Source organism: Frondihabitans sp. GW821-FHT04F02 (assembly GCF_059420045.1).
The window spans coordinates 1-113,659 of sequence record NZ_JBWKSZ010000007.1; the positions used below are offsets into that span (position 1 = coordinate 1).

Sequence of the window (113,659 nt, forward strand, 5' to 3'; positions counted from 1 at the left end):
CGCCGAGGTGGCCGCGGGCGTCGCGCCGCCGGGGCCGGGGCGACGCGGAGGGCCACCTCGCGGGGCCACGCGCGACGCTGCCCGGCGGCGGCGTACCCCGACGCCGCGCTACTGCAGGCGGCGGCGCACCAGGAGCGGCGCGACCTCGGCATCGCGGCCGCGGAAGTCGCGGTAGGCCTCGAGGGGGTCCTTGGCGCCGCCGACACCGAGCAGCCGCTCCGCGAAGCGGGCCCCGTTCGCCCGGGTGAGTCCGCCGTTCGCCGTGAACCACTCCACGGTGTCGGCGTCGAGCACCTCGCTCCAGATGTAGGAGTAGTAGCCGGCGTCGTAGCCCCCCGAGAAGGTGTGCGCGAAGTAGGTGCTCGCATAGCGGGGAGGGACCGCGGGGTTGTCGAGGCCGGCGGTGGCGAGTTCCTGCGCCTGGAACGCGGCGACGTCGTCGACGGCCGAAGCGGCCTCGAACGTCAGGGAGTGCCACGACTGGTCGAGGAGGGAGGCTGCGAGGTACTCGGAGGTCTCGAATCCCTGGTTGAAGCCCTCGGATGCCGTGAGCTTCTCGACGAGGTCGGCAGGCATGGGCTCTCCGGTCTCGTGGTGGAGGGCGTAGTGCTCGAGCACCTCGGGCCAGAGCAGCCACATCTCGTTGACCTGGCTCGGGAACTCCACGAAGTCGCGGTACACGTTGGTGCCCGAGAAGTACGGGTACTCGGTGCGTGCGATCAGGCCGTGCAGGGCGTGGCCGAACTCGTGGAACATCGTCGTCACCTCGTCGAGCGTGAGCAGCGTGGGGCTGCCGGCCGGCGGCTTCGAGACGTTGAGGTTGTTGACGACGACGGGCAGGGTGCCGAAGAGTCCTGACTGCGAGACGAGCGGGTTCATCCAGGCACCGCCGCGCTTGGAGTCGCGCGTGTAGAGATCGAGCACGAAGAGCCCGACCGGCTCGCCCTCGTCGCCGGCGACCTCGAACACGCGGGCATCGGGATGGTAGGCGACCAGATCGGTGCGTTCGGTGAAGGTCAGGCCGTACAGGGTCGATGCGGCGTAGAGCACGCCGTCGCGAAGCACGCGCTCGGCGTCGAAGTAGGGGCGCATCTCGGCGGCGTCGAAGTCGTACTTCTCGGCGCGGACCTTCTCGGTGTAGTACGCCCAGTCGTGGGCGGCGACGTCGGCTCCGTCGGGGAAGGCCGGGTCGGCATCGGCGAGGCGCTGCAGGTCGGCCCACTCGGCGCGGGCGTTGCGGGCCGCGGGTGCCGCGAGGCGCGTGAGCAGATCGTGCACGGCCTCGGGGGAGCCCGCAGTCTGGCCTGCCGTCACATACGCCGCGTGCGATTCGAAGCCGAGCAGCGCCGCGCGCTCGGCCCGCAGCCGCACGATCTCGAGGAGCACAGCGCGGTTGTCGAACTCGCCGCCGTGGGTGCCGCGCGCCATCGAAGCCGCAAGGAGCCGTTCGCGCAGCGGCCGGTTCGTGAGCGAGGCCAGAAGCGGGTGACCGGTGAAGAGCACGAGCGAGATCAGGAACTTCCCGTCCAGCCCGCGCTCGGCCGCCGCCTGGCCGAGGCCCGCGATCTCGCCCTCGCCCAGTCCGTCGAGCTCGGCGACGTCGTCGACCACGACGGCGAGCTCGTTCGTGTCGGCGAGAAGGTTCTTCTCGAAGCGGGTGGTCAGCGTCGAGAGTGCGCCGTTGAGCTCGCGCAGGCGTCGCTTCGCGTCGTCGCCGAGGCCGGCGCCGGCCCGGCTGAACTCGTCGTGCAGGCGCTCGACGAGGTAGACCTCCTCCGGCGTGAGGTGCTCGGTCGCGGCCGTGCCGAGCTGCTCGTAGACGGCGGCGACGCGACCGGAGAGCCGCGGGTCGAGGCGGATCGTGTCGGCGTGCGCGGCCAGCCTCGGCGCCAGCTCGAGCTCGAGCGCGTTGGTGGCGTCGTTCGAGTCGCTGGAGGACTTGTTGAAGAAGACGTGCTCGACTCGCGACAGGATCTGGCCGCTCTGCTGCAGCGGAACGACCGTGTTCTCGAACGTCGCCTGAGCCGGGTCGCAGGCGATGGCCTCGATCTCGGCGAGCTGCTCGGCGAAGCCGGCCTCGAAGGCGGGCAGGTAGTCGTCGTCCGAGATCCGCTCGAACGGCGGGAGAGCGTAGGGGAGAGGGCTCGGTTCGAAGAACGGATTCGTCATTCCTCCACCCTATGACGCAGATGCAAAGACATGCTTGCAAAGAAATGCTTGCAAAGATTTCTTTGCGGTCGTACGATCGAGACATGAGCGACAAGCCGAACGACAGAGCACTCGACGCCGGTGCCCTCCGCGCCATGGCGCACCCCCTGCGGGTCGAGCTCTACGAGGCGCTCTCGAACTACGGCCCGGCCACCGCCAGCGGCCTGGCCGAACGTCTCGGCGAGTCGAGCGGCTCGACGAGCTACCACCTGCGTCAGCTCGCCCGGCACGGCCTCGTCCGCGAGGTCGAGGGCCGAGGCTCGGGTCGCGAGCGCTGGTGGGAGCGCTCTCCGGGTAGCGTCTCGGTGTCGGTCTTCGACCATGACACCGCCGCCGGCCGAGCAGCGGCCCAGATGGTGGGCCGCGAGTGGGAGCGCGTGCGCGCGGGCCTGCTCGCCCAGTTCCAGGACCGCGCCGAAGACGTCGGCAAGGACTGGTACGAGGCCTCGACTCTCGACACCCTGAACCTCTCGGCCACCCGCGACGAGCTGCGCGAGATCGGCCAGGCCTTCACCGCCTTCTACGAGCAGCACATCGCACCGCTGCGTGCGCGCGAGCCCCGTCCGGGTGCCCGCCGCGTCCAGATCCACTTCAACGCCTTCCCGATCGCCGACGCACCCCACGTCGAAGGAGAACACCGATGACCGCCGCACTCCACTCCACCCGCCCCGGCTCGCCGTTCGACCGCCTCCTTCTGCAGGCCGGCCTCGCACTCGTGGCCTGGTCGCGTCGCCGGTCGAGTCGCGTCGCGAGTCTCGCCGAAGCGCCGAACCGCTCCGACGGCGATCCGTTCGCCGACATGCTCGTGCGCGACGGCATCCGGCACACGACGTTCCGCTGACGCTCGTCGACACCCGCTCGTCCGCTAACGTCAGGGCATGAGCAGCGGCGAGAAGTACACCCACGGCCACCACGAGAGCGTCCTGCGCAGCCACACCTGGCGCACCGCCGAGAACTCCGCCGCGTACCTCCTCCCGCACCTCGCGCCCGACATGACGCTCCTCGACGTCGGAGCCGGCCCCGGCACCATCACGGTCGACTTCGCCCGCATCCTGTCAGCCGGTCGCGTCGTCGGAATCGACTCGTCGGCCCAGATCGTCGCCGCGGCCACCGAGCTCGCCTCGGCGCAGGAACTCGCCAACGCCGTCTTCCAGACCGCCGACCTGTACTCCCTGCCGTTCCCCGACGACACCTTCGACGTCGTGCACGCCCACCAGGTGCTGCAGCACGTCGCCGATCCGGTGGCCGCCCTCGTCGAGATGCGCCGCGTGGCGAAGCCCGGCGGGCTGATCGCCGTGCGCGACGTCGACTACCGGGGCACGATCTGGGCCCCTGAGAACCCCGGCCTCGACCACTGGATGACGGTCTACCAGCTCGTCCACCGCGGCAACGGCGGCGAGCCGGACGCCGGGCGCCACCTCAAGGGGTGGGCGCTCGAGGCCGGCCTGACCGACTTCGAGTCGTCGGCGTCGATCTGGTGCTACTCGTCTGACGCGGAGCGCACCTGGTGGGGCGAGTCGTGGGCCGCGCGGGCGCTCGAGTCGGCGTTCTACGCCGACGCGATCGAGAAGGGCGCCGCCACCGACCTCGAGCTGCGGGCGATCTCCGACGCCTGGCTCGCGTGGCGCGACGCCCCCGACGGCTTCTTCGCGATGCCCCACGGCGAGCTCCTCGCCCGCGCGTAGCCCCTGCGAAGCGGCACCCGACCAAGGCCGCCGCGTTGCGCGGGTGCCGGAACGCGGGGTGGACGGCGGCGGGAGCGGCAGACCGTTACGGGACCGTGATCGGCGGGGTGAAAGGAGTAGCCGAGGGATGCAGTGGGGCGGCGCAGGTTCAGCCGAGCGGCCTATACCCTCCGGGTCGGGCGCGGAGCACGATGGACGCATCGGCTCCAGGGGGGAGCCGCACAGAGAAGGATCACCATGCGCACCACACGCATCATCGCCGCACTCGTGGCCGGCACTCTCGCCGCCGGAGCGCTGCTCGCAGCGCCGCTCGCCGCCAACGCCGCGACGCCGACCGACGGTCACGTCGACTCGGTCACGTTGTCGGGACTGAACGCGGTCCGTGTCCGGGGCTGGGCAGCCGTGGACGCGAAGACGACCACGGTCGCGATCAGCATCCAGGGCACCGTCATCGAGAAAATCAAGGCAGACAGGCCGCGCGCAGACGTAGCCGCGGCCCTCGGGACCACGTCGAAGGCCTACGGCTTCGACGAAGTCGTGCCCGTGCCGCCGGGGCGCGACTCGGCCGGCCGCGTCACGGTCGCAGCGAGCATCACGAGTTCGACCGGAGCCACGAAGATCCTGAACCGCCAGTACCTCATCGGCGTGCCGTCGTCGGCGATCTCCCACCTCGACTCGGCCGTCGGAGCGTGCCCCACGCCGGGAACCACCACGCCGCGCATCCGGCTGACCGGCTGGTCGTTCGACCCGCAGAAGTCCGCTGGTCCGGGTACCGTCGACGTCTACACCGTCGCGACGACCGGCGTGACCAAGGCGTTCCGCCACACGGCGAACCTCTCGCGGGCTGACGTGAAGAAGAAGTACGGACTCTCGAACGCCACCGTCGGCTTCTCGTTCGAGATCCCCGCCGACAAGCTGTCGCAGTTCGTGGTCTTCGGCATCTCGCAGGGCCCTTCGAAGGCGATCAAGACGGTGACCCGCGAGGAGATCCCTCTGGCCACCTGCTGACCGACGGACGCGCGGCCCCGCTTACTGGGGCTGCGCCGCCCGCCGAAACGGCTCAGCCCCTCCGTGCAGACGGAGGGGCTGAGCCGTTTCGGCGGGGCGAGCCCGATGGGGAGCGGCGGCGGGCTAGTCGAGCTCCTCGCCGTCGACCGGCTCGTGCACCGACGCCGTGTCGGCCGCGGCGTCGTACCGGATGACGGTGCCGTCGTCGAGCTCGACGACCGGCTTGCGCTCGAGCCAGGTGAGCGTCCAGCGCCAGGTCGACGCGTCGACGGCCTGCGAGGCCAGCTCGGCCTCGACGCGGGCGACGGCCTCGACGACCGCGACCGGGAGCCGGTCGGGGGTCTGGCCCCCGACCGACCAGCGCGTTCCCAGCTGCATCAGACTGCCGAGTCCGTCGACGACGGCTGCTCGGCCAGCACGATGTCGCTCACGGCGAGCTCCTCGCCGGCAGCGAAGGTCAGCGTCTCGATGCGTCCGACGGCCGAGAGGTCGGCCGCGGCCGTGCGCAGCAGCGCGAGCGACGCCTCGGGGGCCACGACGACGGCCGACGTCACCGGCGTCTTCTGCGACGCCTTGGCGTCGGTCTTCGCGCGGCGGATCGAGATCAGCGCCTCGCCGACGAGCTCGAGGAGCCCGGACGGGGAGGTGACCGCCCCGAGTTCCTGCGCCGTGGGCCAGGCGGCCGTGTGGACGGAGGTGTCGTAGGTCCACGACCAGACCTCTTCGGTGGCGAAGGGGAGGTAGGGCGCGAGCAGGCGGAGCAGGCCGTCGATGGTCGAGCGGAGCGCGAGCACCGCCGACGACTGGGCCTCGGGAGTCGAGGTGGCGCCGTACGCGCGCTCCTTGACGAGCTCGAGGTAGTCGTCGCAGAACGTCCAGAAGAACTTCTCGGTCGTCTCGAGCGCCTTCGCGTGGTCGTAGTTCTCGAGAGCCGTGGTGGCTGCCTCGATGACGGCGGCGAAGTTCGCCAGCAGGTCGACGTCGAGGGCCTCGGTGACAGCGGCGCCCTCGACGGGCTCCGGGAACGAGTAGACGAACTTGGCGGCGTTGAGCACCTTGATCGCGAGGCGGCGGCCGACCTTGATCTGCTTCGGGTTCTGCGGGTCGAACGCCGCGTCGGTGCCCAGGCGCGACGAGGCGGCCCAGTAGCGGACCGCGTCGGAGCCGTGATCGTCGAGCATGGCCGCGGGCGTCACCACGTTGCCCTTCGACTTCGACATCTTCTTGCGGTCGGGGTCGACGATGAAGCCCGAGATCGAGGCGTTCTTCCACGGCACGGTGTCGCCCTCGAGCTGCGCGCGCAGCACGGTCGAGAACAGCCAGGTGCGGATGATGTCCTGGCCCTGCGGGCGCAGCGAGTACGGGTAGACGAGGTCGAACAGCTCGGGGTCGGACTCCCACTTGCCCGCGAGCTGGGGGGTCAGCGAGGAGGTCGCCCAGGTGTCCATCACGTCGACCTCGCCCTGGAAGCCTCCGGGCACGCCGCGCTGCGACTCGTCGTAGCCGGGGGCGGTGTCGCTCGACGGGTCGACGGGCAGCTGGGCCTCGCTCGGCACGATGGCGCTGTCGAAGACGGGGTTGCCGTCGCCGTCGAGCGGATACCAGACCGGGATCGGCACGCCGAAGAAGCGCTGTCGCGAGATGAGCCAGTCGCCCGAGAGCCCCTTGACCCAGTTCTCGTAGCGCACGCGCATGAAGTCGGGGTGGAACGCGACCTCCTCGCCGCGCGTGAGGAGCGTCTCGCGGAGAGCCTCGTCGCGGGCGCCGTTGACGATGTACCACTGGCGGGTCGACACGATCTCGAGCGGCTTGTCGCCCTTCTCGAAGAACTTGACCGGGTGGGTGATCTTCTCGATCTCGCCCTGCATCTCGCCGGACTCCTGCAGCAGGGCCACGATGGCGGCCTTCGCGCTGAACACGGTCTTGCCGGCGAGCTCGCCGTAGGCGGCCGTGCCGGCCTCCGACACGATGACGTCGGGCGCCTCGGAGACGAAGCGGCCGTCGAAGCCGATCACCGAGCGGTTGGGCAGGTCGAGCTCGCGCCACCACACGACGTCGGTCGTGTCGCCGAACGTGCAGACCATGGCAATGCCAGAGCCCTTGTCTTTCTGGGCGAGGTGGTGAGCGAGCACCGGAACCTCGACGTCGAACAGCGGCGTCTTCACCGTCGTGCCGAACAGGCCCTGGTAGCGCTCGTCGTCGGGGTGCGCGACCAGCGCGACGCAGGCGGGGAGCAGCTCGGGGCGGGTGGTCTTGATGAGCACGTCGCCGGCCGGTCCGTGGAACGCGAGCGTGTGGTAGGCGCCCGGCATGTCCTTGTCTTCGAGCTCGGCCTGGGCGACCGCGGTGCGGAAGGTGACGTCCCACAGCGTGGGGGCCTGCGCCTGGTAGGCCTCGCCGCGCGCGAGGTTGCGGAGGAACGCCTTCTGCGCGACGGCCTGCGAGTCGTCGCCGATGGTGCGGTACGACTGGGTCCAGTCGACCGACAGGCCGAGCTTGCGCCAGACGTCTTCGAACTGCTTCTCGTCTTCGACCGTGAGGCGCTCGCAGAGCTCGATGAAGTTGCGGCGCGAGATCGGGATCTGGTCGGCGGCCTTCGACGACTTGTTGTCGCCGCCCTCGAACGGCGGCGTGAAGTCGGCGTCGTAGGGGAGCGTCGGGTCGCAGCGCACGCCGTAGAAGTTCTGCACGCGACGCTCGGTGGGCAGGCCGTTGTCGTCCCAGCCCATGGGGTAGAAGACGCTCTTGCCGCGCATGCGCTCGAAGCGCGCCTTGACGTCGGTGTGCGTGTAGCTGAAGACGTGGCCGATGTGCAGCGACCCGGAGGCCGTCGGCGGGGGAGTGTCGATCGAGAAGACGGTGGCCTTCGACGCGCTCGCCCGGTCGAACTTGTACGTTCCCGCGGTCTCCCAGGCGGGGCCCCAGACCCCTTCGAGGCCTTCGAGGGCGGGCTTCTCTGGCATGGGTCTGGGCATCGCGTACTCCTTCGGTATGGGCGGCACCGTGTCGGTGGTGAGGTGCCTGAATGTGCTGCGGGCCAGTCTACGTCAGGGCAGTTCCTGCGCCCCGAGACGGGCCTCGGGAGTGCACTCCCTGCAGCGAAATACTGACATCTGGTAAGCTTTCGGAGTTTTTTGTGCCGCCGTGCCGGTGGCGCGTGTCGATAACTGGAGTGAACCGCGTATGAGAAGAAGACTGACGAATGATGACGTGACCGTCGTCGAAGAGCCCCTGCTCAAGCGAGCCGTCGCCGCCGCCGCCCTCGGGAACGGCATGGAATGGTTCGACTTCGGGGTGTTCGCCTACCTCACCACCACCCTCGCCCGAGTCTTCTACCCCTCGCTCAGCCCGACGCTCAGCGTGATCCTGACCTTCGCGACGTTCACGGCGGCGTTCGTGGTCCGGCCCATCGGCGGCGCGGTCTTCGGCCCGCTCGGCGACCGCATCGGCCGTCAGAAGGTGCTGGCCGTGACGATGATCATGATGGCCGCAGGAACTTTCGCCATCGGCTTCCTCCCCGACTTCAACACCATCGGCGTCTGGGCACCCCTCCTGCTGCTCGTGGCCCGCCTCGTGCAGGGCTTCTCGACCGGCGGGGAGTACGGCGGGGCCGCGACGTTCATCGCGGAGTACTCGCCCGACAAGCGCCGCGGGTTCATGGGCTCGTGGCTCGAGTTCGGCACTCTCGGCGGCTACGTGCTCGGCGCCTCGCTCGTGACGGTGCTGCAGTTCGCCATGTCGGAGGAGGTGCTGCTGAGCTGGGGCTGGCGGATCCCGTTCCTGGTCGCCGGGCCCCTCGGCCTCGTCGGCCTCTACCTGCGCCTGAAGCTCGAGGAGACGCCGGCCTTCCAGAAGCAGCAGGAGGAGGCCGCGTCGCGCGAGTCGGCCAAGACGCCGTTCTTCCGCCTGTTCGCCGAGAACTGGCGCGCGCTGCTCGTCTGCATCGGCCTCGTGCTCGTCTTCAACGTCACCGACTACATGCTGCTGTCGTACATGCCGACGTACCTCACGTCGACCCTCGGCCGCGATGCGACCAACGGGCTCATCCTCGTGATCGTCGTGATGGTGCTGATGATGGCCGTCATCGGGCTCGGCGGGCGCCTGTCGGACCGCTTCGGCCGCCGACCCGTTCTGTTCGCCGGCTGCCTCGGCTTCCTGGTGCTCTCGTGGCCCGCGCTCAAGCTGGTGCAGACCGAGTCGACCGTGCTTGTCTTCGTCGGCCTGCTGCTGCTCGGCCTCGTGCTCGTCACGTTCACGTCGACGATGCCCTCCACGCTCCCGGCGCTGTTCCCGACGATCATCCGCTACGGCGCCCTGGCCATCGCGTTCAACGTGTCGGTCTCGCTGTTCGGCGGCACCACGCCGCTCGTCACCGAGTCGCTCGTCGCCTGGGCCACGAAGAGCGGCTTCGCGTGGGCGAACGACATCCCGGCGTTCTACCTGATGATCGCGGCCGTGATCGGGCTCGTCGCCGTCTGGTTCACCAAGGAGACGGCCAACATCCCGCTGCTCGGGTCGGGCCCCTCGGTCGCCACCGAGGAGGAGGCCGAGGAGCTCATCGCCGCCTACGCCGACGAGTCGAGCGAGGTCGCGCAGGCCGACTGGGCCGTGGAGTTCGCGGCGTCCGGGCCGATCGACATCGTGCCGGCGGGGCGCTAGGCCCACGATCGCGACATGGCACCACGGGAAACCGTGGTGCCATGTCGCGATCTCGGTCCCGGATGTCGGGATCGTGGTGCGGCGGGGGCGGGGCGGCCCAGGCGCCGGGCGGGCAGCTAGGTGGCCGCGGCGAGGAGCGCCCGCGTGTACGGGTGCTCGGGCGCGGTGAAGACCTGCTCGGCGGGGCCCTGCTCCACGACGCGGCCGGCCGACATCACGGCGACGCGGTCGCTCTGGTGCCGCACGACGTCGAGGTCGTGCGAGATGAAGACGTAGGCGAGCCCGCGCTCGCGCTGCAGCTCGTCGAGCAGGTCGAGCACCTGCGCCTGCACCGTGACGTCGAGCGACGACACCGGCTCGTCGCACACGACGACGCGGGGTGACGGCGCCAGCGCCCGGGCGATGGCGACCCGCTGGCGCTGGCCTCCCGACAGGGTGCGGGGCAGCCGGGCGGCGACGGCGGGGTCGAGCCCGACCTCGCGGAGCACGCGCTCGACGTCCGGGAGGCGGGCCCGGCCCGGCCGGGTCGCGCGGCCGGCGGTGAGCGCGTCGACGAGGATGCGCCCGACGGTCATGCGGGGGTCGAACGACGAGAGGGCATCCTGGTAGACGGCGCCGAGGGCGGCCCGGCGAGGGCGGCGCTCCCGCTCGGGCAGGGGGTTCCACGGGGCGCCGAGCAGGGCGACCTCTCCGGCGTCGGGAGCGTCGAGGCCCAGCAGCAGGCGGGCCGTCGTCGTCTTGCCCGACCCGGACGCGCCCACCAGGCCGAGCGTCTCGCCGGCGCGGAGCTCGAGCGACACGTCGTCGACGGCGGTGAAGTCGCCGAAGCGCCGAGTGAGGCGGCGGGCGGAGAGCACGACGGGGGAGGATTCGGCCGTCGGCGCTTGAGGGGTCGGCGTTCCGGAGTTCCTGCGCCCCGAGGCGACGACCGACAGCCGCGTGCCGCGGGGCTTGCCATGCGGGAGAGCCGCGACGAGGGCCTGCGTGTACGGATGGGTCGGCGCGTCGAGGATCTGCTCGGTCGGGCCCTGCTCGACGGCTTCTCCGTCGCGGAGCACGACGACACGGTCGGCCAGGCGGCGCACCGCACCGAGGTCGTGGCTGATGGCGAGCACCGATGTTCCTTCATCGCGGAGCCGTGCCAGCCGGTCGACGACCTGCCGCTGCACCTCGGCGTCGAGCGCGGTCGTCGGCTCGTCGGCGATCAGGACGCCGGGCCGCAGGGCGAGCGCCGCCGCGATCAGGGCGCGCTGCCGCAGGCCGCCGGACAGCTCGCCGGACCGCTGCCGTGACCGTGTCTCGGGCGAGGGCATGCCGACCTCGTCGAGCACTTCCAGGACGCGGGCGGCGCGCTCCTGGCGGGTCAGGCGGGAGTGCAGCCGCAGCGGGTCGTCGATCTCGCGGGCGATCGGGCGGAGCGGGTCGAGCGAGACGAGGGCGTCCTGGAGCACGAGGCCGATGCGGGGGCCGCGGATCCGGCGCCAGTCGCGCTCGCCGAGGGTCGCGAGGTCGGTGTCGTCGAGGGTGAGGGCGTGGGCGGTGACCGTGCCGCCGGCCAGGCCGAGGAGGGCGCGCGCCGTCACGCTCTTGCCCGAGCCGGACTCGCCGACGAGGGCCACGCATTCGCCGGCGTCGAGAGTGAACGAGACGCCGCGGACCACCTCGACGCCGCCGAACGCGACCCGAAGGCCGTCGACGGTGAGGCGCCGCGAGCCGGCCATCAGGAACGCCCCCGCGCCGTCAGCGCCCGCCCGAGGACGGTGGTCGCAGCCGCGGTCGCAACGATGGCGAGCCCCGGGAACACCGTCATCCACGGGGCCACGGCGAGGTAGGTGCGCCCGGCCTCGAGCATGGCGCCCCACTCCGGCGCGGGCGGCGGCGAGCCGAGGCCGAGGTACGACAGCGACGAGGCCCAGACGATCGCCTGCCCGACGCCGAGCGTGGCGAGCACGACGACCGGCGCCAGCGCGTTCGGGAGCACGTGCCGCACGAGCAGCACCGACGGCCGGCGCCCGAGCACGCGGGCGGCCTCGACCATCTCCGAGGAGGCGACCGCGCGGATGCGGCTGCGGAAGATCCGGGCGTATCCGGGCGCCGTCGCCAGCCCCACGGCCACGGTCGCCGGGATCGGCCCCGGCCCGGCGAACGCGATGATCACGAGCGCCAGGAGCAGCCCGGGCAGCGCGAACAGCACCTCGAGCAGGCGGCTGACCGCGATGTCGGTGATGCGCGAGCCGACGGCGGCGGCGATGCCGAGGACGAGGCCGAGGGCGACTCCGATGGCGGTGGCCGCGACGCCGATCAGCAGCGAGGCGCGGGCGCCGTGCACGACGCGGGCGAAGAGGTCGCGGCCCGAGTCGTCGGTGCCGAAGGGGTGCGCGGCCGACGGCGCCTGGAACGCGTCGGCGGGGTGGATCGCCAGCGGGTCGACAGGGGCGATCAGCTCCGGCCAGACGGCGGCGACGAGCACGGCGAGCAGCAGCACAGACGCCACGAGCGCAGGAACTCGGGGCGCGAACCTCACCCGCGGAAGCGCGGCGATCATCGTCATGCCCGGCCTCCCCGCGGGTCGACGAGTCGCTCGGCAAGGTCGCCCAGGGCCACCACGAGCACGTACGCCAGGGCCGACACGAGGGCCACGCCGGTCACCAGCGGGATGTCGCGCAGGGTCACCGCGTCGAGCAGCGTGCGGCCGAGACCGGGCCTCGCGAACAGCGACTCGACCACGATCGCTCCCGACAGCAGCGAGCCGAAGGCCCAGCCCGACAGCGCGAGGCCGGGGAGGGCAGCGTGGCGGAGCAGGTGCCGCCAGAAGACGCCGGAGCGCGACTCGCCGCGGGCGCGAGCGGTGAGGGCGAACGGCGCCGCGGCCGCGTCGAGCAGGGAGTCGCGCGTGACCTGGCCGAGGAACCCCGCCACCGGGATCGCCAGCGTGATCACCGGCAGGACGATCCCCGACGCGGTTCCGGTGCTCACCGGCGGCAGGAGCCCGAGCGAGGTCGAGAGCACGACGATCAGCACGCTCCCCAGCAGGAAGTGCGGCACCGCCGACGCCACGACCTCGAGCCCCGACGCCACCGCGTTCGCGACCCGGCCCGAGCCGGAGCTCCACCAGGCGACGCCGATCGCGAGCAGCCACGCCGCCACGAGCGACAGGGCGGCGAGCGTGAGCGTCGGCGGCACCTGGGCGGCGAGGACGGCCGCGACGGGCTGCTTCAGCGAGTACGACTCGCCGAGGTGGCCCGTCGCCAGGCGGCCGAGCTGGTCGAGGTACTGCACGAGGAGGGGCCGGTCGAGGCCGTACTCGCGCCGGACCAGGTCGAGCGACGCCTGGGAGGCCTGCGAGCCGGGCCCGCCGAGGATCGCCTCGGCGGGGTCGCCGGGCACCAGGCGGATCGCGAAGAAGATGAGGGTCGCGACCGCCCAGAGGACGACCACGGCTCCCACCACGCGGGAGCCGACCCAGCGGACGGCCGGCACCGCTACTTCTGCAGCCAGGCGTCGTAGAGGCTGGGCGTCGAGACCGTCGGCATCGCGCGCAGGCCGTGCACGGCTGTCCGGTACAGGTAGTGGTTCTGCTGGTCGTAGAGCGGGAGCACGTAGTAGCCCTCGAGAACGATCTTCTGCACCTGGTCGTACAGGTCGTGGCGCTTCGTCTCGGACGGCTCGGCGCTGGCCTCGGCGAGCAGCGAGTCGACCTGCTTCGAGTCGACCTGCGCGTTGTTCGCGAAGTAGCCGCTCGGCGCCGGGGTGATGCTCGACGAGTTGTAGAGGATGTCGAGCACTCCGGGGCCGACCTTCGTGTACGGGGCGCTGACGATCTCGTACTTGTGAGCGGCCAGAGCGCCGTACCAGCTCGACAGGTCGAGCTGCTGGATCTCGACGTCGAAGCCGAGGCCCTTGGCCTCCTGCTGGATCTGCTCGAACAGCGAGCGCTCGGCGGGGATCGACTGGTTGGTCGAGACAGGGAAGCGGACGGTCAGGCGCTTGCCGTCCTTCGTGCGGTAGCCGTCGCTGTCGCGGCCGGTCCAGCCGGCCTGGTCGAGCAGCTTCTTCGCGTTCGCCGTGTCGATGGCGAACAGCGAAGGGTCGGAGTAGGAGTCTTTCTCGACGCTCGACAGCAGCGAGTAGGAGCGCTTCGCGGTGCCGAAGAAGAGCGACTTGATGCCGGGGTTCACGGCGACCCCGGTGATGAAGGCGCGGCGGACGTTCTCGTCGTCGAACGGCGCCTGGCTCGAGTTCAGCTCGAGGCGGTCGCTCGCGCCGGGGCGCGGGGCATCGATGGCCTTGAGCTGGCTGCTCTTGGCGGCCGCGACGAGGGAGTCGGGCTGCGCGTTGTCGATGACGTCGACCTCGCCCGACTGGAGGGCCGCGTAGCGCGAGGCCGAGTCGGGCAGGAAGCGCCAGACGATCTTCGAGAGGTACGCCGCGCCGGTGTGCGCGGCGTCCTTCGGCGGCGACGTGTAGTCGGAGTTGCGGACGAGGGTGATCGACTCCTGCTTGACCCACTTCTGCACCTCGAACGGCCCGGTGCCGACGGGCGACTCGCAGTTGACCGCCTGGCTCCGCTTGAGGGCGGTGGGCGATTCGATGGCGAGCCAGGGCTGAGACAGCGAGTCGAGCAGGGAGCTGTCGGGGCTCGACAGGTCGAAGCGGACGGTCTGCGCGTCGACGGCCGTGGCCTTGTCGACCTTGCCGAGGGCGAGGTAGCCGGTCGACGACAGCGTCTTCGGGTCTTTCACGTGCTCGACGTTGGCGACCACGGCGGCAGCGTCGAAGGCGGTGCCGTCGGTGAAGGAGACGCCCTTCTTGAGAGTGAAGGTCCAGCTCAGGCCATCGTCGGACTGCTTCCAGGCCGTCGCGAGCCAGGGGATGACGTCGCCGTCGGAGTTCTTCGAGACGAGCTCCTCGAGGTACTGCGTCGAGACGAGCGCCTGCGGGTAGTTGCCGCCGACGTGCGGGTCGAGGCAGGTCGGCTCGGCGTCGCCGGTCGCGTAGGTGAGGGTGCCGCCGCTGACGGGCGTGGCGGTGCCGGTGGCGTCGCCGCCAGTGGCCGTGCAGCCGGCGAGGACGAGGGCGGCCGCGGCTGCTGTGCCGACGACTGCGAGAAGCGGGGTGCGCACAAGGGCTCCGAACGTAGTTTCTAGACTGAGTACAATAAACAGCGTGACCGAGTCTAGTAGAGCCGGGCGGCCTCGTCGCTCGTCGGCCGACATCCTGGCCGACGCCGCCTCCGAGCTGTTCCTCGAGAACGGGTACGCGAAGACGACGGTCGACCAGATCGCTCAGCGGGCCGGCGTCAGCCGGGCGACGTTCTTCAACTACTTCGGGGGGAAGGCCGACCTTCTCTGGGTCGACCTCGACCGGAGCCTCGAAGCGCTGCCGGGGTGCCTGCGTGCCGTACCGCGGGGAGTTCCTGCGCGCGAGGTCGCCGAGGCGCTCACCGCCGTGGCCCGCGCGCACGACGACTCCCGCGTGCCCTGGGCGCTCACGCAGGGCGAGACGATGCGGCTGGGCGACGACCTCGTGGCATCGGGGGCCGCGCGGTTCGTCGCCCACCAGGCCGTCATCGCGACGTTTGTCTCCGAGCGGCTCGGCCTGCGGCCGGACGACCCGCAACCCCGTCTCGTGGCTGCGACGCTGCTGGCGGCGGCGGGTGCGGCCACGGTGGCCTGGGCACGCGCGGGCATCGGCCGCGGCGAGCTGGCGTCGCACGTCGCGCCGGCCGTCGACGCCGTGGCGCTCGGCCTCGGCTGAGTCGACGCAGACGGTCGCGCGGCCGGGACAGCGGACGCTGTTGGGGAAGTGTTATGTTCGCAGCACCACTCAGATCACGGGGCGGTCTTCCTCGCTCGCGGTGGGCCGGAGCGCGGGGCTGTTCCCGCGACCCACGCCGAGAGCCACCCGACACCCGTGAAGAACCCGAGCTTCCGGGCCGCCGTCGCGCTGCCCGCCGTACTCCTGCTGGTCTTCGGCGCTAGCGCGCTCGGCGCCGTCTCGGCCTTCGCCGAGTCGGGCGATCCGGCGGCTGCCGTGACGCGAAGCCCGACGGCCGCGGCATCGAGCGGCCCGACGGCACCCTCCGCCGCATCTGCGCCGACGGCACCCGCCTCCGCATCCGCGCGGACGGCGCGCTCGAGCGCAGCCGCACCCGCCACTCGCCGCCCCGAGCTCACGGTCACCTCCCCGCTGACCGACGAGGACGGCCTCGTGCAGAGCCCCGATACGCGCACAGTCGTCGTCGAGGGCCGCGCCCCGGTCGGCGCCGTCGTCAGTGTGGGGGAGGCGTTCTCGCGGCGCGACACCCCCTACGCGAGCATGACCACGACAGCGAGGACCTTCTCGCTGACGGTGACCTTTCCCGCCGACGGGCCCTACGACACCCTCGCCGTCGTGAACGCGAGTGTCGGCACGACCGACCTCGTGCCGACGTACCTCGAGTTCGTCTTCGATGCCGAGCCGAGCGCCGCGCCCGCTCTCGGCGCGCCGGCCGACGGATCGGGCTTCACAGTGAAGCCGCTGCCGTTCGGCTACTCGGCCTACTCGTCGATCCTCCAGGTCTCGGGCACCGGCACCCCGGGCGACGACATCCTGCTGATGTTCGCCGACGCAGGAACCGCGCCCTCCTACGACGAGTACGGCCAGCTCGACAGCCAGCCCCTCGGCGGCCAGCTGAACGACATCACCGTCGGGGACGACGGCACCTGGCGGGCCGACGCCGCCGTGCTCTACGGGACGGTCAGCATCTCGGCCGCCCAGGTCGAGTACTGGCCCGGCGACTTCTACGAGCCGGTCACGCACGCGTCCGACCTGTCGAACGCGCACACGATCACCGTCGTGCCCCCGGCCGGGACGGTCGTGGCGCCCGACATCACGCGCCCGTCCTCCTTCGACGATGTGACGTTCGGCGACCCGGGCTCCGACGGGTCGCTGGCACGCCTTCTCGCGGCGCCGACGCTGACGGCCCACGCCGACGCCGTGCGGGCGAAGCGCCGGTCGCACCCTGCAGCCGATCCGACCGGCGCTGCCGCTCGGGTGAAGCGGGTGCAGACCGAGAGCCCCGTCGGCCTGGACGACCTCGTCCGCGACGACGGGATCCAGCTCCGCGGCGCACCCGTCGCCGGCCGGCCGGGCTACGTCTCGACCACCGTGTCGGGCACCGGCACACCGGGGGGCCACATCGTGCTGCTGCAGGGCCGGCCCGAATCCGCGTTCGCGCGCCTCGCGACGATCTACCCGGCGTTCTTCGCGTCGATCGAGGCGGGGGAGATCCCCACGCGCGCCGGAACGGTCTCGAGACGCCTTCCGACCGACCACGGCCGGATCATTGTGAATCGCGACGGCGAGTGGTCGACCCGGGTGACGCTGAAGGCGGGCCCTTACCTCCTGACGGCCTTCGCCACCGAGCCGTCCGCGTCGAAGACGCCGAGGTACTCGGTCGCCGGACCGCTCATCGCGTACGACCTCAGCGGCGGTCGCGCCGCGGCGGCGACCCCGGCAGGGGCGACCCCGGCGGGACAGGTCGCCGGGGCGGAGGCCGACCCCGCCGAGCTGGCGATGACGGGCACCGGGACGCCGGTCGTTCCGGCGCTCGCCGCGGGCGCGGGCCTCGTGGCTCTCGGGGTCGCGCTGATGGTCGGGGTGCGGCGGCGGAGGGCGCAGTTCCTGCGCCTGCGACCCGCTACGAGAGCGACCCCGGCCTGGCCTCGTCGTGCGTCGGCACCAGGCTCGACTCGTCGGGCGTGGAGAGGGTGAGGACGGCCTCCTCGACGATGTCGTGCTCTTCGAGCGCGCGCTCGACGCGGCGCAGGGCGACGGCCACGTGCTCCTCGTCGGCGTTGCCCACCATGTCGACGGCTGCCACCAGGTAGAGACGGCCCGGCCCGACGAACTCGGTGTGCAGGTAGGTGACCCGGTTGATGTCGTCGCGTTCGAGGAGGCGGCGCAGCACGGTCGACTCGACCTCGTCGGAGGGGCTCTCGCCGATCAGGAACCGGCGGTTGCGGTCGATCAGCACGACGGCGACCACACCCAGCAGCACGCCGACCAGGATCGACCCGATGGCGTCGAACACGGCGAGGCCGGTGAGCTGGTGCAGCAGGATCCCGAGGAACGCGAGCACGAGGCCGATGAGGGCCGCGGCGTCTTCGAAGAACACGGCGCGCAGCGTGGCGTTCGACGAGCCGATCACGTGCCGCAGCACCGGAATCCGGCGCTTCGCGGCGACGCCGCGAGCCTGGCGCAGCGCCTGCAGGAAGGACGTGCCCTCGAGCACGGCCGCGACGCCGAGGACGATGTAGTTGATCAGGAAGTCGCCGTCGGCCTCGGTCGCCCCGAGCTCCGAGATGCCGTGGTAGATCGAGACGACCGCGCCGACCGTGAAGAGGCCGAACGCCGCGAACATCGACCAGACGTACGTCTCTTTGCCGTAGCCCAGGGGGTGGTCGTCGTCGCGGGCCCGCGTGCCACGTCGGTCGGCGACGAACAGGAAGATCTCGTTGCCGGTGTCGGCCCACGAGTGCGCGGCCTCCGCGATCATCGACGCGGAGCCGGTGATCAACGACGCGACGGTCTTCGCGATCGCGACCAGCAGGTTCGCCAGGAAGGCGATGATGACGGTCGTGTTGCTCTCCGGCTTGGACGTGTCGGGCGAGGCATCAGGTGTCGTCATGCAGACGAGTCTGCACCCGGTCGCGAGCGGCCGGGTGCAGACAGTGCAGGATGACTCCTGCTTCGACGCTGTGCCTACTTGGACATCGTGATCGCGGCCTTCGAGTAGGCGAGCGCAGCGGTGCCGTCCGGGTGGTTGAGGGTGACCTGCACGTGGTACGCGCCAGCCGAGAGCGAGCCGAGCTTCCAGGCGAACGAGTTGACGCCCTTCGACACCGAGATCTTGGAGGCGACCGTCTTGTAGCCCGTTCCGCCGGGGGCGTTCTTGCCGACCTTGATCGTGGCGGTGGTTCCGGCGACCCAGCCCGCATCGTGGAACTGGATCGTCGTCTTGGCCTTCGCCGCGGGAGCCGCACGGAGGTGCAGCGCGAGCAGGTGCCAGGTGGCGGCGCCCGGGTCTTCGTTGGGGTCGAAGCGGAGCGACGTGATCGTCTTGCCCGCCCAGCCCTGGCGCGGAGCCTTCGAGTTCTCGTCGAGCACGGAGCCCTTGGCGAGGTCGACGTTGATCGTGCCGGCGTTCGCGCCCGAGTAGGTGACGATGTCGTTGCTCTCCTGCGAGACGGAGGTGCCCTTGACGCCCCAGATCCAGCGGGCCATCTTGCCGCCGCCGGAGTTCGACGAGAGCGAGAAGCCGCCGTCGTACTTCATGGCGATGGACAGGTAGCGGTACTTGCTGCCGGGGAAGGCGCGCGACGCCAGGAGCACCTCGGGATCGTTCCGCTTCGAGCCGGAGTTCGTCGCGGTCATGCCCTTCGAGCTGTACGACTTGACCGTGGCGTTCTTCACGCCGACGCCGGCGACGCGGCCGCCGGTGAAGACCCACTGCTGCAGGCCCTCGGCCGAAGTGATGTCCTTGCCCTGGGTGGTGTTGGGGCTGTCGACGACCGGCTGGGGGCGCGGCTTGACCGAGAAGTAGTCGTAGGTGCCGGGCGGGTAGGCGCCGTGCGTGGTCACGTCGTCGTAGATGCGCATCCAGTTGAACGCCGTCGAGATGACCTTGGTCTTGGATCCGGTCACGGAGGGGACGACGCGCATGCCGACGACGCGCGAGCCCTTCCAGGCCTTCTTGGCTCCGACGGTCGACTTGGCGGTGAGGTCGAAGTCGTAGACGTGCGTGCCCGGGTAGAGCTTGAAGGTCTGCCCGCCCGCGCAGGTGGCGAGCATCGAGGTGCAGGTGAACCAGTAGATGGCGCCAACGCCGTTGTCGGGCTGGGTCATCTCGAACGACATGTGGTTGTAGCGGCTCGTGCTGACGGGGCTCTTGTTGCCGTCGCGGCCGTACGAGAGGGCGCCGGGCACGGTGTTGACGGGCGAGAAGTAGTCGCCGCCGACCACCTTGACGTGCAGCTTGCCGCCCGACACGCTCATGCCGCGGGTGCGACCGGCGTTGGTGTTCACGTCGCCGGAGTTGCTGTAGTCCCAGGCATCGCCGTAGACCTCGGACGCGAAGTCCGGAGACTCCTTCTCGACGGTGGCCGCCTCGGCGCGCGGGGCGGGGAGCGCCAGCTGCACGCCGCTCGCCAGCGGGGCCGCGACGAGGATCGCCAGGCCGAGCGCAAGCGCGCTTCGCTTCGTGCGCCGCTTCATCTCGAAGGGCTGTTTCTTGTCAAAGCTCACGGAAGTGTCTCCTAGCTGGGCGCGCCCGAACGCGCCGCGAGGTCACGCGCCTGATCCAGCGCGACAAGTGAAGGCGAAGCGTGGTGAGCGCCTCGTTGATCGCTCAACCTTAGACATGCGGTGAAAGGTGAACAAATCCCCGCTTTGGGGGACTGATACGGGCTGTCTGTCGTACTTTTCGGGGACAATGACGCGCGATATGTCCGTGCTTCGGGGGACATCCGCCGCCCCCGTTCCGCTCTCGGCGTAGCGCCGAGGTGGTCGCCGCGGACCGCCGAGAGCTGAAGTCACGCCCCTCCACGAGGGTCACCTCGTCTCAGGTAGACTCGGGCGAGCATCGATCCGGCCATCACCGGGGAGCACTCGGAAGAACGCGTACGCCGCACCAGGCGTGCTCCACTAGACCCGAGCGGGGCAGGCCCGTCACAGCCGCAGAAGAAGGGGCCCTCGCCACCGCGGGAGGGCAAGCGGGGTGGTACCGCGACCTCCGGCAGTCTCCGGCGGGCGTCCTCGTGCGAGAAGCAAGAACCACGCATCTGCACTGGAGTTGACCATGGCCGACCGTAAGAACGTCCCCGCGCGAACCGTCCCGGCATCGCCGAGCTTCCCCGCCATCGAGCAGGGCATCCTCGCGTTCTGGAAGGGCGACGACACCTTCCAGGCGTCCATCGACCAGCGCCAGGGTGCCGACGAGTGGGTCTTCTACGACGGCCCGCCCTTCGCCAACGGCCTGCCGCACTACGGCCACCTGCTGACCGGCTACGCCAAAGACGTCTTCCCGCGATTCCAGACCATGCGCGGCAAGCAGGTTCACCGCCGCTTCGGCTGGGACACCCACGGACTCCCCGCCGAGCTCGAGGCGATGCGCCAGCTCGGCATCACCGAGAAGCACGAGATCGACGACATGGGCGTCGCCGAGTTCAACGCCGCCGCCCGCAGGAGCGTGCTCGAGTACACGGGGGAGTGGCAGGAGTACGTCACCCGCCAGGCGCGCTGGGTCGACTTCGAGAACGACTACAAGACCCTCGACGTCACCTTCATGGAGAGCGTGCTCTGGGCCTTCAAGACGCTCTACGACAAGGGCCTGGCCTATGAGGGCTTCCGAGTGCTGCCGTACTGCTGGCACGACGAGACCCCGCTGTCGAATCACGAGCTGCGCATGGACGACGACGTCTACAAGATGCGCCAAGACCAGACGGTCACCGTCACCTTCCCGCTCGACGGCGCGAAGGCGGAGGCCCTCGGGCTCACCGGAGTGAAGGCGCTCGCCTGGACGACGACCCCGTGGACGCTGCCGACCAACCTGGCGCTCGCCGTGGGCCCCGCCATCGAGTACGCCGTGATGCCGTCGGGGCCGAACGGCGCGTCGGACGGATCGGAAGACGGGGTCAGCCAGTTCCTGCTCGCGACCGACACGGTCGCCGCGTATGCGAGAGACCTGGGCTACGACTCGGCGGACGACGCCCTGGCCGCTGTGACGCGGACGCTGCCGGGTGCGGAGCTCGAGGGCGTGCGCTACGACCGCCTGTGGGACTTCTACGCCGACACCGAGAAGTGGGGCACCGAGAACGCGTGGCAGATCCTCGTCGCCGAGTACGTCGCCACCGGCGAGGGCACCGGAATCGTGCACCAGGCGCCCGCCTACGGCGAGGACGACCAGCTGGTCTGCGCGGCCGCGAGCATCCCCGTGCTGATCTCGGTCGACGACGGGGGCCGATTCCTGCCGATGTTCGGCGACGTGGCAGGCCTGCAGGTTTTCGACGCCAACAAGCCGCTCACGCAGCAGCTGAAGGCCGAGGGGCGCCTGCTGCGCCAGGCCAGCTACGAGCACAGCTACCCGCACTGCTGGCGCTGCCGCAATCCGCTGATCTACAAGGCCGTCTCGTCGTGGTTCGTGCGCGTCACCGACTACCGCGACCGCATGGTCGACCTGGGCGAGCAGATCACCTGGGTTCCCGAGAACGTCAAGCACGGCCAGTTCGGCAAGTGGGTCGAGAACGCCCGCGACTGGTCGGTGTCGCGCAACCGCTACTGGGGCTCGCCGATCCCGGTCTGGCGCAGTGACGACCCCGAGTACCCGCGCGTCGACGTCTACGGCTCGCTCGCCGACCTCGAGCGCGACTTCGGGCGCCTGCCGCTGAACGCCGAGGGCGAGCCCGACCTGCACCGGCCGTTCATCGACGACCTCACCCGCCCGAACCCGGACGACCCGACCGGGCGCTCGACCATGCGCCGGATCGACGACGTCTTCGACGTCTGGTTCGACTCCGGCTCGATGCCGTTCGCGCAGGTGCACTACCCGTTCGAGAACCAGGAGTGGTTCGACAGCCACAACCCCGCCGACTTCATCGTCGAGTACATCGGCCAGACCCGCGGCTGGTTCTACGTCATGCACGCGCTCTCGACGGGCCTGTTCGACCGCCCGGCGTTCTCGAACGTCATCAGCCACGGCATCGTGCTCGGCTCGGACGGTCAGAAGATGTCGAAGAGCCTCCGCAACTACCCGAACGTCAACGAGGTGTTCGACCGCGACGGAGCCGACGCGATGCGCTGGTTCCTGATGTCGTCGAGCGTCATCCGCGGCGGCAATCTCGTCGTCACCGAAGAGGGAATCCGCGAGGGCGTACGGCAGTTCCTGCTGCCCCTGTGGTCGACGTACTACTTCTTCACGCTGTACTCGAAGGGCCACGAGCCGACCTGGCGCACCGATTCGACCGACGTGCTCGACCGCTACCTGCTCGCCAAGACGCACGACCTGATCGTCGACGTCGCCGCCGACCTCGAGGCGCTCGACTCCCCGCTCGCCACGGCCAAGCTGCGCGACTTCGCCGACGTGCTGACCAACTGGTACGTCCGCCGCTCGCGCGACCGCTTCTGGTCGGGCGACGACCGAGACGCCTTCGACACCCTGTACACGGTGCTCGAGACCGTCACCCGGGTCGCCGCGCCTCTGGCTCCGCTCGTGACCGAGGAGGTCTGGCAGGGGCTCACGGGCGGGCGGAGCGTGCACCTGACCGACTGGCCCGACGCCGAGCTCTTCCCGCAGGAACGCGCACTCGCCGCCGCCATGGACGGCGTCCGCGCCATCGCCTCGTCGGGCCTCGCCCTTCGCAAGGCGACCGGCCTCCGCGTGCGCCTTCCCCTGAGCGCGATCACCGTCGTGACGCACGACCCCGACGCGCTCGAGCCGTACGCGGCGATCCTGCGCGACGAGCTCAACGTCAAGGCCGTCGTGCTCGACCGCCTGAGCGAGGAGTCGCTCGGGGCCTATGGCGTGACCCGCAAGCTCACCGTCAACGCGCGCGCCGCCGGCCCGCGCATCGGCAAGCAGGTGCAGCAGGTCATCCCGGCCGCCAAGAAGGGCGACTGGAGCGCCGCCGGCGAGAACGTCGTCGTGGGAGGCATCGAGCTGCTCCCCGGCGAGTTCTCGCTCGAGCTCACCGTCGGCGACCCGACGCGGGCGATCGCCTTCGTCGGCGACGGCGGCTTCGTGCTGCTCGACACGCAGACCACCCCCGAGCTCGAGGCCGAGGGCCTCGCGCGCGACGTGATCCGCGCCGTCCAGGCCGCCCGTAAGAGCGCCGGCCTCGACGTGAGCGATCGCATCCGCCTCACCCTCGGCGTCGACGCCCAGGCCGAGGCCGCCGTCGAGGCCCACCGCGAGCTGATCATGCGCGAGACGCTGACGCTCGGCCTCGAGGTCGACCTGCTCGACATCTCCTCCTCCGACACGGCCTCCGACGCCGTCCCGGTGGGCTCCGATTCTGCAGTGACTGTGAAGGTCTCCCGCCATGAGTGACACCCCCGGCCGTTTCGACCACGACGACGACGAGACCGTCGACCCGGGCTCGCTGCCCGACGTCTTCGGCACGCGCGACGACTTCGGCGACTTCGCCGACATGGGCGACGACGACGAGCGCGACCACGACGACCGCGCCGACGAGGTGCCCGTCGACGAGTCCGAGGACGCCGCGGCCGCGCGCCTCGTCTACGAGGAGCTCCTGGCCCGCGTCGGCGAGAACGCGCCGCAGCCGCGCCTCGACGCCACCCGCCGTGCCGTCGAGCTGCTCGGCGACCCGCAGCGCAGCTACCCGGTGATCCACATCACCGGGACGAACGGCAAGACCTCGACCAGCCGCATGATCGAGAGCATCCTCCGCGCCTACGGTCTCCGCACCGGCCTCATGACGTCGCCTCACCTCGTGCGGGTCAACGAGCGCATCGTCATCGACGGGGAGTCGATCAGCGACGCGGCCCTCGCGGCTAACTGGGCCGACATCCAGCCCTACCTCCTCATGGTCGACACCGAGCTCACGGCCGCGGCCGAAGAGCCCCTCACCTTCTTCGAGGCGCTCACCGTGCTCGCGTTCGCGTCGTTCGCCGACGCGCCTGTCGACGTCGTCGTGCTCGAGGTCGGCATGGGGGGCGAGTGGGACAGCACCAACGTCGCCGACGGCCAGGTCGCGGTGTTCACGCCGATCGCGCTCGACCACACCAAGCGGCTCGGCTCCACCGTGCTCGAGATCGCCCGGACCAAGTCGGGCATCATCAAGCCCGCGGCGAACGTCGTCTCGGCGGCCCAGGTGCCCGAGGCCCTCGCCGAGCTGCAGCGTGCCGCCGAGCTCACCGAGTCGACCTTCGCGTCGGAGGGTGCCGGATTCGAGGTGCTGTCATCGGCGGTAGCCGTCGGCGGTCAGGTCATCTCGGTGCAGGGCATCGCCGGCCGCTACGACGACGTTCCGCTGCCGCTGTTCGGACGCCACCAGGCGCAGAACGCGGCCGTCGCCATCGCCGCCGTCGAGTCGTTCCTCGGCAGCGGCAGCCAGCCGCTCGATGCCGAGATCCTCGCCGCGGGCCTCGCCGATGCGACCTCGCCGGGCCGCCTGCAGATCCTCGCCACGTCGCCGACGATCCTCGTCGACGCGGCCCACAACCCGCACGGGGCGCACTCGCTGGCGCAGGCACTGGGGGAGTTCTTCGACTTCGACCGGGTCGTCGCCGTGCTCGCCGTGCTGGCCGCTAAGGACGCCGCCGGGATCATCCGCGCGCTCGCGCCCGTCGTCGAGCAGTTCGTCATCACGCAGACCGACTCCGATCGCGCCATCGATGCCGACGACCTCGCCCAGGTCGCAGTCGGTATCGTGGGGCCCGACCGGGTCACGGTCGAGACCAACGTCGTCTCGGCGCTCTCGATCGCCCGTGATCTCGCCGACGAGTCGGAGAAGGGCGGCGTGGTCGTGACCGGCTCCATCACGCTGGTGGGCGAGGTCATCGCCCTGACGGCAGAAGAGCGAGAGAAGTGAGCACCGTGACCAGCGAGCCGCAGTCCACTCCGCCGGGCAGCCCGCGCGGCCGGACTCCCCGTGCTCGTCGCGACCGCTCGCTGACCGAGAGCCTCCTCTCGATCATGCTGGTGCTCGAGGCGTGCGTGCTGTTCTTCGTCGTGCTGAACGTCGGCGGTGCCGGGATCCTGCCCTGGTCCGTCGCCATCGGCGGTGGTCTGGCATTCTTCGCGCTCATGATCGTGACCGCGGCCACCTTGCGCTACCGCGCCGGCGTCGTGGTCGGCTGCGTGCTGCAGGTGCTGCTCGCCCTCACGGGCCTGCTCGTCGTGCTGATGTGGGTCGTCGCGGCGATCTTCATCGCCATCTGGATCTTCTGCCTCTACAAGGGCATCACGATCGACCGCCGCAACGCGGCCCTGCGTCAGTGGATGGCCGAGCACCCCGGCATCGACCCGCGCACCTACCAGGCCTGACCCTCTCCGGCCGACCCACCGCAAATCCGACCCCTCACAAAGGAGCCACCGTGTCCGATCTCGAAGAAACCCTGGTCCTCGTCAAGCCCGACGGAGTAGCCCGCAACCTGACCGGCGAGATCCTCCGCCGCATCGAGGCGAAGGGCTACGGCCTCGTCGACATCAAGCTCGTCGAAGCCGATCGCGAGCTCCTCGCCGCGCACTACGAGGAGCACGTCGGCAAGCCGTTCTACGAGCCGCTCGTCGAGTTCATGGAGTCGGGTCCGATCGTCGCCCTCCGCATCGAGGGCAACGGCGTCATCGCCGGATTCCGCTCGCTCGCCGGCGCCACCGACCCGACGACGGCCGCGCCCGGCACCATCCGCGGCGACCTGGGCCGCGACTGGGGCCTCAAGGTGCAGCAGAACCTCGTGCACGGCAGCGACTCGGTCGAGTCGGCCACGCGCGAGCTCGGCCTCTGGTTCACGTAGGCCACCCGCTCGGCAGAAGGCCCCGCACCTCCTCGGAGGTGCGGGGCCTTCTCGTGCTTCACCCGACTCAGTTCGTCGAGGCCTGACTGGCGACGAACGAGGAGAACGTCGAGGCGTCGGTGAGTGAACCCGAGTACTGGGCGCCGTTGACGATGACCGTCGGGGTGCCGGTGAGCTTCGCGATCGACGAGTTCGGCAGCTTCTTGCTCAGGGCGTCTGTCGTCTGCTGACTGACGAACGACTTGAACGACTCATCGGTGATGCACGACGAGATACCCGAGGCTGTCGCCCCGGCCTTGCTGATGATGCTCTTGAGCTTCGTATCGGACATGCCCTTCGTCTGCTCCGCAGGCTGGTTCGCGTAGAGCGCCGTGTTGACGTCCAGGAACTTGTCGGGCTGGTAGTTGGCGACGCACATGGCGGCGTTGGCCGCGCGGGTCGCGTACCTGTTGCCGAGCGAGGAGGCGTCGAGGATCGAGATCGGGTGGACCTCGTAGGTGATGGCGCCCTTCTGGAGCCAGGTTTTGATCTGCGACTCGTTGGCCGTCTCGAACTGGTTGCAGTACGGGCACTGGTAGTCGAGGTACACCGTGATGTTCACTGTGTCTTTGAGCTTCGACTGGTCGGTCGCCGTGGTGGATGCGCCGGCGGCGACGGCCTTCGTCGTGACCGCGGAGATCTCGCTGGTCTTGGCGTCGCCCTGCAGAAGGATGCCGCCGGAGGCCATGTTCTTGGGGCCGGGGCCGGCCGGCGTGATCGAGTTCATGATGACGAGCGTCACGATGACCGCGAGGGCGACCACGCCCAGGCCGATGCCGCCTCCGAGGAAGATGCGGTTGCGTCGGCGCTTGCGGGCGGCCGCCTCGCGGGCGACGCGGGCCTTCTCGCGGGCGTCTTCGCGGCGGTCGCGCTTCGTGGGTCCGTTTTCAGGGGGCGGGGTCATTGGTCCTCAGATCTGCGGAATTCGTCGGCTGTCCAGCAACGAGCGTAGCCCGGAGCCGGCTCGGGCAGGACCCTACGGTGACGGGTGATGGATTCGCTGGCAAAAGCCTCAGTGCCGATGTCGACTAGGAGAAGAGCACCGTGAGCAGCGTCGGGAAGTGCGTGATGATGATGATCGCGATGACCGCGTAGTTGACCAGCGGGATCACCCAGGAGAACGGCAGGAACGCGCGCATCGCGGTCCGGACACGCTGGTTCTTCGTGATCCGGCCGTTCGCGAGGTTCCAGACCGTGAAGATCCAGAACAGCGGGATGGTCGTCGACCAGACGAGCATGCACCAGGGGCACAGAGCGCCGATGACGAACACGGTCTGCGTGAACAGGAACGTGATGAACGCCCAGGCCAGGAAGAAGCCGACGTTCGCAGCGTTCCAGAACCAGCGCGAGAACGTCGCGCCGGCCAGCATCGCGGCGCCGAGGGTGATCGGAATCATGAAGCCGGCGACGCCGATGATCGGATTCGGGAACCCGAAGAGGTGCGAGACCGTCGAGTCGATGACCGTCGAGCACGACACGAAGGGGTTGATGTCGCAGCCGAGGGCCTGGTTCGGGTGCTCGAGCAGCTCGTACTTCTCGACCACCAGCTTGAACGAGCCGAAGAAGCCGATCAGCCCGGCCACGATCAGCAGGATCGGGGCCAGAACACGGACGCGGGCAGGGCTTGGTGACGACACCCTGGGATTATGACATGCGCCGAATCTGCCTCCGGAGGCCTTCCGTGCGATAATCGGGACAGTCCCAGGGTGAGAGCCGGGAAGGTTTCCGACCGTGGCGCCGATAACGGTGGCAGTCGGTACTGAAGTGACACACAGATTTCCACCGGGCCGAGCGGCTCGCGTGACAGACGAGATTTCGCAGGGGAGCGACTCGCATCGACCAGGGGTCGATCGACATCGCACAGACGCTGCGCACACGAATTCCCGAAGGCGCCTTCGGCACTAGAGAAGGCGACCCGGGGCGAGGAGTTGCACCACCGATGGTGGACAAAAAAGAGAACACACCCAAGAAGCGGAGCCGCTTGTTCGCCGGCTTCCGGTCGCGCCAGGCCCAGCCGCCCGCGCAGCCCGCTTCCGAATCATTCGCTGCCCTGGAGGCCGCCACGGCCCCGGCCGCGGCTCCACACGTGCCCCAGGAGGCAACCGCAGTGACTACCGACACCGACGGCGCGCAGACGCCCGAGCACCTCATCGACACCGAGACCATCGAGCGCGACGAGGCCGACTCGTCGCCCGTCGTCCCGGCGGTCTCGACGCCGGCCTCGACGTCGCCCTTCGAGGCGCCGCTCACCACGACGAGCCTCTTCTTCCATGCTCCCGAGATCTCGCCCCTGCCGGCGCTTCCCGAGCCGGACGACGACTACGAGCAGGGCGGCCCGCGCCGTCGCTCGCGGGGCCGCACCGGCGGGGCCGGCGACGGCTCCGACGAGGTCACCTCCAGCCGCACCCGCTCGCGGGCCGGCCGGGAGCCGCGCGAGCGCCCCGAGCCCGAGCTCATCACCGAGCCGCAGCGTGTCAAGGGCTCCACCCGCCTCGAGGCCAAGAAGCAGCGCCGTCGCGACGGCCGCGACGCCGGCCGCCGCCGTCCGGTCGTGACGGAGGCCGAGTTCCTCGCCCGCCGCGAGAGCGTCGACCGCAAGATGGTCGTCCGCTCGCAGGGCGACAGCATCCAGATCGGCGTGCTCGAGGACGGCATCCTCGCGGAGCACTACGTCGCCAAGTCGCAGAACGTCTCGCTCATCGGCAACGTCTACCTCGGCCGTGTGCAGAACGTCCTGCCGAGCATGGAGGCCGCCTTCGTCGACATCGGGCGGGGCCGCAACGCCGTCCTGTACTCGGGCGAGGTCGACTGGGACAACGTCGAGCACGGCAACCAGCCCCGCCGCATCGAGCTCGCGCTCAAGCCCGGCGACCGAGTGCTCGTGCAGGTGACCAAAGACCCGGTGGGCCACAAGGGCGCCCGTCTCACGAGCCAGATCTCGCTGCCGGGGCGCTTCCTCGTCTACGTGCCGAACGGCTCGATGAACGGCATCAGCCGCAAGCTGCCCGACACCGAGCGCGCCCGCCTCAAGAAGATTCTCAAGGAGGCCCTGCCCGAGAACACGGGCGTCATCGTGCGCACAGCCGCCGAGGGCGCGACCGAAGAGCAGCTGACGCTCGACGTCAAGCGCCTCCTGAACCAGTGGGCCGACATCTCGAAGAAGGTCGAGGCCGGGAACGCCCCGAACCTCCTGCACTCCGAGCCCGACCTGCTGATCAAGATCGTCCGCGACGTCTTCAACGAGGACTTCCACGAGCTCGTCATCGACGGCGACGAGGCGCGCGAGACCATCGAGACCTACCTGACGGCCGTCGCGCCCGACCTCCTCGACCGCGTCAAGGCGTACGAGGGCGACAAGGACTCGTTCGACGAGTACCGGCTCAACGAGCAGATCGACAAGGCGCTCGACCGCAAGGTCTGGCTGCCCTCGGGCGGATCCCTCGTCATCGACCGCACCGAGGCCATGACCGTCGTCGACGTCAACACCGGCAAGTTCGTCGGGTCGGGTGGCAACCTCGAAGAGACCGTCACCAAGAACAACATCGAGGCGGCCGAGGAGCTGGTCCGCCAGCTCCGCCTCCGCGACATCGGCGGCATCATCGTCGTCGACTTCATCGACATGGTGCTCGAGTCGAACCGCGACCTCGTGCTCCGCCGCCTCATCGAGTGCCTGAGCCGCGACCGCACCAAGCACCAGGTCGCCGAGGTCACCTCGCTCGGCCTCGTGCAGATGACGCGCAAGAAGCTCGGCCTCGGCCTCATGGAGTCGTTCCAGGAGATCGGCGTCGACCGCCAGCAGGCGCAGGAGCAGCAGCAGCAGAACCGCCAGCGCTCGCAGGAGCGTCGTCGGGCCAAGGCCTCGAACGGCAGCGCGTCCGGCTCGAAGGGCCCGCAGAACCGCGGCGGCTCGGAGGCTCACCCGGCCACCGGCACCATCCACGCCATCACCGACGACGTGAAGAACGCCCTCGCCAAGATCGCCGCCTCGACCGTCCCGCACGGTGACGAGGCTCCGACGAGCGTGTCCGAGGCGGCAGCCGCCGTCGAGGCCGCAATCGACGCGATCGTCGCCGAGGCGCCCGTGAACGAGGCTCCGGCGGCCGAGGCCGACGAGGCTCCCTCCGCCGGCTCGGGCCGCTCGCGCCGTGGTCGTGGTCGTCGTGCCTCCGCAGGCGGTCAGGCCCCCGAGTCCGATGCCGCCGTCGAGGCCCCGGCCGTCATCGACCTCCCCGTCGCGGCGTCCGCCCCGGTCGACAAGGTCGCCGAGGCAAAGGCCGCTCAGCCCGAGACCCCGGTGGCCGACGTCGCCCCCGAGCCCACGAGCACGGGTTCGCGTCGTTCGCAGGCCACGGTCGTCCAGCCCGAGGCCGCCACGGTCGCGATCCTCGACATCCCGCTGGCCAAGGTCGAGCGCGCCCCGCGCCGCATCTCGACGCACGACGCCGAGCAGATCCTGGACTCCGTGCTGGGCGCGCTGCCCGAGCCGAAGCAGCCCGGCCAGGGCCGCAGCCGCTCGCGCCGCGCCTCGAGCTCCGGCACCGTCTCGGCTCCTGCCGACGGCGACGGCTTGATCTGAGCTGGCCCCACCCAGGCCGCTGAGGGGTCGCTCGTTGTCTGCCAGGCCCACTTGGCACGACAGGGAGCGACCCCTCAGCGGTTCAGGGGTGGGATAGTACAGGCGTGAGCTACAGCGACGACGAGCACAGGGCTCCGCATGCGCCGACCGGTCCGCGCGGGTCGTGGGCGCGCCGGCGTGCACCGTCCGGCCCGGGGGTGCGGCAGTGGGGTGCCACGGCAGAGACCGTCGTGGCCGCGGCTGTCGCCGTGGGCGTCCTGATCGTGGTGCGGTTCCTCGTGGCCTTCGTCGACCTCATCGGCAACGCCGTCCAGTACCAGCCGTCGTACTACGCCAGCGGCTTCGAGGAGTCGCCGATCGGGCTCTTCCTCGGTGCAGTCGTCCTGGATCCCCTCCCGTTCTACATCGCCGTCTTCCTCGCGGCGACCTTCGTCTACCCGTTCGCGCGCCCCGCCCGCCTCCCGCTCGTGCTCGTGCGCGCAGTCGCAGCCGGAGGGTGCGGCACGGTCGTCCTCGCCGTCGTCGGCCTGGCGACGTCGCTGCCGGAGGGGACCGCCTCGACCGTCGTCCTCGACTCCGTGTTCGTGCCGCTGTCGTCGGGCCTCGAGCTCACCGCCGTGCTCGCCGGGGGAGCGGTCCTCGCGTGGCTGTGGGGCGGGCGCCTCGACGAGCAGGCCCGCGACCAGCAGGCCCTCGACGAGCGAGCCCTCGACGCGCAGAGCCTCGAGGGAGAGCGGGCGCAGGAACTCGCGGCCGAGGCCGAGCCCGCCGCCGGACTGCCCGACGAGCAGACCGTCGGGGCACCCGCGGCCGGGGTCGGAGTTCCTGCGCCCGTGCCCGGCTCGGCGTCGGCCGCGGCCGCGCCCGTCGCGGTGCCCCTCTTCGCCGCGCCCTCGCTCGACGAGGCCCCGGTCGACGCGCCCGCGCCCTCGGCGCACCCCGCCCCCGACCTGTCGAGGTTCGCGCCGCCCGAAGAGCGCTGACCGCTGACCGTAGAGCGCGGATGCTCGCGGCTCGCGAGGCGTCTAGCGAGCTCGGCCGAGCTGCCGTTTGCGCCACTGCGGCACGCGGAGGCCGCTCGCCTGCAGGCGCACAGCGAGCTCCTTGCCGCCGACCGCGGTCGCGCCGGCGGTGACGAGCTCGTCGTAGCGGTCGGCCGGGACGTCGTAGTGGTCGTGGTCGAAGGCTCGCCGCGGGATGCCGTGAGCGAGCGCGAAGGAGTGCAGCTCGTCGTACGAGGCGTCGCTCACGATGTGCGACCACAGGGTGCCGTGGGCAGGCCACATCGGCTGGTCGATCAGGATGGTCACCCGGGCATCGTACCCTCAGTCGTTTGACTGCCCTGACGGGGGCCGGTAGCCTAGATCTTTGGTGTGCGCTCGCGGCGCCGCCCCCAGCCCGCTCTTTCGGGCATCACCCCCATCTTTGGAGTACCCATGGCTTTCGCAATCGTGCGCGCCGGCGGCCGTCAGGAGAAGGTCGAGGTCGGAACGATTCTGACCGTCGACCGTCTCAAGGCCGCCGAGTCCGACACCGTCTCGTTCGTCCCCGTCCTGCACGTCGACGGCGACACCATCCTCTCGGGCGACCAGCTCGGCACGGTCACCGTCGAGGGCGAGGTCCTGAACGACCTCCGCGGCCCGAAGATCGTGATCCAGAACTACAGGAACAAGACCGGCTACAAGCGTCGCATGGGCTTCCGTGCCGACCTGACCCGCGTCAAGATCACCAAGATCACCACCAACTAGTCGAGGAGCTGACTCATGGCACACAAAAAGGGCGCATCATCCACCCGTAACGGCCGCGACTCGAACGCGCAGCGCCTCGGCGTCAAGCGCTTCGGCGGCCAGGTCGTCTCGGCCGGCGAGATCCTCGTCCGCCAGCGCGGCACCCACTTCCACCCCGGCGTGAACGTCGGCCGCGGCGGCGACGACACCCTCTTCGCCCTCGCCGCAGGCAGCGTCGAGTTCGGCGCCAAGGGCGGCCGCAAGGTCGTCAACATCACTGCGCTCTAGCGCGCTGACGCGCGGACGCGGCATGCGGCGCCGGACCTTCGACAGGCTCCGGTCGACCGGCGTCGCAAGCCGGGTCCACGCGCCAGCACCCGCAGACGGATGGGCAGCGTGTTCGCTCGCCCATCCTTCTGCTTTTCGCATCACTCCAACAGACTGAGAAACCTCCCCATGGCCACATTCGTCGACCACGTGTCGCTCCACCTCAAGGCGGGCAACGGCGGGAACGGCTGCGTGTCGGTCAAGCGCGAGAAGTTCAAGCCGCTGGCCGGCCCCGACGGCGGCACCGGCGGGCACGGCGGCGATATCGTCCTCGTCTCGACCAACGACGTCACCACTCTGCTCGGCTTCCACCGCAACCCGCACCGGTCGAGCGCCAACGGCGGCCCCGGCATGGGCGACCACCGGGCCGGCAACAACGGCGAAGAGCTCGAACTCGAGGTGCCGGTCGGAACCGTCGTGACCGACGAAGACGGCAACGAGCTCATCGACATGAACGAGGCGGGGCTCCGCTACGTCGTGGCCGAGGGCGGCATCGGCGGTCTCGGCAACGCGGCCCTCTCGTCGACCAAGCGCAAGGCCCCCGGCTTCGCGCTCCTCGGGACGCCCGGCTGGGGCGGCGACGTCCAGCTCGAGCTCAAGGTCGTCGCCGACGTCGCGCTCGTCGGCTACCCGTCGGCCGGCAAGTCGAGCCTCGTGGCGGCCATGAGCGCCGCGAAGCCGAAGATCGCCGACTACCCCTTCACCACGCTGCACCCGAACCTCGGCGTCGTCGAGTCGGCGGCCACCCGCTACACGATCGCCGACGTCCCCGGCCTGATCGAGGGAGCGAGCGAGGGCAAGGGGCTCGGACTCGAGTTCCTGCGCCATGTCGAGCGGTGCTCGGCGCTGCTGCACGTGCTCGACTGCGCCACGCTCGAGCCCGGCCGCGACCCGCTCACCGACCTCGAGACCCTGAAGCGCGAGCTGGCCGCCTACGAGGTCCCCGCCGGGCAGCTACCGCTTCTCGAGCGCGCCCAGATGGTCGTGCTGAACAAGATCGACGTGCCCGAGGCCCGCGAGCTGGCCGACTTCGTCCGCGCCGATCTCGAGGGCCAGGGCTACCGGGTCTTCGAGATCTCCGCGGTGTCACGCGAAGGACTCCGCGAGCTGTCGTTCGCGCTGGCCGAGGTCGTCGAAGCCGACCGCGCCGCACGCGCCGCCGAGCAGCTGGCCCGCCCCCGCATAGTCATCCGCCCCAGGGCGGTCAACGAGTCGAAGTTCGAGGTCATCGTCGAGGGCGGCTCGTACGGCAACATCTACCGCATCCGCGGCATCAAGCCCGAGCGCTGGGTCATGCAGACCGACTTCAACAACGAGGAGGCCGTGGGCTTCCTGGCCGACCGCCTCAACAAGCTCGGCGTCGAGGACCGTCTGTTCAAGGCCGGCGCCGTGGCCGGTTCGACCGTCGTCATCGGCGGCGCCGGCGGCATCGTCTTCGACTGGGAGCCCACGCTCACGTCGACCGCCGAGCTGATGACCGCAGCCCGCGGGACCGATCCCCGCCTCCACCAGTCGTCGCGCCAGACCCGTAACGAGCGCCGCGAGGAGTACTTCGCCCGCATGGACGCGAAGGCCGACGCCCGCGCGGAGCTGATGCGCGAGCGCGCCGCGGGGCTCTGGACCGACGACGACGGCTTCGAGGTCGACCCGGCCATCCGCCACGGCGAGGAGGGGTTCGACGACGAGTCCGTCGACGCGGCCGACGGGTCCGCGGACGCCGCCGACGACACGGTCGACGCGACCTCCGGTCGAGAGGACGACGGTCGAGCGTGACCAGCAGCACCGACGCCGAGACCTCGAGGCCTGCCGCCGCATCCGCGGAGATCGGCCACGGCCCGATCCGGACGCGTGGTGACATCCCGCGGGCCCGTCGCGTCGTCGTGAAGGTCGGGTCGTCGTCGATCAGCGGTGAGAACGCCGACCAGATCGGCCCCCTGGTCGAGGCCCTGGCCGAGGCCTACGGCCGCGGCGCCGAGGTGATCCTCGTGTCGTCCGGTGCGATCGCGACTGGAATGCCCTACCTGCGGCTCGACTCGCGGCCGACCGACCTCGCCACGCAGCAGGCGGCGGCGGCCGTCGGCCAGAACATCCTGATCTACCGCTACCAGGAGAGCCTGCGGCGGTTCTCGATCGTGGCCGGCCAGGTGCTCCTGACCGCGAGCGACATCGACAACCCGACGCACCGCTCGAACGCCCAGCGCGCCATGGAGCGGCTCCTCAAGCTGCGCATCCTCCCGATCGTCAACGAGAACGACACCGTCGCGACGCATGAGATCCGCTTCGGCGACAACGACCGCCTCGCCGCGCTCGTGTCGACGCTCGTCGAAGCCGACCTGCTCGTGCTGCTCTCGGACGTCGACGCTCTCTACACGAAGCCGCCCCACGAGGCCGGCGCCATCAGGATCGTCGACGTCGCGCACGGAGACGAGCTCGCCGGCGTCACCTTCGGCTCGGCCGGAGCGGCCGGGGTCGGAACCGGGGGAGCCGGCACCAAGGTCGCTGCCGCGCGCCTGGCCACCGAGGCGGGCATCCCCGTGCTCGTGACGTCCACTCCGCTCGTGCGGGAGGCCCTGCGCGGTGCCGCCGTCGGCACCTGGTTCGACGCCCGGTCCGCTCTGCGGGGATAGACCCCCGGCAGTAAGATCTGCTCATGTCGCTCTCCGAAGCCTCCGCACCGGTCACTGACGCCTCGTCGACGCTGAACCCCGCGCTGGTCGCCACCCTGGAGGCGGCCCGAGGCGCCGCCCGGACGCTGTCGACAGCCACGGCCGACGTGAAGAACCGAGGGCTCGCCGCCATCGCCGCGGCCGTCCGTGGGCAGGCGCCCCGCATCATCGCTGCGAACGACCTCGACATCGCTCGCGGTCGCGACACCGGCATGAGCCAGGGGCTGCAAGACCGGCTCCGGCTCGACGAGAAGCGCCTCGAGGCACTGGCCCAGGCCACCGAGCTGATCGCCACCCTCGTCGACCCCGTCGGCGAGGCCCTGCGTGGCAAGATCCTCCCGAACGGCCTGCAGCTCACCCAGGTGCGCGTGCCCTTCGGAGTCGTCGGCGCCATCTACGAGGCGCGCCCCAACGTGACGATCGACATCGCGTCGCTCGCCCTCAAGAGCGGCAACGCCGTCGTCCTCCGCGGCGGCAGCGCCGCCGAGCAGACCAATCGCGTCCTCGTCGACGTCATCCAGGACGCCCTCGAGTCGGCGGGACTGCCCCGCCAGTCGGTCCAGACCATCGACGAGCTCGGCCGGGCCGGCGCGACCGAGCTGATGCGCGCCCGCGGCTATGTCGACGTCCTCATCCCGCGCGGCAGCGCCCAGCTCATCGAGACCGTCGTCGCCGAGTCGAAGGTGCCCGTCATCGAGACCGGCGCCGGAGTGGTCCACGTCTTCCTGGACGAGTCGGCCGACGCCCAATGGGCCGTCGACATCGTTCACAACGCCAAGGTGCAGCGCCCCAGCGTCTGCAACGCGCTCGAGACCCTTCTCGTGCACGAGGCCGCGGCCGCGCGGCTGCTGCCGCAGGTGCTCTCCGACCTGCGCGATGCCGGCGTGACCATCCACGGAGACGAGCGCACGCGCGCTCTCTTCGCCGACGCAGTGCCCGCGACCGACGACGACTGGGCGACCGAGTACATGTCGCTCGACCTGTCCGTCCGCGTGGTCGACGGCCTCGACGCGGCCATGGACCATATCGCGCGCTACTCGACGCACCACACCGAGTCGATCATCACCAACGACCTCCGCAACACCGAGAGGTTCCTCGCCGAGGTCGACTCGGCGGTGGTGATGGTCAACGCGTCGACCCGCTTCACCGACGGCGGCGAGTTCGGCTTCGGCGCCGAGGTCGGCATCTCGACGCAGAAGCTGCACGCCCGCGGGCCGATGGGCCTGCCCGAGCTGACCAGCAGCAAGTGGGTCGTGCGCGGAGCCGGTCAGGTCCGCGGTTAGACTTGCCCCTGTTGCACCGCACTGAATTGGAGAAGTGAATGATGATCACGGCCCTGACCACCAGCCTCGTGGCAGCCGAAGAGGCCCTCGCGCCCGTCTTCGCCCCCGCGCCCGTGATCGCTCTGACGTTCGGCGCCATCTTCTTCGTGCTCGGCGTCGTCGTCTTCAGCTACCGCAACATCGCCAACAAGAACTCCGCGACGGGCACTTCCGCCGACGCTCACTCCGACGCCGGCACCGGCAACGAGTACACCCCGCTCGACGAGTTCGGCCACGCCGACAAGCACTGAGCCGGGCCTGCAGATCAGTGGCCACGCCTGGAGGCGGTAAGCGTCGCATCGGCGTGATGGGCGGCACGTTCGACCCCATCCACAACGGCCACCTGGTCGCGGCCAGCGAGGTCGCCACCGAGTTCGATCTCGACGAGGTCGTCTTCGTCCCCACCGGTCAGCCGTGGATGAAGCACACGGTCACCGCCGGCGAGCACCGCTACCTGATGACGGTCATCGCGACAGCGTCCAACCCACGCTTCACGGTCAGCCGCGTCGACATCGACCGCGAGGGCACGACCTTCACGATCGACACCCTCCGCGACATGCGCGCCGTCCACCCCGACGACGACCTGTTCTTCATCACCGGTGCCGACGCCGTCGCGCAGATCCTCGACTGGAAGGACGTCTCCGAACTCTGGGAACTCGCCCACTTCGTGGCCGTCTCCCGGCCGGGTCATGACCTCTCCGTCAGCGGACTCCCAGAGAGCGAAGTAAGCTTGCTCGAAGTTCCCGCACTGGCGATCTCGTCCACCGACTGTCGCAGCCGCGTCGGCCGTGGTTCCCCTGTCTGGTACCTGGTCCCCGACGGAGTCGTTCAGTACATCTCGAAGCACCACCTGTACCGAGCCGCATCACCTGAACCGAGCACTGACCCGGTCGCGACCGAATCCGTATCGGAGACTGAATGAGTTCGACCAACGGCCAGCCACCACTCACCAGGCGGCAGGTGCGAGACCTCGAACGGGCGAGAGAGGCCGGCGCCGCGATCACCGAGAGCATCTCGGCCGAGTCCGGCTCGCCCAAGCCGTCCTCCGTTCCGGTCACGGCGCCGACACCCGTCCAGCAGGCTCCGCAGCAGCAGCCTGCCCCCTCGTCTGCGATGACGCCGGCACCCGGGTCGATCGTCGGACCCGGCGGGCTCACCCGCCGCGAGCTCCGCGCCCAGCGCCAGGCGGCCGAGCCCGTCGATGCCGCGCCCGTGCCGCTCCGCGCACCCCAGCCGTCGTCGGCCGCCTCCCAGCCCGGCCGCAACCTCTCCGATGCCCTCAGCTACGCGGCCGACATCGAGGACGGAACGCCGGCCCCGATCGTCCCGCCGCGCGAGGCGCCCCGCGCCTCGGCCCCCGAGGCCCCTCGGCAGCAGTCCGTGCCGGTTCAGCCGGTGCCGGTCCGATCGGTGCCCGTGCAGAGCGTGCCGGTCCAGCCCCCGGTGCCGTCCGCCGCCGCCCCGGCCAGCGTCGACGAGGTCACGCACCCCGGCGCGCAGCCGACTCCGACACCACGCTCGGCCGGGCGAACGGTCGACGCTCCCGTCGCCGCGCCCGTCGACGACGCTGACTTCGCCACGACGGGCGGAATCCGCCGACGCGGTGGTGCGACGGCCGAGCCCGACGCCGAGAGCACCCTCGCGGCGGCGACCCCGCCGCCGACGTCGACGCCGACCGTGTTCCCGTTCCAGCTCTCGGGCGGCGCGGCGCCGGCGTCGCTCGACGCGCCGGCCCCGGCGGAGGCCGCGCGAGTTCCTGCGCCCTCTGCTGCGGCACCCGCGCCCGCCGAGACCGCGGCTTCCTCGGCAGCGCAGCCCCCTGCGGCTGTCGAGGTGCCGATCTCGTCGACGCCCGAGCCCTCCCAGCAGCCCGCGGCGTCCCGCATCCCGGCATCGGTGCCCGAGCCGAGCGGCTACGTGCCGCCGACCGGCCACTGGTCGACGCAGGCCGAGCGCGACGACGACGAGCACTCGAGCGTCGGCAGCCACTTCAGCGGTGCGACCGGCCAGCACAACGCCGTCGTCATCGGCGACGACCGTCTGCTCGATGTCACAGGCGCGCTCAACGCGACCGGTGAGGTCATCATCACCGGCTCGATCGACCTGCCCCGCAGTCTGGCAGCCACCGGCTCGCACTCCGCGCAGCGGATCGACGGCGCCGACATCGACCGGATGCTCGAGGAGGGCGACCGGGAGCAGCCGGAGTCCGACGCCACCCCGGTCCGGGCGAGCCGCGCTGTGAGCGCGAACACGTCGACGCGGGCCGTGGTTCTGACTTCTCAGCCGAAACCCAGCCGACTCCCAATGATCGCCACCATCTGTGTTGGAGTCGTAGTTGTTGTTATCGTGGGTCTGGTCGTCGCCGGTTTCGTCACCGGCGTTCTGTAGCACCACTCTCGCTGCCCCATCCGGGCGCACCCCATTTCTCCGTTCCCAAAGGAATCCGTGACCGCCACTTCCCGTGCCATCGAGCTGGTCCAGCTCGCCGCCCGCGCCGCCGACTCGAAGCAGGCCGAGGATCTCGTCGCCCTCGACGTGTCCGAGCCGCTCGCCCTCACCGACATCTTCCTGCTCGCCTCCGGGCGCAATGAGCGCAACGTCGTCGCCATCGCCGGCGAGATCGAAGACAAGATGATCGAGGCCGGCGTCAAGCCGCTCCGCCGTGAGGGCCGTTCCGAGGGGCGCTGGATCCTCCTCGATTTCGGCGACATCGTCGTGCACGTCTTCCATGAGGAAGACCGCCAGTTCTACTCGCTCGAGCGCCTCTGGAGCGACTGCCCCGCCATCGCCCTCGACGTGTCGCGCGAGCTGCAGGAGTCCTCGGCTCACGAGGGCTGAATCGTCAGTCGGCGGTCTCGAGTGACGGTGGTCATGAGTCGTCGAAATCTGTAGTAATCTTGCAGGGTTGCTTCGGCAGGGAAACCTCCTCGAGCGGCACTGTCTGGGTCTGTGGCGCAGCTGGTAGCGCACCTGCATGGCATGCAGGGGGTCAGGGGTTCGAGTCCCCTCAGATCCACCAGACGAGAATGGCCTCTCCCTTCGGGAGGGGCCATTTTCGCTGTAGCCGAGAGGCTCTTGCTACGGTGAGGCCGTGCTGATCCGCCACCGCGACGCCGAGCCCACTGTCCATGCCGACGCTGTCGTGTCGCCCGCAGCCACCCTCGTGGGCGCCGTCCACGTGGCAGCCGGCGCGCGCATCCTGCCCGGAGCAGTGCTCAGCGCCGAAGACGGCCGAGTCGACATCGGCGAGAACACCGTCGTGATGGAGAACGCCGTCGTCCGCGGCCGCGCGGGGTATCCGGCGCGCATCGGGTCGTCCGTGATGGTGGGGCCGAACGCCCACGTCAATGGCAGCGATGTCGCCGACGGGGCGTTCATCGCGACGGGTGCGGCGCTCTTCCCGGGCAGTCGCATCGGGGCCGGCGCCGAGGTGAGGATCCACGGCGTCGTCCAAGTCAACACGACCATCGAGCCCGGCGTCGTCGTGCCGATCGGCTGGGTCGCCGTCGGGAGTCCGGCGACGATCCTGCCGCCTGACCGCCACGACGAGATCTGGGCCATCCAGAAGGGCCTCGACTTCGTTGGCACCGTCTACGGCGGCGGAACCGACATGGCCGACATCATGCTCCGCCAGTCCGAGTTCTACGGCGCCCACCGCGTCGACGAGGTCGTCGGCGACTGACCCGCCCCCGCCAGGAGGAGGTCCGCACCACGATCGGAGCTCCGCCGACCCGGCCGAAGCGCCGCACCACGATCGGGACTCGGCACCAAGAAAAGAACTAGTGCCGAGTCCCGATCGTGGGCCGGGGGAGGCAGCCGCGGGGCGGTGGCGGTGTGGAGTCCCAATCGTGGTGTCCAGGGCAGGCGCGGAGCTCAGCACCGCGCCGATCCGCTACCGTCGAGCGATGGACAGACGGCTGCGCACGATCGAGTGGGTCGCTGTGCTCGTCGTCCTGATCGCGATCCTCGCCGTCACGTTCTGGCCGACGCGCGTCGACGCCGGCGCCGACGGAGCGCTCTCGGCGCTGTTCCGCCGCTGGCACGCCGACGGGGTCCCGGCCTTCGTCGACTACGACCTCCTGCAGAGCGTCGCGAACGTGGTGATGTTCCTGCCGTTCGGCGCTCTCGTCGCGTCCGTCGCCATGCGACCGCTCTGGTGGGTCTCGGGCGTCATCGGGCTCACCCTGTCGCTCGTCGTCGAGAGCGGGCAGGCGATCTTCCTGCCCGCGCGGCTCGCCTCGGTTGGCGACCTCGCGACGAACACGGCGGGCGCGCTGCTGGGCGGAGCGGTCGTCTGGGTTCTCCGCACGGCGCGCGATCGACGGCGTCGCACCTCGAAGGGCATGCGGGCCTGACCCGGTTGCGCCACCCTGCACGCTCCCGCGGGCCCTCGCCCCGGCGAGCACCCCGTCGGCGCGCCGCGTCAGTTGATGCAGGCGAGGGTGGTGGCCGCGGCCGCCACGGTCGTCTTCGTCGAGGAGCCGCTCGTTCCTGCGCCCGAACCCGAGCCCGCCGACCCCGCCGATGACGAGCCGGACGACGCCTTCGAGCTGGCGGTCGCTCCGTCGGTGCCGAGCACGAGGGTGACGTTCGAGACGCCGGTCACCGCCTCGAGAGTGGCGCCCGGGACGTACTTCGCGAGCGTCTTCGCCTCCGCGGTCATCGACGCCGGGTACTGGATCGTGGTGGCGCTTCGCGTCGAGACGGTGCCCGGCGTCATGACGGTGAAACCGGCCGACGTGAGCGACGACGTGGCGGTCGCGGCGGCACCGGCGACTCCGCCGCCGTTGAGCACCTGGACGGTGACCTGGGAGGGCTTGACCGTCGTGGGGGCGGCCGCAGCCTTCGTCGTCGCCGTGGTCTTCTCGTCGAGCGAGGCGACGAACGACGCCATCTTGTCGGTGTCGACCTGCACGATCGAGACCGCGGTGCCGTTGTAGTAGATCGTCGGCGTGCCCGTGATCGGAATGGTCGTCGACTTCAGGTTACCGCCGGCGAGGTTCTTCAGCTGCAGCCCGAGGGTGATCCAGTTGAGGTCGGGGTCGGTCTGGATCGCGCCGCTGACCGCCTTCAGCGACTTCTTCAGCCTGCCGGGGTTGAGGAGGGTCGACGCCGAGAGGAAGTTGTGGGCCTCGGCGCTGAGGAAGTAGCGCTGGCGGGCCTCGCGGTCGATGTCGCCGTTCGGGAGGCCGTGCCGCTGGCGGACGAACGCCAGGGTCTGCTTGGCGTCGAGCTCGGAGACGCCGGCCGGCGCCTTGAACGTCGAGTAGGGGTCGTCGACGGCGTTGTTGAGGCAGACCTGGATCGGGCCGAGCGCCTTCGCCACGTCGTAGAAGCCGACCATCGAGATGCGCACGAAGTGGTCGATGTGCATGTCTGTGAGGTTCTCGATCGTCGAGATCAGCAGCTGGGCGCCGCCGGCCGCGCCGCCCTTGGCGCTGCCGTAGGCGAACGCGGCGTTGAGCTTGCCCATGCCGTAGCCGGGGATCGACACCCACGAGTCGCGGGGGAAGGAGACGAGCGATGCCTGGCCGCCGCCGTCCGGGATGTGGAGCACGAGCATCGAGTCGGTGTTGGTGCCGCCGCCGTCGGCGGTCGTGCCGAGCTCGGCAAGCTCTTCGGCCGAGGCGTTCGCGGGGCGGTGGTCGTCGCCGACGAGGAGGATGTTCTGGCCGCTCGACTTCGCGACGGAGGTCGTGGCGGGCAGTGCGTCGATGTGCGTGACGCCGCCGACGAAGGTCTGGTAGTTGTACACGGCGTAGGCGACGGTGCCGACGAGGAGCAGGACCACGACGATCGCGATCCAGCGGATCACGTGGCGCGGCCTGACGCGGAGGCGTGTTCGAGGCGAATCGGACATCCGGGAACCCAATCATCAAAAGCAGTGACGGACCCGAAGACTAGCTGAGCGGGAAGAGCGTTCCGGGGTGCCCGCGCCTGCGGGCGCCGCATCTCACCCGCGCGGACGAGGGGTTCGGTACCTGCGGCGGGGAAGGCCATACTGGAGGAGATGACGACGACGCGATCCGTGAGCCAGGTACCCCTGGCGCTGCTCGTCGCGGGGTGCTTCTTCATGGAGAACCTCGACTCGACCATCGTCACGACGGCCGTCCCGAGCATCGCCCGCGACCTCGGAGTCGATGCGACGAGCGTCGGCGTGACGATCACCGCCTACGTGCTGACCGTCGCCGTGCTGATCCCGGTGAGCGGCTGGCTCGCCGACCGCTTCGGGAGCCGGCGGATCCTGCTGGTCGCCATCGCGCTGTTCACCCTCGCCTCGATCGCCTGCGCCCTCAGCACCGCCCTGCCGGCGCTGGTCGTCGCGCGCATCGTCCAGGGCGTCGGCGGCGCCATGATGGTGCCGGTCGGCCGCATGACCGTGCTGCGCGTCACCGCTAAGGCCGACCTGATCCGGGCCGTGGCGCTGCTGACCTGGCCTGCACTGGTCGCCCCCATCCTCGCGCCGTTCGTCGGCGGTCTGCTCACCACGTACGCGTCGTGGCACTGGATCTTTTTGATCAACGTGCCCCTGGGCGTCATCGGGTTCATCGCCGCGCTCCGGATCCTGCCCACCGGGGCCGCTGCGGACACCGGCATCGAGCCCACGCCGCCCGACTGGGTCGGCCTCTCGCTGTCGTCGGTCGGCATCGGGGCGCTCGTCTGGGCGGCGACCCTGCTCACCATCACCCCGGTCGACGTGCTGCAGGCGATCGTGTTCGGAGCGGCCGGCGCGATCCTGATCGGGCTGGCCATACGCCACCTGCTCACGACGCCGAAGCCGTTCGTCGACCTCCGCCTGCTCCGCATCCACACGTTCGGCGTCGCCCTCGGCGGGGGTGCGGTCTACCGGTTCGTCATCAGCGCCATCCCGTTCGTGCTGCCGCTGCTCTTCCAGAGCGCCTTCGGCTGGACCCCGGTGCAGGCCGGCTCGGCGATCCTCTTCCTCTTCGCCGGCAACCTCGCGGTGAAGCCCACGACGACGTGGATGCTCAAGACGTTCGGCTTCCGCCGACTGCTCGTGGCCGCGCACCTCGTCGGAGTGGCCTGCCTCGTCGGCATGGCCTTCTTCCGCGCCGATACGCCGTTCGTCGTCATGGTGATCGTGCTCGTCGTCTCGGGTGCGGCGCGCTCCGTCGGCTTCACGGCGTACAACACGATCACCTACGCCGACGTCGAGAAGGCTCAGATGACGCACGCGAACGTGCTCGACTCGACCATCTCGCAGATCGCGATCGGGTCGGGCATCGCGCTCGGGGCGATCGCGGTGTCGGCCGGGATCGCCTGGCTGGGCGGAGGGCAGGACCCCGCGGGAAGCGTCATCGCCTACGACTTCGCCCTGATCGTCATCGCCGTGATCCTGTTCGTCTCGCTCGTCCCGGCCTGGCGGCTGCCCGCCACCGCCGGAAGCGGCCTCACCAGCCGCTGAGCTCGACCGCGCGCCTTGCGGCCGGCGGCGCGCTCTGTGCCCTGCCGGGCGGCGAGATGGCCCTCGTCGTCAGCTCGGGGCGGCTCCAGCGACGCGGACGGCCATCTCGCGCGAACGAGAAGCAGCGGAGACTGCCGCGGACCGCGGCGTAACACGCCGCACTCTTCGTCGTAATGAGACGTTTACCGTCTGACCCGTTCGGGGGCGTACCTTTCGTCGACTCGGGCGCTTACTCTGACCACATCAGATAACGGCACCGTAACGATTCAGGCTTCTGAGGCGCTGCGGAACCACTCGCGAAGCACGACGAAAGGGGTAAGACATGAGCACGACACACCGCTGGACCAAGGACGCCATTCTTGCCCGGCTCGAGGCGGCGAAGGCGATCGACTCCGACACGATCTTCACGGCGCGCGAGCGGGCCGAACGACGGCTGGACCTCGTGCGGGTATCGACGGCCGTCGACGACGGGCGCATGGACGCGCTCGACGCCGAGATCGAGTTCCGGCAGATCACTCGCCGGCTTCAGCCGCTGTCTCTGACCGCTTAGGGCTCACCGCGAAGACGCCCCCTGCCGCGAGGCAGGGGGCGTCTTCGTGCGTCGGCGGCTGCTGCGTCAGCCGCTGCTGCGTGGGCGGCTGCTGCGCAGCGGCTGCTGCGTCAGCCGCTACTGCGCGGCAGCGAGGCCCTCGGCGAGCGGAGTCGTCGGGCGGCCGATGAGCGCCTTGAGGTCGCCCGAGGTGGCCTCGAGCAGGCCGTCGCGGATGTTGCCGTCGAGCGCGACGACGAAGCCGACCGTGCCCTCGTCGAGGCCGAACGACGCCAGCTGCGCGGCGTGCTCCTCGGGCGTCAGCGCGCGGTATACGACGGGCGTGCCGACGATGCCCGAGATGGTCTCGGCGAGCTCGTTCCAGTTCCAGGCGGAGTCGCCCGAGAGCTCGTACGTCTTGCCCGTCGTCGACTCGTCGAGCGCGGCCGCGGCGGCGGCCTCGGCGTAGTCCTTGCGGCTGGCGCTGGCGACGCGGCCCTCGCCGACGCTCGCCGTGATCTCTCCCGAGTCGCGGCCCTTGCCGACCTCGCCGGCGTAGTTCTCGGTGTACCAGCCGTTGCGCAGGAACGTGAAGGGCACGCCCGAGGCGGCGATGTACTCCTCGGTGGCCTTGTGGTCGGGCGCCAGGATCAGCGCGGTGTCGTCGGCGTTCGGGGCGCTCGTGTAGATGATGCGCGCGGCGCCGGCGGCGTTCGCGGCGTCGACGACGGCGGAGTGCTGCTCGAGCCGCTGGCCCACGGCGTCGCTCGACACGAGGATCACGGTGTCGCCGGCCCCGATGGCGCTGGCGATGGTCTCGGGCTTCGAGTAGTCGAGGGTCGCGGTGGTGATGCCGCGGTCGGCGAATGCCTGGATCTTGGCAGTGTCGCGCGCGGAGGCGACGACGCTGTCGGGGGCGGCGCCGCGGGCGAGGAGCGCGTCGACGATGAGGCCGCCGAGGTGGCCCGAGGAGGCGGTGACGATGTACGACATGGGGGAGTCCTTTCGAAGGGCGGCGGGCGAGTGGCCCGATGGTGGGGACAACGATGAAGGTCGCACCGGACTTCCCGAACGCAGGTACGCACTTTTTTGTAAGCTACCCGCCATGGACGTCAGTTTTGCGGTTTCCCGGCCCCGCCCCGGCCTCACCTCAGGAAAATACCCGGCCGACTGCCCCACTCGCACCGTACTCACCCACATCACGAGCCGGTGGGGTGTGCTCGTGCTCCTCGCTCTCGAGCAGGGCGGTCATCGCTGGGGTGAGCTGCACCGCGAGATCGAGGGCATCAGCGAGAAGATGCTGGCGTCGACGCTCCGGACCTTCGAGGCCGACGGGCTCGTGCACCGCGAGGCCCAGGCGACCATCCCACCGCGCGTCGACTACGAGCTGACGCCGCTCGGGCGCGAGGCCGCCGAGCGCCTGCTGCCTCTCATGGACTGGATCGCCGACAACGCGGAGGCGATCGTCGCCCGCTAGGCCCGGGGTGCCGCCCGGGGCCCGGGTCCGCTCTAGCCGATCGCGGCGTCGCGCGTCAGCACCATCAGGTCCATGCGCCCCGACTGCACGACCTCGCCGTGCTGGTTCCGCAGGCTGACGGCCCGCTCGACGATGCCGGTCGTGCCCGACGAGGTCAGCCGCGTCGACAGGATCTCGACGGTGCAGGTCACGGTGTCGCCGATGAAGATCGGCGCCGAGAAGCTCCAGCCGTCGATGCCGAGCAGCGCGACCGCCGACCCCTCGAAGAGGCCGGTGCGCGCGATCAGCCCGAGGCACAGCGACGTCCCGAGCAGCCCGTGCACGACGCGTCGACCGTATCGCGTCGACTTCGCGAACTCGGCGTCGGTGTGCACCTGGTTGTTGTCGTTGGTCCAGCTCGCGAACGAGACCACGTCGGCCTCGGTGATCGTGCGGCCGGGGGTGACGAAGGTCTGACCCGCTTCGAGGTCTTCGAGGAAGTGAGGCACGCGTCTAGTGTGCCAGCCGCCCTGCCGCCGCTGCCCGCTTTGCCCGTCGGGCCAGCCGCGCGACAAGGCGCTCCGGGCGCAGGAACTGCCCCGCCACCGCCACACCCGACCCGATCACGGCGCCCCCGACCACGTCCGACACCCAGTGCGCGCCGACGTGCAGTCGCGAGTACGCCACGCCGACCGCGATCGGCGCGATCAGCGCCGCCCTGCCGGGGCTCTCGAGGGCGACGCCGGTGGCGAACGCGAAGGCGCTCGCCGTGTGGCCCGACGGGAACGACGCCGACTGCGGGAAGACCTTCAGCTGCCGCGCCACGGGGATGTCGGCGGCGACGGGGCGGTGCCCGCCGAACAGCGGCTTGGCGACGAGGTTGGCGACGGCGCTCGACCCGCCGAGCGAGAGCAGGCCGCGCACGGCCGCGCGGCGCCCGGTCGGGCCGGTCAGCGCGAGGGCGCCGGCGACCCCGTACCAGAGGAGGCCGTTGTTGGCCGCGGTCGAGAGGCCGAGGAGCACGCGGTCGAGGGCGGGGCCGGTGCCGGCCCCGTTGACGCGCCGCCCGATCCTGCGGTCGAGAGCCAGGATTCTCGGGGGCAGGATGCTGGGGGTTCGCGACGAAGACGGAGGTCGAAGGGGCACGCGCCCACTCAACCATGCGGATGTGTTCACCAGCAGTCAACCGGGCCGACCTAGCCTCGGCGCATGGCAAAGGATTTCGACCGGATCGTCGACGTGGCGATCGTCGGCGCCGGCATCGTCGGGCTCGGCCACGCCCTGGCGGCGGTCGACCGGGGGCTCAGCGTGCACGTCGTCGACCGGACCAGCAGGCCCAACGGATCGACGATCAGGAACTTCGGCCACGCGTGCATCAGCGTGCAGTCCGGGGCCGCTCAGGTCTACGCCGACCGCAGCCGCCAGCTGTGGCTGCGCCTCCGCGACGAGGCGGGGCTGTGGATGCGCGACGGCGGCGGGTACGTGGCGGCCCGCGCCGACGACGAGCTGCGCGCGCTGTCGGAGTTCGCGGCCCGGCGCCCCACGTCGGTCGAGATGATCGGCGCCGACGACACGGCCCGGCTCACCGGTGCGGCGTCCGCCGTCGGGGGAGCGCACCTGCTCGACGACCTGCAGCTGAACCCGCGCGAGGCGGCCGGCCAGATCGTCGCCTACCTCGAGTCGCGCGGTGTGACCTTCGCGTTCGCCACCGCGGTGCGGACCATCCGCTCGGGTCGACTGCACACCACCCGGGGCAGGATCGGCGCCGACCAGATCGTCGTCGCCGTCAACTACGACGTCGACCAGCTCTTCCCCGACCTGTCGGCCGCGTACGGCGTGCGCCGCTGCGGGCTCGACATGATGCGAGTGCGGATCCCCGGCCTGACCGCGCCGCTCGCCGGGCCCGTGCTCACCGGCTGGTCGATGCTGCGCTACTCGGGCTTCGCCACGGCGCCCTCGCTCGAGGCCGTGCGCGAGCGGCTGTGGGCCGGCGACCCGGAGTTCCGTGCCCTCGACATCAACCAGATGTACACGCAGCTGCCCGACGGAACGGTCATCGTCGGCGACACGCACTACCGCGACGACGCCATCGCGCCGTTCCAGTCGGAGGGGTCGTTCGACGCCCTGCTGCGCGGGACGGCCGACTTCTTCGGCCAGCCGGCGTCGACGCTCGAGGTCGTGGAGCGCTGGCAGGGCGTGTACGCGGTGGCGCCGGAGGAGTTCCTGGTCGAGGAGCCTCTCGATGGCGTGCACGTCGTCTCCGTGACGACGGGCATCGGCATGACGACCGGGCTCGGGCTGGCCGACCGAGTCTTGAGCGAGATCTACGAGCCCGTCGGGGTGTAGCGCCGGCGCTGACGCCGGGCGGGCGCGGCTTGCGCGAGGTGGCCGTGCTTGTCGCCGGGGCGAGGCCAGCCCGACGGCGGGGGCCATCTCGCGGGTGGGTCGGCGGGTTGCTCGCCAGCGCGGGCGGTCGCGGGGCGGCGGCGGGTGGCGTGCCGGCGTGGGCGGGCGTGGCTTGCGCGAGGTGGCCGTGCGTGTCGCCGGGGCGAGGCCGGCCCGACGGGAAGGGCCATCTCGCGGGTGGGGTGGGGGTGGCTGGTCGGCGGGGCGGCCCGACGGGAAGGGCCATGTGGCGAAAGGGAGCGGCGGCGTGAGGGGCCGGAGGCACGCGCGCGGGGCGCGCGGGGCGATCGGACGGGCGCGGCGGGCGCGGCGCGGACGCGCACGGGGCCGCACGCGTCGCGGACGCGCACGGAGCCGCACGCGGCGAGGACCCCGCGCTCGGCGGAGCCCGCACGCCGCGGGGCCCCCGCACGCGACGCGCGCGGGGGCCTCGCGGCGGCGCGGCTAGTGCGCGACGACCGGCTCGGCCGGCGACGAGTCGACGGTCGTGCCCTCGGCGGCGGCCTCCGCGTCGGCGCGAGCGGTGGCGGCCTCGGCCCGGGCCCGGGTGTCGGACCGGGTGCGGAAGAGCAGCACGGCCATCACGGCACCGAACGCGAAGAAACCGGCGCCCCAGGCGTACGCGGTCGCGTAGCTGTGCACGGCGGCCTCGGCCGCGACCCGAGCGGTGGCGGGGGTGTGCGACGCGACGTAGTTCACTGCGGCGGTGGCGGCGAGCGTGTTGAGCAGCGCCGTGCCGATCGATCCGCCGACCTGCTGGCTGGTGTTGACCATCGCCGAGGCGACGCCGGCGTGGCCGCGGTCGACGCCGAGGGTCGCGGTCTGGATCGACGCGGGCATGATGGAGCCCATGCCGAAGCCGAGCACCATCAGCGCGGGGAGCACGTCGCGGGCGTAGGTGCTGTCCAGGCCCAGGCGGGTGAGGTAGAGCATTCCCGCTGCGCCGAGCACCATGCCGAACGGCACCATGATCTTGGGGCCGAAACGCGGAACGAAGATGTTCGTCGACAGCTGGGCGGCGAGCACGAGCATGCCGATCATCGGCAGGAACGAGACGCCCGTCTGGATCGGCGTGTACGCCAGCGACGTCTGCAGGTAGTACGTCACGAACAGGAAGATGCCGAACATGCCCGCACCCGCGATCGTGACCGACGCGTAGGCGGCGCCGCGGTTGCGGTCGAGGATGATGTGCAGCGGCAGGAGCGGGTGCGCCGCGCGACGCTGCCAGAGCACGAAGGCGATGAGCAGGATCCCGGCGGCCGACAGGAAGCCCCACGTGAGCGGCGACGACCACTTCTCGGTCTCGGCGTTCGAGAACCCGTAGACGAGCGAGAACAGCGCGGCCGAGACCAGGACGGTGCCGGGCACGTCGAGCTTCGGACGCGGCCCCTGGCGCTGGGGGCTGGTGACGAAGATCACGGCGCCGATGACGGCGATGACGGCGATGAAGACGTTGATGTAGAGGTTCCAGCGCCAGTTGAAGTTCTCGGTCAGCACGCCGCCGAGCAGGAGGCCGATGGCCCCGCCCGCACCGGCGATGGCGCCGAACACGCCGAACGCGCGGGCGCGCTCCTTCGGGATGGTGAAGGTCGTCGTGAGCACGGCGAGCGCGGTCGGGGCGAGGAGCGCTCCGAAGGCGCCCTGCAGGGCCCGGGCGAACACGAGCATGCCGAAGCTGCCGGCCGCGCCGCCGAGGGCCGAGGCGAGGGCGAAGCCGATGAGGCCGATGATGAAGGTGCGCTTGCGGCCGATGAGGTCGGAGAGGCGCCCGCCCAGCAGCAGGAGGCTGCCGAAGGCGAGGGAGTAGGCGGTGACGATCCACTGGCGTTCGCCGTTCGTGAATCCGAGGTCGTGCTGGGCGCTGGGGAGCGCGATGTTGACGACGGTCGAGTCGAGCACGACCATGAGCTGCGCCAGGGCGACAGTGGTGAGGGTGAGCCACCGGCGAGGCGCCACCACGGCGCTCGGGGCGCCGGTAACGGGGGAGGTTTGCGTCATGCGGGGAACTCTATCCGGTTCTGGCGAGTTTCGGAACTATTGAGTTTCACAATGTGCAGACGTACAATCGGCACAACGAGAAAAGGGGCGACGGCAATGACGCGAGTCGATCCCGACGAGAGAACCATGCCAGCGACCACCGACATGCCAGCGACCAGCGACAGCCCCGAGCCCGCCAAGCTGGGCCGCAAGCGCGACCACACCCGCGACCCCGAGATCCTCAGCGCGGCCATCGACGTCCTCGCCGAGGAGGGCTACGACGGCATGACCATGGAGATGGTGGCGGCCCGCGCCAAGGCCGGCAAGGCGACGGTCTACCGCCGCTGGGGCTCCAAGAGCGAGCTCGTCATCGAGGCCATCGCCTGCATGAAGCGCGGCGTCGCTCCAGAGACCCTGCCCGACACGGGAACGCTGCGCGGCGACCTCCTCGCCCTCATCCGCCCGCACTCGATCGACGACGCCGACAAGAAGCTCAAGGTCATGGCGGGCATCGTGTCGCTCATCGCGCGGAGCCCCGAGATGTCCGACGCCGTCAACGCCGCGATGGTCGAGCCCCGAGCGAAGATCAACCGCGTGCTCTTCCAGCGCGCGATCGATCGCGGCGAGATCTCGGCCGACTGCGACGTCGAGGCGCTCTCGCTGATCTCGCCGTCGATGGCCGCCTACCGCACGCTCGTGCAGCGGAAGCCCGTCGACCGCGAGTTCCTCGTCTCGCTCGTCGACAGCGTCATCCTGCCGGCGGTGGGGCTCCGCGCCGGCGCACCGGCCTCCTGAGGCCGAGCTCGGCGGGGCGGGGCAGTTCCTGCGCCATGATGGACGGGTGAGCATCGTGACAGCCGAGGCCTCGGACGACGATCTCGAGGCCTGCGTCGCGCTGTGGCTGCACGCCCTCGAGGTGCGCGACGGCCATCCGCCCGTCGAGGGCACGGCCGAGCGCTGCCGCGGCAAGTTCGCCCTCGCGCGCGTCGCCTGGGTGGTTCTGCGCGACGAGCTCGCCGAGATCGCGGCCTTCAGCCTGGTCACGGGCGCAGGAACCGGCCGCCCCGCCGACCCGCCCGCCGCCGCCTACCTCTCGCTCTTCGCGGTCGCCCCCGGTCGCCAGGGGGCCGGCCTGGGTGGGCGCCTGCTCCGCGCCGTGCACGAGCGCATCGCGTCCGCCGGGTACGACGAGGCGGTGCTGCACGTGCTCGTCGAGAACGCCGTGGCGGTCGGGCTGTACCGCTCGCAGGGCTGGGTCGAGGTGGGGGAGCGATTCCCGCACCCGCTGAACGGCTCGGCGACGGGCACGTTCGTCTCCACGCCCTGACTCCCGGGCGGGCCGTGGCGCGTCTCGGAACGACCCGAACGAGGGGGCGACGACCCGTCTGCCCCCGAACGAGCGCGCCCCGAAGGTGGACTCGTGGCCTCCTGCCGACCTGAATTACCGTCAGACCAGGAGGTCGATTAATGGACAACGAACAGCTTCACGACGAAGGGCTCTCAGCGCTCTCGCTGGGCCAGCAGCATGACTTCGGAGACTACGGACGCGTCTCGGTCAGCGACGACTGGCTCGAGGAGCGAGTGCGCCAGTTCGGAGCGGACTGACCTCCCCCCCAGACCGGTCCTGCGAGCCGCCGTGCGGCGACCATCCCCTACAGGTCGTCGCGCAGTGCGAAGCATCCCTCGTCAGGACCCGCCGAAGCCGCCCCCTCCGCCCTACCGGAGCATGGGGCGGCTTTTGGCGTTTGGGCGACGGTCGCGAGCGCCTAGCCCTTGGTTGAAGACGAAGACGAAGACGAAGACGAAGACGACGACGAAGGCGCCGTCGGCGGCGGCGTCCGCTCCGACATCAGCCCGCGCGGCAGCCCGAAGAACGACACCGCCGCCGAGATGACGAGCAGCACGGCGACCACGATGACGACGCGGTGGAAGCCGGGGACGTCGAGCACGCCTCCCGTGATGACGCCGACGAACGCGATCGCGACCAGGCCGGCGACCCGCGAGATCGCGTTGTTGACGGCTGAGGCGATGCCGGCCTCCGACGGATCGATCTGGCCGAGCACCGTGGAGGTCAGCGGCGTCACCGTGATGGTCATGCCGAGGCCGAACAGGGTGACGCCGGGCAGGATCTGCAGCCAGGGGTCGAAGTCGGTCGAGACCGTCAGCATCCAGAGGAAGCCGGCCGCTGTGATCAGTGGCCCGACCGCCATGAAGGGGCGGGGGCCGAACCGGCCGGCCAGGGCGCCCACGCGCGATGACAGCAGCAGCGACACGACCGTCGTCGGCAGGGTGATGAGCCCGGAGACCGTCGCGGGCAGGTGGCCGATCTCCTGCACCGCGAGCGGGATCACGAGCGTGCCGAGGCTCACCGAGGCGTAGATGCCGACGGTCGCGAGGTTGCTCACGCTGAACGCGCGCACCGAGAACAGGCGGAGCGGCAGCATCGGCTGGGTCGCTCGCCGCTCCCACCAGACGAAGGCGACGAGGCAGGCGACGCCGGCCACCAGCGCCGTCAGCACGAACGGGTCGTCGAAGCCGATCCGCTGGCCCTCGATCAGCGCGAAGACGGGGCCCGCGAGCCCGAGGGCCGCCAGCACGGCGCCGGGCACATCGACGTGGGCGCCCGTTCCGGCGCCTCCTCGATGGGCATCGCCCGGCAGTCGACCCATGACGACGAGCGTGACGACGACGGGGACCACGACGATGCCGAACACCCACCGCCAGCCGACCGTGTCGACCAGGCCGCCGCCGGCCAGCGGGCCGATCAGGAAGGCGACGCCGGTCCAGGCGGTCCAGGTGCCGATGGCACGGGCGAGGGCAGCACCGGAGAAGGTCGCCGTGATGACCGCGAGGCTCGACGGCACGAGGAGGGCCCCCGAGACGCCCTGCAGTGCGCGCGCGGCGATCAGGAGGCCGGCGCTGGGCGCCACGGCGGCCAGGATCGAGGTCGCCGCGAATCCGGCCAGGCCGATGCGGAGGATGCGCACCCGGCCGAAGGTGTCCGAGAGCGACCCTGCTACGAGCATGAGCGAGCCGAGAGTCAGCAGGTAGCCGTCGACGACCCAGGCCTGCAGCGTCACGCCGCCGCCGAGGTCGCGGGCGATCGCCGGGAGCGCCACCGTGACGATCGAGCCGTCGAGGAAGGCCACGAACGACGCGAGGATCGCGACGACCAGAACTACGCGTTCGCCGGAGCGATTGGCCATGGGGCCAGGCTAGCCCTCGTGGAGGCCCGAGGGCGGGCGTTCCGGCTTCTCCAGGACGACGTCGACCGGGCCTTTGTCGGGCCGGAACCCCCTCCACGACGGCTGTCGGAGGCGGCCCGTCGACGTCCATTCAGCGAACTCGACCTCGCCGACGAGCGACGGGGTCACCCAGTGCGCGTCGCGGGAGTCGGCGGCGGGGACGTCGACGAGCGGCGAGGTCTTCCGGGCGAGACGCCCCAGGCGCTCCTGCAGGTCGTCGAGGTCGGAGTCGCGGAACCCGGTTCCGACGCGGCCCGCGTACCGGAGGCCGTCCGGACCGGGGACGCCGACCAGCAGAGATCCCACGCCGCCGGATCGACGGCCCGCTCCCGGGCGCCAGCCGGCGATCACGACCTCCTGGGTGGCGTGGTGCTTGATCTTGATCCAGGCGCGGCTGCGGCGTCCGGCCGTGTAGGTGCTGTCGCGGCGCTTGGCCACGACGCCCTCAAGGCGCAGCGACTTCGAGAAGGCGACGGCGCCGTCGAGGTCGCCCTCGAACGCCGGCGGCACGTCGATGGTGCGGTCGGTGTCGACGAGGCCCTCGAGGGTCGCTCGGCGTTCGTCGTACTGCTCCTTCACGAGAGAGCGACCGTCGACCGCCGTGACGTCGAACAGCAGCAGTCGCACGGGGGCCGACTTCGAGACGCGCTCCACGTCGCGCGGCCGGGTCAGCTTCATCCGCGTCTGCAGGAGCCCGAAGTCGGGCCGCCCCGACGGGTCGACGGCGACGATCTCGCCGTCGAGCACGGCGTCGTCGGCTCCGGTCAGCCGCTCGGCCAGCGCGGCGAACTCCGGGTACGACGGCGTGAGGTCGTGGCCGTTGCGGCTGGCGATGGTGAGAGAGCCGTCCTGCACGACGACCGTGGCGCGGAGGCCGTCCCACTTCAGCTCGTAGGCCCACTCGTCGGGCCCGCCGATGTCGGCGGCCGTGCCGGCGGTGGCGAGCATCGGGGCGGCGGGGGGCCCGGCGGCACGGTGCGACCGGGAGGGCTTCGACGACGGCTTCGGGCGCGCGCGCGGGTGGTCGGGTTCCTGCGCCCCGTGGTCGTCGACCGCCGTGTCGTTCATACGGTGGATCAGCCAGTTCTGCTCGCCCGTGTGGATCAACGCGACGCGCCTCGTGCCCCGCTGCTCGCCGTGGAGCACCGCGATGACCTCCTTGCCGTCGCGCCACTTCTCGAGCTCGTACTCGCCGGAGTCCCAGATCGACACCGTGCCGGCCCCGTACTCGCCCTTCGCGATGGTGCCCTCGAAGGTGCCGTACTCGAGCGGGTGGTCTTCGGTCTGCACGGCGAGGCGGTTGTGCTTCACGTCGGCGGGCTCGCCCTTGGGCAGCGCCCAGCTCACCAGCACGCCGTCGTGCTCGAGTCGGAAGTCCCAGTGCAGGCGCCGCGCGTGGTGCTCCTGGATCACGAAGCTGCGGCCGTCGGTCGAGACGGGAGCGGTCGCAGGAACGGGCTCCCGCGTCTTCGAGGCATCCCGCTTCGAGCGGTACGCCGTCAGGCGGTCCTCGGCCGCATCGCCGTCCTCCTCGTCCGCGGGCACGGGAGCGCCCGCCGACATGCCCGCCAGCGGGTCGCCGCGCCGCTTCACGGCCGTCAGCACGTCGCCGATCTCGAGCTGGCGCAGCGACTTCGACGCCAGCTCGCGCCAGGTGCGGGGTGCCGCGACCGTCGGCTGCTCGCGTCCGCGCAGCGAATACGGCGCGACCGTCGTCTTGCTGCCGTTGTTCTGCGACCAGTCGAGAAACACCTTGCCGCGCCGGTCGGCCTTGCCCATCGAGCTGAGCACCAGGTCGGGGTGATCGGCCTCGAGGGCGCGGGCCAGCTCGTGTGCCACCTCGCTGACGACGTCGGGCGGCTGCGACCCGTCGAGCGCCGCGTAGAGGTGGATTCCCTTGCTGCCGCTCGTCACGGGCATCGGGTCGAGGCCCATGCCGCGCAGGATGGGCCGGAGTTCCTGCGCCACGAACACGCACTCGGGCAGGCCGACGCCGTCGCCCGGGTCGAGGTCGAGCACGAGCCGGTCGGGGTTGCGCTGGGCACCGCGCGGGCCGAAGCGCCACTGCGGCACGTGGATCTCGAGGGCTGCCTGCTGGCCGAGCCAGGTGAGCGTCGCCAGGTCGTTCACCATCGGGTAGACGTTGTCGTGGCCCTTGTGCTCGATGGTGTGGCGGGGGATCCACCCGGGGGCCGACTCGGGGAGGTTCTTCTCGAAGAAGGGCTCCTCGCCGGTGCCGTTCACCCAGCGCTTGCGGGTGGCCGGCCGACCCTCGGCGTGCGCGATCAGGTGCTCGGCGATCGCCGCGTAGTAGGCGAGCACGTCGCCCTTGGTGGTGCCCGTCGAGGGATACAGCACCTTGTCGAGGTGCGTGAGGCGCAGCACGTGCCCCTCGACGGTGACGCGGTCGCCGGCAGCCACGATCAGAAGGCCGCGGTGCCGCCGGCGATCGTGATCGTCGCGCCCGAGGTGTAGCTCGACTCGGGGCTGACGAGGTGCACGTACGCGGCGCCCAGCTCGGCCGGCTGCCCGGGGCGGCCGTAGGGGGAGTCGGAGCCGAACTCGGAGACGCGCTCCGGGTCTTGAGACGCGGGCTGCAGCGGCGTCCACACCGGACCGGGGGCGACCGAGTTGACCCGGATCCCCTTCGGCGCGAGCTGCTGGGCGAGGGCCGCGGTGAAGACGCCGATCGCGCCCTTCGACATGGCGTAGTCGAGCTTGTCGGGGGAGGGCTGGCTGCCCTGGATCGACCCGGTCGTCACGATCGACGATCCCGGCTCGAGGTGGGGGATCGCCGCCTGGGTCAGCCAGAACAGCGAGTAGAGGTTGGTCTTGAACGTCGCGTCGATGCCGTCGGTCGACATCTCGAGGATGTCGGGGTGGCTCTCCTGGTGGCCGGCCACCATGACGAGGGTGTCGAGGCCTCCGAGCTCCCTGACGGCCGTGTCGACGAGAGTGCCGCAGAACCACTCGTCGCTGATGTCGCCCGGGACGAGAACGGCCTTGCGGCCCTCGGCCTCGAGCAGGTCGCGCACCTCCTCGGCGTCCGCCTGCTCGTCGGGCAGGTAGGTGAGCACGAGGTCGCCGCCTTCGCGCGACAGCGCGATCGCGGCGGCACGGCCGATGCCGGAGTCGGCGCCGGTGACGATTCCGCGGAACCCCTTCAGGCGCTCGAGGCCGACGTAGCTCTCCTCGCCGTGGTCGGGCTTCGGGCGCATCTTCGAGGCGCGGCCCGGCAGCGACTGATCCTGCTCCGGGAACGGCGGGGCGGGGTAGAGGCTGATCGGATCCTTCTTCTCGTACTGGCTCATCCGTCGAGTCAACTCCGCATCGGGAATCGTGTACCCCTCACCCCGCGGCGGGAGCACACTGGCCGCATGCGATCGATCTGGAAGGGCGCCATCACCTTCGGCCTCGTCAACGTGCCGGTGAAGGTCTACAGCGCCACCCAAGACCACGACATCTCGCTGCACCAGGTGCACGACGAAGACGGCGGGCGCATCCGCTACCAGCGCCGGTGCGAGGTGTGCGGCAAGGTGGTCGACTACGAGCACATCGACAAGGCGTTCGACGACGGCGACCAGACGGTCGTGCTCACCGACGACGACCTCTCGTCGCTGCCCGAGGAGCGCAGCCGTGAGATCGACGTGCTCGAGTTCGTGCCGAGCGACCAGCTCGATCCGATCATGTTCGACCGCTCGTACTTCCTGGAGCCCGACGGCTCGTCGGCGAAAGCGTACGTTCTGCTGCGGCGCACCCTCGAAGAGACGGACCGCACCGCGATCGTGCACTTCTCGCTGCGGCAGAAGACCCGGCTCGGCGCCCTCCGCGTGCGCGGCACGGTGCTCATGCTGCAGTCGCTCCTCTGGGACGACGAGGTGCGCGACGCCGACTTCCCGGCGCTGTCGAAGGGCATCCGCATCACCGACAAGGAGCTCGACATGTCGGCCAGCCTCGTCGACAGCCTCTCGGACGACTTCGAGCCCGCCGACTTCAGCGACGACTACCAGAAGGAGCTTCAGCAGCTCATCGACGCCAAGCTCAAGGAGGGGGAGTCGCTCGACACCGACGCCACCTTCGGCGAGACGTCGGACGACGACGAGTCGGGTTCGTCGGCGAGGGGCGGCGAGGTCATCGACCTGATGGACGCCCTGCGCGCGAGCGTCGAGAAGAACCGGGCCGCCAAGGGCGCGAAGAAGCCCGCCCCCGCCGCGAAGAAGGCGACGGCGAAGAAGGCCGCGGCGAAGAAGCCGGCGGCCGCCAAGAAGAGCGGCACAGTCAAGAAGAGCGGCACAGCCACGAAGGACGGCACAGCGAAGGCCGGCTAGCCCGCCGCCAGCACGCAGAAGTCGTTGCCCTCGGGGTCGGCGAGGCACTTCCACGCCGAGTCGCCCTGCCCGAGGTCGATGTCGACGGCCCCGAGCGAGTGCAGCCGTGAGACCTCGGCCGCCTGGTCGTCGGCGGCGTACGGCTTCAGGTCGATGTGAAACCGGCTGGGCGCAGGAACTCCGGGCGCCTCGACGAACTCCACGAACGGCCCGACCCCGGCCGCCGACCGCAACCGCGCCGGGCCGTCGTGCTGGTCTCGCTGCTCGGGCCGCTCGACGGCGACCCAGTCGGTCGCCGCCGCCCAGAACGCCGCCTGGCTGCGCGGGTGGTCGCACTCGAGCACGATCGCCCCGATCGGCCCGGTCGCGCTCTCGTCGGGGCGGGGATCCTGCACCCGGAAGACATTGCCCTCGGGGTCGGCGAACCCTGCGTCGACGCGGGTCGCCCCGAGCGCGAGCAGGCGCTCGATCAGGGCGGCGCGGTGCTCGAGCGATTCGGTGGCCAGCTCGATACGCACCCGGTAGTGCACGGTCTCGGGGTCGGGCACGGTGACCGCGTCGATGCACACCGCCGACGGGTCCGGCCACTCGAGGCCGTCGGGGTAGGCACTCGTGACGCCCGGGCCCTCGCTGTCGGTGCTCCAGCCGAGCGCATCGGCCCAGAAGCGGCCGAGTGCCTGGTCGTCACGGGCCTTGACGTTCACGTTCACGATGCGGAGCGGCATGCCCCGAAACTACGCGATCAGCTGTCACGCTCCGACTTCGTCGCCCTCGTCCTCGCCCTTCTCTTTCGTCAGCTGGTCGATCGTGATGACCGCGTTGACCAGCGCGAGGTGGCTGAGGCCCTGGGGCAGATTGCCCAGGAACTCGCCGTTCTCCGAGATCATCTCGGAGAGCATCCCGACGTCGTTGACCTGCTCCACCAGCTCGTCCATCAGGGTCACGGCCTCGTCGAGCCGGCCCACGCAGGCCAGCGCGGCCGCGCACCAGAACGCGCACGCCGTGAAGGTGCCCTCCTCGGCGTCCATGCCCGAGTAGCGGTACAGGAGCGGGCCCCGGCCGAGCTCGTCGCGGAGCGCGTCGATCGTGCGCGACATGCGCTCGCCGCGGTCGAAGCCCGTGGGGGCGTGCAGGAGGACGGAGGCGTCGAGTTCCTGCGACCCGGGGTACATCAGGTACGCACCACGCGACTCCGACCAGCACTTCTCGTCGACGTACTCGCGGATCAGCCGCGCGTTCTTCTTCCAGTGCGCGAGATCGTCGTCGGAGGGGTGCAGCTGGCCGATGTCTGCGAGGTGGCAGGCGGCGTCGATGGCCTGCCAGCAGCCCATCTTGCTCGAGGTGTAGTGCTGGAGGTCGCCGAGCTCCCACATGCCCGAGTCCTCCTCCTGCCACCGGCGGCAGGCCTCGTCGGCGAACGAGCACAGGAGCTCGTCGGTGGAGGCGTCGATGATGTTGCCGCCCGAGGCGTACTGGCTCAGGATCGCCAGGATGTCGGCGAACACGCCGAGCTGCAGCTGCCCCGACGCCGGGTTGCCGTCGTAGACCGGGCCGATGCCGCGCCAGCCCTCGGCCTCGGTCAGCGTCGTTCCGTCGGGCAGTCCGCCGTCGAGGGTGAAGAAGATGTGCATCTCGCGGCCGTGCTCCTTGAGGCAGCTCAGGATCCACGAGACGGCGGCGTGGGGCTCCTCGCGGAGGCCGAAGTTGAGGAGCGCTTGCACCGTGTAGGCGAGGTCGCGCACCCAGGCGAAGCGGTAGTCCCAGTTCTTGCGGCCGGTGAAGTTCTCGGGCACGGCGGCGGTGGCCGCGGCGGCGATCGCGCCGGTGGGGCTGTAGATCAGGAGCTTGAGCGCGAGGGTGGAGCGGGTGACGGCTTCCGACCACGGGCCGTCCCAGGAGAAGTTCTTCGACCACAGCGCCCAGTTGTCGACGGTGCGGTCGACGCCCTGGTCGACGACCTCGGCGTTCGGGATGTGGACGGGCTCGTCGTCGGTGCCGCAGAGGCAGAGGATCGTGCGCGAGCCGGGCGTCGTCGTGAAGGCTCCGCGGAACTCCGCCGCCTCGTCGGAGACGCCGTCGCCGGGACCCGTCGGATCGGTGCGGCCGTGGTCGGAGCCGATGAGCACGAGGTTGACGTCGCCGGCCCGAAGGACGGGGCCGTGGACCGTGTCGACGCGCTCGACGTCGTGGGTGTCGAAGACGTTGCCCGGCACGACCGCCCAGGTCATCTCCACGCTGCCCTCGACGCCCTCGATGCGGCGCACCAGCTCCGACCAGGGCAGGCGGCCCGCGACGCCCGTCACGAGGGCGTCCGTGATCTCGACCTCGCCGGTCGCGGTGCGGAAGCGCGTGGTCAGGACGTTGGTGCCCTCGAGGTACGACCGGTCTACCTCGAAGTCGGCCGTGGGTCGCAGCTCGAAGAAGCCGCCGCGCCCGGCGTCGAGCAGCCCGGCGATCACCGGCGCCGTGTTCATCTCGGGCAGAGGCAGCCAGTCGATCTGACCGTCGTCGGCGATGAGGGCGACCGTGCGGCCGTCTCCGATCGCGGCGTACGAGCGGAGGGGCTGGTAGCCGTCGGTGCGCTGCGAGGGCGAGCGCCAGTCGCGGACGGTGGGCTGGTCGATCGTATCGGTCACGCACCCACGATGCTCCGGTGCCCCTGAGTGCGCACCGGCGGCGTCCCCCGCCTGATAGACCTGACCGGGTGACCTCCGAACCACGCCTCATCGTCGACGCCCGCGCCATCCTCATCGAGAGCCCCGTGTGGGACGCCGACGCCCAGCAGATTCTCTGGTGCGACATCACCGCCGGCACGCTGCACCGGGCGAGCCCGGACGGGGCGCAGGAACTCGAGGCGGTGCTGCCGCCTCCACTGGCCTCGTTCCAGAGGCGCTCCGGTGGCGGCCTCGTCGTGGCCCTCCAGGATCGCGTCGTGCTCACCGACGACGCCGGCGTCTACGAGCGCGACCTCGTGCGCGTCGACCACTCGAAAGCCGGCATCCGCTTCAACGAGGGCAAGTGCGACCCGTTCGGCAACTTCGTCGTCGGCGGCATGGATGCGACCCGTGACGACCCGGACGCGGGCCTCTACCGGATCACTCCGTCTGGCGAGGTCACGGTGCTCACCGGCGGCTTCGGCACGACCAACGGAATCGAGTTCTCCGACGACGGCAGCGTGATGTGGGTGACCGACACCGCCGTGCAGACGATCTACCAGGCCTCGTACGACGCCGACGGCACTCTCGGCGAGCTGGTGCCGTTCGCGACCGGGCGCACGCACGACGGGCTCGTCCGCGACTCGCTGGGGGAGTTCTGGAGCGCGATCTACGGCGACGGCGAGGTGGTGCACCTGTCGGCCACAGGCGAGCTGCTCGAGACGATCGCCCTGCCCGCGCCGAACGTGACCGGCATCACGATCGGCGGCGCTGATCTGACGACGCTCTACGTGGGGTCGGCGCGGGAGAACGCGACGGAGCAGCAGCTCCAGGAGTCTCCGCTCTCCGGCGGTCTGTTCGCCGTCGAGCTCGACCGACCGGGCGTGCTGCCCCGCCTCTTCGGCTGACGGGCTGGATGAGCTGCTAGATCAGGCCGACGAGGTTGTCGGGCGTGAGCGCCCGCGCCTCGGCGAGGATCTGACGCGCCTTGTCGGTGGAGTCCCACACGTTCCAGAGCAGCACGCCCACGGGCACGCCGCCTTCGAGGTAGTAGACGACGACGCTGTCGTCGTCCTTCCAGTCCTCCACCGTCTCGAGCGAGGCGTCGAGCCTGCCGACGGCCTCGTAGCCCAGGTCGAACACGTCGGAGTAGTACATCGGCGTATGCGTGTACTTCTCATCCGAGCCGGCCATGATCCGGCCGACCGCGGCTCCCTGCTCCTTCGCGTTGTCGACGTGCTCGACACGACGTCGACCCAGGATCGGGTCCGGGTACGACGCGACGTCGCCGGCGGAGTAGACGAACGGGTCGTCGGTCGCAAGACGCGCATCGACCAGGATGCCGTCGTCGACGGCGAGCCCGGCCTTCTCGGCGAGCTCGGTGTTCGGCTCGATGCCCAGCCCGACCGCGACGCCGTCGGCCCGGAGCGTCGAGCCGTCGTCGAGCACCAGCTCGAAGCTGTCGCCCTTGGCCGTGCCGCTGCGGAGACGGCTGTTCGCGCGGAGCGTGACGCCGTGCTCGACGAACCGCGACTCGAACTTCGCGTCGACCCGCTCGGGGAACAGCGAGGCACCGAGGTCGGGGTCGGGGAAGACGATCGTGACGGCCGTGTCGTTCTGCACGAGTGCCGCGGCCAGCTCCGACCCGATGTAGCCGCCGCCGATGACGGCGACGTGCTTGCCAGAGCCCGACAGCTCACGCAGATTCCGGTAGTCGGCCGCCGTGCGGAAGTAGATCACGCGGTCGTCGTCCGGCAGATCGAGCGTCCTCGGCCGTCCGCCCGTGGCGAGCAGGAGCCGGCCGTAGCCGATGGTCTCGCCGTCGGTCGTGGTGACGGTCCGGCCGGTGCGGTCGATCCTGTCGACCGAGGTGCGCAGGCGGATCTCGGCGCCCGTCTCGGCAGCCGTGCCCAGGTCGTTGTCGCTGGCGGTGAAGCTGTCGTCGGTCCACAGCTTCTTCGACAGCGCCGGCCGGGTGTACGGCTGGTCGACGTCGTCGCTCAGGATGAGGATCGACCCGGTCGCGTCGCGCTCGCGGATGCCGCGGGCGGCCGCATCGGCGACCATCCCGCCTCCGACGATGACGTATTCGGCAGCCGCCGTTTCTGCAACGGCGGTGTCAGCGGGCGCAGTCTCGGCGTCGGCCATGGGAGCTCCAATCAGGGGTGAGCGGGCGGGTCGATCAGTTGGCGATGGCGCCGACGCGGTCGAGGCCGGCCTCTTCCGCCTTCTCGTCGCGCTCGCGCGTCGCCTTGCTCTTGGCGTCGGCGGCGGGGTGGCGGTTCTCCGCACCGGTCATCCAAGCGAGCTGCTCGAGCCGCTCGAGGATCGAGTGCAGCACGTCGGCGGTGGTGGGGTCCTCGTCGTCGATGTCGTCGTGGACCGTGCGCATGGTCTCGGTGGCCGCGTACATCCGCTCGACGATCAGATCGACGACGGCGGTCGTCTCGACAGGGCCCTCGGGGAACTCCGGCAGGGCGGTCGTCTTCGTGACGGTGCTCGTACGGCCGTCCGGCACCAGGTAGACGGCGCGCATGCGCTCGGCCACCTCGTCCGAGAACCCGCGGGCGGCGTCGACGATCTCGTCGAGCTGCAGGTGCAGGTCGCGGAAGTTCGAGCCGAGCAGGTTCCAGTGGGCCTGCTTGCCCTGGACGTGGAGCTCGATGAGGTCGACGAGCACTTTCTGCATGCTGTCGCGCAGTTTCTCGGATCCTTGGAACATGGTTCCTCCTTGTGGTCGTCGTGGGGGCGCCGTGAATCGGCGTCAGAGTGGACGGTAGGCCCGTGACGCTCCGCGCTCCCGGTTTGTACCCCGCAGTTGTCCCTCAAATTGGGCGCAGAGAATGTACCCCTTTCGTGTAGTCTGCAGACACCCGCGGTTCCCGAAAAGCTGCGGGGCCTGAGGGGGCAGTCATGAGTGACGTGACGGCAGTTCGAAGCGCTGTGCGGGGGGCCAGGGTCCCGCGTGAGATCACCGACCTGGAGAACGCTCTGACCAGCGCCTTCCATGCGTTCGACGCGATCGAGGAGATGGACTTCGCGCACCGCGTGCGCGTCGTCGACGAGATCAGCGGGATCGTGCCGGAGGCCGCCGCGGCCGCCGCGCGGGCCGGGTACGGCGACTCGGCCGAGCGAGTGCTGCTCGCTGCCGCCGGATGCCCGCCGGCGTGGGCGTCGATCTGCCAGCGCTGGGACGACATGCTCGCCGAGAGCGCCGACATCGTCCTGACGACACCGTCGCCACTCGACCTCGGCGAGCTGCTCCGCGCCTAGGCTGGCGGCGTGACCATGCCTGATCTGCGCAAGATCGTGCGGGCGCGAACCCCTCGGGGGAGCGTCCTGCACTACCTCGAGTTCCTGCCCGCCGACTACGCCTACGCGGTGCGAACGCACTCGCGGAGCCTGTTCGGCAACGCGTCGGTGCCTGCCCGGTACCGCGAGGGCGGCCTCGCGCCCGTGCTGCTGCTGCCCGGCGTCTACGAGTCGTGGCGCACGCTGCGCTGGTTCGCCGACCGCCTCAACGAGCAGGGCCACCCGGTCGTGATCGTGCCCGGGATGGCGCACAACGTACGGCCGATCGCCGAGACCGCCGAGCTCGCGCAGCGCGTGCTCGACGCCAACGACCTCCGCGGCGTCGTCGTCCTGGCCCACAGCAAGGGCGGCCTCGTCGGAAAGTCGATGATGCTCGACACCGACGCCAGCGCTCGCATCGACCGCATGGTCGCCGTCAACAGCCCGTTCTCAGGGTCGCGCATGGCACGGTTCGCTCCCGGCAAGACGCTCCGCGCGTTCCGCACCGACGATGCCGGTCTGGTGCGCCTCAGCGGCCTCGTCGACGTCAACGCCCGCATCACGTCGGTGTTCGCGCGATTCGACGGCCACGTGCCCGACGGCAGCCGCCTCGAGGGGGCGCGCAACGTCAGCGTGCCGATCGACGGCCACTTCCGCATCCTCGGCCATCCGGCCGGCCGGGCGGCGATCCTGGCGGCGCTCCAGGGCTGAACCCCGGAGGCGGGCGCAGGAACTCGCCGCTACTGTCGCAGCTCCTCGCGCACGCGGCGGAGGTCCTCCAGAAGCGACCCCACCAGGATCCAGTGGTCGGGGTCGGGGTGGACGACCTGCAGGGGCGCGGTCAGGGCGGGGAGGTCGTCGGGGGAGCCCGTTCCTGCGCCCTCGCCCCGCGCAGCGGTCTCCTCGCGGTCGTGCACGAGCAGGCGCACGTCGTGGGCGGCGCGACGGAGCTCCTCGGCGATTCCGGCGACCACCGAGTCGTCGACGAGCGCCGGGTCGTAGTTGTCGCGGAGGGTGCGGGTCATCGCGACGACGCGGTGCACCAGATTCGAGAGCGGGGCGAGCAGGGCTCGGTCGGCCTCGAGCACCCGGCGCTGCCGGCTGGCGCGCGGGTTGAGGGTGAGCGACTCCTCGCCCGTCTTGACGGCCGACGCGGCCTGGTCGCGGAGCACGCGGAGCTCGCGCGCCCGCAGGAGCATCGCGTCGAGGTCGGCCGTCGGCGTCGCCTGCTCGAGGGAGCCCGCCAGGTCGTCGAGGGCCGTGCCGAGGTCGCGAGCCAGCCGGCCGACGGAGAGGTGCGCCGGCCCGAGGAGCACCGGCGGGACGATCAGGGCGTTGACCAGCAGCGCCACCACCGCCCCGATCACCGTCTCGATGATGCGGTCGACCGCATAGCCGGGCGTGACGACCCCCACCGACAGCACGAGCATCGCCGAGATCGGCACCTGAGTGCTCGACGTCGGCGTCAGCTTCACGAGCCAGGCCAGCAGCAGCGCCAGCACGACGGCGACCAGCACCACCCAGGTGTGCTCGTGGCCGAGGACGGCCCCGACGACGTAGGCGAGGCCCACGCCCATCACGACGCCCGCGCTGCGCTCGAGGCCGCGCGCGAACGACTGGTTGACGCTCGGCTGCACCACCAGGAGGGCCGCGATCGCGCCGAAGATCGGCAGCGGCTGGCCGAGCGCCAGGAAGCTCACGACCCAGGCGACGACGACCGCGATCGACGTCTTGACCACCTGGAGCAGCGGCAGGCGCGAGGGCTGCCGAAGGCGGGAGATCAGCGGGACCCGGGGCACGTGCACGGTCTCCAGGGTACGGGCCGCGCTTTCGGCGCACCGGCCCGACGCCTGAGTAAATCTCGCCGTTCCTGCTTGACTGTGGCTCGTGTGGCCCAACTCAGGAGAGATCCTCCCCGCAGCGTTCGCGGACAGCGGGGTCCGAGTCGTGTCGTTCCGGCCGCACTCCGTCGAGCCGTCGGGCGGCGGCTACCTCTTCGGATACGAGGTCGACACGATCGACGCCGCGGGTGCCTCCTCGACCGTCCTGACGTTCGTCGACACCGACCCGTCCTCGGTCGAGGCGTCGCGCGCCGCCGGCGGGAACGTCGTCGCCGACCCGGGCAGCGGTCAGCTCGTGCGCGTCTGGGCCTACCCGGCCGACCCGGCGCTGCCGGCGCTCGCCGCAGTGACCTACCCCGAGCGCGTCGTCGAGCTCCTGGCCCGCATCGGCATCGCCGTCAGCGACCCGACCCTCAGCGTGGCCGCCTACCGCCCCGGCAAGCGCGCCGTCATCAAGCTCGAGAGCCCCGAGGCCACGCTCTTCCTGAAGGTGGTGCGACCCAACCGCGCCGAGCCCATCGCCGCGCTGCACGCGGCCTTCGCGGAGGCGGGGCTGCCTGTGCCGACGGTGGTCGCGACGCAGCCGGACGGCCTCCTGATCCTGCGCCGCGTCGACGGCGTACCCGCCGGAACCCGGGTGATCGACCTCGCGGCCGGACGTGCGTTCGTCGACACCGTGGTCGGGCTCTCCGAGACCGTCGCGCGCGTGCACCTCACCCAGACGGCCCAGGCCGACGCCCTCGACAACGGCTCGTGGCACCGCCGCAGCCTCACCGGGTCGCTGCCCGACCGGGCATCGGGGATCGACGCCGTCTACGACGAGATCGAGGCGCGCACCTCGACCTGGTCGTCCGACGAGATGCGGGTCGTCCACGGCGACCTCCACCTCGAGCAGCTCTTCGTCGATCCCGACCAGCCGGGCCACGTCACCGGCCTGCTCGACATCGACACCGCCGGCGTCGGGCACGCCGCGCGCGACGCCGGCTCGCTCGTCGCCCACCTCGTCGTCACGGCGCAGTGGCACCGCGGCAACGGCGACGAGGAGCAGGCCCGCGCCTGCGAGCGCATCGCCGACGCCGTGTCGGACGAGTGGACCGACCGGCACCCCGACATCGCCGACCGGCTCGCGCCGACGGTCGCCTCCCAGCTGCTGGCGCACGCCGGCGGACAAGCCACCCTCGGCACCGACACCGGCCGCCGCAAGGCGCTCCAGCTGGTCGACGCCGCCGAGGGCGCGCTCTGGCCGCGCCGATCCGAGCCGCTGCCAGGAGACGGGCCTACCGTGGGCTCCGACACCTGACCCGACCGTCTTTGGAGGAAGCGTGACCTCGATCTGGCTCGACAAGGTCCGCGAGATCCCCACCGACGAGTTCGAACCTCTCGCGACCTACGACGACGTCGTCATCGGCGCCGGCCTCACCGGCCTCGTGACCGCCCTCCTCTTCGCCCGGCGCGGGCACACCGTCGCGGTCCTCGAGGCGGGCCGGGTCGGAGGGCTCGCCACGGCCAGCTCGTCGGGGATGGTCAGCCGCCTGCAGGGCGCGCAGCTGCAGAAGATCCGCCGCCGCACCTACCAGTCCGTCGTCGACGCGTACGTGGCGGGCACCGGCGAGGCCTTCGACTGGCTCCTGGGCTACGCCGCCGACGCGGGCGTCGACGTCGAGCGCCGCGACGCCTACAGCTACGCGACCGACCGCCGCGGACTCGCCCGCGTCGACGCCGAGTACCTCGTCGGCCGACGCGCCGGGCTCGACCTCGAGAAGACCGTCGACGTCGACGCGCCTTTCGCGACCATCGGCGCCGTGCGCCTCCGCGACCAGGCGCAGCTCGACCCGCTCGACCTCGTCGCGGCGCTCGCCGCCGACCTGCGCGCCCTCGGCGGCGTCATCGTCGAGAACGCCCGCGTCACCGGCGTCGATGCCGGCGATCCCGCGACCACGCACACCGCGCTCGGCGACGTCTCGTCGGAGCGCGTGCACCTGACGACCGGCGCCCCCATCCTCGACCGCGGCCTGTACTTCGCGAAGATCGCGCCGCGCCGCTCGTTCGGCCTCGCGTTCTCGGGCATCGATGCGGCTGAGCTCCCCGACGCCATGTACCAGGGCGTCGACGACGGCGGGCGCTCGGTGCGCAGCTTCGGCAGCCAGCTGATCGTCGGCGGGGGAGCGCACGGTGTCGGCCGAGCCTCCTCGGAGGCGCAGATCGCCCACTCGCTCGAGCGCTGGACGCGGACGCACTGGCCCACCGCGCACACCCGCCGGGTCTGGAGCGGGCAGGACTACGCGACGCCGCACGGCGTGCCGTTCGTCGGCTCCCTGCCGCGCGGGCGCGGGCGCATCTACCTCGCGACCGGCTACGACTCGTGGGGCATGACCGGTGCGGTCTCGGCCGCCCGCATGCTCGTGTCGGACGTCGTCGGCGACAACACTCCGTGGATGACCACCATCCACCACCGTGTCACGACCCCGGTCGCCATTGGAGCCGCGCTCGGCGAGAACGCCGCGGTGGCCTGGTCGTTCGCCCGCGGCTGGGGCAGGGCGCTGACCAACCCGCTCCTGCCGGGCGAGCTCCCGTCCGAAGGGCACGGACGCGTCGGCATCGACGGCTTCACGCCCGTCGCGCGCTCGACCGTCGAGGGCGAGACCTGCACGCTCTCGGCCGTCTGCCCTCACCTCGCCGGCGTCGTCACCTGGAACGACCAGGAGCTCACCTGGGACTGCCCGTTGCACGGCTCCCGCTTCACCCGCACCGGAGAGGTCATCGAGGGTCCGGCCGGTCGCGGCCTCGCCCGTCACGACGACTGACCGGCCCGGCCCTCGACGACGGACACGCCCGGCGCGGACTCCGCTGGCCTTGGGGTCGAGCGGGGCGTAGCATAAGCGGGAACACGGCTTCGCCTTCCTGTGCGACTGTCCGTGCCAGCGACTTTCGGCCCCGGCTCCTGCCAGGTGTCCGACGGATCTCTCCGATCCGCCTGTCGCACCCGGGGGCCGCCACCGAATGCCGGTCTCTCAGCATTTCCGCATCCGGCCGAACCACCGGCCCCGATGCAGACCTTCCCGCCTACCGGCGCGACACCACGGTGCCGCCCGACCGGAGGCCACACTAGGAGGAGCCTTGGCTCGACCAGGCCAGCGCCAGTCCGGCGGTACTCGAACCGCCACCCGCTCGAACCACCGACGCGTCCGCGACCTCGACAACGACGGCATCATCCCCGTCCTCGCCAAGGCCGTCCGCGAGGTCGAGGCCGCCGCGCAGCGCGGCCCCGTCAAGCCGTCCGGGCGCACCAAGTTCCAGGTGGTCGCGATCCTCATGCGCGAAGAGCGCGCCCGCGTCAAGGGCGACAAGACGGTCGGCGACGCCGACCGCGCCGAGCAGCTCAAGCGCCTCGACGGCGTGGCGACGATCCTCGCGAAGGCGGCCGCGCGCGACACCTCGCTGATCGCCCTGCTCGCCGAAGAGGTCGTGGTCTCCGAGACCGCGCGTTCGCTCAAGCGCGACATGCTCATGGCCGCCGGCGCCGAGATGAGCCCCGACGACCTCATCATCACCACCGAGGCCGCAGCGCCGACTGTCTCGACCGAGCGCCAGGTGATCCCGCAGTCGGTCATCTCTCGCCAGCTGGCGAACCCCTTCCTCGCGCCTGACTTCGCCCTCGCCGAGCAGCGTGAGGCGCACCCGCGCCGCCTGGCCAACTGGGAGCTCTTCGGCCCCCTGTTCAAGTCGTTCGAGTACGGCGCCGGCGGTGTCTCGGCGTGCATGGACCTCCCCGAGCCGACCACCCTCAGCGCCCCCGGCGGTGCCGAGATGATGCGCCACCAGGCGCAGGTCGTCGAGGCGGCGGCCGAGGGCCACCGCACCTTCCTGCTCGCCGACGAGCCGGGCCTCGGCAAGACCGCGCAGTCGCTCCTCGCCGCTCAGGCCGCGAACGCCTACCCCCTGCTCGTCGTCGTGCCCAACGTCGTCAAGACGAACTGGGCTCGTGAGGTCGGCCTCTGGACCCCGAATCGCACCGCCACCGTGATCCACGGCGACGGCGACACCATCGACGGCTTCGCCGACATCGTCATCGTCAACTACGAGGTGCTCGACCGCCACGTCGGCTGGCTCGGCGACCTGGGCTTCCGCGGCATGGTCGTCGACGAGGCGCACTTCATCAAGAACAAGGACTCGCAGCGCTCGCGCAACGTGCTGCAGCTCTCGGCGCGGATCCGCGCCCGCACGGCTCACCCCCTCCTGATGGCGCTGACCGGCACGCCGCTGATCAACGACATCGAGGACTTCAGGGCGATCTGGCAGTTCCTGGGCTGGATCGACGACAAGAAGCCCGGCGCCGAATTGATGGAGGCACTCGAAGAGACCGGTCTGACCCCGGCCGAGCCCGGCTTCTTCGCATCGGCCCGCGCCTCGGTGATCGACCTCGGCATCGTGCGCCGGCGCAAGGTCGACGTGGCCGCCGACATCCCGGCACGCAGGATCGCCGACCTCCCCGTCGAGCTCGACGACGAGGCGGGCCGCTCCATCCGCGAGGCCGAGCGCGACCTCGCCAAGAAGCTCGTCGCCCGCTACCAGACCGCTCTCGCCACCCGCACCTCCGGCGTGCAGGTCGAGGGCATCGACCACGACCTGGTGCGCCAGGTCGCCAAGTGGGAGCTCGAGGACGGCGACGGCGGCAAGACCGGCGAGAACGTCTTCAGCATGGTGCGCCGCATCGGCCAGGCCAAGGCCGGCCTCGCCGCCGACTACACCGCTCAGCTGGCGCGCAACGTCGGCAAGGTCGTCTTCTTCGCCAAGCACATCGACGTCATGGACGTCGCCGAAGACACCTTCAAGCGCCGCGACATCAAGTTCGCGTCGATCCGCGGCGACCAGTCGTCGACGGTGCGCCAGAAGAACATCGACGCGTTCGTGAACGACCCCTCGGTCGAGGTGATCGTCTGCTCGCTCACCGCCGCCGGCGTCGGCCTCAACCTTCAGGTCGCCTCGAACGTGGTGCTCGCCGAGCTCTCGTGGACCGACGCCGAGCAGACGCAGGCCATCGACCGCGTGCACCGCATCGGCCAGGAGGAGCCCGTCACCGCGTGGCGTGTGATCGCCGCCCAGACGATCGACACCAAGATCGCCGAGCTCATCGACTCGAAGGCCGGCCTCGCCGCCCGCGCGCTCGACGGCTCGGACGAAGAGGTGACCTCGTCGGCCGACGTGCAGCTCGGTGCGCTCGTCGCACTGCTCACCGACGCGCTGTCGGCGTCGCCCGCGGCGCGTCGCGCGGCGCCGCAGCGCCGCCGCTAGCCCCGCCCCTGAGTCGCCCCGCTAACCGTTTCACGTACAGCTAACCGTCGCGGCGGTTAGCCCTGCGTGCAACGGTTAGCGCAGGCGAGGCCTCATGGCCGCCGACAGCAAAGCCGCCAGCCGTCCCGATGCCACCACTTCGTGCCACGTCCAGCGGACGAAGCCCCGCACGGCGGGGTCGGCCCTGATCCAGTCCTCGCGCACCTTCTCGGCGATCACCACCTCGTGCGGCTCGAGCCCGGACCACCGGCCCGAGTCGCGGTACTTGGTCATGCCGTCGAACTCCCCGACGAGCCCGAGGCCCGGCCAGAAGAAGTCGACGTCGGCATGTTGACTGTCGGGGCCGTCGAAGGGCGCCTGAAGCTCGGGGGCCTCGATGCGCGCCTCGAGCATGACCACGCGGCTCAGCGACTCGCCCGGTCGATTCGCCCGGTGGTCGGCGAAGTCGATGGCCCGAGCCGCTCTCACGCTGCCTCGCGCCGTCGGCTGACGCTCGAGGTCGCGTCGGAGACCGTCCTTCGTCACGAGCCCGGAGCGGAGGCAATGGTCGAGGACGACGACTGACTGCCGGAAGGACGCCGTCAGTGCGATGTCGAGAGCTGTCCGTGTTGGCGTCGTGACAAGTACTCCGAAGCGCTCGGCGACCTCGGCCGGGCCCAGTGAGCCCGCGTGCTTCACCGTGAACGCGTTCTGCACCGTCTGAGTGATCCTGCTGTCTGTCACGTGAACTCGCTTGGGTGGCGCACCGAGGCGAGGCATGCCCCAGAGGGCCGCCGCAGAGAGGCGGGAGACCACGGCCGTGCCGTGCAGGGTCGTGACCGCTGCGACGATGCGCATGATCTCCTTCTCGTCGAGGGACAGCGACATCCAGTGCGCAGTCCGGACGTAGCGCCCGGGCACGACCCGGACGAGGTCGCCACGGAGACACGCGCGCCGGACTTCGGTGTCGTCATGTGATGAGTGGACGAGGAGATGAGGGCCGATCTGCACCCGACAAGCGTGGCGCACCGGCGACCACCGGGGGACGCCTCGCGACCCGTCTGTGGAGAACTCCTGGAGGGCGGCAGGTGTTGACTGCAAGAGCCCTAACGAGCGCCCCATTTCGAACGAGCACTCGATTTCGAACCAGTACAGAGAAGTGAGACCCCATGCCCGAGTTCTCCGGCTACGCCCACGTCGCCATCACGGTCACCGACCACGCGAAGAGCCTCCCGTTCTACGAGATCGTCTTCGAGACGAAGCCGGTCGGCGAGATCGTGACCGACGACTTCGACCGCAAGATCTTCCCTGCCGGAGGGGGCCAGATCTTCGGTGTGACCGAGTACACCGAGAAGAAGGCCGGTCGCTTCGACCCGCTCGTTCCGGGCCTCGATCACGTCAGCTTCGCCGTCCCGAGCGGCTCCGACGTGGTGCGCATCCAGAACCGGCTCGCCGACGCGGGGATCCCGGGCGACCTCGTCGAGGTGGACTACGGCACCGTCCTCAACATCAAGGACCCCGACGGCAACGCGATCGAGTTCTTCGCGGCGCCCGACTCGACCGACTGATCCGTCGTGGGAGTCCGCGCCGACTTGAGCGCCGGGTGGCGGCTGTTCCTTCCGTACGCCCGAGAGGTCGTCCCTCCCCGCCGTCAGCGGATCCTGGCCGCCGTGGTCGTCGCGCTCGGTCTCGGCGGCTCCGCGGGCCTGTCTGCGGTCGGCGTCTTCGACGGCGTCCCGAACGTGCTGATCTCGCTGGCTGCTGGCGTGGCGCTTGCCAGCATCGCCGCGTGGATCCTCATGACACGCTGGCGCCCGAAGCTATCCAAGCAGGACCGCTACCGGTCGATCTCCGAATGGAATGACCCCCGACCGGCGTTCCAAGGCCTGATCCTGTCGTCGTTGGGAGCGTGCGGGATCGTGGTGGCCTTCATGATCGGGATGGTAGGTGTCGTCATCGGAAGAGAGGGAAACGGCTTCGGCGCGTTCGGCGCGCTCTTCGCGATGATGATTCCCGTGGTGAACGCTGTGACGTTCGTGAGGAAACTGGGACAGACACCGGACTCATTACCCGAGAAGAATCCGGGGCAGGATCAGCCAAGCGCCTCGAAGCCCTACCGTCAGCTCGGCACGGATCACCCCGACGACTACAAGCGCTGAGGGCTAAAGCCGCGCCTTCACCTCGGCCAGCGACGGGTTGGTCGCCGAGGTGCCGTCAGGGAAGATCACCGTCGGAACGGTTTGATTGCCGCCGTTGACGCTCTCGACGATCTCGGCGGTGCCGTCGACCTCTTCGATGTTGATCTCGTTGTAGGCGATGCCGTCTTTGGTCAGCTGCTGCTTGAGGCGCGCGCAGTAGCCGCACCAGCCGGTCGAGAACATCGTGATCGTGCCGGCCGCGGGCACGTAGTCATGGGCAATGGTGGTCATGGTCAAAGGGTACGCCGGGCGGGCCTGGAGTTGAGTGGAGATTCCGAACGAAAGGCTCACCCCATGGCTCAGACCATCGCCGACCAGCTCGTCTCCCAGCTCGTGGAGGCCGGGGTGCGTCGCATCTACGGCATCGTGGGCGACAGCCTCAACCCGGTGGTCGACGCAGTCAGACGCACCGGCGGGTCGGCGAAGGGCGGCATCGACTGGATTCACGTGCGGCACGAGGAGGCGGCCGCGTTCATGGCCTCCGCCGACGCTCAGCTGACCGGCGAGCTGGCGGTGTGCGCGGGCTCGTGCGGCCCCGGCAACCTCCACCTGATCAACGGACTCTACGACGCGCACCGCTCCGGCGGGCCCGTGCTCGCGATCGCCAGCCACATCCCCGCGAAGCAGATCGGCATGTCGTACTTCCAGGAGACCCACCCCGACCGCCTGTTCACCGAGTGCTCGGGCTACTCCGAGATGATCTCGACCGCCGAGCAGGCGCCGCGCGTGGTCGCGAGCGCGATCCGGCACACGCTGGCCGGCGACGGCGTCAGCGTCATCACGCTGCCGGGCGACATCGCGGAGTTCGAGGCGGCCGGCCATGTGCCCGCGTACGTGGCGACGAAGCCGCCGACTCTCGAGCCGAACCCCGACGACCTCCAGGCCCTCGCCGACGCCCTCAACGCGGCGAAGTCGGTGGCGCTGTTCGTCGGGGCGGGCGCGGTCGGCGAGCACGATGCCGTCGTGGAGCTGGCCGAGTTCCTGCTCGCGCCTGTCGGCCACTCGATGCGCGGCAAGGACATCGTCCAGTACGACAACCCATTCGACGTCGGGATGACGGGTCTGCTCGGCTACGGGGCGGCGCACGCGGGCATCCACGACGCCGACGTGATGCTGATGCTCGGCACCGACTTCCCGTACGAGCAGTTCCTGCCCGACGGCGACAAGGTCAAGGTCGCGCAGATCGACGCCAATGCGGCGAACATCGGCCGCCGGGTCGACGTGCACCTGCCCGTGCACGCCGAGGTGGGCCCGGCGATCCGCGCTCTGCTGCCGCTGCTGAAGCGCAAGACCAACCGCAAATTCCTCGACGGCCTGCTCAAGAAGCACCAGAAGCTCATGACCGGCGTCGTCGGCTCGTACACGAAGGACGCCACGAAGATCGTGCCGATCCACCCCGAGTTCGCCGCCTCGCTGGTCGACCAGGCCGCCTCGGACGACGCGATCTTCACGGCCGACACCGGCATGTCGAACGTCTGGAGCGCCCGCTACCTGACCCCCAACGGCCGACGTCGCATCATCGGCTCGTACCTGCACGGCTCGATGGCCAACGCTCTGCCGCAGGCCGTCGGCGCCGCCTTCGCCTATCCGGGCCGCCAGGTCGTGTCGATGTCGGGCGACGGCGGGCTCTCCATGCTGCTCGGCGAGCTCGTGACCGTCGCCGCCTACAAGGTGCCGGTCAAGATCGTCGTGTTCAACAACTCGACGCTCGGCCTGGTCAAGGTCGAGATGCTCGTCGCAGGGCTGCCGGACTTCGGCGTCGACGTGCCCCCGACCGACTACGCGGCCGTCGCTCGGGCCCTCGGGATCCACGCTGTCCGGGTCGAGGACCCGGGCGACCTCGAGACCGCCCTCGAGGCCGCCTTCGAGCACGACGGACCCGCCCTCGTCGACATCGTCACCGACCCCCGCGCCCTCTCGCTGCCGCCGACCATCACCGGCACGCAGCTCAAGGGCTTCGCGCTGGCGATGTCGAAGGTCGTGATGAACGGCGGCGCCGGCGAGGCGGTCGCCATGGCGCGCTCGAACCTGCGCAACATCCCGAAGCCCTAGAGCCCGGGCGCAGGAACTGCGTGCCCGCCGCCGACCCTCAGGCCGCGGGCGCGCTCCGCGCCACCAGCCGCCCGATCGCCCCGAGCGGGATCCCGATCCAGTCGGGGCGGTTGCGCGACTCGTAGATGGCCTCGTAGACGGCCTTGTCGATCTCGAACGCGTCGAGGAGCGCGCGCTGCTGGCGCACGTCCGCGCCCGACGCCTCCACGTATCCGTCGACGAAGGCCCGGCGGGCGGCCGACGCCCAGGCGGTCGCGTCGATGCGGGGGCGCTCCTGCGCCAGCGACCCGGCGACATAGTCGAACGAGCGCAGCATGCCCGCGACGTCGCGCAGCGGCACGTCGGGGCGCGAGCGCTCGGGCATCGGCCGGAGCGGCTCACCCTCGAAGTCGAGCAGGATCCAGCCGCGCTCGGGTGACTGGAGCGCCTGGCCGAGGTGCAGGTCGCCGTGGATCCGCTGCAGGTCGGGCCAGGGGAGGTCGGTGACGGAGTCGTAGACGGCCTCGATGGCGGCGCGGTACTCCGCGACGGCGGGGACCTCGCGGGAGGCCGTCGCGATCCTGCGTCGCATGCTGGCGAGGGCGCCCTCGACCTCGGCGGGCCCGGCCGGAGTCGTCCCCAGGCGCTCGGCGAGGGTGTGGTGCACCTCGGCGGTGGCCTTGCCGAGCGCATGCGCCTGCTCGGAGAAGTCATGGCCGTAGCGAGCGGCTTCGAGCGCGACGCGCCAGGCGTCCTCCGACCCGTCCAGGAACTCCTGCGCGAAGGCGAGGTGCCCGTGCGCCACGCCCTCGTCGCGGCCCGGGTCGGTCCAGCTCGCCGTGACGAAGCCGAACGACGACGGAACACGCGTCGAGCCTCCGGCGGTTAGCGCCGCCTGCGAGGTGACGTCGGGGTTCTCGCCGTGGTGCAGCACGCGGAAGACCTTCGCGATGACCTTCGAGACCGGCCCGTCGACGTCGTAGATGATCGACGTGTTCGACTGCTCGCCCTCGAGCACCCGCGTCCGCACGACCCGCCCCGGGTCCTGGAGCAGCACGCCGTCGGCCGTGAGGTCGGAGCCGTCGACATGACTCTGCTGGGCCATCGTGGTCAGGAGGCCGCGCGCGTAGATCGGGTCGCGCGGGCCGTCGTAGAGGTAGTAGCCGTCGCTCGAACCGATGAACGCGTTGTCGCCACCGGGCAGCGGCGCCGTCCGGGCGACCATCGGCACCTGATAAAGGACCGGCTGCAGCGGGGCCTCGTCGATCACCAGCAGGGTCATGACGAGGGTGTCCTCGACCATGGTCTCCATGCTGCCGATCACGCGGATGTTCGGGGTGGCGCCCTTCGTGGCATACCAGCGCTGACGCGCCATCCAACCGGGGAACGACGGGGCAACAGTGCTCATGCCTCGCACAATACGCCCGGGTCCTTGCACGCGGCCTTCACCCGCATCCGATAGACAGGGTGAATGAGCACCCAGCAGATCGAGATCGAGCGCAAGTACGACGTCGGCACCGATGTGAGGGTGCCGGCCCTCGAGGGCGTGGGCCCGATCGCGACCGTGAGGCCCGACGAGCCCGTGAGCCTGCGCGCCGTCTACTACGACACCGCCGAGCACCTCCTCCTCGCGAACCGGGTCACCCTCCGCCGCCGCGAGGGCGGCCACGACGAGGGCTGGCACGTGAAGCTGCCGGCGGGCGGCGGCGCTCGCCGTGAGGTGCACGCGCCGCTGGGTTCCGCCGACGCGGGGGTGCCCGCTGAGATCCGCCGCCGGGTCGAGGCGATCCTGCGCGGTCGCCCTCTTCACCCGGTGCTCGTGCTCGAGACGACCCGCACCGCCACCGCGCTTCTGGACCCGGACGGTCAGCCGCTGGCCGAGCTCGCCGATGACGAGGTCACGGCGACCAACCCCGACACGGCCTCGATCCGCTCCTGGCGCGAGTGGGAGGTCGAGCTGGCACCCGGCGTCGATCGGGCCGACGGCGAGGCGCTCCTCGACGAGGTCGGCGACGTGCTCGAAGCCGCCGGCGCGTCCGTCTCGGCCTCGAAGTCGAAGCTCGCGCGCGGCCTCGGCGATCTGCCCGGCCTCGCCGCCGCCGTGCCGGCCCCCGCCGAGGACCCGATCGATCCCGACGACGGAACCGCCGGCGCCTTCGTGATGACCCGCGTCGCCGACCTCGTCGCCCGCATCGTCGCGCTCGACCCCTCCGCCCGCGACGACGAGGAGGACGCCGTCCACCAGTACCGCACGACCCTCCGTCGCCTCCGCAGCGTGCTTCGCGTGTACCGCGGCGTCGTCGATGCCGAGACGACAGCCGCGCTCGACGAGAGGCTGGCCGTGATCGGAGCGGCCGCGGGCGCCGTGCGCGATGCCGAGGTCGCCGAGCAGCAGCTCGCTGTCGACCTCGCCGAGGCCCCGCAGGGCTTCGTCTCTCACGATGTGGCGGGCAGGATCCGGGCGCAGTTCCGCGAGCAGGCCGTCGACGCCCGCTACCGCCTCGAGATCGCCATGACCGACACCTCGTACTTCGAGCTCCTCGACCAGCTGGAGGCGCTGCCGCGCGAGACTCCGGACGGCCCCTCGGCCGACAAGTCGGCGGCCAAGTACGCCGCCGCCCGCATCGCCAAGGAGTCGAAGCGGGCGCGCCGCGGCGCCAGGGCGGCCGCGGCCCTCGACGCGTTCGACGTCGTGCCGGTGCACCGGGCCCGCAAGGCGGGTCGTCGCCTGCGCTACGGCATCGAGGCCCAGAGGTCTGCTGAGCTCAAGGGCGGCGTCAGCCCGAAGGCGGCGCACGCGATCCAGCGCGTGCTCGGCGAGGCGCTCGACGCCCACGCGGCCATGGAGCGGTACCGCACCGTGGCCGACACCGCCCGATGGGCCGAGGAGGACACCTTCGGCTACGGCGTGCTCGCCACGGTCGCGCTCGGCCGCCGCGACGCCGCCTTCGCCCGCCTCCCCAAGCTCGCCGAGAAGCTCTAGCGCGGACACCCCTCGCCGGACGGGACCCTCGCGCTGGCCGGCGCCTCGCGCTGGCCGACCGCACGGGGCCCGCGCGCTCACACGCAGCGGCTCGCCGTGCGAAAGAGTGCCGCGGCCTCGGGGTTTGCTCGGGAGCCCCGACAGGTTCGCGCAACCTCACGCGAACCCGCAGCTGCCGCAAACGGAAGCCCGGGGCACTTCCGTCTGGAGACGCTTTCCCTGGGCGTGAATTCACGCCCAGGGAAAGCGGCTCTGGAGAAGATCCCCTGACCCCGTGGCCCGGCCCCGGCCCCGACGCCGCGGCCCCTGAGCCTGTGGTCGCCGACACCGCGGGGCGGGCTGCACATCGGGCCGGGCGGCGCGCTGCTCTCGGAGCGGCTCAGGCGCGCGCGTCGAGCAGCGCGACCAGCTTCTGGACCGTGGCGTCGTTGCGCGCGGTCACGGTCACGCCGAGTCCGCGCCACCACGCGGCCGGGACCTTCGTGGCGAGCTGTCCGTCGGGAAGCCACTGGTAGACGGCGGTCGCGGTCAGCGCGAGCTCTTCGGGCGCGAGCGCGGCCGGGTCGGGTACCTGCGACGTGGGATCGAGGGGGGCCGCGGGGAACGCGATGCTCACGCGATTGCCGGGTCGACCCGCGGCGCGCAGGGGACAGGCCTCGGCGACGGCGCGGAAGGCGTCGCCGGAGACCACGATCACCTCGCTGTCGACGCCGGTGCGCTCGCGCACTGCCCCGCGAATGGCATCCGCGCTCGGGCCGGCCTCGGCGCGGGTGTCGTAGACCACGTTGCCGCTGTTCAGCAGGGTCTTCACGTCCGTGCCTCCGAGGGACTCGACGGCCGCGCGCAGCTCGGCCATCGGCACCCGCTTGGCGGTTCCGACGTTGATGCCCCGCAGGAGCGCGACCCAGCTGCGCGTGTCGCTCACGGCCGAGCCGCCCCGGCCTCGACGCGCGCCGCACGCGACCCGGTCCCGATCACGACGCGGGCCGCCTCACGACGCAGTCCCGCTCACGACGCCAGCCCCAGCACCTCGAGCAGCCAGGCGATCTCGAAGGCGCGCTCGCGCCACGATTCGTAGCGGCCCGAGACGCCGCCGTGTCCGGCCTGCATCTCGATCTTCATCGTGGCGGGGGCACCGGCGTCGCGGAGGCGCGCCACCCACTTCGCCGGCTCGACGTAGAGCACCCTGGTGTCGTTGAAGCTCGTCACCGCGAGGATCCTCGGGTAGGCGCTGGCGTCGTCGGCCACGTTCTCATAGGGCGTGTACGTCGCCATGTAGTCGTACACGTCAGGATCGTGCAGGGGGTCGCCCCACTCGTCCCACTCGATCACCGTCAGGGGCAGATCGGGGTCGAGGATGGACGTGAGCGCGTCGACGAACGGCACTGCTGCCAGGATCCCGGCGAACCGGTCGGGGGCCAGGTTGGCGACGGCGCCCATGAGGAGCCCGCCGGCGCTGCCGCCCTCGGCGACCAGCAGCTGCGGGGTCGTGCGGCCCTCGGAGATCAGGTGGTCGGCCGCGGCGACGAAGTCGGTGAACGTGTTGCGCTTCGTCAGCGTCTTGCCGTTCTCGTACCACTCGCGGCCCATCTCTCCGCCGCCGCGGACGTGCGCGACGGCGAACACGACGCCGCGGTCGAGGAGCGAGAGCCGGGCGACGCTGAAGCCCGGGTCGATGCTGTGCTCGTACGATCCGTACCCGTAGAGGTGCACCGGCGCGGGCTGACCCGGCGCGACCAGGCCCTTCTTCCAGACCAGGGAGACGGGCACCAGGGTGCCGTCGTCGGCCGTGGCCCACTCGCGGGCCTGGTCGTAGTCGGCAGGGGAGTAGTCGCCGAGCACGATCTGCTGTTTGAGGGTGGTGCGAGTTCCTGCGCGGACATCGAGGTCGAGCACCGTCGCCGGCGTCACGAACGACGAGAACCCGAACCGCGCCGTCGCCTGGGTGAACTCGGGGTTGCCCGACCAGCCCGCCGTGAACAGGGCCTCGTCGAACTCGAGCACGTCGAGGTCGCCGTAGCCGGAGCCGTCGCCGGGCAGGCGCACGATGGCGATCTGCGAGAGGCCGTCGGCGCGGAAGTCGACGAGCAGGTGGCCGGTGAAGGCCTCGACGGACTCGAGTCGCCGAGCCGGGTCGTGGGCGAGGACCACGCGGCGGTCGCTGGTCGACTGCGGGTCGTCGGCCGGCACGTCGATCAGCTCGAAGCCGATGGCGCCCTCGTTGTGAAGGATCAGCAGGCGGTCGCTGCCGTCGACGATCGCGTGATCGATCTCGTACTCGACGCCCTCGCGGCGCGGCCAGACGACGCGGAAGTCGCCGACGGGGTCGGCTGCGTCGAGGATCCAGGTCTCGCTCGTGATCTTCGAGCCCGCCTCGATGAGGAGGTACTGCTTGCTTCGCGTGAGGCCGACGCCGATCCAGTAGCGGTCGTCGGGCTCGTGGAAGATCGAGACGTCGGCCTCCGTCGACCCGACGCGGTGGCGCCAGATGGTGTCGGGGCGCCACGACTCGTCGACGGTCGGGTAGAAGAGGTAGCGGCCCGAGGCGTCGAAGGTCGCGCCGGGGGCGGTCTCGGCGATCTCGTCGGCCAGGTCGGCGCCGGTCTCCAGGTCGCGGACGCGCAGCGTGTACCGCTCGGAGCCGTCGGTGTCGATGGCGTACGCCAGCAGGCCGCCGTCGGGCGAGACGTCGAAGCTGCCGAGCGAGAAGAAGTCGTGGCCCTCCGCCTCGATGTTGCCGTCGAAGATGACCTGCTCGCCGGCGGCGGGGGCGCCGGGCTCGATGGTCGGCGGGGTCCAGTCGTCGGTGCCGGTGATCGGCAGGCGGCACTGGATGCCGTACTGCTTGCCCTCGGCCGTGCGGGAGTAGTACCAGTAGCCGCCCTCGCGGGTCGCGACGCCGAGGTCGGTCTCCTGGACGCGGCCCTTGATCTCTTCGAAGACCGTCTCGCGAAGGCCCTCGAGGTGGCGGTTCTCGAGCTCCGTGAAGGCGTTCTCGGCCTCGAGGTGCGCGACCACCTCCGGGTTCTGCTTCTCGCGGAGCCACTCGTAGTCGTCGATGAACTCGCGACCGTGGTGACGACGGGTGATGGGCTTCTTGGGGGCGTGCGGTGCCTCTGGTGCTGCCATGACCAAAGCCTAGTGACGCCGGGCTAGAGGTGGCCCGCGTCTTCGAGCTTGCCCATCAGCAGCCAGACGGCCCGCGAGAGCTCGGGGTGCCACAGGGCGATCCGGCGCAGGAACTCCAGCTCGCCGCCCAGGCTCATGCCCGAGCTGGCCCCCGCCCCGGCGTGCCCGAACGCGTCCGCCCTCAGCGAGATCACGACCTGCTCGTCGACCGTCGGCAGCTCCGGGATGACCTCCCACGGGTCTTCGCCGGCGCGGCAGCGCAGCTCGATGAGCGTGCGGAGCTCGTCGTGGGCCTCAGCGCGCAGCACCTCCAGGCTGCGGCCAGCCCCCGAGAACTCGGGTGCGTCCGTGGAATCCATCTCGACAAGGTTACGCCCGTGCCGCTGGTGGCCTGCCATCCTGGACGCATGATCTCCGACCTGCGCCGCGTCTGCGTGGCCTACCTCCTTCGCGAGCACCAGGGCCGATCGCAGGTGCTCCTCGGCCGCAAGAAGCGCGGCCTCGGCGAGGGGCGGTTCGTCGGCCTCGGAGGCAAGTTCGAGGAGGGCGAGACCGAGCGCGAGGCCATCGTGCGCGAGATCGAGGAGGAGGCGGGCGTGGTGGTCGACCCCGCCGACCTCGACCGGCGCGGCGATCTGCACTACCTCTTCCCGGCCCGGCCGGCCTGGAGCCAGCGGTCGACGGTATTCGTCGTCACCCGCTGGGCCGGCGATCCGTCCCCCAGTGACGAGCTCGACCCCGAGTGGTTCGATCTCGACTCCGTGCCCCTCGACGAGATGTGGGACGACGCGAAGGCGTGGCTCCCCGGGGTACTCCTCGGGGGACACGTCTCGAGCGAGTTCGTCTTCGCCGACGACCTCGCGAGCGTGGCCTCGCACCGGACGGTTCCGTCCGGAACAGCGTAGATTCAGGCGTGTCCCCCCGGATGGGTGCCACCACGAAAGGGGGACGCGTCCGATCTGATCACTCACTAGATTCGATGTAGAGCCACCCGCCGGGTGACAAACGCATCGGGACAGATGCATGACCAAGCATTGCTGAGGGAGCATCATGAGCACGTTCGACAGCAGGATCGCGAACAACGTCCACCTTTCGACGGACACGAACCGTACCCCGGGGGTCGCCGCAAACCATGTCGGCTGGGTCGCCGCTCTCGTCTGGCCCGCTGTCTGGACCGCAGTCGTCGCAGGCAGCCTCCTCGGCTCCGAGGGCACCCTCCTCTTCTGGGCAGGCGTCGTCGGCGTGCTCGCCATGTTCGCCCGGCAGGCCGTGAAGGTCGCCCGGCGCAATGTGCGCCGCGCCAACTTCATCATCGACAACGCGCCGTTCGAGCGTGTCGCCCAGCCGTACGAGCGCCACTCGGCCTGAGGCCCTCCGCACTTCTCTCCACACGCAGACGCACCGCCCGGATCCCTCCCGGTCGGTGCGTTTCTGCGTGGAGCAGGTGTCAGGCGCTCGGCTCAGCCGTTGAGCGGGGTCTCGACGTCTCGCGAGCCGTCGGGTGTCGCCCGCATGACCGGGCGCACGAAGAAGTCGATGATTCCGAAGAGCACGGCGCCCATGAAGGCGACGATCGCGAAGCTGTCGAAGAGACGCGCCGTGTCGCCGCCGTTGCCCGCGAGCGCGATCGAGAGGACGTAGAGGACGACCGCGCCGACGACGAAGACGGCGACCAGGGCGAGGAGCAGGCGGTGCAGCTGAAGACGTGTCACGGGCCCAGGATACGCCGCCGCCGAGGGGTCACGAGCGAGTGCGCGCGACCGCCGACGTGTCCATCGCGAGCTCCTCGGCGTCGAGGCCGAGCAGCACGCGCCGCATCACCTCTTCGTCGAGGTTGCCGGCATCGCGCTCCCGCAGCACGACCTCGCGCCGCTTCTGCAGCAGCTCGCGCCGGATGCTCGCCAGCGCTCGAGCGTTGTTGCGCGTGGGGCGCGCCAGCGTCGGATCGGGCGTGATGTCCGGGATCGCGATGTGCGGGGTCGACCGCATGTCGGAGCCGCGCTCCGGCGACGGAGGCTCGACCTCCTCGGCGTCCGAGTCGGCTTCGGCTGCGGCGTCGCTGTCTTCGCGCAGCCCCTGGCGGAAGGCCTGGTCCTGCCGCTGGAGACGCTCCTTGAGGATGGTGATGCCGCGGTCGATCGGCTCCTCGCCCCACTCCTCGGCCCACGCGGCGCGACGGGTGTCGAGGTACTCGATGGCCTCCTGCGTGCTGTTGGACACCAGGCGCAGCTCGGCCTGCACGTCGCGCTCGTTCTGCTCAAGGTCTTGCACGCCGAGGCGTCGGATCATCCAGGGCAGGGTCAGGCCCTGGAGCAGGAGCGTGCCGACTGTCACGACGAACGCGATGAGGAACATGACGTCACGGGCGGGCACCTCTCGGCCGGAGTCCGTCATGACGGGGATCGAGACGGCGGCAGCGAGGGTGACCACACCGCGCATGCCCGTCCACGACAGCACGAGCAGCTGCCGCCAGGACAGCTTCGGATCGCGGCGACCCCAGAGCAGACGTCGGACTCGCGCCTTGCGGAACCGGCGGAACCGCACGTAGACGAACCGCCGCATGCCGCGCGACCAGTAGTAGGTGACGAAGATGAAGATCGGTCTGACGACGATCACGACTCCGAGCACGACGAACGCGACGCCGACGCTCTGGCCCAGATCGCGGCCGCTCTCCGTGACGTCGTTGACGACCGTCGAGAGCTGCAGGCCGATCAGCGCGAACACGAAGCCCTCGAGCGTGACGTCGGCGGCGGCCCAGATGGGGCGCTCCTGGAGGCGCGACGCGTAGCCCGCCTTGGGCGAGTTGTAGCCGACGTAGAGCCCGGCGGCCACGACCGCCAGCACGCCCGAGCCCTGGAGCTGCTCGGCCGTGATGTACGCGAGGAACGGCAGGATCAGGCCGATCACGATCTCGACGACGGGGTCTTTGACGTGGATGCGCAGGTAGTGCGCCAGCACGCCCAGCACCAGGCCCACGCCGACGCCCACCCCGATCGCGAGGCCGAAGATGCCGAGGCCCTGCCAGCCGGTCAGGGCGGCTCCGCCGACGATCGCGAGGAACACCTTCACCAGGGTCAGCGATGCGGCGTCGTTGATGAGGCTCTCGCCCGAGATCACGGCCATCATCTTGCGGGGCAGCCCCAGCTTGCGGCCGATGGACGCGGCCGACACGGCGTCGGGCGGGGCCACCACGGCGCCGACGAGGATCGCCGCCGGCAGCGACATGTCGGGGATCAGCACGTAGGCGATCCAGCCGACGACGAGCGCGGTCACGATGACGAGGAAGATGCCGAGCCGCCGGATCTGCACGAGGCTCTCGCGGAAGTTCTGGAACGACACGTCGAGCGAGGCCGAGTAGAGCAGCGGCGGCAGGATGACGGTGAGGATCACCTCGGAGTCGATCTCGATCTCGGGCAGCCCGGGGATGAACGACACCAGGAGCGCGACGGCGACGACGAGCAGGGGAGCGGGCAGGCCTCGCCAGCGGGCGAACGCGGTCACCGCGAGCGAGCCCGCGAGCAGAAGGAGGAGTTCGAGGAGTTCCAGGGCGGATCCATCCGTCAGGCCGTGAAGCAGGGGATCACCATTCTGCCAGGTTCCGCCCAGGCGACACCTGTGCCCCGACTCGCTTCCGCGCCTAGCCTTGGAACGTGATTCAGCGGACGACGACCTCGGGGGCGGTCCGCGGCGTGGCGGAGCGCGATGTGCTCGCGTGGCGGGGCATCCCGTACGCCGAGCCGCCCGTGGGCGAGCTGCGGTTCAGGGCGCCGCGAGTTCCTGCGCCCTGGAGTGGCGTCCGCGCCGCGCGGCACTTCGGCCCGGCAGCACCGCAGGATCGCGGGCAGTTCGTCGGCATCGACGCCACGACGCCTCAGAGCGAGGACTGCCTCACGATCAACGTCGTCGCTCCAGGCGGCTCGCGACCCGGCGCCGGCCTGCCGGTCATGGTCTACATCCACGGCGGGGCGTACGCCGTCGGGTCGTCGCGCGAGTTCCCGCGGCAGGGCGAGGCGCTGGTGCGCGAGGGCGGCATCGTCTACGTGTCGTTCAACTACCGCCTCGGAGGGCTCGGCTACGTCGACTTCTCGGCCTGGTCGACGCCCGAGCGCCCGATCGAGTCGAACCTGGGCCTGCGCGACCAGCTGCACGCGCTCGAATGGGTGCGCGACAACATCGCGGCGTTCGGCGGCGACCCCGAGCAGGTCACGGTGTGCGGCGAGTCGGCGGGGGCGAACGCCGTGACGACGCTGATGGCCGTGCCCCGGGCGGAGGGCCTGTTCCGCGCCGCGATCGCGCAGTCGTCGCCGGCCAACGCCATCTACGAGCCCGAGGTGACCGAGAGGTGGGCGGGCGACTTCCTCGAGATCCTCAGCCGTGTCGTGCGCGACGACGACCTCGAGTCGACCTCGCACGAGGACGCGCCGGCCCTGCTGCAGAGCGCGTCCACGCAGGCGATCGTGCGCGCGACGGCGAGGCTCTTCCTCCGGACGCCCGACGACGTGCCCGGGTCGATCTTCCTGTCGCCCGTGATCGACGGCGAGATCCTGCCGGAGCGCCCGCTCGATGCGTTCAAGGCGGGGCGCGCCCACCGGGTGCCGCTGATCATCGGCACCAACGACCGCGAGGGCTCCGTGTTCACGGGGCGCCGCGACATCCTGGCGACGACGCCGCTGCGCATCCGGTCGATCTTCGCCAACACGAAGAAGAAGGCCCGCAAGGCGATCACCGCTCAGTACCCGGGGCTGCCGTCGCGGCCCGCGGCGCTCGACTTCGGCGGCGACTTCTCGTTCTGGTTCCCGACGGTGAAGGTCGCCGAGCGGCACGCCCGGTTCGCGAAGGTGTTCTTCTACCGGTTCGACATCGCGCCGCGCATCCTGAGGGCGGCCGGCGTCGACGCGTTCCACGGGCTCGACCTCTACGCGCTCTTCGACCGGATGGACTCGGCGTTCGGCTTCGCCATGTCGGCGCTCGGCGGGCGACGCGCGTTCCAGCTCGCGGCCCGGCGGATGCGCCGCCGGTGGCTCGAGTTCGTGACGACCGGCGACGTGGCCGACTGGCCGTCGTACGACCCGTTCCGGCGCCGGACGCTCATCATCGACAAGGCCGACCGCGTCGAGTTCGACCCGCGGGGCGAGCGCCGCCGGGTCTGGCAGTCGTTCGTGCCGCACATCTGAACCGGTTCGTTCACCTGGCGTTTGACGCGCGTTCATCCGACTGGAAGAGTGACGGCGGTGGATCTCACAGTCATAGTCGTCCTGGTCATCGTGTTGGCCGTCTTCTTCGACTTCACAAACGGCTTTCACGACACGGCCAACGCGATGGCCACGCCGATCGCGACCGGGGCGCTGAGGCCCCGGGTGGCGGTCACCGTCGCCGCGCTCCTCAACCTGGTCGGCGCGTTCCTCTCGACCGAGGTCGCCAAGACGATCTCGGGCGGGATCATCCGCGAGGGTCCGGGCGGAGTCGAGATCACGCCGACGATGATCTTCGCCGGCCTCATCGGCGCCGTGATCTGGAACATGATCACCTGGCTCCGCGGCCTTCCGTCGTCGTCGTCGCACGCGCTCTTCGGCGGGCTCATCGGCGCGGCGCTCGTCGGGGCCGGGACGGGCTCGGTCGACTTCGGAGTCGTGCTCTCGAAGGTCGTGCTGCCGGCGTTCCTGGCGCCTCTCGTCGCCGGGCTCGTGGCCTTCACCGCGACGCGCCTCGCCTACCGGATCACGCGCCGGCCGGTCGGCAAGAACCAGCGCGGCGGCTTCCGAGTCGGGCAGATGTTCACGTCGTCGCTGGTGGCCCTGGCGCACGGAACGAACGACGCCCAGAAGACGATGGGTGTCATCACGCTGGCCCTGATCGCCGGCGGCTTCCTCGACACCGGGGCCAGCCCGCCGTTCTGGGTGATCCTCGTCTGCGCCCTCGCCATCGCGCTCGGCACCTACACCGGCGGCTGGCGGATCATCCAGACGATGGGCGGCGGCCTCACCGACATCAAGGCGACGCAGGGCTTCTCGGCCGAGGCGTCCACCGCCGCCACCGTGCTCGCGTCGAGCCACCTCGGCTTCGCCCTGTCGACGACCCAGGTGTCGTCGGGATCGATCATCGGCGCCGGCCTCGGCCGCCGCGGCGGTGTCATTCAGTGGGGCACGGCGAGCAAGATCGTGATCGCCTGGTTCATCACGCTGCCGGCGGCCGGTCTCGTCGGCGCCGCCTGCGAGCTGATCGCCCGCGCGGGGACCATCGGCCTCGTCATCGACGCCCTCCTCGGAGCCGGCGTCATCGTGGCCATCTTCGTCGCGTCGCGCCGCAAGCCCGCCGAGCAGTCCAACGCGCTCGAGGTCGACGTCGCCATGAACTCCGTCCTCACCCGGCAGGAGCGCCGGGCCCGCGCGAAGAAGCGCGGCGACGAGATGCTGGCCGAGCGACGCCGCATGAGCGACGAGTCGTCGCTCTTCGAGATGGGTGCCGACGACGCCGTCGACGTGCCGGCCGAGGGAGGATCCCGATGATCGACTGGGGAGCATTCGTCGTCGTCGCGCTCGTCTCGCTGGTGTCGGCGGCCGCGCTCGTGAGCCTGTACGCCGCCGGGCTCCGCCTCCTGGCCGTCGAAGGACCGGTCCGGGTGGCCCGTGCCGGCGCCTACGGCTGCTTCGTCGTGTGCGGGCTCGGCGTACTGTTCGGGATCTACCTCATCGTTCCGGCGTTCCACGGCGGCTGACCCGCTGGGTCACTCGATGGCGACCGCCACGGCGCCCCCGTTGACGAGCACCTCGAACGTCCCGGCGCGCGTGGTCTGCGTGAACACGTAGCGGTCGACCATGGCGCGATCGGCGGGCACGCACGTCACCTGGTCCGTGACGTTGTCGAACGTGCCGACGAAGCAGAGCTGCTGGGGGTTCTCGCCGGTCCCGAGCCAGAGGCGCCACCGCTCGCGGGTCGCGCTGGCCCTGGGGTCGTCGTCGTAGAGCAGCCTGCTCGACCGGGCGTCGACGTCGCCGCGGAGCGCGGTCGGCAGGGCGTCGGTTTGCACCTGCACCCGGCCGAGGGCCCGGGTGATGACCGACACCGTCAGCGGTGCGTCGGCGGTGATGGTCGGGCTCGGCGTCGGCGCGGCCGTGCCCGGGCGCAGCGTCGCGCCGGCCGTCGTCGCCGCGATCCCGAGGCCGAACGCCGCCACGGCGACGCCGGCGAGCAGAGCGCCGGTGCGGCGCGCCGACGGCCTACGCAGCGCCGCCGGCGCGGTGGCGGGCGCGGGCATGGTGGTAAGCGCGGTGGCGGGCGCGGGCGCGGGCACGGATTCCGGGGCGGTGGCGGGCGCGTGCGCGGGCACCGTATCCGGCGCGGCGGCGGGCATGGAGTCGAGGTCGCGGAGGGCCCGCGCGGCGGTGGCCGACTCGGCGGGCGTGGCATCGGGGGAGTACGCCACCTCGATCAGCCGGCGGCGGGCGGCGTCGCGGTCGTCGGCCGCCGGGCCGTCGGCGTCGCCGGGGCCCGGGTCACGCTCCGCCTCGCCTCGTGCCACCGTCGGCCTCCCGTTCTCGTCCCGCGCCGAGCGTAACCCCGGCGACCCGGAGGAGTCGCGCGCCGCCGCTCCCCGCCGGTCCAGGGCCGCCCCCGCCGAATCGGCACGCTCCCGCCGGCGCGACGGCGGGGCTGAGCCGAATCGGCGGGGTGCCCGGCCCGGTCCGGCGGTGTCGAGCCGAATCGGCGGGATCGAGCCGACCCCGCGGCGCCGGGGCCGCCCCCGCCGAATCGGCACGCTCCCGCCGGCGCGACGGCGGGGCTGAGCCGGATCGGCGGGGTGCCCGCCCCGATCCGGCGGTGTCGAGCCGAATCGGCGGGATCGAGCCGACCACGCGGGCCCGAGCCCGGCCCCACCCCGCGACCGCATGCCATGATCGACGCATGACGACCTCGACGCCGCGCAGGATCGCCGTCGCCATCAACCCGAGCGCCTCCTTCGGCCGCCATCGCCCGGTCGGCCCCGCCGTCGTCGACCGGCTGGGCGCCGCGGGCCACGACGTCGTGCCGCTCCAGCGGGGGTCGCACGCCGAGCTGCTCACCGCGTGCCGGGCCGAGCTGGCGGCGGGAGCCGACGCCCTGGTCGTCGTCGGCGGCGACGGCATGGTCAGCCTCGGCGTGGGGCTCGTCGCCGAGACCGGCACGCCGCTGGGGATCGTTCCCGCCGGCACGGGCAACGACTTCGCGCGGGCCCTCGGCATCCCCTACGACGACCCGGCGGCAGCGCTCGACCAGCTCGTCGGGCTGCTCGACGGCGAGCCGCGGGTGGTCGACGCACTCCGTGTCACGCACGGCGGCGGCGAGACCTGGGTCGCCGGGGGAGTGTCGGCCGGCTTCGACGCGTTCGTCAACGAGACCGCCAACCGGATCCGGCGCCCGCGCGGCCGTCTGCGCTACGACGTGGCGCTCGCGCTCGAGCTGGTGCGGCTCCGGCAGGTCGAGTACGAGGTGACCGTCGACGGCGAGACCCGGTCGGTGGCCGGCACGCTGGTGTCGGTGGGTAACGCGCGCTCCGTCGGCGGCGGGATCACCCTGCTGCCCGACGCGAGGATCGACGACGGCCGGCTCGATCTTCTCGTCGTGGACCGTCTGACGCGAACGCAGTTCCTGCGCCTGTTCCCTCGGGTCTCGAAGGGGACGCACGGCGACGATCCGCGCGTGCGGCTGAGCCGTGCCGAGCGGGTGCGCGTCGATGCGCCCGGCGTCATCGCGTACGGCGACGGCGAGCGGATCGGCCCGCTCCCCGTCGACGTCGGCGTGGTACCCGGGGCCCTGCGGGTGTTCGCCCCGCGTTAGAAGAGCCGACCGCGCAGGAACTGGCGCTCCCGCCCGCACCCGCCGCCGCTCAGTACCAGTTGTTCGCGACCGAGTGCGCCCAGGCCGCGCAGGGCGTGCCGTACGAGCCCGAGATGTACCCGAGGCCCCAGATGACCTGGGTCGTGGCGTTGGAGGCCCAGTCGGACGACACGCTCGCCATCTTGCTGCCGGGCAGCGCCTGGGGGATGCCGGTGGCGCCGGATGCATTGTAGGCCTGGTAGTTCCAGCCGGACTCCTTGGTCCAGAGGCTGACCAGGCAGCCGTACTGGTCGTCGCCCCAGCCGTACTGGCTGGCCATCAGGGCCTTCGCGGTGGCCTTGGCGCCGTCGGGCGTGTTCGCTGCGGCCTGGCGGATGGCGTCGGCCTTGGCCTCGGCGGCCTTGGCCTTCGCCGCGGTGGCGGCCTTCGCCTTCGCGGCGGCCTCGGCCTGGGCCGCCTTCTCGGTCGCCGCGGTGGCGGTCGAGACGGCGTCGGCGGCGTCCTGGGTCGCCTCGACGCGCGCCATGACGATGTCGGGGTCGGCGCTGCGGTAGTCCGAGAGCTTCGCGAGGCGGCTGCTGAGGGTCGTCGTGAATCGGCTCAGCGTCGTCGTGGATCGGCTCAGCGTGGTCGTGGACACGGTGGCATGCGTCTTCGTGGCGACGCTCTGCGCCTTGGCCTTGACGTCGTGGCCCGAGGCCAGCGCGATGGCGGCGACGGTGTTCGCCGTGTTCCGGGGCACGGCCGAGCCGGCGTGGACCGAGATGCGGTCGTCGCCGAGCCGGGTGATCGTCACTCCCGCGCCGGCGTCGATGGTCGGCGTGCCGCTCGGGGTGCCGGCGCCGACGCTGTCGGCCAGGGCCGATGTGCCGATCACGGGGGTGCCGGTCGTGGCGGAGACGACGACGCCGGTGCAGGCGAGGCCGGCGGCGACCGCGAAGGCGCCGAGGCCCGCCAGCCGGAGGCGGCGGGAGCGGCGGCGGGCGAGGGTCTGGCAGTGGCGGGTGGTGCTGGTGCTGGTGCTAGTGGCGGTGCTTCTGAAGGGCAAGGAGTTCCTCGTGCTCGACCGGTGTGCCACCACCTCGACGAAGACAGGGCGACGACGAATCGCGGCTCGCGCGGGGTCGCGGGAGCGCGCGGCCGTACCGGGCCGGGCCCCGGACGAAGCTCGGGACGCGCGTGCCAGGCGGATGGTGGGCCGGTTGCGGTTCTGCGAGGCGGCGAAGCCTCAGACGTGCCAGGCGCTAGGGCCGGCGGGCACGAAGTGGCGAGTATTGCCGGGGTTCCTGGAGAGAGCTGGTCAGAAGCCTGCGAGAACCCTCTGTCCACCCATGCGTTTGCATAGATCCGAACCTGCTGGTTCGTGCGTACCGGGTATGCAATACTGCGTAGGTACTTACGACGGGGGAATCGAATGTCCATACGCCAGAGCTTCCTGGCCATCCTCGACCAGGGCGCCTGCTACGGCTACCAGCTCCGGGCCGAGTTCGACCGGCGGACGGGGTCGACGTGGCCCCTCAACATCGGCCAGATCTACTCGACGCTCGATCGTCTGGAGCGCGACGGCCTCGTCGAGCGAACCGAGGCCGACGACTCCGACCACGTGTACTACGCGATCACGCCGACCGGTCACGACGAGGTCGCCCAGTGGCTGGTCTCGCCGGTCGTCCGATCGACAGCGGCGCCCCGCGACGAGCTCGCCATGAAGCTCGCGATCGCGATCACGCTCCCGGGCGTCGACATCACCGCCCTGATCCAGGCGCAGCGGCAGGCCACGCTGCGCAACCTGCAGGAGCTCACCCGGGCCAAGCGCGCCGGGGGCGACGGCGGTGCAGGAGACGACCTCTCCTGGCAGCTCGTCATCGACTCGCTCATCTTCCAGGCCGAGGCCGAGGTGCGGTGGCTCGACCACTCCGAGACGCGCCTCGTGCGCGCGAAGGCCAGCGGCCTCGCCGCGCCGATGCCGATCGACGAGACGCCGGCACGGCGGGGTCGTCCGGCTCGCGGCGGCGTCCCCATCGACGGGAAGGCCCGCGCATGACCGAAGAGCTCCTCCGCCTCGACGGCGTCTCCATGCAGTACGGCACCGGCGAGACGCGGGTGACCGCGCTGTCGGGCATCGACCTGACCGTGTCCCGCGGCGAGCTCGTCGCCGTCATGGGCGCCTCCGGCTCCGGCAAGTCGACCCTCCTCACGGTCGCCGGCGGCCTGACCACGCCGACCAGCGGCGAGGTGATCGTCGAGGGCAACTGGCTCAGCCAGCTCTCGCCCCGCCAGCTCGCGACCCTCCGTCGCCGGAGCCTCGGCTTCGTCTTCCAGGACTTCAACCTGATCCCGTCGCTCACCGTGCTCGAGAACGTGACGCTCCCGCTCGAGCTCGACGGCTTCCCGGGCAGGCGCGCCAAGCGCCCCGGCCTCGACGCGCTCGCCTCAGTCGAGCTGCTCGACAAGGCCGACCGCTATCCCGTCGACCTCTCGGGCGGCCAGCAGCAGCGAGTCGCCATCGCACGGGCGGTCGTCGGCGGCCGCTCGCTGATCCTCGCCGACGAGCCCACCGGCGCGCTCGACTCGACGACGGGCGAAGTCGTGCTCCGCATGCTGCGCTCGCGCGTCGACGCGGGTGCCGGCGGCATCCTCGTCACGCACGACGCCCGCCACGCCGCCTGGGCCGACCGGATCGTGTTCATCCGCGACGGCCGCCTGGTCGACGAGGCGCAGACGCCGCCGGTCGCGACGCTCTTCGAGGGAGCAGACCGGTGACGAAGAGGGGGGAGGGGCTTCCGGAGACGAGCCGCGGGGGATGGCGGCTCGCCTTCCGGATGTCGCGCAGGATGGCGCAGCAGTCCGTGGGGCGCAGCGTCCTGGTGGCGGTGCTCATCGCCGTCCCCATCTTCGGCGTCGCCGGCATCGACACCGTCCAGGCGAGCCGCCAGGCGACGCCGTCCGAGTCGGTCCGGCTGCAGCTCGGCCAGAACGAGGCGATGGTGCAGGTGGTCTCCGGCCCCGGGTCGGGGCTCGAGCAGGACCCCGTCGACCCCTTCAGCACGAGCGGCTCGATCGACACCCCGGTGACCATCTCGTCTCCCGCCGAGGTGCTGCCCCCGGGCACGCGCATCCTGCCCGTGCTGGCCACCAGCGTCGTCGTCCGCACCGTGACCGGCATCGCCAACGTGTCGGCCGTCGAGGGGCCCGTCTGGAATCGCGCCTTCGCGGGCCGCGACGACGTGGTCACGGGGCGCTCGCCGACGACGGACGACGAGGTGATGGTCTCGCCCGGCGGGGTGAAGCGGTTCGGCGTCGCGGTCGGCGGCACGCTGCGGGTCACGCAGCCCTCCCCGCACACGTACACGGTCGTCGGCGTGCTCGAGAACGCCAGCTCGCCGGCCGACGACGCCGTCGTCTACGGCCGCACCGGCGCGTTCGCGACGGTGAAGCCGTCCGAGGCGGTCTCGCAGACCGAGTACTACCTGCCCGACCTCCGTCTCGACTGGCCCCAGGTGCAGGCGCTCAACGCGAAGGGGCTGACGGTGCTGTCGCGCGCGGTCGTGCTGGACCCGCCGACGGACGCCTCCATCTCGTCATCGACAGGCGGAGACAGCCTGCTCGGCCTCTTCGTCGTGCTCCTCGCCGCTTTCGGCCTGTTCGAGGTCTGCCTGCTCGCCGGCGCCGCGTTCGCCGTCGGTGCTCGTCGCCGCCAGCGGGCTCTGGCCATCCTGTCGAGCGTCGGCGCCGATCGCCGCACCCTGTTCGGCATCATGTCGTTCGAAGGCGTGATCCTGGGGGCCCTCGGCGGCCTGCTCGGCACCGCTCTCGGTATCGCGGGGGCTGCCATCGCCGCCCCGATCCTGGCCGGCGGCGACCAGAGCAGGTACCCGGGATTCCATGTCGATCCGGTGGCCCTGGGCGCCACGGTTCTCGCGGCCACCCTGGCCGGCTGGATCTCAGCCGCGATCCCCGCCCGCGCGGCGTCCCGTGTCGACATCGTCGTGGCGCTGCGCGGTGCCCAGCGCCCGACTGCTTCGACGCTGCGTCGTCCGCTCGTGGGCGTCTTCATCGCGGCAGCCGGCTCGGTGATCGCGCTCGCCGGAGGACTCGTGATCATCTCGTCCCAGAACCTCGAGGCCAACGGTCAGAACCGGGTGCTGACACTCGGCATCGTCCTCCTGGCGGCTGGCCCCGTGATCATGCAGATCGGCGCTCTCCTGACCGCGCCCCTCCTTCTCCGCTGGACGGCGCGCGGACTCTCCCGCCTCGGCACGGCCGCTCGGCTCGGGGCGCGCGATGCCTCGCGCAACTCCGGCCGCACCGTGCCCGCCGTCGCCGCGATCATGAGCTGCGTCTTCGTCTCCGCCTTCGCCCTCTGCATGCTGGCGGGCGGGCAGAAGCTCACGGTCGACACCTACAGCTGGACGGTGCCCGACAACACCGCCGTCGTCAATCTGACCGGCTACAGCGATGCCCAGGGCCGCTCGTTCCTGGTCCAGCCCGACGGGATCGCCGCCGCGCTCGCCAAGAGCTACCCGGGATCGCAGGCTGTGGTCCTCTCGGGTGCGCTCGACGCGGGACTCGTGGGCGACTCGGTCTCGACGTACACGGTGCCGCGGCTCGTGACGACGAAGGGGCTCACCGAGTCGTATCAGCAGTCAAGCACCGGGACAGGTCATCTCATCGCGGGCGACCTCGACGACCTGGCGGTCATGCTGGGCGAGCCCGCGAACGCGACGTCCCGGGCCACGCTGGCCGCCGGCGGGGCGGTGTCGCTCTACCCGCAGTACCTCCACGACGGACGAGTCACCATCGACACCGTGACGAGCGCGTCGCTCACCGCGGACGACCCCGGCAAGCCGGTGCGCTCGCAGTCGCTTGCGGCGACCGTCCAGAGCGCATCGGTGCCGACCGACTTCGGAATCTTCGTCACGACCGCGACGGCTGATCGGCTCGGCATCCCGATCCATCCGACCGCCGTCGTGGCCGCTCTCGACCACGCTCCGACCGCCGCCGAGGACGACGCCGCGAGAGCCGCGGTGTCCGTCGCCAATCCGATCGTGTTCCCCTATGTCGAGACCGGTCCTCCGCGCTTCGCGGCGCTGTGGTCGTGGCCGCTTCTGGCTGTGACCACTCTCATCGCGCTGGTGTCCGCAGCCGTGGCGCTGGCACTGGCTCGGGCCGACGCCCGTCGCGACGACGAGGTGCTCGTCGCCGTCGGCGCCCCGCCGCGACTCCAGCGAGCCTTCGGCTTCTGGCAGGCGATCGTGATCACCGGCCTCGGATCGGTGATCGGCGTCGCCCTCGGCCTCGTACCGGCCGCGGCCCTGTCGGTCCACGGTGTGGACGGCTCCGCAGGGTACGTCCCGTTCGTGCCTCCGTGGCTCCTCCTGGGGTTGACCGCGATCGGCATCCCCCTGGTCATCGCCGGCGGCTCCTGGCTCGCGCTCCGCCGCCCGCGCGGCCTCTGGACGGTGCGGCGGCTGCCAGCCGTCTGAGTGGCCGCGCGTTGTGGCGGCGCCCGCGCCCTGCCCAGCCCTGCGCCGCCCCGCGCCGCCCCGCCGAATCGGCTGGCTCCCGCCGAAGATTCGGTGGGGCTTCGCTGATTCGGCGGGGCGACCGGCCCGTTTCGGCGGGGCCGTGCCGAATCGGCGGGCCGGGCTTGCGCCACAATTAGTTACCGTGGAAGATACATCCATGGCAACCAAATCAGCTCCGGAAACACCGATCGACGTCTTCGAAGACCTCGTCCGCTTCCAGATCGAGGTCTGGAACGCCGTCGACGCCCGCCTCCAGCGCACCCTCGACCTGCCTGTGGCGATCCATCAGCCCTTGCGCATCATGGCCGAGCGGGGCGACTGCCGGGTCGCCGACATCTCCGAGCGCCTCGTGATCACGGTCGGCGGCGCGAGCAAGATCGTCGACCGGCTGGAGGCGCGCGGCCTGTGCGAACGGCGTGCCAACCCGGGCGACAGGCGGTCGTCGCTGCTCGGGCTGACGGCGGAGGGGGAGGCGGTGCTCGAGCGGGCGAACGTCGAGGTGGCCGCCGAGGTGGAGACCCGGATCGCGGAGCCGCTGGGCCCCGACGGGTTTGCCGCGTTCGGGCGGGCCCTCCAGTTCCTGCGCGCTGATGCGAAGGCACGCACCCAGACAGACACCGACACTGAAACAGCGACCGACCCCACCGAGAGTGCAGACCGATGACCACACCCACCACCATGCGCGCAGCCGTGCTCGACGCTCCCGGCACCGAGGAGGCTCCCGGAGCGCTCGACGTTCGCGAGATCCCGGTGCCGGTGCCGAAGCCCGGGGAGGTGCTGATCCGCGTCAGGGCGTTCGGCCTCAACCGTTCCGAGCTGCACACCCGCATGGGGTTCGGCGAGGGCGTCACCTACCCGCGCGTGCTCGGCATCGAGGCCACCGGAGTGGTCGAGTCGGCTCCGGGCCAGGAGTTCGAGGCGGGGCAGCAGGTGGTCGCGATGATGGGCGGCATGGGGCGCACCTTCGACGGCGGCTACGCGGAGTACACGTCGGTGCCCGCATCTCAGGTCGTGCCCTTCTCGTCCGCGCTCGACTGGGCCACCCTCGGCGCCGTGCCCGAGATGCTGCAGACGGCCTACGGGTCGCTCACCGTCGGCATGGACGCCCAGCCCGGGTCGTCGGTGCTGATCCGCGGCGGGACGTCGTCGATCGGCATGGCGGCGGCGGTCCTGGCCAAGCGACGCGGCATGACGGTGTTCTCGACCACGCGGAGCGCTGCGAAGGCGTCGTCTCTCACAGCGATTGGGGTCGACCACGTGCTCGTGGACGACGGCGACGTCGCCGCCCAGGTGCGGGCGATCGCCCCCGACGGCGTCGGCTCGGCCCTGGAGCTGATCGGCGCCCCGACGCTCCGCGACACCCTCGCCGCGACGGGCTACCACGGCACCGTGTGCTTCACGGGGATGCTGTCGAACAGGTGGATCCTCGACGACTTCTACCCGAACGGCTGGCTGCCCCGCGGCGTGCGGCTCGCGGCCTACTCGGGCGACGCGTCCGACCTGCCGGCGGCCGTGCTGCAGGAGTTCCTCGACGCCGTCGCAGCGGGGGAGGCCGCCGTGCCGATCCAGGAGGTGTTCCCGCTCGACCGAATCGCCGACGCGCACGCCGTGATGGAGCGCGGGGGCGGCGCCGGCAAGCTCGTCGTCACCACCTGACGGGGCGGCCGCATCGGCTCGGCCGTGGCCCTGAGCGCCCCGCCGCGCTCACCCCCGCCGTTTCGGCTCGTCCCCGCCTGCGCACCCACGGGCCCGTGCCGATTCCGAGGGCGCCGGGCGCAGGAACTCCGGCCCCGCCGCCGCGCCCCGAGCCGCCGCGCTCACCCCCGCCGTTTCGGCTCAGCCCCGCCTGCGCACCGACGGGCTCGTGCCGATTCGGAGGGTCCCGGGCGCAGGAACTCCGGACCGCCTGCCGCGTCCGCCCCGCGCTCCCAACTCGCCGCGCTCACCCCCGTTGTTTCGGCTCGTCCCCTCCTGCGCGCCAGCGGGCCCGTGCCGATACGGAGGGCGCCGCCCGACGCCGCCCCGTCTCGCCCCGCCCCGCCTCACCCCGCGGCGCAGCCGCCGAACGAACTCAGCCGCTCGTCTCATCCGCATGCCCGGCATCCAGCGACGCCAGGTGCTTCGTGATCTGCTCGGCCGTGACCACCGGGATCGACGACGTGATCGCCTCCAGCCCCGAGAGTCGGGCCGGCGACAGCACGTGCTGCACCTGCTCGTCGCTCATGAGGCCGGCGGCCACGACCAGGGTCGCGATCGGCGTGTCGGTGGCGAGGGCGGTGTGCGCGATCGACGCGGCGGCCGCGTAGCCGATGTAGGGCGTGAGCGCCGTGACGACGCCGATGTTCGTCTCGACCTGGGCGGCGAGCCGCGACGTGTTGGCGCGGATGCCGTCGATGCAGTTGACCCGCAGGGTGACGCAGGCGCGCGACAGCCACGACACGCTCTGCAGGATCGAGTTCGCGATCACGGGCTCGAACGCGTTGAGCTGCAGCTGCCCGGCTTCGGCGGCCATCGTCACCGTGACGTCGGCACCGGCGACGGCGAACGCGACCTGGTTCACGACCTCGGGGATCACCGGGTTCACCTTGCCCGGCATGATCGACGACCCGGCCTGGCGCGGCGGCAGCGTGATCTCGCCGAGGCCCGCCTGCGGCCCGCTCGAGAGCAGTCGCAGGTCGTTGCAGATCTTCGACAGCTTGATGGCGCTCCGCTTGAGTGCGCCCGAGACGGTCATGTAGACCCCGGCGTCGCTGGTCGCCTCGATGAGGTCGGGCGCCGTGACCATCTCGATGCCCGAGATGTCGCTGAGGTGGCGGCGCACGGCCTCGGCGTACTTCGGGTCGGCCGTGATGCCGGTGCCGATGGCGGTGGCTCCGAGATTGATCTCGGCGAGCAGTGGGAGCGTGTCGCGCAACCGCTGCTGGTCCTCGCCGAGGGTGTGGGCGAAGCCGGTGAACTCCTGGCCGAGCGTCATCGGCACGGCGTCCTGCAGCTGGGTGCGGCCGACCTTCAGCACGTCGCGGAACTCGTGCCCCTTCTTCGCGAACGCCTCGGCGGTGCGTCCGAGCTCGGCGACGAACGGGGTGAGCGCGAGCGACATGGCCAGCTTGATGGCGGTCGGGTAGGTGTCATTGGTCGACTGGCTGCGGTTCACATCGTCGATCGGGTGCAGGAACTCGTAGTCGCCCTTGCCGTGTCCGAGAATCTCGAGTGCGCGGTTGGCGATGACCTCGTTGCTGTTCATGTTCGTGCTCGTGCCCGCGCCGCCCTGCAGCACCCCCACCCGGAACTGGTCGTGCAGCGCCCCGGCGCGGATCTCCTCGCAGGCCTGCTCGATCGCCGCGGCCTTCTCCCGCGACAGCACGCCGATCTCGACGTTGGCGCGAGCGGCGGCCTGCTTGACCACGGCGAGCGCGACGACGAGCTCCGGGTAGACCGAGATCGGGCGGTTGGCGATCGGGAAGTTCTCGACGGCCCGGAGAGTATGCACGCCCCAGTACGCGTCGGCCGGCACCTCCCTCGATCCGAGGGAGTCGGTCTCGAGCCTGGTCTGCTGCGTCGCATCCGTCATGCCGTCGAGACTAACCGGCGCTCCCCGAGGCGGTCCGGTCTGACACCCGCGCAGGGCTGAGGCGCTCGACACCTGTCCCGGTAGACTCGGCGCTGCACCACCTGGTCTGGCATCACCACCCACCCCCAGGAAAGAGCGAGCGCGTGTCTGTTCAGGAGACCGCGTCCGACCGGACGAACCAGCCGGCGGACGCCACGGGGCAAGCCCCCGCTCCTCATCGCGCCCGCACCTGGGTCTCCGCGCAGCTGCGTCGCCGACGGGTCGTCGCCGGTGTCGGCGTCCTCCTGCTGGCGGCGGTCGCCCTCACCGCCGAGCTCGCTCCGGGCACGTCGTCGGGCTTCACCGCGACGGTCGGCACCACCTCGAACACCGTCGGCACCGCGCCGAACTTCAGCCCCTCCGGCGGCGTCCTGCCCTACAACGACACGTGGGACGGCGGCGACAGCGGCTGGAACGACTACTCCGGCACCTGGGCCACGGCGTCCGCCACCTCCGGCTCGACCTACACCGAGTCGTCGTCCGCGGCCAACGGCCCGAAGGCCGTGACCGGCCAGACGAGCTGGACCGACTACACGCTCCAGGGCGACGTCAAGATCAACTCGGGCTCGCAGGCCGGCCTGCTGTTCCGCGTCCAGAGTCCCGGCGTCGGCACCGACACCCTGAACGGCTACTACCTGGGGCTCTACACGTCCGGCTCGATGACGCTCGGCCGCGAGAACAACTCGTACACGGCGCTCAAGTCGACGGCCGCGACCGTGGCGGCGGGCACCTGGTACCACGTCACGATCCAGGCGGTCGGCTGCGTCTTCACCTACACGATGCAGCCCCTCGGCCAGCTCCTCGGCACTGGGCCCGTCACGAGCGCCACCTACACCGACGCTGGCTGTCCGACCGCCGGCGCCATCGGGGTGCGCGAGTTCGGCAGCGGTGCGAGCTGGCGCAACATCACAGCGACCTCCGGCGGCACGACCTCGACGGCGATCGCCCCGTACCTGTCGCAGTTCGGCGCAACGACTGCCTCGACGTCCGGCTGGAGCACCTACGGCGGCACCTGGTCCACGAACACCGGCAACGAGACCTACGCGAACTCCAGCTCGACAGCCGGGGCGAAGGCCCTGACGGGCACGTCGACCTGGGGCAACTACTCGCTGACGGGCGACGTCCTGATGACGTCGGCTCCGACCGCGACGACGGGCGCGGGGTTCCTGGTGCGGGCGAGCGGCGCCTCCAGCGGCCTCAACAACGTCGCGGGCTACTACGTCAACCTGTCGTCGACGAACCTCAGCATCACGCGCATCGCGTCGGGCACCGCGACGGTGCTCGATACCGACCCGCTCCCCGCGACTCTCGGAGCGAGCACCTGGTACCACGTGACCGTCGAGGCCGTCGGCTGCACGATCTCGGCGACGGCGCAGCTCAAGACCGGCAGCGTGCTGACCAGGTCGACGGCCGCCGACACCGGCTGCACGGCGACGAGCGGCCTCGTCGGGCTGCGGACGCTGGGCACGCCGGCGACCTGGCGTGCGATCGCGGTGACGCCGAGGTAGGGCGGCCAGTTCCTGCGCCCTGGCGCTTGTCAGAAGACACTGCCGCCAGGCGTGGAAACCTACGAGCGGTCGTCGAGGTCCTGGTCGTCGATCTCGATGTGGCCGCGGCTCTCGTGCACCTGGAAGCGCGGCCGGATGTGCGGCCGCCCCAGCTCGTCGAGGGTCGGCTCGCCGTAGAGGCGCACCGCCTTCAGGCGCATCGTGCGCCCGTCGACCATGTCGAGCGAGTTGTGCCGGGCGAGCGCCAGGTTGCGCTTGCTGTCGCGCATCGGCAGCGGGATCAGACCCTCCGCCTCGACGCCCGACTGCAGGTAGCGCACCCGGATGATCTGCGAGTCGAGCTCGCCGCCCAGCACCAGCACGAAGTTCGAGATGAACGCGTAGACCAGCACGACGACCGCGCCGCCGAGCACCCCGTAGACCCGGTCGTACTTGGTGAAGGTCGTCACGTAGATCGCGAAGCCCGCCGTCGACAGGCCCCAGCCGCCGATGGCGAGCAGCGCGCCGTACGAGACCCAGCGCACGCGCGGATGCTTGATCGTCGGCGTGAAGTAGTACAGCAGCGCGACCGACAGCACCACGAGCCCGACCAGCACCGGCCACTTGAGCACGTTCCAGAGCGGAACGAGCAGGAACCCGATGCGGAGCTGCGACCCGACGGCTTCGGCGATCGTCGGAGTGATGAGCAGGATCGCGGCGATACCCGCGTACAGCACCATCAGAACGGCCGACAGCAGCAGCATCTGCGCCCGGAACCGGAAGAAGCGCCGCCCCTCCTGCACGTCGTAGATCGTGTTCATCGCGCGCCCGAATGCCGAGCTGTAGCCCGACAGCGCCCACAGCGTCAGCACCAGGCCGACACCGAGGGTCACGCCGGGGCTCGACAGGCTGAGCAGCGAGATCAGCGGCGACCGGAGCGCCGACGCCGCGTTCGGCCCGATCACGAGACGCGCGATCTCGAGGATGTCGTCGACCGCATCGCCGTCGCTCTGGCCGAGCGACGCGGCCGACACGACCGCGAGGGCGCCGGGCAGGATCGCCAGGGTCGAGAAGAACGCGAGCGCTGCGCCGGCATCGACCGTCCGGTGGCGGAGGAAGCCGTGGTAGGTGCGGCGCAGGGCGTAGCGCCACGGGATCGGGTCGTCGGGGCCGACGACGAGCCAGGCGTTCCAGGCCTTCACGAAGGGCGAGGCCAGCAGCCGCAGCAGCGCGAGGACGGGCTCGAGTGCTCGTCCTGTCATACCCCGAGGATACCGGGCCGGTACGCTCCTCCTATGACAGAGGCGCCTCCCGACCGCGACGCCTGGGTGCCCGTTCCGACGGTGCTGACCCGCCGTCGGCCATCGGCCAACTTCGCTGCCGTCGCGGTCGCCTTCGTGGTGGTCGCCTGCTTCGCGGTCGCCGTGTTCTTCTACTTCGTGCAGGTCCTGCCGACGCAGGTGCTCGTCATCGGCCTGCTGCTCGCGGCGGTCCCGCTGGTGATCGTGCTGTTCGGCGTGTGGCTCGTCGACCGCTGGGAGCCCGAGCCGCGCATCACCCTCGTGTTCGCGTTCTTCTGGGGAGCCGCCGTGTCGGTCGGCGCGGCCCTGCTCTTCGACTTCGCCGTGCAGACGGTGCAGAGCGTGTTCGGCGGCGGTCAGAGCGACGCGGCCGACGTGCTCGGCGCGGTCGTGCAGGCGCCCGTCGTCGAAGAGACGGCGAAGGGGTTCGGCGTGCTGCTGATCCTCTGGATCTTCCGCAAGCACTTCGACGGCCCGGTCGACGGCGTGGTCTACGCCGCGACCGTGGCGGCGGGCTTCGCATTCGTCGAGAACATCCAGTACTTCTCGGTGCAGGCCGTCGATCAGGCCTACGGCGGCGAGAGCCTCGCCGGGGTCTTCGTCGTGCGGGCCCTGATGGCGCCGTTCGGCCACATCATCTACACGGCGTGCACGGGCTTCGCGCTCGGGCTGGCCGCTCGCCGCACCGGCGCGGCCGGAGCGATCGGCTACTTCGTGCTCGGCCTCATCCCGGCGATGCTGCTGCACGCCCTCTGGAACGGCGCCCTCGTCGTCGTCGGCGACCGCTTCTTCACGTACTACGTGCTCGTGCAGGTGCCGATCTTCCTCGCCTGCGTCGCCCTCGTCTTCGTGCTCCGCCACCTCGAGCGCCGCGTCACCCGCCTGCGCCTGGCGGAGTACGCCGCCGTCGGCTGGTTCGACCGCGACGAGGTGGCGATGCTGTCGAGCGGACCGGCGCGGCGCCGGGCCCTCCGCTGGGCGAAGTACAACGGCGTCGGTCCGGCGATGCGGGCGTTCGTCTCCGATGCCACCCGCCTGGCCTCGACCCGGCAGAAGATCCTGTCGATGGCGCATGCCCCGGCGGCGCGAGCGGCCGCCCAGGCCGACGAGCAGGAGCTCCTGGCGGCGGTCGCCGCCGAACGCGCGGCGCTCCGCCCCTAGGGCGGCGGCTCGCCGCGGCCGCGTCCCGTCGAGCGGCTCCGGTGGCGCAGGATCGACGGGACGCCGGCGAGCCCGGCGCTACGGGGTCGGCTCGAGCGCGTCGTACCGCCGGAACGACGGCTGCACCCGCGCCAGCAGCCCGATGAGCGCGATGATGAGCGCTCCGCCGAGCAGGGGCGGCCACACGGTCCCGGCCACGGCGAGCAGTCCGACGAACAGGTCGCCGATGCGGGGCCCGCCGGTCACCACGACGACGAAGATCCCCTGGAGGCGACCGCGCATGGCGTCGGGCGCGGCCGACTGCAGGATCGTCGACCGGAAGATCGCCGACACGTTGTCCGCGGCGCCCGCGCCGGCGAGCGCCAGTGCGGCGAACGCGAGCGCCGGCAGGTTGGCCGACCAGAAGTCCTCCGTGAGGCCTCCGGCTCCGCGCGGGCCCGAGATCTGGGCGGCGAGCAGGGCGCCGCCGAAGGCGAGGATGCATGCGCCGTAGGCCGTGATGGCCCAGTTGACGGCGGCGCCCTGCTTGCGGACCTGCCCGAGCCGGCCCGAGAAGACGCTGCAGACCAGGGCTCCGACGGCGTAGGCGGCGGTGAGCACGCCGACGGTCACCGCGCCGCCGCCGATCAGCACGGCGCCGACGACGGGGTAGAGCACGCGAGGCTGGCCGAAGGTCATGGCGATGATGTCGACGATGAACGTCATCCGGATGTTGGGGGAGCGACGCAGGAACCGCACGCCGAACATGAGCGACGACAGTCCGGGCCGCTGCGTCTCGCCCTCCGGCCGGATCGCCGGCAGCGTCAGGATGCCGAGGAAGGCGAACGTGAACAGCACGACGTCGACCGTGTACGTCGCCGGGAAACCCGCGGCGGCCACGAGGATTCCCGCGAGCGCCGGACCGACGGTGAGCTGGACGCCCGTGCCGATTCCGTTCAGCGCCGAGGCCGCGGGGAGAAGCCGCGCGGGCAGGAGCCGCGGGATGATCGCGGCCCTCGACGTCGTGATGATCGTCGCCGCGACGGCGTCGATCGTGGTCAGCAGGTAGAGCAGGCCGACGTTCTCGAGGCCGAGGTAGGCGTGCAGGGCGATGGCCGCCGTGGTCACCCAGGCGACGACGGCGGCGAGGAGCGCGACGAGGCGCCGGTCGAACGCGTCGGCCAGCATGCCGCCGTAGAGGCCGGCCGCGATCATCGGCACGAGCGAGATGACGCCGACGAGGGCGACGGCGAACGTCGACCGGGTGATGTCGTAGATCTCGAGACCGACAGCGACGAGGGTGAGCTGCGCGCCGATGCCCGAGATCGACGAGCCGATCCAGAGTCGGGCGAACGCGGGACTCTCGCGGAGCGGCGAGATGTCGACGAACAGTGTCTTGCGCGGTGTGGTGGTCAAGGGTCCATTCTGACGGATTCGCGCGTCGTGCGTCCGATCGCGTTTGCGCGACGGGTGTCGCAGGCGTAGCCTGCGTGCGTTCGCATCGATGACTCGATCTCGGTGCGGATTCCGATGGGCCGAGCATCCGTCTCCTCGCAGGGAGGAACCGGGCGCTCGGCCCGTCGCCCGTTTCCGGCCGGTCGCCGGATGGTGCTTGACTGGTGGCATGACTCACGACTCATCGACCAAGCCCGAGATCGACGCGCCGGAGGGCCCTGCCCCCTCGCAGCTCGAGAGCACCGACATCACCGTCGGCGACGGCGCCGAGGCGCTCGCCGGCTCCACCGTCAACGTCCACTACGTGGGCGTCGAGTACGACTCCGGCGAGGAGTTCGACTCGTCGTGGGGCCGCGGCGAGGCCATCAACTTCCCGCTCGCGGCTCTCGTGCGCGGCTGGCAGGAGGGCATCCCCGGCATGAAGGTCGGCGGCCGACGCAAGCTCGTGCTCCCGCCCCACCTCGCCTACGGCCCGGCCGGCGGAGGCCACCCGCTCAGCGGCAAGACCCTCATCTTCGTCATCGACCTTCTGGGCGTCAGCTAGTGGCCGAGCCCATCGCGGTTCCCACCCTCGCGCTGAACGACGGGACGGCCTTCCCCGCCGTCGGACTCGGCACCTACAAGCTCAACGGCGACGAGGGCACGGCCGCCGTGCTCTCCGGACTCGAGACCGGCTACCGGATCCTCGACACGGCGCTCAACTACGGCAACGAGGACGCCGTGGGGCGCGCCGTCCGCGAGACCGGCGTGCCGCGCGACGAGATCATCGTCACGTCGAAGCTCCCGGGCCGCCACCACGGCTACGAGGAGGCGCTGGCGAGCTTCGAGGAGACCCGGACGAACCTGGGCCTCGAGCACGTCGACCTGTACCTGATCCATTGGCCGCTGCCGCGCATCGACAAGTACGTCGAGTCGTTCAAGGCCCTGAAGAAGCTGCAGGACGACGGGCTGGTCACCAGCATCGGCGTCTCCAACTTCACGAAGGAGCACCTCGAGCGCGTCCGCGACGAGGTCGGCGTCGTGCCGGCCGTGAACCAGGTCGAGCTGCACCCGTACTTCCCGCAGGCGGAGCTCCGGGCGGTCCACGCCGACCTGGGCATCGTGACCGAGAGCTGGAGCCCGATCGGCAAGCAGTCCGAGCTGCTCACCGAGCAGGTCATCCTCGACGTCGCGGCCGCTCACGGCGTGACACCGACGCAGGTCGTCATCCGCTGGCACGTCCAGCTCGGCGCCGTCCCGCTGCCCAAGTCGGGCGACGCCGGACGCCAGCGCGAGAACCTCGACGTCTTCGGCTTCGAGCTGTCCGACGAGGAGGTCGCCCGCATCTCCGGTCTCGAGCGCGGCCGCCTCTGGGACGGCGATCCGCTGACCCACGAGGAGTTCTGACCCACGAGGAGTTCTGACCGCTCGCACCCTCTGGCCCCGCCGATTCGGCACGTCCCCTCGCACTCTCCAGCGGGGCCGTGCCGATCCGGCGGGGTCCTCCACATGGGCCGGCTTCCCCTGTCGTCAGATTCGAAGCCGGCGAGTGATTAGAATCGTGTGCTGTCTTTCTCGAGGAGTGCCATCCCGTTGCCATCTGAACTCGACCGTGAACGTGACTACGTCCAGACGCTCTACGAGCGCCTCGATACCCTGAAAGACGAGGCACGAGCAAGGCTCGTCGAGACCCGTCGCGAGATGGTCGGCGGCAACCACCAGAGCCGCAGTGAGCGCGACGCCTACGCGCGCCTCTACGAAGACACCCTCGCGCAGCTGAGCGAGGTCGACGATCGCCTGGCCTTCGGCCGGCTCGAGCTCGAGAAGCCCGACGAGACCACCTCTCCCACGGCCGGCGACGGCGCCTTTCGGTACATCGGCCGCGTGGGGCTGCGCGACACCGACCACCACCCGATCCTGCTCGACTGGCGAGTCCCGGGCGCGAGCGCGTTCTACCAGGCCACGGCGGCGACGCCGATGGGTGCTCGCGCTCGTCGCCACCTCACTCTGAGCGGACGCGCGGTCACCCGCATCGAAGACGAGGTCTTCGACCCGACACTGCTCGACCGCGGAGACGCGCAGCTGCAGGGCGAGGGCGCTCTAATGGCCGCGCTCACGGCGCAGCGCACCGGCCGCATGACCGACATCGTCGCGACGATCCAGGGCGAGCAGGACCGCATCATCCGCTCCGAGCTCGACGGCATCCTGGTCGTGCAGGGCGGCCCCGGAACAGGCAAGACCGCCGTGGCCCTGCACCGGGCGGCCTATCTGCTGTACTCGCACCGGGAGCGGCTCCGCGGCTCCGGAGTCCTGGTCGTCGGGCCGAGTCGCTCGTTCCTGCGCTACATCGAGCAGGTCCTGCCCTCGCTCGGCGAGAGCGGGGTCGTGCTGTCGAGTCTCGGCGGGCTCTTCCCGGGCGTCGAGGCGACGATCGACGACGCGCCCGACGTCGCTGCGCTGAAGGGCTCGGCGCGCATGGCCGACCTGCTGCGCCGGGCGGTCCGCTCCCGTCAGATCGTGCCGACGGAGCCGGTCGAGGTCGACATCGACGGAGAGCGCATGGTCGTGCAGCCGCAGCTCGTAGCCGAGGCGCTGCGTCGCGCCCAGGACCGCGGCAAGCAGCACAACGTGGGCCGCGTCACCTTCAACAAGCTCGCGATCACGGCGCTGTCCAAGCAGCTCGTGCAGCAGCTCCGTACCCGGGGCACCACCATCGACGAGGCCGACGAGCTGGTGCTGCGCGACGACATCCGCCAGTCGTACGACGTCCGGGTGCTGCTCAACACCGCCTGGCTGCCGCTGTCGCCGCAGAAGCTGCTCGAAGACATCTACGCGCGTCCGAACTGGCTGGCCACCATCACACCGCAGTGGACGCCCGAGCAGCGCGCCCTGCTGCGTCGCCCCCGCGGCGAGGCGATGACCATCAGCGACGTGCCGCTGCTCGACGAGGCCGCCGAGCTGCTCGGCGAGTTCGACGCCGTCGCCGACGCCGACAAGCGCGCCCGCAAGCAGCAGCAGAAGCGCGACATCGAGAACGCCGAGCGCGCGATCGAGAACATGCAGGTCGAGGGCATGGTGACGGCCTCCGACATCGCGGGCAACTTCGCCGAGCGCGCCGCGTCGATGACCACCGCCGAGCGGGCCGCCGACGATCGCACCTGGGCCTACGGACACGTGGTGGTGGATGAGGCGCAGGAACTCAGCCCCATGCAGTGGAGGCTCCTCGCCAGGCGCTGCCCGCTCCGCTCCTTCACCGTCGTCGGCGACATCGCCCAGGCGTCGTCGCCCGCGTCGGCCGACTCGTGGGAGCGCGCGATCCAGAGCCTCCTCGGCCGGCGTCGGCGCGAGGGCGCGTGGCGCCTCGAAGAGCTCACCGTCAACTACCGTACGCCCAGCCAGATCGTCGAGTACGCCGAGGCGGTGGCCCGCAGCACCGGCCTCCGGATCACGCCGAGCCGCTCCGTGCGCGCGAGCGAGTGGCCGGTGCGCGAGACCCGCTCGTCCGATGCGGCCGACGGGGTCGTCGAGGCTGTGACGACCGACCGAGAAATCGACAGCGCCGGCACCCTCGCCGTCATCGCGCCGCCCGAGGTCGTGCCCGCGCTCGTTACGGCGCTCGACGCCGCGTTCCCAGGGCTCGTCGCGCCCGGCACCTCGTCGCTGACGACGCCCATCAGCGTGCTCAGCCCGGCGACGTCGAAGGGTCTCGAGTTCGACTCGGTCGTGGTCGTGGCGCCGTCGCGCATCCTCGCGCTGTCGTCGCGCGGCAACGCATCGCTGTACGTGGCGATGACCCGGCCGACGCAGCGCCTGACGGTCGTCGACCTCGACGGCTGACGACGGGCGGCCCGACGTGTCTCGGCCCGGGGACACGGCTGGAGCCCGCCGGCGGCGGCCGTGGTTCGATGGGGCATGACCGTCGCGACACCGTCAGCCATCCACTCGTTCATCGACACGACCAACCGTGAAGACGATACGGGGTTTCTGGCGTGCTTCGCCGACGACGCGACGCTCGACGACTGGGGCCGCGTGTTCCACGGCCGCGACGGCGTCGCGCGCTGGAACGAGTCCGACAACATCGGCAAGCACTCCCGGTTCGACGTGGTCGAGGTCGCAGCGGGGTCGTCGGCCGACGAGTTCGTCGTGACGGTCGACGTGTCGGGCGACGGCTACAACGGCGTCGGCACCATGACGTTCGTGCTCGCCGGCGAGCGGGTGAAGTCGCTGACGATCACGTAGACCCCGCGACGCTGTCGATTCCCGCGCCCGTTGCTACTTCGCGCGGTGCTTCACCAGCGCCAGCGCGTACTTCTGCCACCACGTGCCCGCGGTCGGGCCGCCGTTGCAGGTGCCGTCGCTCGCGCCCGGCGTCTTGATCCAGAGCAGCGCGTCGACCTTCGACCTGCCTGAGGCGACTCGCGGCGTCACGCCGAGTCCGGCTCCGGTGGGGTTGCACCAGGTGCCCTTCCAGCCCTGGCCGTTGCGCGACGTGTCGATCACGAAGTGCGACCCGCCGGTGAGCTTCGACACGGTGAGGCCGTACGCCTTCTCGTCGGCGGTGGGGTAGAAGTTCGACACGTTGGTCGAGAAGCCCCGCGCCTCGGCGATGCCGGCCTGCTCCAGGCGGTCGGCCATGACGGCCGGGTCGACCCAGTGCGAGTTGCCCGCGTCGATGTAGGTGGTCACGCCCGCTGCGGCGAAGTCCGTGACGGCCGCCTTGATGAGGGGCAGTCGCACCGACGCCGTGCCGGGGCAGTTGCTGATCATCGCCAGCGCGTCCGGCTCGACGATGACGGTGGCGCGGTGCCCTTTCAGAGCCGTGGCGATCGTCTGGTTCCAGGTGCCGTACTCGTCGGCAGTGAGCCCGCCGGCCGAGTAGTCGCCGCAGTCGCGGTCCGGGATCGCATAGGTGACGAAGGTCGGCGTGCGCTTCGCCTTCTCAGCGCTCGCCAGCGACTTCGCGACGACGGTCTTCAGCTGCGCGTCGGAGTACCAGTCGCCCAGCCACAGTGCCACCGGCTGCGACGAGATCTTCTTGATGGCTGCCGCCTCGGTCGTCTTCTTCGCTTTCACGAGCCCGGCGTACACGGAGGCCGCCTTGGTGTCGGGGTGCACCGCGAGGCCGCCGGGGTAGAGCGTCGACGGCTTGGCAGCCTGGATCTGCGCGACCGTGAGCGGCTTGGCCGTGTTCGCAGCGCCGGCGGGCCCGCCCAGGAGCAGAGCGCTCGACAGGGCGATGACAGCCGCCGAGACGGCCACGAGTGTCGCGTGGTGCGGTGCCATCGTTCCCCCGAGTCGCGGTCGTGGGAGCCCTCTGCGCTCCGGATCGACCGTGAGATCCACTCCAGCAGGAACTCCGCCCACCCGGGAGCGCCCATTCGGGGGCGGCGGCCACCCCACTCCTGGGGCCGCTACCGTAAAGGCATGTCTGACGCCTCCGACCTCGTCGACCGCCTGACGGCCGTCGTCGAGGACTTCCCGAAACCCGGCATCCTCTTCCGCGACGTGACGCCGGTGTTCGCCGACGCCGAGGGCTTCGCCGCCGTCTGCGCTGCGCTCGCCGAGCCGTTCGAGGGCGGGTTCGCCGCCGTGGCCGGCATCGAGGCGCGCGGGTTCGCACTCGCCGGGGGCATCGCCGCGCAGACCGGGACGGGCGTCCTCACCGTGCGGAAGGCGGGCAAGCTGCCCGGCGAGGTGCTCAGCGAGAGCTACGCGCTCGAGTACGGCGAGGCGTCGATCGAGCTCCGCCCCGGCCAGCTGCCCGCGGGGTCGCGCGTGCTCGTCGTCGACGACGTCCTGGCCACCGGCGGCACGGCCGAGGCCTCGATCACGCTGCTCGAGCGCGCCGGGTACGAGGTCGTCGGCATCGCCGTGCTGCTCGAGCTCGACGGGCTCGACGGTCGCGCGCGCCTCGACGGCCGCGTGCCGGTGCACGCTCTCTCATCCGCCCCGGCCTAGCCGCCGCCCGGCGGCCCGACCCCCGTCGGCGGCAGGAGACCGCCGCCGCGGTGGGGATCGTCCGCCGCCGCTGCGGGTGTGCGCCTTAAAGCCCGGCGGGCACGGTCAGAACGCCGGCCGGCACCAGCATCCACGCGTCGGCGATCGCGCAGACCACGGCGACGAGCACGTACACGAACACCCAGAACAGGCCGGGGATGCGCGTCAGCCGGGCGAGCTGGTCGGCGTCGGACTGCCCCGATCTCGTGCGGCGGCGGCTGGTCTGGAGTTCCAGCGCCGCTCGGAGGGCACCCAGCCCGAGCACGACGGTGAGCACGTGCCCGAAGACGAGCTGCCACTCGGTGGGCGCGAACCAGGTGACGCCGAAGACGATGGCCGCTCCGACGAGGATCACCCACAGCCCGAACCAGTTGCGGATCTGCACGAGCATCAGCGCGAGCACCAGCAGGAGCGACCAGAGAAGGCCCGCCGAGTAGCCGCGGCTGAGCATCCACGAGGCTCCGAGCGCCGCGAGTGCGGGGGCCGTGTAGCCGGCCAGCAGGGTCACGACCATGCCCGGCCCGGTCCGCGGACCCTTCGAGACGGTCAGGCCGGAGGTGTCGGAGTGCAGCCGGATGCCGGTCAGCCGCCGCCCGGTCACGACGGCGGCGAGACCGTGGCCGCCCTCGTGGACGACGGTGACGGCATGCCGCACGGTGTGCCACGTCGCCGGGAGCAGCACCAGGACGGCGCCGACCACGAGGGAGCCGAGCAGCAGCGGGAGGCCGAGCGGCTCGGAGGTCTGGGTGACGCGCGACCAGAGCGCAGCAAGGAAGTCCACCCGTCAAGCGTAGGGATGCCCCCTGACAATCGAGAAAGCACGGACAATCGATAAAGCACTGACGATCGAGAAAGCACCGCCCGCCCCCATGCCGCTGTTGTGCCCCGAAACGTACCCTGGCCCCCCAACTGGCGATTCCGCCGCGTCGGCGGTGCCGATTACCGTTCGAGGACCGCCGCCGACCCGCGCAGTGCTTCCGAGAGGCCCGCATGACCATCCCCGCACCGACCGGCGACGCAGCCACCGCCGTCCCGGTGGAGGCGGCGCCGGCGAAGCCGCTCGACCGGCTCTGGTCGGGCCACTCGGGCCGCCCGCCGCGCGGCCCGCTCGCCCGGGTGCTCGGTGCGTCGCCGATCAGCCCCGCCGACCGCTCCGCCTTCACCGCGGCGCTCGCCGAGGCTCATGTCGCCGAGCGCCTGCGCACCCTGGCCGTGTCGGGCAGGTCGTGGCGGGTGCTCCACGGCGTCCCGGTCGGCGGCTCCGAGATCGACCACCTCGTCATCGGCCCCGCCGGAGTCTTCGCGATCACCGTCGGCTCTCCGGGTGACGCCGAGGGTGCGTCCGCTCTGCTCTCCCACGCACTGGGCCGCCCGATCGCCGTGTCGGGCGTCGTCGTCGCCACGAGCCCGCGCCGGCAGACCGCGATCCCGGGGGCGCAGGAACTGCCCGCCGCCACCGCGGTCTCCGCCGCGCGCCTGGCCTCCTCCCTGCGCGGCCTCCGTCCGGTCCTCTCCGTCGACGAGGTGCGCGAGATCACCCGGGCCGCCCTCCGGCCCCGCACCTGGCGCACCCGGCCGCTGGCGGCACCGGCCGCACCCGCTCGGCCCGTCCCGGCGCGCGACGACCTGCACGCCTGGTTCGGCCGCGTCCGCACCGAGGTCGCCGCCGCCCGCCGGGTGCAGACCGCGTGGGCGCTGGGCGGCTGCGGCGCCATCGTCGCGCTCGCCGCCTCCGGCCCGGCGGTCGCCCAGTTCGTGCTGGGCTGAGACGGTCTCTTCCGGGGTCGCCGCAGCTCCTGCTCGGCTGACACCCCGGCGCCTGGCGGGTGCCGCCCAGGTGCCGTGCCTCACCATGGTCGGATGCGCTTCCGTCCGTGGCTCCTCGTCGTGACCGTCCTGTACCTGATGGCCGTCGCGTGGATGACCCTGCGTCCCGACGTCTACGGGCACCGCACGTCCGAGCTGCTGTGGCGGGCCCTCGACGAGTTCGGCCGTCACGGCTCGACGAGCTGGATCACGTTCTCGGTGGTCGAGTCGATGTCGAACGCCGTGATGTTCGTGCCGCTGGGCTTCTTCCTGGCCCTGTTCTTCCCGAAGAGGCTGTTCGTCCTCGCCGTCGGGCTGTGCGCGCTGCTGTCGTACGGCATCGAGACCTATCAGGGCGCGTTCCTGTCGACGCGGGTCAGCGATCCGGCCGACGTCCTGCACAACACCCTCGGCGGCCTGGTCGGGGTCCTGATCGCGCTGGTGCTCCGCCTGCTCCTCCTGCCGTTCGCCTCGCTGGGCCGCCGGCCAGCCGGGCGGGCGTCCAGTCGGGCGGGCGTCCAGTCGCCGTCGCGCCGCCGGACTGGTACGCTAGGCAGGTTGCCGTCCAACGGCCGCGGATAAAGAGAGCCCACGCATCAGGCGTCGGGCGCCGCGCAACGACTGACAAGGGGATCCACCTATGGCACTTGCACCCGAAGTGAAGACTGCGATCATCGAAGAGTACGCGACCCACCCGGGCGACACGGGTTCCCCCGAGGTCCAGGTGGCCGTGCTCACGCAGCGCATCAAAGACCTGACCGAGCACCTCAAGGAGCACAAGCACGACCACCACTCGCGTCGTGGTCTGCTGCTCCTCGTCGGCCAGCGCCGTCGTCTGCTGGGCTACCTCAGCAACGTCGACATCAGCCGCTACCGTGCGCTCATCGAGCGCCTCGGCCTGCGTCGCTAGTGCGTCTGCATCGATAACTGAAGCAGAGTCCTCAGAGGCTCACACTCTTCACTGCACGGCCCGCCCTCTCCGGAGCGCGGGCCGTTCTTTTTTATCTCCATTCCGAGTTCCTGCGTTTCTCATAGGATCCTCATCGGG

At 71.1% G+C, this 113,659-nt stretch carries 103 protein-coding genes and 1 tRNA gene; 64 read left to right on the forward strand and 40 right to left on the reverse strand.

Annotated elements, in window-relative coordinates; all coding sequences use genetic code 11:
- Positions 1-108: 108 nt before the first annotated feature.
- Entirely contained in the window at positions 109-2,169 is a 2,061-nt protein-coding gene (locus AC07TY_RS16515) for a M3 family metallopeptidase (protein WP_494786041.1), read from the reverse strand.
- An 83-nt stretch (positions 2,170-2,252) separates the two neighbouring features.
- On the opposite strand from AC07TY_RS16515, the gene AC07TY_RS16520 reads away from it, so the two are divergent.
- From AC07TY_RS16520 to AC07TY_RS16535, 4 genes are all read left to right on the forward strand, one after another.
- Positions 2,253-2,852, forward strand: coding sequence for an ArsR/SmtB family transcription factor (locus tag AC07TY_RS16520; RefSeq protein ID WP_123506074.1), 600 nt, complete (start codon positions 2,253-2,255; stop codon positions 2,850-2,852).
- Positions 2,849-3,049, forward strand: coding sequence for a hypothetical protein (locus AC07TY_RS16525; RefSeq protein ID WP_123506073.1), 201 nt, complete (start codon positions 2,849-2,851; stop codon positions 3,047-3,049). Before AC07TY_RS16520 ends, AC07TY_RS16525 begins: the two co-directional genes overlap by 4 nt.
- A 37-nt stretch (positions 3,050-3,086) precedes the next feature.
- A complete protein-coding gene (locus tag AC07TY_RS16530; RefSeq protein ID WP_488625862.1) occupies positions 3,087-3,893 on the forward strand; it encodes a methyltransferase domain-containing protein in 807 nt (268 codons plus the stop codon).
- A 237-nt stretch (positions 3,894-4,130) separates the two neighbouring features.
- Positions 4,131-4,901: a hypothetical protein gene (locus AC07TY_RS16535; RefSeq protein WP_494786042.1), complete on the forward strand. Its 771-nt coding sequence runs from the start codon at positions 4,131-4,133 to the stop codon at positions 4,899-4,901.
- A gap of 123 nt (positions 4,902-5,024) precedes the next feature.
- Here the strand turns inward: AC07TY_RS16535 and AC07TY_RS16540 are convergent, their stop codons facing one another.
- Both AC07TY_RS16540 and valS read right to left on the reverse strand, forming a co-directional pair.
- On the reverse strand, positions 5,025-5,279 hold the full coding sequence (locus tag AC07TY_RS16540) for a hypothetical protein (protein ID WP_494786043.1): 255 nt from the start codon (positions 5,277-5,279) through the stop codon (positions 5,025-5,027).
- Positions 5,279-7,876: a valine--tRNA ligase gene (valS, locus tag AC07TY_RS16545; protein ID WP_494786044.1), complete on the reverse strand. Its 2,598-nt coding sequence runs from the start codon at positions 7,874-7,876 to the stop codon at positions 5,279-5,281. Before valS ends, AC07TY_RS16540 begins: the two co-directional genes overlap by 1 nt.
- A gap of 208 nt (positions 7,877-8,084) precedes the next feature.
- Between valS and proP the strand changes: the two genes are divergently transcribed.
- On the forward strand, positions 8,085-9,560 hold the full coding sequence (gene proP / locus AC07TY_RS16550; protein ID WP_494786045.1) for a glycine betaine/L-proline transporter ProP: 1,476 nt from the start codon (positions 8,085-8,087) through the stop codon (positions 9,558-9,560).
- A 116-nt stretch (positions 9,561-9,676) separates the two neighbouring features.
- Here proP and AC07TY_RS16555 read toward each other — a convergent pair whose 3' ends face one another.
- The 4 genes from AC07TY_RS16555 to AC07TY_RS16570 are packed head-to-tail and all read right to left on the reverse strand — an operon-like array spanning position 9,677 to position 14,683.
- The gene (locus AC07TY_RS16555) at positions 9,677-11,281 is read right to left on the reverse strand and encodes a dipeptide ABC transporter ATP-binding protein (protein ID WP_494786046.1); all 1,605 of its coding nucleotides are present in this window, start codon (positions 11,279-11,281) and stop codon (positions 9,677-9,679) included.
- On the reverse strand, positions 11,281-12,111 hold the full coding sequence (locus AC07TY_RS16560) for an ABC transporter permease (RefSeq protein ID WP_488625867.1): 831 nt from the start codon (positions 12,109-12,111) through the stop codon (positions 11,281-11,283). Before AC07TY_RS16560 ends, AC07TY_RS16555 begins: the two co-directional genes overlap by 1 nt.
- Positions 12,108-13,040, reverse strand: coding sequence for an ABC transporter permease (locus AC07TY_RS16565; RefSeq protein WP_123506065.1), 933 nt, complete (start codon positions 13,038-13,040; stop codon positions 12,108-12,110). Before AC07TY_RS16565 ends, AC07TY_RS16560 begins: the two co-directional genes overlap by 4 nt.
- Before the next feature lie 2 nt (positions 13,041-13,042).
- A complete protein-coding gene (locus tag AC07TY_RS16570; protein ID WP_488625868.1) occupies positions 13,043-14,683 on the reverse strand; it encodes an ABC transporter substrate-binding protein in 1,641 nt (546 codons plus the stop codon).
- Positions 14,684-14,726: 43 nt separating this feature from the next.
- Here AC07TY_RS16570 and AC07TY_RS16575 point away from each other — a divergent pair, with 43 nt between their 5' ends.
- Complete coding sequence (locus AC07TY_RS16575; RefSeq protein ID WP_494786047.1) at positions 14,727-15,317, forward strand: TetR/AcrR family transcriptional regulator; 591 nt, start codon at positions 14,727-14,729, stop codon at positions 15,315-15,317.
- 156 nt (positions 15,318-15,473) lie between these two features.
- A complete protein-coding gene (locus AC07TY_RS16580) occupies positions 15,474-17,315 on the forward strand; it encodes a hypothetical protein (protein ID WP_494786048.1) in 1,842 nt (613 codons plus the stop codon).
- Here AC07TY_RS16580 and AC07TY_RS16585 read toward each other — a convergent pair.
- Both AC07TY_RS16585 and AC07TY_RS16590 read right to left on the reverse strand, forming a co-directional pair.
- The gene (locus AC07TY_RS16585; protein ID WP_123506062.1) at positions 17,242-18,231 is read right to left on the reverse strand and encodes a cation diffusion facilitator family transporter; all 990 of its coding nucleotides are present in this window, start codon (positions 18,229-18,231) and stop codon (positions 17,242-17,244) included. The genes AC07TY_RS16580 and AC07TY_RS16585 overlap by 74 nt on opposite strands.
- A gap of 74 nt (positions 18,232-18,305) precedes the next feature.
- Positions 18,306-19,847 carry a hypothetical protein gene (locus AC07TY_RS16590; protein WP_494786049.1) on the reverse strand — a complete coding sequence of 514 codons (1,542 nt, stop codon included), beginning with the start codon at positions 19,845-19,847 and terminating at the stop codon, positions 18,306-18,308.
- Between the two features lie 553 nt (positions 19,848-20,400).
- On the opposite strand from AC07TY_RS16590, the gene ileS reads away from it, so the two are divergent.
- From ileS to ndk, 4 genes are read left to right on the forward strand one after another with little or no spacing between them, the layout of a single operon-like run.
- Positions 20,401-23,646, forward strand: a complete 3,246-nt coding sequence (gene ileS, locus AC07TY_RS16595) for an isoleucine--tRNA ligase (RefSeq protein ID WP_494786050.1) — start codon at positions 20,401-20,403, stop codon at positions 23,644-23,646.
- Entirely contained in the window at positions 23,639-25,150 is a 1,512-nt protein-coding gene (locus tag AC07TY_RS16600; RefSeq protein ID WP_494786051.1) for a bifunctional folylpolyglutamate synthase/dihydrofolate synthase, read from the forward strand. The genes ileS and AC07TY_RS16600 overlap by 8 nt, the downstream gene beginning before the upstream one ends.
- The gene (locus AC07TY_RS16605; protein WP_494786052.1) at positions 25,147-25,605 is read left to right on the forward strand and encodes a DUF4233 domain-containing protein; all 459 of its coding nucleotides are present in this window, start codon (positions 25,147-25,149) and stop codon (positions 25,603-25,605) included. The genes AC07TY_RS16600 and AC07TY_RS16605 overlap by 4 nt, the downstream gene beginning before the upstream one ends.
- A gap of 50 nt (positions 25,606-25,655) precedes the next feature.
- Positions 25,656-26,075 (forward strand): nucleoside-diphosphate kinase, encoded by a 420-nt coding sequence (gene ndk, locus AC07TY_RS16610; RefSeq protein ID WP_123506057.1) that lies wholly within the window; start codon positions 25,656-25,658, stop codon positions 26,073-26,075.
- Positions 26,076-26,142: 67 nt separating this feature from the next.
- On the opposite strand, the gene AC07TY_RS16615 is transcribed toward ndk, so the two are convergent.
- Both AC07TY_RS16615 and AC07TY_RS16620 read right to left on the reverse strand, forming a co-directional pair.
- A complete protein-coding gene (locus AC07TY_RS16615; protein WP_494786053.1) occupies positions 26,143-27,018 on the reverse strand; it encodes a DsbA family protein in 876 nt (291 codons plus the stop codon).
- Positions 27,019-27,142: 124 nt separating this feature from the next.
- Positions 27,143-27,751 (reverse strand): vitamin K epoxide reductase family protein, encoded by a 609-nt coding sequence (locus AC07TY_RS16620; protein WP_494786054.1) that lies wholly within the window; start codon positions 27,749-27,751, stop codon positions 27,143-27,145.
- 302 nt (positions 27,752-28,053) lie between these two features.
- Here AC07TY_RS16620 and AC07TY_RS16625 point away from each other — a divergent pair, with 302 nt between their 5' ends.
- Positions 28,054-30,690 carry an Rne/Rng family ribonuclease gene (locus AC07TY_RS16625; RefSeq protein WP_494786055.1) on the forward strand — a complete coding sequence of 879 codons (2,637 nt, stop codon included), beginning with the start codon at positions 28,054-28,056 and terminating at the stop codon, positions 30,688-30,690.
- A gap of 104 nt (positions 30,691-30,794) precedes the next feature.
- Positions 30,795-31,673: a hypothetical protein gene (locus tag AC07TY_RS16630; protein WP_494786056.1), complete on the forward strand. Its 879-nt coding sequence runs from the start codon at positions 30,795-30,797 to the stop codon at positions 31,671-31,673.
- 42 nt (positions 31,674-31,715) lie between these two features.
- Here the strand turns inward: AC07TY_RS16630 and AC07TY_RS16635 are convergent, their stop codons facing one another.
- Positions 31,716-32,000: a DUF4031 domain-containing protein gene (locus tag AC07TY_RS16635; protein ID WP_123506053.1), complete on the reverse strand. Its 285-nt coding sequence runs from the start codon at positions 31,998-32,000 to the stop codon at positions 31,716-31,718.
- Positions 32,001-32,126: 126 nt separating this feature from the next.
- Here AC07TY_RS16635 and rplU point away from each other — a divergent pair, with 126 nt between their 5' ends.
- From rplU to AC07TY_RS16695, 12 genes are all read left to right on the forward strand, one after another.
- Positions 32,127-32,438: a 50S ribosomal protein L21 gene (gene rplU / locus AC07TY_RS16640; RefSeq protein WP_488625879.1), complete on the forward strand. Its 312-nt coding sequence runs from the start codon at positions 32,127-32,129 to the stop codon at positions 32,436-32,438.
- Positions 32,439-32,453: 15 nt separating this feature from the next.
- Positions 32,454-32,705, forward strand: coding sequence for a 50S ribosomal protein L27 (gene rpmA, locus AC07TY_RS16645; protein WP_123506052.1), 252 nt, complete (start codon positions 32,454-32,456; stop codon positions 32,703-32,705).
- A 168-nt stretch (positions 32,706-32,873) separates the two neighbouring features.
- Positions 32,874-34,517: a GTPase ObgE gene (gene obgE, locus AC07TY_RS16650; protein ID WP_123506051.1), complete on the forward strand. Its 1,644-nt coding sequence runs from the start codon at positions 32,874-32,876 to the stop codon at positions 34,515-34,517.
- A gap of 65 nt (positions 34,518-34,582) precedes the next feature.
- Entirely contained in the window at positions 34,583-35,371 is a 789-nt protein-coding gene (gene proB / locus AC07TY_RS16655; protein WP_123506509.1) for a glutamate 5-kinase, read from the forward strand.
- A gap of 23 nt (positions 35,372-35,394) precedes the next feature.
- The gene (locus tag AC07TY_RS16660) at positions 35,395-36,693 is read left to right on the forward strand and encodes a glutamate-5-semialdehyde dehydrogenase (RefSeq protein ID WP_494786057.1); all 1,299 of its coding nucleotides are present in this window, start codon (positions 35,395-35,397) and stop codon (positions 36,691-36,693) included.
- 38 nt (positions 36,694-36,731) lie between these two features.
- Positions 36,732-36,983 (forward strand): hypothetical protein, encoded by a 252-nt coding sequence (locus tag AC07TY_RS16665; RefSeq protein WP_123506049.1) that lies wholly within the window; start codon positions 36,732-36,734, stop codon positions 36,981-36,983.
- 17 nt (positions 36,984-37,000) lie between these two features.
- Positions 37,001-37,654: a nicotinate-nucleotide adenylyltransferase gene (gene nadD, locus AC07TY_RS16670; protein WP_255410946.1), complete on the forward strand. Its 654-nt coding sequence runs from the start codon at positions 37,001-37,003 to the stop codon at positions 37,652-37,654.
- Positions 37,651-39,120 (forward strand): hypothetical protein, encoded by a 1,470-nt coding sequence (locus AC07TY_RS16675; RefSeq protein WP_494786058.1) that lies wholly within the window; start codon positions 37,651-37,653, stop codon positions 39,118-39,120. Before nadD ends, AC07TY_RS16675 begins: the two co-directional genes overlap by 4 nt.
- A 57-nt stretch (positions 39,121-39,177) precedes the next feature.
- Complete coding sequence (gene rsfS, locus AC07TY_RS16680) at positions 39,178-39,570, forward strand: ribosome silencing factor (RefSeq protein WP_488625883.1); 393 nt, start codon at positions 39,178-39,180, stop codon at positions 39,568-39,570.
- Between the two features lie 105 nt (positions 39,571-39,675).
- Positions 39,676-39,751: transfer RNA gene (locus tag AC07TY_RS16685), tRNA-Ala, on the forward strand.
- Between the two features lie 72 nt (positions 39,752-39,823).
- Positions 39,824-40,414 (forward strand): gamma carbonic anhydrase family protein, encoded by a 591-nt coding sequence (locus AC07TY_RS16690; protein ID WP_494786059.1) that lies wholly within the window; start codon positions 39,824-39,826, stop codon positions 40,412-40,414.
- Positions 40,415-40,637: 223 nt separating this feature from the next.
- Positions 40,638-41,087, forward strand: coding sequence for a VanZ family protein (locus AC07TY_RS16695; protein ID WP_494786060.1), 450 nt, complete (start codon positions 40,638-40,640; stop codon positions 41,085-41,087).
- Positions 41,088-41,155: 68 nt separating this feature from the next.
- Here AC07TY_RS16695 and AC07TY_RS16700 read toward each other — a convergent pair whose 3' ends face one another.
- Positions 41,156-42,592, reverse strand: coding sequence for an LCP family protein (locus AC07TY_RS16700; protein WP_494786061.1), 1,437 nt, complete (start codon positions 42,590-42,592; stop codon positions 41,156-41,158).
- A gap of 168 nt (positions 42,593-42,760) precedes the next feature.
- Between AC07TY_RS16700 and AC07TY_RS16705 the strand changes: the two genes are divergently transcribed.
- Positions 42,761-44,158 carry an MFS transporter gene (locus AC07TY_RS16705; RefSeq protein ID WP_494786062.1) on the forward strand — a complete coding sequence of 466 codons (1,398 nt, stop codon included), beginning with the start codon at positions 42,761-42,763 and terminating at the stop codon, positions 44,156-44,158.
- A 322-nt stretch (positions 44,159-44,480) separates the two neighbouring features.
- Entirely contained in the window at positions 44,481-44,708 is a 228-nt protein-coding gene (locus AC07TY_RS16710; RefSeq protein ID WP_148061183.1) for a hypothetical protein, read from the forward strand.
- A 117-nt stretch (positions 44,709-44,825) separates the two neighbouring features.
- Here the strand turns inward: AC07TY_RS16710 and AC07TY_RS16715 are convergent, their stop codons facing one another.
- Positions 44,826-45,680 carry an NAD(P)H-binding protein gene (locus AC07TY_RS16715; RefSeq protein WP_494786063.1) on the reverse strand — a complete coding sequence of 285 codons (855 nt, stop codon included), beginning with the start codon at positions 45,678-45,680 and terminating at the stop codon, positions 44,826-44,828.
- A 112-nt stretch (positions 45,681-45,792) separates the two neighbouring features.
- Here AC07TY_RS16715 and AC07TY_RS16720 point away from each other — a divergent pair, with 112 nt between their 5' ends.
- A complete protein-coding gene (locus AC07TY_RS16720) occupies positions 45,793-46,164 on the forward strand; it encodes a winged helix-turn-helix transcriptional regulator (RefSeq protein ID WP_123506038.1) in 372 nt (123 codons plus the stop codon).
- A gap of 32 nt (positions 46,165-46,196) precedes the next feature.
- Here AC07TY_RS16720 and AC07TY_RS16725 read toward each other — a convergent pair whose 3' ends face one another.
- Both AC07TY_RS16725 and AC07TY_RS16730 read right to left on the reverse strand, forming a co-directional pair.
- Positions 46,197-46,652 carry a MaoC/PaaZ C-terminal domain-containing protein gene (locus tag AC07TY_RS16725; RefSeq protein ID WP_494786064.1) on the reverse strand — a complete coding sequence of 152 codons (456 nt, stop codon included), beginning with the start codon at positions 46,650-46,652 and terminating at the stop codon, positions 46,197-46,199.
- Between the two features lie 4 nt (positions 46,653-46,656).
- Positions 46,657-47,289 carry a phosphatase PAP2 family protein gene (locus tag AC07TY_RS16730; protein WP_233579966.1) on the reverse strand — a complete coding sequence of 211 codons (633 nt, stop codon included), beginning with the start codon at positions 47,287-47,289 and terminating at the stop codon, positions 46,657-46,659.
- A 63-nt stretch (positions 47,290-47,352) separates the two neighbouring features.
- Between AC07TY_RS16730 and AC07TY_RS16735 the strand changes: the two genes are divergently transcribed.
- A complete protein-coding gene (locus tag AC07TY_RS16735) occupies positions 47,353-48,489 on the forward strand; it encodes a TIGR03364 family FAD-dependent oxidoreductase (protein ID WP_123506036.1) in 1,137 nt (378 codons plus the stop codon).
- 504 nt (positions 48,490-48,993) lie between these two features.
- On the opposite strand, the gene AC07TY_RS16740 is transcribed toward AC07TY_RS16735, so the two are convergent.
- Positions 48,994-50,547: an MFS transporter gene (locus AC07TY_RS16740; protein WP_494786065.1), complete on the reverse strand. Its 1,554-nt coding sequence runs from the start codon at positions 50,545-50,547 to the stop codon at positions 48,994-48,996.
- A 126-nt stretch (positions 50,548-50,673) separates the two neighbouring features.
- On the opposite strand from AC07TY_RS16740, the gene AC07TY_RS16745 reads away from it, so the two are divergent.
- The 3 genes from AC07TY_RS16745 (at position 50,674) to AC07TY_RS16755 (ending at position 52,131) form a co-directional block, all read left to right on the forward strand.
- Entirely contained in the window at positions 50,674-51,321 is a 648-nt protein-coding gene (locus AC07TY_RS16745; RefSeq protein WP_494786066.1) for a TetR/AcrR family transcriptional regulator, read from the forward strand.
- Positions 51,322-51,367: 46 nt separating this feature from the next.
- A complete protein-coding gene (locus AC07TY_RS16750) occupies positions 51,368-51,853 on the forward strand; it encodes a GNAT family N-acetyltransferase (RefSeq protein ID WP_488625893.1) in 486 nt (161 codons plus the stop codon).
- 140 nt (positions 51,854-51,993) lie between these two features.
- Positions 51,994-52,131 carry a hypothetical protein gene (locus tag AC07TY_RS16755; RefSeq protein ID WP_158614195.1) on the forward strand — a complete coding sequence of 46 codons (138 nt, stop codon included), beginning with the start codon at positions 51,994-51,996 and terminating at the stop codon, positions 52,129-52,131.
- Between the two features lie 161 nt (positions 52,132-52,292).
- On the opposite strand, the gene AC07TY_RS16760 is transcribed toward AC07TY_RS16755, so the two are convergent.
- From AC07TY_RS16760 to AC07TY_RS16770, 3 genes are read right to left on the reverse strand one after another with little or no spacing between them, the layout of a single operon-like run.
- Positions 52,293-53,732, reverse strand: a complete 1,440-nt coding sequence (locus tag AC07TY_RS16760; RefSeq protein ID WP_494786067.1) for an MFS transporter — start codon at positions 53,730-53,732, stop codon at positions 52,293-52,295.
- Positions 53,733-53,741: 9 nt separating this feature from the next.
- On the reverse strand, positions 53,742-56,192 hold the full coding sequence (locus tag AC07TY_RS16765) for an ATP-dependent DNA ligase (RefSeq protein WP_494786068.1): 2,451 nt from the start codon (positions 56,190-56,192) through the stop codon (positions 53,742-53,744).
- Positions 56,193-56,194: 2 nt separating this feature from the next.
- Positions 56,195-57,082, reverse strand: coding sequence for an SDR family oxidoreductase (locus AC07TY_RS16770; RefSeq protein ID WP_494786069.1), 888 nt, complete (start codon positions 57,080-57,082; stop codon positions 56,195-56,197).
- A gap of 66 nt (positions 57,083-57,148) precedes the next feature.
- Here AC07TY_RS16770 and ku point away from each other — a divergent pair, with 66 nt between their 5' ends.
- Positions 57,149-58,099 (forward strand): non-homologous end joining protein Ku, encoded by a 951-nt coding sequence (gene ku, locus AC07TY_RS16775; protein WP_494786070.1) that lies wholly within the window; start codon positions 57,149-57,151, stop codon positions 58,097-58,099.
- Here ku and AC07TY_RS16780 read toward each other — a convergent pair.
- Complete coding sequence (locus AC07TY_RS16780; protein WP_494786071.1) at positions 58,096-58,824, reverse strand: VOC family protein; 729 nt, start codon at positions 58,822-58,824, stop codon at positions 58,096-58,098. The genes ku and AC07TY_RS16780 overlap by 4 nt on opposite strands.
- Before the next feature lie 24 nt (positions 58,825-58,848).
- A complete protein-coding gene (locus AC07TY_RS16785; protein ID WP_494786072.1) occupies positions 58,849-60,735 on the reverse strand; it encodes a glycoside hydrolase family 15 protein in 1,887 nt (628 codons plus the stop codon).
- Between the two features lie 68 nt (positions 60,736-60,803).
- On the opposite strand from AC07TY_RS16785, the gene AC07TY_RS16790 reads away from it, so the two are divergent.
- Positions 60,804-61,661 carry an SMP-30/gluconolactonase/LRE family protein gene (locus tag AC07TY_RS16790; RefSeq protein ID WP_494786073.1) on the forward strand — a complete coding sequence of 286 codons (858 nt, stop codon included), beginning with the start codon at positions 60,804-60,806 and terminating at the stop codon, positions 61,659-61,661.
- A gap of 16 nt (positions 61,662-61,677) precedes the next feature.
- Here AC07TY_RS16790 and AC07TY_RS16795 read toward each other — a convergent pair whose 3' ends face one another.
- Positions 61,678-62,901, reverse strand: coding sequence for an NAD(P)/FAD-dependent oxidoreductase (locus AC07TY_RS16795; protein WP_494786074.1), 1,224 nt, complete (start codon positions 62,899-62,901; stop codon positions 61,678-61,680).
- 34 nt (positions 62,902-62,935) lie between these two features.
- The gene (locus tag AC07TY_RS16800; RefSeq protein WP_123506026.1) at positions 62,936-63,475 is read right to left on the reverse strand and encodes a Dps family protein; all 540 of its coding nucleotides are present in this window, start codon (positions 63,473-63,475) and stop codon (positions 62,936-62,938) included.
- A gap of 191 nt (positions 63,476-63,666) precedes the next feature.
- Between AC07TY_RS16800 and AC07TY_RS16805 the strand changes: the two genes are divergently transcribed.
- Positions 63,667-64,026, forward strand: coding sequence for a hypothetical protein (locus tag AC07TY_RS16805; protein ID WP_148061182.1), 360 nt, complete (start codon positions 63,667-63,669; stop codon positions 64,024-64,026).
- A 15-nt stretch (positions 64,027-64,041) separates the two neighbouring features.
- Positions 64,042-64,755 carry an esterase/lipase family protein gene (locus tag AC07TY_RS16810; RefSeq protein WP_494786128.1) on the forward strand — a complete coding sequence of 238 codons (714 nt, stop codon included), beginning with the start codon at positions 64,042-64,044 and terminating at the stop codon, positions 64,753-64,755.
- A 29-nt stretch (positions 64,756-64,784) separates the two neighbouring features.
- On the opposite strand, the gene AC07TY_RS16815 is transcribed toward AC07TY_RS16810, so the two are convergent.
- Positions 64,785-65,849 (reverse strand): FUSC family protein, encoded by a 1,065-nt coding sequence (locus AC07TY_RS16815; RefSeq protein WP_494786075.1) that lies wholly within the window; start codon positions 65,847-65,849, stop codon positions 64,785-64,787.
- Positions 65,850-65,931: 82 nt separating this feature from the next.
- On the opposite strand from AC07TY_RS16815, the gene AC07TY_RS16820 reads away from it, so the two are divergent.
- From AC07TY_RS16820 to AC07TY_RS16830, 3 genes are all read left to right on the forward strand, one after another.
- Positions 65,932-67,185 carry a phosphotransferase gene (locus tag AC07TY_RS16820; protein WP_494786076.1) on the forward strand — a complete coding sequence of 418 codons (1,254 nt, stop codon included), beginning with the start codon at positions 65,932-65,934 and terminating at the stop codon, positions 67,183-67,185.
- A 22-nt stretch (positions 67,186-67,207) separates the two neighbouring features.
- On the forward strand, positions 67,208-68,689 hold the full coding sequence (locus AC07TY_RS16825; protein WP_494786077.1) for an FAD-dependent oxidoreductase: 1,482 nt from the start codon (positions 67,208-67,210) through the stop codon (positions 68,687-68,689).
- 313 nt (positions 68,690-69,002) lie between these two features.
- Positions 69,003-71,177, forward strand: coding sequence for a DEAD/DEAH box helicase (locus AC07TY_RS16830; RefSeq protein WP_123506021.1), 2,175 nt, complete (start codon positions 69,003-69,005; stop codon positions 71,175-71,177).
- A 75-nt stretch (positions 71,178-71,252) separates the two neighbouring features.
- Here AC07TY_RS16830 and AC07TY_RS16835 read toward each other — a convergent pair whose 3' ends face one another.
- Positions 71,253-72,044: a type IV toxin-antitoxin system AbiEi family antitoxin gene (locus AC07TY_RS16835; protein WP_494786078.1), complete on the reverse strand. Its 792-nt coding sequence runs from the start codon at positions 72,042-72,044 to the stop codon at positions 71,253-71,255.
- A 281-nt stretch (positions 72,045-72,325) separates the two neighbouring features.
- On the opposite strand from AC07TY_RS16835, the gene AC07TY_RS16840 reads away from it, so the two are divergent.
- Complete coding sequence (locus AC07TY_RS16840; RefSeq protein ID WP_488625908.1) at positions 72,326-72,724, forward strand: VOC family protein; 399 nt, start codon at positions 72,326-72,328, stop codon at positions 72,722-72,724.
- Positions 72,725-72,730: 6 nt separating this feature from the next.
- Positions 72,731-73,315, forward strand: a complete 585-nt coding sequence (locus AC07TY_RS16845; protein ID WP_494786079.1) for a hypothetical protein — start codon at positions 72,731-72,733, stop codon at positions 73,313-73,315.
- 3 nt (positions 73,316-73,318) lie between these two features.
- Here AC07TY_RS16845 and AC07TY_RS16850 read toward each other — a convergent pair whose 3' ends face one another.
- Complete coding sequence (locus AC07TY_RS16850) at positions 73,319-73,585, reverse strand: mycoredoxin (RefSeq protein ID WP_494786080.1); 267 nt, start codon at positions 73,583-73,585, stop codon at positions 73,319-73,321.
- Between the two features lie 63 nt (positions 73,586-73,648).
- Between AC07TY_RS16850 and AC07TY_RS16855 the strand changes: the two genes are divergently transcribed.
- Entirely contained in the window at positions 73,649-75,406 is a 1,758-nt protein-coding gene (locus AC07TY_RS16855; RefSeq protein WP_494786081.1) for a pyruvate dehydrogenase, read from the forward strand.
- Positions 75,407-75,443: 37 nt separating this feature from the next.
- Here AC07TY_RS16855 and AC07TY_RS16860 read toward each other — a convergent pair whose 3' ends face one another.
- Positions 75,444-76,793, reverse strand: a complete 1,350-nt coding sequence (locus tag AC07TY_RS16860) for a maltokinase N-terminal cap-like domain-containing protein (RefSeq protein ID WP_488625912.1) — start codon at positions 76,791-76,793, stop codon at positions 75,444-75,446.
- Between the two features lie 63 nt (positions 76,794-76,856).
- Here AC07TY_RS16860 and AC07TY_RS16865 point away from each other — a divergent pair, with 63 nt between their 5' ends.
- Positions 76,857-78,368: a CYTH and CHAD domain-containing protein gene (locus AC07TY_RS16865; protein ID WP_494786082.1), complete on the forward strand. Its 1,512-nt coding sequence runs from the start codon at positions 76,857-76,859 to the stop codon at positions 78,366-78,368.
- A gap of 379 nt (positions 78,369-78,747) precedes the next feature.
- On the opposite strand, the gene AC07TY_RS16870 is transcribed toward AC07TY_RS16865, so the two are convergent.
- The 3 genes from AC07TY_RS16870 to AC07TY_RS16880 form a co-directional block, all read right to left on the reverse strand.
- A complete protein-coding gene (locus AC07TY_RS16870) occupies positions 78,748-79,293 on the reverse strand; it encodes a DUF1697 domain-containing protein (RefSeq protein ID WP_494786083.1) in 546 nt (181 codons plus the stop codon).
- Between the two features lie 83 nt (positions 79,294-79,376).
- Complete coding sequence (locus tag AC07TY_RS16875; protein WP_494786084.1) at positions 79,377-81,497, reverse strand: S9 family peptidase; 2,121 nt, start codon at positions 81,495-81,497, stop codon at positions 79,377-79,379.
- A 23-nt stretch (positions 81,498-81,520) separates the two neighbouring features.
- Complete coding sequence (locus tag AC07TY_RS16880; RefSeq protein WP_123506502.1) at positions 81,521-81,856, reverse strand: hypothetical protein; 336 nt, start codon at positions 81,854-81,856, stop codon at positions 81,521-81,523.
- Between the two features lie 48 nt (positions 81,857-81,904).
- Between AC07TY_RS16880 and AC07TY_RS16885 the strand changes: the two genes are divergently transcribed.
- Positions 81,905-82,402, forward strand: coding sequence for an 8-oxo-dGTP diphosphatase (locus AC07TY_RS16885; protein WP_488625916.1), 498 nt, complete (start codon positions 81,905-81,907; stop codon positions 82,400-82,402).
- Between the two features lie 145 nt (positions 82,403-82,547).
- A complete protein-coding gene (locus tag AC07TY_RS16890; RefSeq protein WP_123506010.1) occupies positions 82,548-82,865 on the forward strand; it encodes a hypothetical protein in 318 nt (105 codons plus the stop codon).
- A 92-nt stretch (positions 82,866-82,957) separates the two neighbouring features.
- On the opposite strand, the gene AC07TY_RS16895 is transcribed toward AC07TY_RS16890, so the two are convergent.
- Entirely contained in the window at positions 82,958-83,209 is a 252-nt protein-coding gene (locus tag AC07TY_RS16895) for a hypothetical protein (RefSeq protein ID WP_494786085.1), read from the reverse strand.
- Between the two features lie 28 nt (positions 83,210-83,237).
- Positions 83,238-84,998, reverse strand: coding sequence for a cation:proton antiporter (locus AC07TY_RS16900; RefSeq protein ID WP_494786086.1), 1,761 nt, complete (start codon positions 84,996-84,998; stop codon positions 83,238-83,240).
- A gap of 149 nt (positions 84,999-85,147) precedes the next feature.
- On the opposite strand from AC07TY_RS16900, the gene AC07TY_RS16905 reads away from it, so the two are divergent.
- The 3 genes from AC07TY_RS16905 to AC07TY_RS16915 are packed head-to-tail and all read left to right on the forward strand — an operon-like array spanning position 85,148 to position 88,212.
- Positions 85,148-86,671 carry a carboxylesterase/lipase family protein gene (locus tag AC07TY_RS16905; RefSeq protein WP_494786087.1) on the forward strand — a complete coding sequence of 508 codons (1,524 nt, stop codon included), beginning with the start codon at positions 85,148-85,150 and terminating at the stop codon, positions 86,669-86,671.
- 57 nt (positions 86,672-86,728) lie between these two features.
- Positions 86,729-88,003, forward strand: a complete 1,275-nt coding sequence (locus tag AC07TY_RS16910; RefSeq protein WP_123506006.1) for an inorganic phosphate transporter — start codon at positions 86,729-86,731, stop codon at positions 88,001-88,003.
- On the forward strand, positions 88,000-88,212 hold the full coding sequence (locus AC07TY_RS16915; protein WP_123506005.1) for a hypothetical protein: 213 nt from the start codon (positions 88,000-88,002) through the stop codon (positions 88,210-88,212). Before AC07TY_RS16910 ends, AC07TY_RS16915 begins: the two co-directional genes overlap by 4 nt.
- Positions 88,213-88,221: 9 nt before the next feature.
- On the opposite strand, the gene AC07TY_RS16920 is transcribed toward AC07TY_RS16915, so the two are convergent.
- Positions 88,222-89,016 carry a hypothetical protein gene (locus AC07TY_RS16920; protein ID WP_494786088.1) on the reverse strand — a complete coding sequence of 265 codons (795 nt, stop codon included), beginning with the start codon at positions 89,014-89,016 and terminating at the stop codon, positions 88,222-88,224.
- Between the two features lie 383 nt (positions 89,017-89,399).
- Here AC07TY_RS16920 and AC07TY_RS16925 point away from each other — a divergent pair, with 383 nt between their 5' ends.
- Positions 89,400-90,311 (forward strand): diacylglycerol/lipid kinase family protein, encoded by a 912-nt coding sequence (locus AC07TY_RS16925; protein ID WP_494786089.1) that lies wholly within the window; start codon positions 89,400-89,402, stop codon positions 90,309-90,311.
- A 49-nt stretch (positions 90,312-90,360) separates the two neighbouring features.
- Here the strand turns inward: AC07TY_RS16925 and AC07TY_RS16930 are convergent, their stop codons facing one another.
- The gene (locus tag AC07TY_RS16930) at positions 90,361-91,359 is read right to left on the reverse strand and encodes an aggregation-promoting factor C-terminal-like domain-containing protein (protein ID WP_494786090.1); all 999 of its coding nucleotides are present in this window, start codon (positions 91,357-91,359) and stop codon (positions 90,361-90,363) included.
- 366 nt (positions 91,360-91,725) lie between these two features.
- On the opposite strand from AC07TY_RS16930, the gene AC07TY_RS16935 reads away from it, so the two are divergent.
- The 5 genes from AC07TY_RS16935 to AC07TY_RS16955 all read left to right on the forward strand — a co-directional run bounded on the left by AC07TY_RS16935 (position 91,726) and on the right by AC07TY_RS16955 (position 97,492).
- Entirely contained in the window at positions 91,726-92,352 is a 627-nt protein-coding gene (locus AC07TY_RS16935) for a PadR family transcriptional regulator (RefSeq protein ID WP_494786091.1), read from the forward strand.
- Positions 92,349-93,071 (forward strand): ABC transporter ATP-binding protein, encoded by a 723-nt coding sequence (locus tag AC07TY_RS16940; RefSeq protein WP_488625925.1) that lies wholly within the window; start codon positions 92,349-92,351, stop codon positions 93,069-93,071. Before AC07TY_RS16935 ends, AC07TY_RS16940 begins: the two co-directional genes overlap by 4 nt.
- On the forward strand, positions 93,068-95,794 hold the full coding sequence (locus AC07TY_RS16945; protein ID WP_494786092.1) for an FtsX-like permease family protein: 2,727 nt from the start codon (positions 93,068-93,070) through the stop codon (positions 95,792-95,794). The genes AC07TY_RS16940 and AC07TY_RS16945 overlap by 4 nt, the downstream gene beginning before the upstream one ends.
- 199 nt (positions 95,795-95,993) lie before the next feature.
- Positions 95,994-96,500 (forward strand): MarR family winged helix-turn-helix transcriptional regulator, encoded by a 507-nt coding sequence (locus AC07TY_RS16950; protein ID WP_494786093.1) that lies wholly within the window; start codon positions 95,994-95,996, stop codon positions 96,498-96,500.
- A complete protein-coding gene (locus tag AC07TY_RS16955) occupies positions 96,497-97,492 on the forward strand; it encodes an alcohol dehydrogenase catalytic domain-containing protein (protein WP_494786094.1) in 996 nt (331 codons plus the stop codon). The genes AC07TY_RS16950 and AC07TY_RS16955 overlap by 4 nt, the downstream gene beginning before the upstream one ends.
- Before the next feature lie 415 nt (positions 97,493-97,907).
- On the opposite strand, the gene AC07TY_RS16960 is transcribed toward AC07TY_RS16955, so the two are convergent.
- The gene (locus tag AC07TY_RS16960) at positions 97,908-99,407 is read right to left on the reverse strand and encodes an aspartate ammonia-lyase (protein WP_494786095.1); all 1,500 of its coding nucleotides are present in this window, start codon (positions 99,405-99,407) and stop codon (positions 97,908-97,910) included.
- Between the two features lie 143 nt (positions 99,408-99,550).
- Between AC07TY_RS16960 and AC07TY_RS16965 the strand changes: the two genes are divergently transcribed.
- A complete protein-coding gene (locus AC07TY_RS16965; RefSeq protein ID WP_494786096.1) occupies positions 99,551-100,954 on the forward strand; it encodes a 3-keto-alpha-glucoside-1,2-lyase-like domain-containing protein in 1,404 nt (467 codons plus the stop codon).
- A gap of 59 nt (positions 100,955-101,013) precedes the next feature.
- Here AC07TY_RS16965 and AC07TY_RS16970 read toward each other — a convergent pair whose 3' ends face one another.
- Positions 101,014-102,195 (reverse strand): YihY/virulence factor BrkB family protein, encoded by a 1,182-nt coding sequence (locus AC07TY_RS16970; RefSeq protein ID WP_488625931.1) that lies wholly within the window; start codon positions 102,193-102,195, stop codon positions 101,014-101,016.
- Positions 102,196-102,228: 33 nt separating this feature from the next.
- On the opposite strand from AC07TY_RS16970, the gene AC07TY_RS16975 reads away from it, so the two are divergent.
- Positions 102,229-103,395 carry a PrsW family intramembrane metalloprotease gene (locus tag AC07TY_RS16975; protein ID WP_123505995.1) on the forward strand — a complete coding sequence of 389 codons (1,167 nt, stop codon included), beginning with the start codon at positions 102,229-102,231 and terminating at the stop codon, positions 103,393-103,395.
- Positions 103,396-103,473: 78 nt separating this feature from the next.
- On the opposite strand, the gene AC07TY_RS16980 is transcribed toward AC07TY_RS16975, so the two are convergent.
- Positions 103,474-104,790: an MFS transporter gene (locus AC07TY_RS16980; protein ID WP_488625932.1), complete on the reverse strand. Its 1,317-nt coding sequence runs from the start codon at positions 104,788-104,790 to the stop codon at positions 103,474-103,476.
- Between the two features lie 208 nt (positions 104,791-104,998).
- On the opposite strand from AC07TY_RS16980, the gene AC07TY_RS16985 reads away from it, so the two are divergent.
- From AC07TY_RS16985 to AC07TY_RS17000, 4 genes are all read left to right on the forward strand, one after another.
- Complete coding sequence (locus AC07TY_RS16985) at positions 104,999-105,373, forward strand: FKBP-type peptidyl-prolyl cis-trans isomerase (RefSeq protein WP_123505993.1); 375 nt, start codon at positions 104,999-105,001, stop codon at positions 105,371-105,373.
- Positions 105,373-106,215, forward strand: coding sequence for an aldo/keto reductase (locus AC07TY_RS16990; protein WP_488625933.1), 843 nt, complete (start codon positions 105,373-105,375; stop codon positions 106,213-106,215). Before AC07TY_RS16985 ends, AC07TY_RS16990 begins: the two co-directional genes overlap by 1 nt.
- 180 nt (positions 106,216-106,395) lie before the next feature.
- Entirely contained in the window at positions 106,396-108,645 is a 2,250-nt protein-coding gene (locus AC07TY_RS16995; RefSeq protein ID WP_123506498.1) for a UvrD-helicase domain-containing protein, read from the forward strand.
- 75 nt (positions 108,646-108,720) lie between these two features.
- A complete protein-coding gene (locus AC07TY_RS17000; RefSeq protein WP_123505992.1) occupies positions 108,721-109,047 on the forward strand; it encodes a nuclear transport factor 2 family protein in 327 nt (108 codons plus the stop codon).
- A gap of 33 nt (positions 109,048-109,080) precedes the next feature.
- Here the strand turns inward: AC07TY_RS17000 and AC07TY_RS17005 are convergent, their stop codons facing one another.
- Entirely contained in the window at positions 109,081-110,091 is a 1,011-nt protein-coding gene (locus tag AC07TY_RS17005) for a glycoside hydrolase family 6 protein (RefSeq protein WP_494786097.1), read from the reverse strand.
- A gap of 141 nt (positions 110,092-110,232) precedes the next feature.
- Between AC07TY_RS17005 and AC07TY_RS17010 the strand changes: the two genes are divergently transcribed.
- Positions 110,233-110,766 (forward strand): adenine phosphoribosyltransferase, encoded by a 534-nt coding sequence (locus AC07TY_RS17010; RefSeq protein ID WP_123505990.1) that lies wholly within the window; start codon positions 110,233-110,235, stop codon positions 110,764-110,766.
- Between the two features lie 85 nt (positions 110,767-110,851).
- Here AC07TY_RS17010 and AC07TY_RS17015 read toward each other — a convergent pair whose 3' ends face one another.
- Entirely contained in the window at positions 110,852-111,586 is a 735-nt protein-coding gene (locus AC07TY_RS17015) for a M50 family metallopeptidase (protein WP_494786098.1), read from the reverse strand.
- 209 nt (positions 111,587-111,795) lie between these two features.
- Here AC07TY_RS17015 and AC07TY_RS17020 point away from each other — a divergent pair, with 209 nt between their 5' ends.
- The 3 genes from AC07TY_RS17020 to rpsO all read left to right on the forward strand — a co-directional run bounded on the left by AC07TY_RS17020 (position 111,796) and on the right by rpsO (position 113,521).
- Complete coding sequence (locus AC07TY_RS17020; protein WP_494786099.1) at positions 111,796-112,572, forward strand: nuclease-related domain-containing protein; 777 nt, start codon at positions 111,796-111,798, stop codon at positions 112,570-112,572.
- A gap of 93 nt (positions 112,573-112,665) precedes the next feature.
- Complete coding sequence (locus tag AC07TY_RS17025) at positions 112,666-113,193, forward strand: VanZ family protein (RefSeq protein WP_494786100.1); 528 nt, start codon at positions 112,666-112,668, stop codon at positions 113,191-113,193.
- Positions 113,194-113,251: 58 nt separating this feature from the next.
- Entirely contained in the window at positions 113,252-113,521 is a 270-nt protein-coding gene (gene rpsO / locus AC07TY_RS17030; RefSeq protein ID WP_123505986.1) for a 30S ribosomal protein S15, read from the forward strand.
- Positions 113,522-113,659: the final 138 nt, after the last annotated feature.

Excerpts from the sequence above, each read along its gene's own strand:
- AC07TY_RS16515 (WP_494786041.1), bottom strand. The coding sequence starts at position 2,169 with ATGACGAATCCGTTCTTCGAACCGAGCCCTCTCCCCTACGCTCTCCCG.
- AC07TY_RS16520 (WP_123506074.1), top strand. The coding sequence starts at position 2,253 with ATGAGCGACAAGCCGAACGACAGAGCACTCGACGCCGGTGCCCTCCGC.
- AC07TY_RS16525 (WP_123506073.1), top strand. The coding sequence starts at position 2,849 with ATGACCGCCGCACTCCACTCCACCCGCCCCGGCTCGCCGTTCGACCGC.
- AC07TY_RS16530 (WP_488625862.1), top strand. The coding sequence starts at position 3,087 with ATGAGCAGCGGCGAGAAGTACACCCACGGCCACCACGAGAGCGTCCTG.
- AC07TY_RS16535 (WP_494786042.1), top strand. The coding sequence starts at position 4,131 with ATGCGCACCACACGCATCATCGCCGCACTCGTGGCCGGCACTCTCGCC.
- AC07TY_RS16540 (WP_494786043.1), bottom strand. The coding sequence starts at position 5,279 with ATGCAGCTGGGAACGCGCTGGTCGGTCGGGGGCCAGACCCCCGACCGG.
- valS (WP_494786044.1), bottom strand. The coding sequence starts at position 7,876 with ATGCCCAGACCCATGCCAGAGAAGCCCGCCCTCGAAGGCCTCGAAGGG.
- proP (WP_494786045.1), top strand. The coding sequence starts at position 8,085 with ATGAGAAGAAGACTGACGAATGATGACGTGACCGTCGTCGAAGAGCCC.
- AC07TY_RS16555 (WP_494786046.1), bottom strand. The coding sequence starts at position 11,281 with ATGGCCGGCTCGCGGCGCCTCACCGTCGACGGCCTTCGGGTCGCGTTC.
- AC07TY_RS16560 (WP_488625867.1), bottom strand. The coding sequence starts at position 12,111 with ATGACGATGATCGCCGCGCTTCCGCGGGTGAGGTTCGCGCCCCGAGTT.
- AC07TY_RS16585 (WP_123506062.1), bottom strand. The coding sequence starts at position 18,231 with ATGACGACACCTGATGCCTCGCCCGACACGTCCAAGCCGGAGAGCAAC.
- ileS (WP_494786050.1), top strand. The coding sequence starts at position 20,401 with ATGGCCGACCGTAAGAACGTCCCCGCGCGAACCGTCCCGGCATCGCCG.
- AC07TY_RS16600 (WP_494786051.1), top strand. The coding sequence starts at position 23,639 with ATGAGTGACACCCCCGGCCGTTTCGACCACGACGACGACGAGACCGTC.
- AC07TY_RS16615 (WP_494786053.1), bottom strand. The coding sequence starts at position 27,018 with ATGACCCCGCCCCCTGAAAACGGACCCACGAAGCGCGACCGCCGCGAA.
- AC07TY_RS16625 (WP_494786055.1), top strand. The coding sequence starts at position 28,054 with ATGGTGGACAAAAAAGAGAACACACCCAAGAAGCGGAGCCGCTTGTTC.
- rplU (WP_488625879.1), top strand. The coding sequence starts at position 32,127 with ATGGCTTTCGCAATCGTGCGCGCCGGCGGCCGTCAGGAGAAGGTCGAG.
- rpmA (WP_123506052.1), top strand. The coding sequence starts at position 32,454 with ATGGCACACAAAAAGGGCGCATCATCCACCCGTAACGGCCGCGACTCG.
- obgE (WP_123506051.1), top strand. The coding sequence starts at position 32,874 with ATGGCCACATTCGTCGACCACGTGTCGCTCCACCTCAAGGCGGGCAAC.
- AC07TY_RS16660 (WP_494786057.1), top strand. The coding sequence starts at position 35,395 with ATGTCGCTCTCCGAAGCCTCCGCACCGGTCACTGACGCCTCGTCGACG.
- AC07TY_RS16665 (WP_123506049.1), top strand. The coding sequence starts at position 36,732 with ATGATGATCACGGCCCTGACCACCAGCCTCGTGGCAGCCGAAGAGGCC.
- AC07TY_RS16675 (WP_494786058.1), top strand. The coding sequence starts at position 37,651 with ATGAGTTCGACCAACGGCCAGCCACCACTCACCAGGCGGCAGGTGCGA.
- AC07TY_RS16695 (WP_494786060.1), top strand. The coding sequence starts at position 40,638 with ATGGACAGACGGCTGCGCACGATCGAGTGGGTCGCTGTGCTCGTCGTC.
- AC07TY_RS16700 (WP_494786061.1), bottom strand. The coding sequence starts at position 42,592 with ATGTCCGATTCGCCTCGAACACGCCTCCGCGTCAGGCCGCGCCACGTG.
- AC07TY_RS16710 (WP_148061183.1), top strand. The coding sequence starts at position 44,481 with ATGAGCACGACACACCGCTGGACCAAGGACGCCATTCTTGCCCGGCTC.
- AC07TY_RS16715 (WP_494786063.1), bottom strand. The coding sequence starts at position 45,680 with ATGTCGTACATCGTCACCGCCTCCTCGGGCCACCTCGGCGGCCTCATC.
- AC07TY_RS16720 (WP_123506038.1), top strand. The coding sequence starts at position 45,793 with ATGGACGTCAGTTTTGCGGTTTCCCGGCCCCGCCCCGGCCTCACCTCA.
- AC07TY_RS16735 (WP_123506036.1), top strand. The coding sequence starts at position 47,353 with ATGGCAAAGGATTTCGACCGGATCGTCGACGTGGCGATCGTCGGCGCC.
- AC07TY_RS16740 (WP_494786065.1), bottom strand. The coding sequence starts at position 50,547 with ATGACGCAAACCTCCCCCGTTACCGGCGCCCCGAGCGCCGTGGTGGCG.
- AC07TY_RS16745 (WP_494786066.1), top strand. The coding sequence starts at position 50,674 with ATGCCAGCGACCACCGACATGCCAGCGACCAGCGACAGCCCCGAGCCC.
- AC07TY_RS16755 (WP_158614195.1), top strand. The coding sequence starts at position 51,994 with ATGGACAACGAACAGCTTCACGACGAAGGGCTCTCAGCGCTCTCGCTG.
- AC07TY_RS16760 (WP_494786067.1), bottom strand. The coding sequence starts at position 53,732 with ATGGCCAATCGCTCCGGCGAACGCGTAGTTCTGGTCGTCGCGATCCTC.
- AC07TY_RS16770 (WP_494786069.1), bottom strand. The coding sequence starts at position 57,082 with ATGAGCCAGTACGAGAAGAAGGATCCGATCAGCCTCTACCCCGCCCCG.
- ku (WP_494786070.1), top strand. The coding sequence starts at position 57,149 with ATGCGATCGATCTGGAAGGGCGCCATCACCTTCGGCCTCGTCAACGTG.
- AC07TY_RS16780 (WP_494786071.1), bottom strand. The coding sequence starts at position 58,824 with ATGCCGCTCCGCATCGTGAACGTGAACGTCAAGGCCCGTGACGACCAG.
- AC07TY_RS16795 (WP_494786074.1), bottom strand. The coding sequence starts at position 62,901 with ATGGCCGACGCCGAGACTGCGCCCGCTGACACCGCCGTTGCAGAAACG.
- AC07TY_RS16800 (WP_123506026.1), bottom strand. The coding sequence starts at position 63,475 with ATGTTCCAAGGATCCGAGAAACTGCGCGACAGCATGCAGAAAGTGCTC.
- AC07TY_RS16805 (WP_148061182.1), top strand. The coding sequence starts at position 63,667 with ATGAGTGACGTGACGGCAGTTCGAAGCGCTGTGCGGGGGGCCAGGGTC.
- AC07TY_RS16810 (WP_494786128.1), top strand. The coding sequence starts at position 64,042 with ATGCCTGATCTGCGCAAGATCGTGCGGGCGCGAACCCCTCGGGGGAGC.
- AC07TY_RS16835 (WP_494786078.1), bottom strand. The coding sequence starts at position 72,044 with ATGTCGCTGTCCCTCGACGAGAAGGAGATCATGCGCATCGTCGCAGCG.
- AC07TY_RS16840 (WP_488625908.1), top strand. The coding sequence starts at position 72,326 with ATGCCCGAGTTCTCCGGCTACGCCCACGTCGCCATCACGGTCACCGAC.
- AC07TY_RS16850 (WP_494786080.1), bottom strand. The coding sequence starts at position 73,585 with ATGACCACCATTGCCCATGACTACGTGCCCGCGGCCGGCACGATCACG.
- AC07TY_RS16855 (WP_494786081.1), top strand. The coding sequence starts at position 73,649 with ATGGCTCAGACCATCGCCGACCAGCTCGTCTCCCAGCTCGTGGAGGCC.
- AC07TY_RS16860 (WP_488625912.1), bottom strand. The coding sequence starts at position 76,793 with ATGAGCACTGTTGCCCCGTCGTTCCCCGGTTGGATGGCGCGTCAGCGC.
- AC07TY_RS16865 (WP_494786082.1), top strand. The coding sequence starts at position 76,857 with ATGAGCACCCAGCAGATCGAGATCGAGCGCAAGTACGACGTCGGCACC.
- AC07TY_RS16875 (WP_494786084.1), bottom strand. The coding sequence starts at position 81,497 with ATGGCAGCACCAGAGGCACCGCACGCCCCCAAGAAGCCCATCACCCGT.
- AC07TY_RS16880 (WP_123506502.1), bottom strand. The coding sequence starts at position 81,856 with ATGGATTCCACGGACGCACCCGAGTTCTCGGGGGCTGGCCGCAGCCTG.
- AC07TY_RS16885 (WP_488625916.1), top strand. The coding sequence starts at position 81,905 with ATGATCTCCGACCTGCGCCGCGTCTGCGTGGCCTACCTCCTTCGCGAG.
- AC07TY_RS16890 (WP_123506010.1), top strand. The coding sequence starts at position 82,548 with ATGAGCACGTTCGACAGCAGGATCGCGAACAACGTCCACCTTTCGACG.
- AC07TY_RS16915 (WP_123506005.1), top strand. The coding sequence starts at position 88,000 with ATGATCGACTGGGGAGCATTCGTCGTCGTCGCGCTCGTCTCGCTGGTG.
- AC07TY_RS16925 (WP_494786089.1), top strand. The coding sequence starts at position 89,400 with ATGACGACCTCGACGCCGCGCAGGATCGCCGTCGCCATCAACCCGAGC.
- AC07TY_RS16935 (WP_494786091.1), top strand. The coding sequence starts at position 91,726 with ATGTCCATACGCCAGAGCTTCCTGGCCATCCTCGACCAGGGCGCCTGC.
- AC07TY_RS16940 (WP_488625925.1), top strand. The coding sequence starts at position 92,349 with ATGACCGAAGAGCTCCTCCGCCTCGACGGCGTCTCCATGCAGTACGGC.
- AC07TY_RS16950 (WP_494786093.1), top strand. The coding sequence starts at position 95,994 with ATGGCAACCAAATCAGCTCCGGAAACACCGATCGACGTCTTCGAAGAC.
- AC07TY_RS16955 (WP_494786094.1), top strand. The coding sequence starts at position 96,497 with ATGACCACACCCACCACCATGCGCGCAGCCGTGCTCGACGCTCCCGGC.
- AC07TY_RS16960 (WP_494786095.1), bottom strand. The coding sequence starts at position 99,407 with ATGACGGATGCGACGCAGCAGACCAGGCTCGAGACCGACTCCCTCGGA.
- AC07TY_RS16970 (WP_488625931.1), bottom strand. The coding sequence starts at position 102,195 with ATGACAGGACGAGCACTCGAGCCCGTCCTCGCGCTGCTGCGGCTGCTG.
- AC07TY_RS16975 (WP_123505995.1), top strand. The coding sequence starts at position 102,229 with ATGACAGAGGCGCCTCCCGACCGCGACGCCTGGGTGCCCGTTCCGACG.
- AC07TY_RS16985 (WP_123505993.1), top strand. The coding sequence starts at position 104,999 with ATGACTCACGACTCATCGACCAAGCCCGAGATCGACGCGCCGGAGGGC.
- AC07TY_RS17000 (WP_123505992.1), top strand. The coding sequence starts at position 108,721 with ATGACCGTCGCGACACCGTCAGCCATCCACTCGTTCATCGACACGACC.
- AC07TY_RS17005 (WP_494786097.1), bottom strand. The coding sequence starts at position 110,091 with ATGGCACCGCACCACGCGACACTCGTGGCCGTCTCGGCGGCTGTCATC.
- AC07TY_RS17010 (WP_123505990.1), top strand. The coding sequence starts at position 110,233 with ATGTCTGACGCCTCCGACCTCGTCGACCGCCTGACGGCCGTCGTCGAG.
- AC07TY_RS17020 (WP_494786099.1), top strand. The coding sequence starts at position 111,796 with ATGACCATCCCCGCACCGACCGGCGACGCAGCCACCGCCGTCCCGGTG.
- AC07TY_RS17025 (WP_494786100.1), top strand. The coding sequence starts at position 112,666 with ATGCGCTTCCGTCCGTGGCTCCTCGTCGTGACCGTCCTGTACCTGATG.
- rpsO (WP_123505986.1), top strand. The coding sequence starts at position 113,252 with ATGGCACTTGCACCCGAAGTGAAGACTGCGATCATCGAAGAGTACGCG.